The organism is [Anoxybacillus] calidus, assembly GCF_013760845.1.
Taxonomy (GTDB): domain Bacteria; phylum Bacillota; class Bacilli; order Bacillales; family Anoxybacillaceae; genus Paranoxybacillus; species Paranoxybacillus calidus.
The window spans coordinates 456,133-571,475 of record NZ_JACDUU010000001.1 but is presented as its reverse complement, the minus strand read 5'-3'; the positions used below and the strand labels follow the sequence as shown (position 1 = coordinate 571,475).

Annotated in this window: 106 protein-coding genes, 4 pseudogenes and 1 riboswitch (2 of these 111 only partly in view); of the genes and pseudogenes, 22 read left to right on the top strand and 88 right to left on the bottom strand. The window is 39.7% G+C overall.

Translation table 11 applies throughout. From position 1 onward, the window contains the following. Positions 1 to 635 carry the 5' portion of a thermonuclease family protein gene (locus tag HNQ85_RS03115; RefSeq protein ID WP_181536085.1) on the bottom strand. The gene continues 70 nt to the left of window position 1, outside the view, so the window shows 635 of its 705 coding nt (coding positions 1-635); its start codon is at positions 633 to 635; its stop codon lies off the left edge, out of view. Between the two features lie 269 nt (positions 636 to 904). On the opposite strand from HNQ85_RS03115, the gene HNQ85_RS03110 reads away from it, so the two are divergent. Continuing rightward, on the top strand, positions 905 to 2,287 hold the full coding sequence (locus HNQ85_RS03110) for a peptide MFS transporter (RefSeq protein ID WP_181536083.1): 1,383 nt from the start codon (positions 905 to 907) through the stop codon (positions 2,285 to 2,287). A gap of 540 nt (positions 2,288 to 2,827) precedes the next feature. On the opposite strand, the gene HNQ85_RS03105 is transcribed toward HNQ85_RS03110, so the two are convergent. After that, the gene (locus HNQ85_RS03105) at positions 2,828 to 3,046 is read right to left on the bottom strand and encodes a hypothetical protein (protein WP_181536081.1); all 219 of its coding nucleotides are present in this window, start codon (positions 3,044 to 3,046) and stop codon (positions 2,828 to 2,830) included. Between the two features lie 168 nt (positions 3,047 to 3,214). On the opposite strand from HNQ85_RS03105, the gene HNQ85_RS03100 reads away from it, so the two are divergent. The 4 genes from HNQ85_RS03100 (at position 3,215) to HNQ85_RS03085 (ending at position 7,230) form a co-directional block, all read left to right on the top strand. Beyond that, a complete protein-coding gene (locus HNQ85_RS03100) occupies positions 3,215 to 3,400 on the top strand; it encodes a DUF892 family protein (RefSeq protein WP_181536079.1) in 186 nt (61 codons plus the stop codon). Between the two features lie 16 nt (positions 3,401 to 3,416). Beyond that, complete coding sequence (locus HNQ85_RS03095) at positions 3,417 to 3,707, top strand: spore coat protein (protein WP_181536077.1); 291 nt, start codon at positions 3,417 to 3,419, stop codon at positions 3,705 to 3,707. Positions 3,708 to 3,842: 135 nt separating this feature from the next. Next, positions 3,843 to 5,219, top strand: coding sequence for a S8 family peptidase (locus HNQ85_RS03090; RefSeq protein WP_246326760.1), 1,377 nt, complete (start codon positions 3,843 to 3,845; stop codon positions 5,217 to 5,219). A gap of 252 nt (positions 5,220 to 5,471) precedes the next feature. Further along, positions 5,472 to 5,660, top strand: a riboswitch (Lysine riboswitch). Positions 5,661 to 5,781: 121 nt separating this feature from the next. Next, the gene (locus HNQ85_RS03085; RefSeq protein WP_246326781.1) at positions 5,782 to 7,230 is read left to right on the top strand and encodes an amino acid permease; all 1,449 of its coding nucleotides are present in this window, start codon (positions 5,782 to 5,784) and stop codon (positions 7,228 to 7,230) included. 74 nt (positions 7,231 to 7,304) lie between these two features. On the opposite strand, the gene HNQ85_RS03080 is transcribed toward HNQ85_RS03085, so the two are convergent. The 3 genes from HNQ85_RS03080 to HNQ85_RS03070 form a co-directional block, all read right to left on the bottom strand. Then, positions 7,305 to 7,463 (bottom strand): twin-arginine translocase TatA/TatE family subunit, encoded by a 159-nt coding sequence (locus HNQ85_RS03080; protein WP_181536073.1) that lies wholly within the window; start codon positions 7,461 to 7,463, stop codon positions 7,305 to 7,307. Positions 7,464 to 7,687: 224 nt separating this feature from the next. After that, complete coding sequence (locus tag HNQ85_RS03075) at positions 7,688 to 7,867, bottom strand: H-type small acid-soluble spore protein (RefSeq protein WP_181536071.1); 180 nt, start codon at positions 7,865 to 7,867, stop codon at positions 7,688 to 7,690. After that, positions 7,854 to 8,033: a hypothetical protein gene (locus HNQ85_RS03070; RefSeq protein ID WP_181536069.1), complete on the bottom strand. Its 180-nt coding sequence runs from the start codon at positions 8,031 to 8,033 to the stop codon at positions 7,854 to 7,856. Before HNQ85_RS03070 ends, HNQ85_RS03075 begins: the two co-directional genes overlap by 14 nt. A gap of 183 nt (positions 8,034 to 8,216) precedes the next feature. Between HNQ85_RS03070 and HNQ85_RS03065 the strand changes: the two genes are divergently transcribed. Beyond that, a complete protein-coding gene (locus HNQ85_RS03065; RefSeq protein WP_181536067.1) occupies positions 8,217 to 9,215 on the top strand; it encodes an acyltransferase family protein in 999 nt (332 codons plus the stop codon). Positions 9,216 to 9,421: 206 nt separating this feature from the next. Here the strand turns inward: HNQ85_RS03065 and HNQ85_RS03060 are convergent, their stop codons facing one another. The 17 genes from HNQ85_RS03060 to HNQ85_RS02980 all read right to left on the bottom strand — a co-directional run bounded on the left by HNQ85_RS03060 (position 9,422) and on the right by HNQ85_RS02980 (position 27,914). Further along, on the bottom strand, positions 9,422 to 9,628 hold the full coding sequence (locus HNQ85_RS03060; protein WP_181536065.1) for a hypothetical protein: 207 nt from the start codon (positions 9,626 to 9,628) through the stop codon (positions 9,422 to 9,424). A gap of 167 nt (positions 9,629 to 9,795) precedes the next feature. Further along, entirely contained in the window at positions 9,796 to 10,224 is a 429-nt protein-coding gene (locus tag HNQ85_RS03055; protein WP_181536063.1) for a GtrA family protein, read from the bottom strand. After that, positions 10,190 to 11,221: a glycosyltransferase family 2 protein gene (locus HNQ85_RS03050; protein ID WP_181536061.1), complete on the bottom strand. Its 1,032-nt coding sequence runs from the start codon at positions 11,219 to 11,221 to the stop codon at positions 10,190 to 10,192. The genes HNQ85_RS03055 and HNQ85_RS03050 overlap by 35 nt, the downstream gene beginning before the upstream one ends. Before the next feature lie 2 nt (positions 11,222 to 11,223). Further along, entirely contained in the window at positions 11,224 to 12,900 is a 1,677-nt protein-coding gene (locus tag HNQ85_RS03045) for a DUF6044 family protein (RefSeq protein ID WP_181536498.1), read from the bottom strand. A 297-nt stretch (positions 12,901 to 13,197) separates the two neighbouring features. Further along, positions 13,198 to 13,962, bottom strand: coding sequence for an IclR family transcriptional regulator (locus tag HNQ85_RS03040; RefSeq protein ID WP_181536060.1), 765 nt, complete (start codon positions 13,960 to 13,962; stop codon positions 13,198 to 13,200). Between the two features lie 69 nt (positions 13,963 to 14,031). Continuing rightward, complete coding sequence (locus HNQ85_RS03035) at positions 14,032 to 14,811, bottom strand: fumarylacetoacetate hydrolase family protein (protein WP_181536058.1); 780 nt, start codon at positions 14,809 to 14,811, stop codon at positions 14,032 to 14,034. A 262-nt stretch (positions 14,812 to 15,073) separates the two neighbouring features. Continuing rightward, positions 15,074 to 17,254: a malate synthase G gene (locus HNQ85_RS03030; RefSeq protein ID WP_181536056.1), complete on the bottom strand. Its 2,181-nt coding sequence runs from the start codon at positions 17,252 to 17,254 to the stop codon at positions 15,074 to 15,076. Between the two features lie 159 nt (positions 17,255 to 17,413). After that, positions 17,414 to 18,868, bottom strand: a complete 1,455-nt coding sequence (locus tag HNQ85_RS03025; protein ID WP_181536054.1) for an FAD-binding oxidoreductase — start codon at positions 18,866 to 18,868, stop codon at positions 17,414 to 17,416. Further along, positions 18,859 to 20,226 (bottom strand): heterodisulfide reductase-related iron-sulfur binding cluster, encoded by a 1,368-nt coding sequence (locus HNQ85_RS03020; protein ID WP_181536052.1) that lies wholly within the window; start codon positions 20,224 to 20,226, stop codon positions 18,859 to 18,861. The genes HNQ85_RS03025 and HNQ85_RS03020 overlap by 10 nt, the downstream gene beginning before the upstream one ends. Before the next feature lies 1 nt (position 20,227). Continuing rightward, positions 20,228 to 21,553 carry an FAD-binding oxidoreductase gene (locus tag HNQ85_RS03015; RefSeq protein ID WP_246326759.1) on the bottom strand — a complete coding sequence of 442 codons (1,326 nt, stop codon included), beginning with the start codon at positions 21,551 to 21,553 and terminating at the stop codon, positions 20,228 to 20,230. Positions 21,554 to 22,216: 663 nt separating this feature from the next. Beyond that, positions 22,217 to 22,693 carry a DinB family protein gene (locus HNQ85_RS03010; RefSeq protein WP_181536050.1) on the bottom strand — a complete coding sequence of 159 codons (477 nt, stop codon included), beginning with the start codon at positions 22,691 to 22,693 and terminating at the stop codon, positions 22,217 to 22,219. Between the two features lie 67 nt (positions 22,694 to 22,760). Continuing rightward, entirely contained in the window at positions 22,761 to 23,195 is a 435-nt protein-coding gene (locus HNQ85_RS03005) for an HIT family protein (RefSeq protein WP_181536048.1), read from the bottom strand. Between the two features lie 4 nt (positions 23,196 to 23,199). After that, positions 23,200 to 23,625, bottom strand: coding sequence for an NUDIX hydrolase (locus tag HNQ85_RS03000; RefSeq protein ID WP_044748235.1), 426 nt, complete (start codon positions 23,623 to 23,625; stop codon positions 23,200 to 23,202). 2 nt (positions 23,626 to 23,627) lie between these two features. Further along, positions 23,628 to 24,065, bottom strand: coding sequence for a GNAT family N-acetyltransferase (locus tag HNQ85_RS02995; protein WP_181536046.1), 438 nt, complete (start codon positions 24,063 to 24,065; stop codon positions 23,628 to 23,630). A gap of 112 nt (positions 24,066 to 24,177) precedes the next feature. Beyond that, on the bottom strand, positions 24,178 to 25,017 hold the full coding sequence (locus HNQ85_RS02990) for a GNAT family N-acetyltransferase (RefSeq protein ID WP_181536044.1): 840 nt from the start codon (positions 25,015 to 25,017) through the stop codon (positions 24,178 to 24,180). A 21-nt stretch (positions 25,018 to 25,038) separates the two neighbouring features. After that, a complete protein-coding gene (locus HNQ85_RS02985; protein WP_181536042.1) occupies positions 25,039 to 25,416 on the bottom strand; it encodes a hypothetical protein in 378 nt (125 codons plus the stop codon). Between the two features lie 149 nt (positions 25,417 to 25,565). Then, positions 25,566 to 27,914 (bottom strand): FdhF/YdeP family oxidoreductase, encoded by a 2,349-nt coding sequence (locus HNQ85_RS02980; RefSeq protein WP_181536040.1) that lies wholly within the window; start codon positions 27,912 to 27,914, stop codon positions 25,566 to 25,568. Between the two features lie 120 nt (positions 27,915 to 28,034). Here HNQ85_RS02980 and fdhD point away from each other — a divergent pair, with 120 nt between their 5' ends. Together fdhD and HNQ85_RS02970 are read left to right on the top strand one after the other, a co-directional pair. Then, positions 28,035 to 28,835 carry a formate dehydrogenase accessory sulfurtransferase FdhD gene (gene fdhD / locus HNQ85_RS02975; RefSeq protein WP_181536038.1) on the top strand — a complete coding sequence of 267 codons (801 nt, stop codon included), beginning with the start codon at positions 28,035 to 28,037 and terminating at the stop codon, positions 28,833 to 28,835. Positions 28,836 to 28,868: 33 nt separating this feature from the next. Continuing rightward, positions 28,869 to 29,322 (top strand): annotated as a pseudogene (locus tag HNQ85_RS02970) (GNAT family N-acetyltransferase). A gap of 556 nt (positions 29,323 to 29,878) precedes the next feature. Here HNQ85_RS02970 and HNQ85_RS02965 read toward each other — a convergent pair. Continuing rightward, positions 29,879 to 30,424, bottom strand: a complete 546-nt coding sequence (locus tag HNQ85_RS02965; protein ID WP_181536496.1) for a pyridoxamine 5'-phosphate oxidase family protein — start codon at positions 30,422 to 30,424, stop codon at positions 29,879 to 29,881. A 112-nt stretch (positions 30,425 to 30,536) separates the two neighbouring features. Here HNQ85_RS02965 and pdxR point away from each other — a divergent pair, with 112 nt between their 5' ends. Then, entirely contained in the window at positions 30,537 to 31,943 is a 1,407-nt protein-coding gene (pdxR, locus tag HNQ85_RS02960) for a MocR-like pyridoxine biosynthesis transcription factor PdxR (RefSeq protein WP_181536036.1), read from the top strand. 52 nt (positions 31,944 to 31,995) lie between these two features. Here the strand turns inward: pdxR and HNQ85_RS02955 are convergent, their stop codons facing one another. The 19 genes from HNQ85_RS02955 to HNQ85_RS02865 form a co-directional block, all read right to left on the bottom strand. Then, a complete protein-coding gene (locus HNQ85_RS02955; protein ID WP_181536035.1) occupies positions 31,996 to 33,525 on the bottom strand; it encodes an NAD(P)H-hydrate dehydratase in 1,530 nt (509 codons plus the stop codon). A 97-nt stretch (positions 33,526 to 33,622) separates the two neighbouring features. Next, positions 33,623 to 33,988 (bottom strand): hypothetical protein, encoded by a 366-nt coding sequence (locus HNQ85_RS02950; RefSeq protein ID WP_181536033.1) that lies wholly within the window; start codon positions 33,986 to 33,988, stop codon positions 33,623 to 33,625. 672 nt (positions 33,989 to 34,660) lie between these two features. Continuing rightward, positions 34,661 to 35,791, bottom strand: a complete 1,131-nt coding sequence (locus tag HNQ85_RS02945; RefSeq protein WP_181536031.1) for a glycerate kinase — start codon at positions 35,789 to 35,791, stop codon at positions 34,661 to 34,663. A gap of 270 nt (positions 35,792 to 36,061) precedes the next feature. Next, on the bottom strand, positions 36,062 to 36,694 hold the full coding sequence (locus tag HNQ85_RS02940) for a histidine phosphatase family protein (RefSeq protein ID WP_181536029.1): 633 nt from the start codon (positions 36,692 to 36,694) through the stop codon (positions 36,062 to 36,064). 45 nt (positions 36,695 to 36,739) lie between these two features. Then, entirely contained in the window at positions 36,740 to 37,885 is a 1,146-nt protein-coding gene (locus HNQ85_RS02935; protein ID WP_409994110.1) for a S66 family peptidase, read from the bottom strand. 2 nt (positions 37,886 to 37,887) lie between these two features. Then, positions 37,888 to 38,328 (bottom strand): histidine phosphatase family protein, encoded by a 441-nt coding sequence (locus HNQ85_RS02930; RefSeq protein WP_409994109.1) that lies wholly within the window; start codon positions 38,326 to 38,328, stop codon positions 37,888 to 37,890. After that, positions 38,321 to 39,124: an AAC(3) family N-acetyltransferase gene (locus HNQ85_RS02925; protein ID WP_181536027.1), complete on the bottom strand. Its 804-nt coding sequence runs from the start codon at positions 39,122 to 39,124 to the stop codon at positions 38,321 to 38,323. The genes HNQ85_RS02930 and HNQ85_RS02925 overlap by 8 nt, the downstream gene beginning before the upstream one ends. Further along, a complete protein-coding gene (locus tag HNQ85_RS02920) occupies positions 39,121 to 39,840 on the bottom strand; it encodes a Type 1 glutamine amidotransferase-like domain-containing protein (protein ID WP_343046473.1) in 720 nt (239 codons plus the stop codon). The genes HNQ85_RS02925 and HNQ85_RS02920 overlap by 4 nt, the downstream gene beginning before the upstream one ends. Positions 39,841 to 39,883: 43 nt before the next feature. Next, entirely contained in the window at positions 39,884 to 40,396 is a 513-nt protein-coding gene (locus HNQ85_RS02915) for a GNAT family N-acetyltransferase (protein ID WP_181536025.1), read from the bottom strand. Beyond that, on the bottom strand, positions 40,374 to 40,868 hold the full coding sequence (locus HNQ85_RS02910; RefSeq protein WP_181536023.1) for a GNAT family N-acetyltransferase: 495 nt from the start codon (positions 40,866 to 40,868) through the stop codon (positions 40,374 to 40,376). Before HNQ85_RS02910 ends, HNQ85_RS02915 begins: the two co-directional genes overlap by 23 nt. Before the next feature lie 326 nt (positions 40,869 to 41,194). Beyond that, positions 41,195 to 41,500, bottom strand: a complete 306-nt coding sequence (locus HNQ85_RS02905; protein ID WP_181536021.1) for a DUF5634 family protein — start codon at positions 41,498 to 41,500, stop codon at positions 41,195 to 41,197. A gap of 310 nt (positions 41,501 to 41,810) precedes the next feature. Then, on the bottom strand, positions 41,811 to 43,841 hold the full coding sequence (locus HNQ85_RS02900; RefSeq protein WP_181536019.1) for an EAL domain-containing protein: 2,031 nt from the start codon (positions 43,839 to 43,841) through the stop codon (positions 41,811 to 41,813). A 205-nt stretch (positions 43,842 to 44,046) separates the two neighbouring features. Then, positions 44,047 to 44,253 carry a copper chaperone CopZ gene (gene copZ, locus HNQ85_RS02895; protein ID WP_181536017.1) on the bottom strand — a complete coding sequence of 69 codons (207 nt, stop codon included), beginning with the start codon at positions 44,251 to 44,253 and terminating at the stop codon, positions 44,047 to 44,049. Between the two features lie 33 nt (positions 44,254 to 44,286). Beyond that, the gene (locus HNQ85_RS02890) at positions 44,287 to 46,683 is read right to left on the bottom strand and encodes a heavy metal translocating P-type ATPase (protein WP_181536015.1); all 2,397 of its coding nucleotides are present in this window, start codon (positions 46,681 to 46,683) and stop codon (positions 44,287 to 44,289) included. A 14-nt stretch (positions 46,684 to 46,697) separates the two neighbouring features. After that, positions 46,698 to 47,015, bottom strand: a complete 318-nt coding sequence (locus tag HNQ85_RS02885; RefSeq protein ID WP_181536013.1) for a metal-sensing transcriptional repressor — start codon at positions 47,013 to 47,015, stop codon at positions 46,698 to 46,700. Positions 47,016 to 47,225: 210 nt separating this feature from the next. Continuing rightward, positions 47,226 to 47,972 (bottom strand): IucA/IucC family C-terminal-domain containing protein, encoded by a 747-nt coding sequence (locus HNQ85_RS02880; RefSeq protein ID WP_181536011.1) that lies wholly within the window; start codon positions 47,970 to 47,972, stop codon positions 47,226 to 47,228. Continuing rightward, a complete protein-coding gene (locus HNQ85_RS02875; protein WP_181536009.1) occupies positions 47,972 to 48,787 on the bottom strand; it encodes an ABC transporter ATP-binding protein in 816 nt (271 codons plus the stop codon). The genes HNQ85_RS02880 and HNQ85_RS02875 overlap by 1 nt, the downstream gene beginning before the upstream one ends. 14 nt (positions 48,788 to 48,801) lie before the next feature. Beyond that, positions 48,802 to 49,854, bottom strand: a complete 1,053-nt coding sequence (locus tag HNQ85_RS02870; protein WP_181536007.1) for a FecCD family ABC transporter permease — start codon at positions 49,852 to 49,854, stop codon at positions 48,802 to 48,804. Beyond that, positions 49,851 to 50,852 carry a FecCD family ABC transporter permease gene (locus tag HNQ85_RS02865; RefSeq protein WP_181536005.1) on the bottom strand — a complete coding sequence of 334 codons (1,002 nt, stop codon included), beginning with the start codon at positions 50,850 to 50,852 and terminating at the stop codon, positions 49,851 to 49,853. The genes HNQ85_RS02870 and HNQ85_RS02865 overlap by 4 nt, the downstream gene beginning before the upstream one ends. Positions 50,853 to 51,053: 201 nt before the next feature. On the opposite strand from HNQ85_RS02865, the gene HNQ85_RS02860 reads away from it, so the two are divergent. Then, positions 51,054 to 52,022, top strand: coding sequence for an ABC transporter substrate-binding protein (locus HNQ85_RS02860; RefSeq protein ID WP_181536003.1), 969 nt, complete (start codon positions 51,054 to 51,056; stop codon positions 52,020 to 52,022). A gap of 65 nt (positions 52,023 to 52,087) precedes the next feature. Here HNQ85_RS02860 and HNQ85_RS02855 read toward each other — a convergent pair whose 3' ends face one another. Further along, positions 52,088 to 52,906, bottom strand: coding sequence for an SPL family radical SAM protein (locus HNQ85_RS02855; protein WP_181536001.1), 819 nt, complete (start codon positions 52,904 to 52,906; stop codon positions 52,088 to 52,090). Between the two features lie 366 nt (positions 52,907 to 53,272). On the opposite strand from HNQ85_RS02855, the gene HNQ85_RS02850 reads away from it, so the two are divergent. Next, positions 53,273 to 53,767, top strand: a complete 495-nt coding sequence (locus HNQ85_RS02850; RefSeq protein WP_181535999.1) for a PCYCGC motif-containing (lipo)protein — start codon at positions 53,273 to 53,275, stop codon at positions 53,765 to 53,767. A gap of 301 nt (positions 53,768 to 54,068) precedes the next feature. Further along, positions 54,069 to 54,590 carry a CBO0543 family protein gene (locus HNQ85_RS02845; protein WP_220129070.1) on the top strand — a complete coding sequence of 174 codons (522 nt, stop codon included), beginning with the start codon at positions 54,069 to 54,071 and terminating at the stop codon, positions 54,588 to 54,590. Positions 54,591 to 54,721: 131 nt separating this feature from the next. Here the strand turns inward: HNQ85_RS02845 and HNQ85_RS02840 are convergent, their stop codons facing one another. The 6 genes and pseudogenes from HNQ85_RS02840 to HNQ85_RS02815 form a co-directional block, all read right to left on the bottom strand. Then, positions 54,722 to 55,462, bottom strand: a complete 741-nt coding sequence (locus HNQ85_RS02840) for an exonuclease domain-containing protein (protein WP_181535995.1) — start codon at positions 55,460 to 55,462, stop codon at positions 54,722 to 54,724. Continuing rightward, complete coding sequence (locus HNQ85_RS02835) at positions 55,455 to 56,504, bottom strand: DUF294 nucleotidyltransferase-like domain-containing protein (protein ID WP_181535993.1); 1,050 nt, start codon at positions 56,502 to 56,504, stop codon at positions 55,455 to 55,457. Before HNQ85_RS02835 ends, HNQ85_RS02840 begins: the two co-directional genes overlap by 8 nt. A 97-nt stretch (positions 56,505 to 56,601) precedes the next feature. After that, positions 56,602 to 57,921, bottom strand: a complete 1,320-nt coding sequence (locus HNQ85_RS02830) for an ammonium transporter (protein ID WP_181535991.1) — start codon at positions 57,919 to 57,921, stop codon at positions 56,602 to 56,604. A gap of 189 nt (positions 57,922 to 58,110) precedes the next feature. Further along, a pseudogene (locus HNQ85_RS02825) lies at positions 58,111 to 58,364 on the bottom strand (winged helix-turn-helix domain-containing protein); the annotation flags it as partial. 200 nt (positions 58,365 to 58,564) lie between these two features. Next, complete coding sequence (locus HNQ85_RS02820) at positions 58,565 to 59,191, bottom strand: sulfite exporter TauE/SafE family protein (protein ID WP_181535989.1); 627 nt, start codon at positions 59,189 to 59,191, stop codon at positions 58,565 to 58,567. A gap of 130 nt (positions 59,192 to 59,321) precedes the next feature. Beyond that, the gene (locus HNQ85_RS02815; RefSeq protein WP_181535988.1) at positions 59,322 to 60,965 is read right to left on the bottom strand and encodes a M4 family metallopeptidase; all 1,644 of its coding nucleotides are present in this window, start codon (positions 60,963 to 60,965) and stop codon (positions 59,322 to 59,324) included. Positions 60,966 to 61,323: 358 nt separating this feature from the next. Here HNQ85_RS02815 and HNQ85_RS17765 point away from each other — a divergent pair, with 358 nt between their 5' ends. Continuing rightward, on the top strand, positions 61,324 to 61,452 hold the full coding sequence (locus HNQ85_RS17765; RefSeq protein ID WP_281363416.1) for a hypothetical protein: 129 nt from the start codon (positions 61,324 to 61,326) through the stop codon (positions 61,450 to 61,452). 25 nt (positions 61,453 to 61,477) lie between these two features. Next, positions 61,478 to 61,945 carry a YndM family protein gene (locus HNQ85_RS02810; protein WP_181535986.1) on the top strand — a complete coding sequence of 156 codons (468 nt, stop codon included), beginning with the start codon at positions 61,478 to 61,480 and terminating at the stop codon, positions 61,943 to 61,945. Positions 61,946 to 62,081: 136 nt separating this feature from the next. On the opposite strand, the gene HNQ85_RS02805 is transcribed toward HNQ85_RS02810, so the two are convergent. Together HNQ85_RS02805 and HNQ85_RS02800 are read right to left on the bottom strand one after the other, a co-directional pair. Then, a complete protein-coding gene (locus HNQ85_RS02805) occupies positions 62,082 to 63,257 on the bottom strand; it encodes a toxic anion resistance protein (RefSeq protein ID WP_181535984.1) in 1,176 nt (391 codons plus the stop codon). Next, a complete protein-coding gene (locus tag HNQ85_RS02800; protein WP_181535982.1) occupies positions 63,241 to 63,912 on the bottom strand; it encodes a 5-bromo-4-chloroindolyl phosphate hydrolysis family protein in 672 nt (223 codons plus the stop codon). The genes HNQ85_RS02805 and HNQ85_RS02800 overlap by 17 nt, the downstream gene beginning before the upstream one ends. Positions 63,913 to 64,104: 192 nt before the next feature. On the opposite strand from HNQ85_RS02800, the gene HNQ85_RS02795 reads away from it, so the two are divergent. Both HNQ85_RS02795 and HNQ85_RS02790 read left to right on the top strand, forming a co-directional pair. Next, positions 64,105 to 64,251: a hypothetical protein gene (locus HNQ85_RS02795; RefSeq protein ID WP_181535980.1), complete on the top strand. Its 147-nt coding sequence runs from the start codon at positions 64,105 to 64,107 to the stop codon at positions 64,249 to 64,251. An 18-nt stretch (positions 64,252 to 64,269) separates the two neighbouring features. Beyond that, positions 64,270 to 64,938, top strand: coding sequence for an SIMPL domain-containing protein (locus HNQ85_RS02790; protein WP_181535978.1), 669 nt, complete (start codon positions 64,270 to 64,272; stop codon positions 64,936 to 64,938). Positions 64,939 to 65,064: 126 nt separating this feature from the next. On the opposite strand, the gene HNQ85_RS02785 is transcribed toward HNQ85_RS02790, so the two are convergent. From HNQ85_RS02785 to HNQ85_RS02775, 3 genes are all read right to left on the bottom strand, one after another. Next, on the bottom strand, positions 65,065 to 65,874 hold the full coding sequence (locus HNQ85_RS02785) for a TcaA second domain-containing protein (protein WP_181535976.1): 810 nt from the start codon (positions 65,872 to 65,874) through the stop codon (positions 65,065 to 65,067). Between the two features lie 131 nt (positions 65,875 to 66,005). Continuing rightward, positions 66,006 to 66,512: a histidine phosphatase family protein gene (locus HNQ85_RS02780; RefSeq protein ID WP_220129069.1), complete on the bottom strand. Its 507-nt coding sequence runs from the start codon at positions 66,510 to 66,512 to the stop codon at positions 66,006 to 66,008. Between the two features lie 103 nt (positions 66,513 to 66,615). After that, entirely contained in the window at positions 66,616 to 67,893 is a 1,278-nt protein-coding gene (locus HNQ85_RS02775) for an MDR family MFS transporter (RefSeq protein ID WP_181535972.1), read from the bottom strand. Positions 67,894 to 68,132: 239 nt separating this feature from the next. On the opposite strand from HNQ85_RS02775, the gene HNQ85_RS02770 reads away from it, so the two are divergent. Further along, complete coding sequence (locus tag HNQ85_RS02770; RefSeq protein WP_181535970.1) at positions 68,133 to 68,933, top strand: ATP-grasp domain-containing protein; 801 nt, start codon at positions 68,133 to 68,135, stop codon at positions 68,931 to 68,933. Positions 68,934 to 69,082: 149 nt separating this feature from the next. Here the strand turns inward: HNQ85_RS02770 and HNQ85_RS02765 are convergent, their stop codons facing one another. From HNQ85_RS02765 to HNQ85_RS02630, 28 genes and pseudogenes are all read right to left on the bottom strand, one after another. Next, positions 69,083 to 69,967 carry a metal ABC transporter permease gene (locus tag HNQ85_RS02765; protein ID WP_181535968.1) on the bottom strand — a complete coding sequence of 295 codons (885 nt, stop codon included), beginning with the start codon at positions 69,965 to 69,967 and terminating at the stop codon, positions 69,083 to 69,085. Positions 69,968 to 69,970: 3 nt separating this feature from the next. Beyond that, positions 69,971 to 71,314, bottom strand: coding sequence for a metal ABC transporter permease (locus HNQ85_RS02760; RefSeq protein WP_181535966.1), 1,344 nt, complete (start codon positions 71,312 to 71,314; stop codon positions 69,971 to 69,973). 12 nt (positions 71,315 to 71,326) lie between these two features. Next, positions 71,327 to 72,076, bottom strand: a complete 750-nt coding sequence (locus HNQ85_RS02755) for a metal ABC transporter ATP-binding protein (RefSeq protein WP_181535964.1) — start codon at positions 72,074 to 72,076, stop codon at positions 71,327 to 71,329. 15 nt (positions 72,077 to 72,091) lie between these two features. Next, positions 72,092 to 73,024 carry a metal ABC transporter solute-binding protein, Zn/Mn family gene (locus tag HNQ85_RS02750; RefSeq protein ID WP_181535962.1) on the bottom strand — a complete coding sequence of 311 codons (933 nt, stop codon included), beginning with the start codon at positions 73,022 to 73,024 and terminating at the stop codon, positions 72,092 to 72,094. A gap of 384 nt (positions 73,025 to 73,408) precedes the next feature. Further along, entirely contained in the window at positions 73,409 to 73,801 is a 393-nt protein-coding gene (locus tag HNQ85_RS02745; protein WP_181536493.1) for a cytidine deaminase, read from the bottom strand. A 398-nt stretch (positions 73,802 to 74,199) separates the two neighbouring features. Continuing rightward, a complete protein-coding gene (locus HNQ85_RS02740; protein ID WP_181535960.1) occupies positions 74,200 to 75,381 on the bottom strand; it encodes a NupC/NupG family nucleoside CNT transporter in 1,182 nt (393 codons plus the stop codon). Between the two features lie 405 nt (positions 75,382 to 75,786). Beyond that, a complete protein-coding gene (locus tag HNQ85_RS02735) occupies positions 75,787 to 76,731 on the bottom strand; it encodes a sugar-binding transcriptional regulator (protein ID WP_181535958.1) in 945 nt (314 codons plus the stop codon). 258 nt (positions 76,732 to 76,989) lie between these two features. After that, a complete protein-coding gene (locus HNQ85_RS02730) occupies positions 76,990 to 77,388 on the bottom strand; it encodes an NUDIX domain-containing protein (protein WP_343046480.1) in 399 nt (132 codons plus the stop codon). 178 nt (positions 77,389 to 77,566) lie between these two features. Then, positions 77,567 to 78,331 (bottom strand): NUDIX domain-containing protein, encoded by a 765-nt coding sequence (locus tag HNQ85_RS02725; protein WP_181535956.1) that lies wholly within the window; start codon positions 78,329 to 78,331, stop codon positions 77,567 to 77,569. 448 nt (positions 78,332 to 78,779) lie between these two features. Further along, positions 78,780 to 79,472 (bottom strand): MOSC domain-containing protein, encoded by a 693-nt coding sequence (locus tag HNQ85_RS02720; protein ID WP_181535954.1) that lies wholly within the window; start codon positions 79,470 to 79,472, stop codon positions 78,780 to 78,782. A 118-nt stretch (positions 79,473 to 79,590) separates the two neighbouring features. Beyond that, a complete protein-coding gene (locus HNQ85_RS02715; RefSeq protein WP_181535952.1) occupies positions 79,591 to 80,820 on the bottom strand; it encodes an MFS transporter in 1,230 nt (409 codons plus the stop codon). 121 nt (positions 80,821 to 80,941) lie between these two features. Beyond that, positions 80,942 to 81,486, bottom strand: a pseudogene (locus HNQ85_RS02710) (HAD-IIIA family hydrolase). Positions 81,487 to 81,753: 267 nt separating this feature from the next. Beyond that, positions 81,754 to 82,587 carry a hypothetical protein gene (locus HNQ85_RS02705; RefSeq protein WP_181536492.1) on the bottom strand — a complete coding sequence of 278 codons (834 nt, stop codon included), beginning with the start codon at positions 82,585 to 82,587 and terminating at the stop codon, positions 81,754 to 81,756. A gap of 240 nt (positions 82,588 to 82,827) precedes the next feature. After that, complete coding sequence (locus tag HNQ85_RS02700; protein WP_181535950.1) at positions 82,828 to 83,556, bottom strand: CPBP family intramembrane glutamic endopeptidase; 729 nt, start codon at positions 83,554 to 83,556, stop codon at positions 82,828 to 82,830. A gap of 384 nt (positions 83,557 to 83,940) precedes the next feature. Continuing rightward, positions 83,941 to 84,756, bottom strand: a complete 816-nt coding sequence (bioC, locus tag HNQ85_RS02695; protein WP_181535948.1) for a malonyl-ACP O-methyltransferase BioC — start codon at positions 84,754 to 84,756, stop codon at positions 83,941 to 83,943. Continuing rightward, complete coding sequence (locus tag HNQ85_RS02690; RefSeq protein WP_181535946.1) at positions 84,753 to 85,478, bottom strand: alpha/beta fold hydrolase; 726 nt, start codon at positions 85,476 to 85,478, stop codon at positions 84,753 to 84,755. The genes bioC and HNQ85_RS02690 overlap by 4 nt, the downstream gene beginning before the upstream one ends. Next, a complete protein-coding gene (gene bioF, locus HNQ85_RS02685; RefSeq protein ID WP_181535944.1) occupies positions 85,475 to 86,656 on the bottom strand; it encodes an 8-amino-7-oxononanoate synthase in 1,182 nt (393 codons plus the stop codon). Before bioF ends, HNQ85_RS02690 begins: the two co-directional genes overlap by 4 nt. Before the next feature lie 1,130 nt (positions 86,657 to 87,786). Then, complete coding sequence (locus HNQ85_RS02680; protein ID WP_181535942.1) at positions 87,787 to 88,533, bottom strand: SDR family NAD(P)-dependent oxidoreductase; 747 nt, start codon at positions 88,531 to 88,533, stop codon at positions 87,787 to 87,789. A 418-nt stretch (positions 88,534 to 88,951) separates the two neighbouring features. Next, the gene (locus tag HNQ85_RS02675) at positions 88,952 to 89,770 is read right to left on the bottom strand and encodes an ABC transporter ATP-binding protein (protein ID WP_343046472.1); all 819 of its coding nucleotides are present in this window, start codon (positions 89,768 to 89,770) and stop codon (positions 88,952 to 88,954) included. Positions 89,771 to 89,847: 77 nt separating this feature from the next. Further along, a complete protein-coding gene (locus tag HNQ85_RS02670; protein ID WP_181536490.1) occupies positions 89,848 to 90,858 on the bottom strand; it encodes an NAD(P)/FAD-dependent oxidoreductase in 1,011 nt (336 codons plus the stop codon). A gap of 20 nt (positions 90,859 to 90,878) precedes the next feature. Then, positions 90,879 to 91,898 carry a FecCD family ABC transporter permease gene (locus HNQ85_RS02665; protein WP_181535940.1) on the bottom strand — a complete coding sequence of 340 codons (1,020 nt, stop codon included), beginning with the start codon at positions 91,896 to 91,898 and terminating at the stop codon, positions 90,879 to 90,881. Next, on the bottom strand, positions 91,895 to 92,920 hold the full coding sequence (locus HNQ85_RS02660) for a FecCD family ABC transporter permease (RefSeq protein ID WP_181535938.1): 1,026 nt from the start codon (positions 92,918 to 92,920) through the stop codon (positions 91,895 to 91,897). Before HNQ85_RS02660 ends, HNQ85_RS02665 begins: the two co-directional genes overlap by 4 nt. 285 nt (positions 92,921 to 93,205) lie before the next feature. Beyond that, positions 93,206 to 94,186, bottom strand: coding sequence for an iron-hydroxamate ABC transporter substrate-binding protein (locus tag HNQ85_RS02655; RefSeq protein ID WP_181535936.1), 981 nt, complete (start codon positions 94,184 to 94,186; stop codon positions 93,206 to 93,208). 1,066 nt (positions 94,187 to 95,252) lie between these two features. Next, positions 95,253 to 96,110, bottom strand: coding sequence for an alpha/beta fold hydrolase (locus HNQ85_RS02650; RefSeq protein ID WP_181535934.1), 858 nt, complete (start codon positions 96,108 to 96,110; stop codon positions 95,253 to 95,255). Positions 96,111 to 96,469: 359 nt separating this feature from the next. Continuing rightward, positions 96,470 to 96,973 carry a DinB family protein gene (locus HNQ85_RS02645; RefSeq protein WP_181535932.1) on the bottom strand — a complete coding sequence of 168 codons (504 nt, stop codon included), beginning with the start codon at positions 96,971 to 96,973 and terminating at the stop codon, positions 96,470 to 96,472. Between the two features lie 540 nt (positions 96,974 to 97,513). Further along, positions 97,514 to 98,053 (bottom strand): DUF7010 family protein, encoded by a 540-nt coding sequence (locus tag HNQ85_RS02640; protein ID WP_181535930.1) that lies wholly within the window; start codon positions 98,051 to 98,053, stop codon positions 97,514 to 97,516. A 240-nt stretch (positions 98,054 to 98,293) separates the two neighbouring features. Then, complete coding sequence (locus tag HNQ85_RS02635; RefSeq protein WP_246326758.1) at positions 98,294 to 98,839, bottom strand: VanZ family protein; 546 nt, start codon at positions 98,837 to 98,839, stop codon at positions 98,294 to 98,296. 199 nt (positions 98,840 to 99,038) lie between these two features. Beyond that, entirely contained in the window at positions 99,039 to 100,256 is a 1,218-nt protein-coding gene (locus tag HNQ85_RS02630) for an MFS transporter (protein ID WP_181535928.1), read from the bottom strand. 951 nt (positions 100,257 to 101,207) lie between these two features. On the opposite strand from HNQ85_RS02630, the gene HNQ85_RS02625 reads away from it, so the two are divergent. Further along, positions 101,208 to 101,522, top strand: coding sequence for a hypothetical protein (locus HNQ85_RS02625; protein ID WP_181535926.1), 315 nt, complete (start codon positions 101,208 to 101,210; stop codon positions 101,520 to 101,522). Positions 101,523 to 102,512: 990 nt separating this feature from the next. Here HNQ85_RS02625 and megL read toward each other — a convergent pair. Then, complete coding sequence (gene megL / locus HNQ85_RS02620) at positions 102,513 to 103,694, bottom strand: methionine gamma-lyase (protein WP_181535924.1); 1,182 nt, start codon at positions 103,692 to 103,694, stop codon at positions 102,513 to 102,515. A gap of 427 nt (positions 103,695 to 104,121) precedes the next feature. Next, positions 104,122 to 104,610, bottom strand: coding sequence for a DinB family protein (locus HNQ85_RS02615; protein WP_181535922.1), 489 nt, complete (start codon positions 104,608 to 104,610; stop codon positions 104,122 to 104,124). A 467-nt stretch (positions 104,611 to 105,077) separates the two neighbouring features. Between HNQ85_RS02615 and proB the strand changes: the two genes are divergently transcribed. Further along, a complete protein-coding gene (gene proB / locus HNQ85_RS02610; RefSeq protein WP_181535920.1) occupies positions 105,078 to 106,202 on the top strand; it encodes a glutamate 5-kinase in 1,125 nt (374 codons plus the stop codon). Then, complete coding sequence (locus HNQ85_RS02605) at positions 106,199 to 107,440, top strand: glutamate-5-semialdehyde dehydrogenase (protein ID WP_181535918.1); 1,242 nt, start codon at positions 106,199 to 106,201, stop codon at positions 107,438 to 107,440. Before proB ends, HNQ85_RS02605 begins: the two co-directional genes overlap by 4 nt. A 43-nt stretch (positions 107,441 to 107,483) precedes the next feature. On the opposite strand, the gene HNQ85_RS02600 is transcribed toward HNQ85_RS02605, so the two are convergent. Both HNQ85_RS02600 and HNQ85_RS02595 read right to left on the bottom strand, forming a co-directional pair. Continuing rightward, on the bottom strand, positions 107,484 to 108,260 hold the full coding sequence (locus HNQ85_RS02600; protein ID WP_181536488.1) for an SDR family oxidoreductase: 777 nt from the start codon (positions 108,258 to 108,260) through the stop codon (positions 107,484 to 107,486). Between the two features lie 703 nt (positions 108,261 to 108,963). Continuing rightward, entirely contained in the window at positions 108,964 to 111,036 is a 2,073-nt protein-coding gene (locus HNQ85_RS02595) for an SH3 domain-containing protein (protein WP_181535916.1), read from the bottom strand. Between the two features lie 333 nt (positions 111,037 to 111,369). Here HNQ85_RS02595 and HNQ85_RS17490 point away from each other — a divergent pair. Further along, positions 111,370 to 111,498: pseudogene (locus tag HNQ85_RS17490) on the top strand (IS256 family transposase); the annotation flags it as partial. A gap of 619 nt (positions 111,499 to 112,117) precedes the next feature. Here HNQ85_RS17490 and HNQ85_RS02590 read toward each other — a convergent pair. Next, positions 112,118 to 112,975 (bottom strand): Cof-type HAD-IIB family hydrolase, encoded by an 858-nt coding sequence (locus HNQ85_RS02590; protein WP_181535914.1) that lies wholly within the window; start codon positions 112,973 to 112,975, stop codon positions 112,118 to 112,120. Between the two features lie 299 nt (positions 112,976 to 113,274). Between HNQ85_RS02590 and HNQ85_RS02585 the strand changes: the two genes are divergently transcribed. After that, entirely contained in the window at positions 113,275 to 114,258 is a 984-nt protein-coding gene (locus HNQ85_RS02585; RefSeq protein WP_181535912.1) for a zinc-binding dehydrogenase, read from the top strand. Positions 114,259 to 114,516: 258 nt separating this feature from the next. Here the strand turns inward: HNQ85_RS02585 and HNQ85_RS02580 are convergent, their stop codons facing one another. Then, positions 114,517 to 115,343 carry the 3' portion of a restriction endonuclease-like protein gene (locus HNQ85_RS02580; protein WP_181535910.1) on the bottom strand. Its footprint extends 1,648 nt past the window's final position, so only the last 827 of its 2,475 coding nucleotides appear in the window; the start codon falls outside the window, past its right edge; its stop codon occupies positions 114,517 to 114,519.

The following is a 115,343-nucleotide window of genomic DNA, read 5'->3' as shown; positions in this document are numbered from 1 at the left end:
TTTGTCACGTTATATTGCGGACTGCTTGGCAAATGATAAATTTTTTCCCCATCTTTGCGAATATTCCCTTTAATCATTGGCTTGTCGCACTGTTGCTTACCTGTTACCTGATCGTTAAATCCCCGTTCTGTCGCATAATTTTCTAAAGACCAAATACGAAGTTCTTTTTTACGGGCTTCTTCTTGTATTGCGCGAAATTCATCCACATATCTTGTGTTTGGTTCAAATACATATGCCACACGGGCATATCCTTGTTCAAGAAGCAGCTCATTTAACATTTTTCCATTGACCCATACATACGCCAGCAAACGGCCATATTTATCACGTTCGCGAACATCGAGCTCCAACTCTACCTCTGTTCCTTTCGGCAATAGCTTCTTTACATAATGACTAGCTTCCACTCCAAATGGCTGCACCGGCTTTGTCGGGTGGACAGATTCAGGGGTGTCAATTAATAAAAGACGTACAGTCTCTTTTTTACCATTGACTTCTACTTTTAACGTATCCCCGTCAATCACTTCAAGCACAACAGCGGGAATTTTAGATGAAGCCTGCTGGCAGCCGAATAAAGCTAAAATAAAAACGAATAATAAGATAGAAATGAGTACTACAAACCGTTTTTTATAAACAGACACCTTTTTTCCTCTCCTTTAAATCTTTGCAATGTCGCAAATTGATTATAGCCTCTACAGCTATAAAAAACAAAAAGCTTGTGAACAAATTATCCAGATAAATAATTTTGTTTCGACAAAAATTATTATAAAAAAATTATTTTTTACTAATTTACCTTAAATATTTTCTTAATTATTTTAAAATTATATATTTATATAACTTTATTGACTTAATAATATTATGTAAATTAAAATCTTTCGTAGTTTTATTATTTTATCAAGGAGGCAACAAAATGGGAGCATTAGCAGAGAAACAACCTATTAAACATCAAGACCCCAAAAAGAAGCACCCTCCCGGTTTGTATTTGCTGTTCTTTACAGAAATGTGGGAGCGTTTCAGCTATTATGGAATGAGAGCCATTTTAGTTCTATATTTAACTACAGCTTTAGTAAGCGGTGGTTTAGGGTTTGAAGAAAGTGTCGCCATGAGTATTTATGGTACTTTCACCATGTTTGTTTACTTCACACCAATTATCGGCGGATACCTTTCTGACCGATTTTTAGGCAGAAGATTAGCCATTACCATCGGCGGTATTACGATGGCTATTGGTAACTTTGCTTTATTTGCCCTACATTCAAAAATGGGACTATATATCGGTCTTGCTTTACTTATTATCGGTAACGGTTTCTTTAAACCAAATATTTCAACGCTTGTCGGAGAACTTTATGGCGAAAATGATAAGCGCAGAGACGCAGCATTCACGATTTTCTACATGGGAATTAATATCGGTGCATTCTTTGCGCCACTTGTCGTCGGTTATTTAGCCGAAGACTTTTTCAAAACAACTGTGAACGGCGTTGTTCAATACGGCTTTAAATATGGATTCCTTGTTGCATCGATCGGGATGATAATTGGGCAATTAATTTTCAATCTATTCGGAAATCGTTATTTAGGTGAAATCGGTAAAAAGCCGGTTGGAAAACAAGCAAATACGACTACTCAGTCAAAAGCTCCACTAACCAAAAAGGAAAAACAACACACAGCAGTCATTTTAATTTTAGCTTGTTTTGTCATTTTCTTCTGGGCTGGCTTTGAACAAGCAGGAAGTTCTTTAACACTGTATACTGATAAATTTGTTGACAAATCTATTGGTGGTTGGACAATTCCAACATCATGGTTCCAATCATTAAATCCTTTGTTTATTGTTATTTTAGCTCCAATTCTTTCAGCATTATGGGTCAAACTTTCTAATACAGAACGCGGAGACTTGTCCATTCCGACAAAAATGGCTCTTGGTATGATTTTACTCGGTTTAGGATTTTTAGTATTAGTTCCAGCTGTCATGCAGACAGGCAGCAATGAAGACCAAGTAGTAGAAAAAGCACATGTCATGTTTATCGTGTTAACATACTTCATGCATACACTTGGTGAATTATGCTTATCACCTGTCGGCTTGTCAATGGTAAGTAAACTTGCTCCTGTTCGTTTAGCCTCGCTATTAATGGGAGTTTGGTTAGCAGGTACAGGTGTAGCAAATAAATTAGCTGGTGTACTCGCTGCATATACGGTTTCATTAGGATATTTGCAAATTTTCAGCTTAATTGGTGCCGTTACAATCGGATTAGGTCTTATCTTACTTCTCATTTCCAGAAAATTAGTAAAGATGATGGAATAAATCAAAGAGGGTATCCCCAATATGTAATATTTGGGATACCCTCTTTTCATTACTCTCCATTTTCTATAAATTGTTTAATACGAAAACACATCCGTTCACTTTCTGTTCAGCCTGTTTTTGTTCGTTATTCGTAAATATCGCCAAACATAAAAAGAACCTGACTCTCAAGCAAAGTGTCAACCCGTTAAGAGATAGAACGAAAGGAAAATCTAACCTATGTTGTACCGTTTTCTGTTTTTATCGTTTGTACATTTCCATTGTTTTTTCTATATTTAACACGCAAAAATATCCACATAAATAAAGGGAACAGGTATGAAATAATTAAAATCATAAATGTTTTTCTGTATTGCACTTTCAAAGAAAGAACAGACAAACGCAAGACACCTCATCGGAGTAATGAATCACTCGCTTGAAATATTCGAAAAGAAACGGCTAATCATGTGACTGAGCGCATATAGAGTAATACTTATCTTAAAAATGGCATTTTCTCTATAATGAAAAAGTAACGCTCGTAAAGCATTTTCATGAATTTCGTCGCTATTATAACCATCCCATCGGTAATGCTTTTGTTCCGTCGTCAATGGTAAACTGCCTAAACACAACATCAGAGCAATTCTGAAATGTTTCTTTCAGCGTTTCCATGTTTACCTCAAGATTTGAGCTTAACATCTTCCCGGCACTTTCTCCTTCTAATACTGCGTTATTTTGTTTATTGCTCATTTTTCCTAGATTTTTTTTGTAACGAATCCACGTAAACATGGTGTTCTCCTTCTTCACTTATCTAATAAAAACTTTGCGTTTGTTATCATCCCCATCTTAAGGTAGAATCATGTATTTTTTACTTACCTCTCCATTTTTAATCATTAATTTACAATTTTAAAACTCCCCGGGATGAGCACAATAGTTTTCGGAAGGTGGTGAGAAAGAATGAAGGCAACAGGAACACACGAAACATTAGAGCTTCATGAACTTTTATCTTTTAAAAATGTATGTTTGACGAAAACAGCGGCAATGCAAGGTTTGGTCACTGATCCAGAGTTAAGAGCATTAATGCAACAGGATATTCAAAAAACGCAACAACATATTCGTGACTTACAAAATTTATTATCTTAAAGAGGTGATTCCAATCATGCAAAACACAGCGACGTTAGGAACATTAAATGATCAAGTGATTGCAACAGACTTTTTAATTGCTGCAAAAAACGGCATTAAAAGCTATGCAATGGCAATTACTGAGGCATCAACGCCTGAAGTCCGTGATACATTAAAACAACATTTAAACGACGCCATTCAACTGCACGAGCAAATAAGCGAATATATGGTAAATAAAGGGTATTATCACCCATCAAACGTTCAAGAGCAGCTGCGTATTGACATGCAGGCCGCGCAAATGGCTTTACAGGCAGGAAATCTGCAGTAAACGCGCATTAAGTATTCACTCTCCAAAAAACGATTCTTTATTAAGGCACCGCTTTAGGTGTCTTTTTTGTACATACTGGTCTTTATTCATAATTCGCTTCATGTTTTCGCACTCTAAATATAGAGGTGAGAAAACATGAAAATAAAGTGGCTTATTGTTTTCATTGGGGGAATCATGCTTATTTTTGGGGTGATAAGTGTCCTCCCTATTTATGACAAGAAAAATATAAATAACAGCAAAAATGTTCAGCAATTAAAGACCGTGCCTGCTCCGTATCAATCGCGAGCGAAAACAAATGCAACACTGATTACACTTGACAGTATCGCCAGTGGCAACGAGCTGAAAGCAAGACTCAACAACCATTCTGCGATTAAAATGATTCAGCATAATGAACAAAATCAAAGCCATTATTACAAAAACCAGGTGGCGATCAAGTTTCAACAAATACCAACAAAACAAGAGCTTACTAAGATGGAAAACGACATCAATGGGCAAATCATGAAACAAATGAATCATATTTTTGTGTTCCAATCAGAAAGCAAAACAGCGGACGAGCTAAAAGACTATTTTGAAAACATCCAGCATGTCGAGTATGCGGAACCGAATTATATCTATTTGCAAAATGAAATTCCGAACGACTTATTGTATTTGCGATATCAATGGAATTTACCGACAATTCAAACAGAGGAAGGATGGCAGCTTTCTCAAGGTAACAAAAATGTTGTTATTGCGGTCATTGACAGCGGGGTTGATTTAGATCATCCTGACTTAATACATCGCTTAAAAAAAGGCTACAACGTGCTGGCGGACAATGCCCTTCCTGAAGATGATAATGGTCATGGGACACACGTTGCTGGGATTATTGCCTCTGAGACAAACAATCGTGAAGGAGTAGCTGGCATTACATGGTTCAATCAGATTATGCCTATTAAAGCACTAAATTCTGAAGGCTATGGTTCATCATTTGATGTTGCCAAAGGGATCATATGGGCGGTCGATCATGGTGCACGCATCATTAACTTAAGCTTAGGAAATTATCAACCATCTGAACTTTTACAAGAAGCAGTACGTTACGCATATGAACAAGACGTGGTAATCATTGCAGCATCGGGAAATGATCATTCATCCCAACCGAGCTATCCTGCAGCATATCCTGAAGTACTTAGCGTCGGGGCGATTAATCCAGATGGTTCACGAGCAGAGTTTTCTAATTATGGAAATTACCTAGATGTTGTCGCACCCGGCACAGGTATTCCAAGCACATTTGTACATCATCGTTATGCCGCTCTTTCCGGCACATCGATGGCTGCTCCACACGTTGCCGCCTTAGCTGGACTTATTCGCTCATTAAATCCAGAACTAAGCAACATGGAAGTAATGAATATTATTAATCGTTCAACCATTGATTTAGGAACTTCCGGAAAAGATCAATTTTTTGGAAACGGTTTGATTAATATTTACAAGGCAATGCAACTCGCTAGCAAAGGAAATGAGACGACAAACGCCCAATAGAAAATCGAGGCTGACCTAAAAGCAATATGTCATACTCCGTGATACAGTATATTTTAAGATATCGAATTGGGTAAATGAACGATATATTGTGAAATGTACGTGAGGGTAGAAACTTACCGGGCATCCTCCTGCATAAATTTTATTTAGTACGCGTTTTACAAATAGAAAAATAGTATATTGAAATAAAGCTGATCATCTTTTATAATGTAATTAAAAATTTCTCAAAAATGAATAATCACTATCCTATTCAACCGATGGGGTAGAGGTTGCGGCTTTTATCAGTAAAGTGGACGAGACGCAGAGAACGTTGACGACTCCGCTTGAAAGGAAAAGTCGCCGAAGTTTCCGCACTTTCTCTGAGTGGGGAAGCTGGGGCTGTTGCCGAATAGGGACAGCACTGTCACGTTTGCTGTAAAGCAAACGTGGGGCGCTATCTTTTCGGAAGGTTTGATACGGGTAATGGACATATTGCCGTCGATCGCCTTCGACGGCTTTTTTTATTGCCCACTCCTTCCAAATATTTTTATAAGGAGTGATCATCATGAAAAGCGCAATTCAAAACATGACCTCTAATCCTCAATCTTCCTCCACAGTCACAAATGAACTGCAGCGCAAATTAAAAGCGCGGCACTTATCGATGATTTCACTTGGAGGAACAATTGGAACAGGTTTATTTTTAGCAAGCGGCGGGGCGATTCATACCGCAGGTCCTGGGGGAGCACTTGTTGCTTATATCGCTATTGGAATCATGGTTTACTTCCTTATGACGAGTCTGGCAGAAATGGCAGCCTATATGCCAGTAGCTGGCTCATTTAGTACTTATGCCACAAAATTTGTCGACCCGGCATTAGGATTTGCTTTAGGTTGGAATTATTGGTACAATTGGGCAATTACGATTGCTGCAGAATTATCTGCCGTTACACTGATTATGAAGTTTTGGTTTCCTGACAGCCCTTCCATCCTGTGGAGCGCTCTCTGTTTGATCATTATGTTTCTCTTAAACTATTTATCTGTTAAAGGGTTTGGTGAAGCAGAGTATTGGTTCTCTTTAATCAAAGTAGTCACTGTCATCATCTTTTTAATTATTAGTTTTTTAATGATTTTCGGTATCATGGGTGGAGAGGCTGTCGGCTTTAAAAACTTTACTATTGGCGATGCACCATTTAATGGCGGATTTATGGCTATATTAGGAATTTTTATGGCTGCTGGATTTTCATTTCAAGGAACGGAATTGCTTGGAGTTGCTGCTGGAGAAAGCGATGATCCTGCACGCAACATTCCTCGCGCTGTTCGACAAGTATTCTGGCGAATTCTCTTATTCTATATATTAGCCATTCTTGCCATCGGTCTCTTGATTCCTTATACAAATGAAAATCTTGCTAACAGCGATGTAACAGTAAGTCCGTTTACGCTCGTGTTCGATAAAGCTGGAGTCGCATTCGCTGCATCTGTCATGAACGCCATTATCTTAACGGCTGTTTTATCAGCAGGAAATTCAGGAATGTACGCTTCTACAAGAATGCTTTGGGACTTAGCACGCGAAGGAAAAGCACCAAAATTTTTGGCAAAGCTAAATAAGCGGGGGGTTCCGGTCAACTCGCTCATCGTTACTTCCTTAGTTGGTACATTGGCGTTTTTAGCTTCCTTGTTCGGGGATGGTGTAGTATATACATGGTTATTGAATGCATCAGGTATGTCCGGCTTTATCGCTTGGTTAGGTATAGCTATCAGCCATTACCGCTTCCGTAAGGCATATATTGCACAAGGCCGTGACTTAAATGCGCTGCCATACAAAGCAAAATGGTTCCCATTCGGTCCTTTATTTGCTTTCATCCTATGCGTGATTGTCATACTTGGGCAAAACTATTCCGCATTTATCGGAGAGCAAATTGATTGGTACGGTGTACTCGTATCATACATTGGGTTACCTATTTTTATTGCCGTGTGGCTAGGATACAAAATCACAAAAAAGACAAAGATTGTACCGTTGGATCAATGTAAACTGGATTAATGTTCTTGAAATCCTTCTGCTTAATCAAAAAATGCCCCATTGCCTATACGGCAATGGGGCATTTTTTAGTTTTTTCACTTTTTTTCTTCCTCGTCAATAAGACCTTTCGTTGCATTTTTAAACTCGCGAAGCGTTTTGCCGGCAGCTTTTCCAAGCTCTGGCAATTTCTTCGGGCCAAATACTAAAAGCGCAAGAAAGACAATGAGCGCAACTTCGCCAAAACCAATATTCATTATTATTGTTCACTCCAGTTTAAAAATTTTCCGATAGCCTATCCACTTATCATTATAACGTGTTACAAAAAAGATAGAAAGGTGTTTTTTCAATATAAAAGAGGCTGCCCAAAAAAAGCACGTGTCAGACCTCACAACCATAATATATAGGACATAACAATGGATAAAAACACTATATATTATGGATGATGCGTGAGGTCAGACACTTACTTATGGGACAGCCTCTATTCTTCATGAAGAAGACGAATCGGCACAACCATCTCTTTATCTGGATTTTCTTGCTCATAAATTCTTGCCATTTCATTTTTTTCATCTACGTGTTGAATGAACACTCGCTTTCCCTCATATGTTACATGGACAATATCGCCCGACTCAGCAATTTGTTTCGCTCTAATCACTTCCATCAAAGCCCCCCCTTTCCCTATTGTGTGCTCTGTCTTCGGCCATTACTCTAAGTTCTTTCCAAAATAATTCCTCATTACACACTAGATAAAAATGATTTTGTATCTCACTTGAATTGTTCGATTGTTTTTTCTTTTCAACAGAATAAAGCTCCGTCTCTTCCTTCAATAGGAATTCCTCCCTCAATAAACTTTTTAGATATATTTTTCCTAATTCCCTTTCATTTTTATAATGGTACATTTTACCTGTACAAAAATATATGCCTATCATTCGAATTTATATGTTAGAATAATAAATTGTTATGTGAATGATACCTTCAAAAATCTGTCATATCCTACAAGGAGGGTATTCATGAAAGACAGAGATTATTATTTTGACAATGCGAAATTTTTTCTTATTGTTTTTGTTGTTTTCGGTCATTTTCTTCGTCCATATATTGCAGAAAATACATTTATTCATAGTTTATATGTTTGGATTTTTCTTTTTCACATGCCAGCATTTGTGTTGATTTCCGGATATTTCTCAAAAAGCTTCCATAAAAAGGGGTATTTAAAGAAGGTAACAAAGAAAATACTCATTCCATATGTCATTTTCCAACTGCTTTACTCGGTTTATTATTCATTTTTATATGAAGACGGTTATCTTTCGATTGATTTCCTTACCCCTCACTGGGGGCTTTGGTTTTTACTAAGTTTGTTCTTTTGGAATGTGATGCTGTATGTTTTTGCGAGGATTCCAAAAACGTATTCTATTTCCTTAACAATCCTTATGGGGATTTTAATTGGACTAACCGATATCGAAAAGTTTTTGAGCCTTTCGCGGACGTTTACGTTTTTCCCGTTCTTTCTGTTTGGCTTCTTACTGAAAAAGAAGCATTTTGAACGATTATTTCAGCCGCGAGTCCGCTTCCTATCGATCATTTTGCTCGTTAGCGCATTTGCGGTTATTCATTTTGCATTTCCGAACCTACAAGAAGAATGGCTGTACGGCTCGAAATCTTATGAAACATTAGGTGTCAACGAGGAAATGGGCGTCTTATTCCGACTTCTGTTGTACGGGGTCAGCTTTTTAATGACGCTTTGTTTTATGTCATTGATTCCAAATCGCCAATTAACTATTTCTAATTTAGGGACACGAACATTTTATGTATATATTTTGCATGGATTTATTCTAAAATACTTGCACGCCACAAACTTTCCTGATGTCATTGCAAAAATTAACGGATATCCGTTATTGATCATCATATCAATTGTTGTAACGTTCATGCTGACAAGCAAACCGGTCATACAGCTCGTCAAGCCGATTATTGAATTCCGTGTCCCACTACGAAAACATATGCTGAATCGTTGATGGCTACTGTTAAAGCTACAAAATCTTAAAAGATAAATCGTACATCGGTTCATGAATTGAAACAAAACGCTTGGGCTAGAAATTGCCCAAGCTTGTCTTTTTAACACTATCACCTGTCTACTAACTTTCGTTGAATCCATTTACTATGTTTTTAATCATTTTTCAACAATCTCTTCTGTTGATCAATAATTCAATCCGCTTACTTCCTAATCTCCACTCCCCCCGCTGCTGCAATCATCACCAAAATCACCAACGCAATCGTTATAATCAGATGATGCATCATAATCATAAAGCGGGAAAATGTAATTGTGGCTACTTCGCTTCTTTCTTCCTTGGCCAGGATCTTTTGACAATAACGAATAGATAACAAAAACAAGGAAAAAGACCAATACGAACAATACAATACCTTCCATATGCTTCACCTCAAAATTGGAATACAAAAAACAGATGATTACATGTATATGCTATTTTCAAAAGCCTTTATGTCTGTACTGTACTTATCAAAAAAGAAAAGAGTCACCAATATGGATAACTCTTGGTATTGTTTTGGTTTTGTATTCGACATCACTCTCAAAAAATCCTACTTTGCTGTAAAAACAATTATTTTTTGTCCGAGATAATTCAACACCGTGTAAAATAAAGTGCCAAACAATACCGCTAAATCATCGCGAACGTTTGCAAATGGATGCGGAGATAAAGTAACAATGAAACGAGCCGTCAATTGACTAAATGAATACGCCACGTAATAGCACGAAAGCATCACAACCAAAAAACGAAAAGCACCTTTTGTTACAGATATATCACTTTGAAACGTAAACGAGCGGTTTAACAAAAAACTCACTACCGCACCAACTGCGTTTCCGCTGAACGTGGCCCACCAGTATGAAAGATGAGCGATGTGCAGCATAAAAAACATGACCGATAAGCCAACGAACGTATTTATAATTCCGACCAGCAAAAAACGAACAAGCGGACTAGTTCGATTCAAATAACCTCTTAACATCAACATACATATTCTCCTCCGTCATTGGAGATGAGTGGTTCGCTCGAAGCGGCAAATTCAATAAATCTATATCGACAATATATCTCGGACGTCGCTTTGTTTCTTTGTAAATCTTTCCAATATATTCACCGATTAAACCAAACGCAATAAGCTGCAATCCCCCAAGAAGCCAAATCGACATAATGAGAGACGTCCAGCCAGTTTGCGTATGCCCGGTAAATTTTAAGAAGATGAAATACATGCCAAATATCAGACTGACAAAAAACGAAATAAAACCAATAATCGAGATAAAGCGAATGGGAGTAATGCTAAACGATGTAATCCCGTCCAAGGCGAATGCGATCATTTTTTTTAGCGGATATTTTGTTTCACCAGCCAGCCGTTCTTTCCGATCATAATAGACAACAGTAGAGCGAAATCCAAGCAAAGGAACAATCCCGCGCAAAAATAAATTAACTTCTTCAAAACGTTCCAGTTCTTCAACAGCACGGCGGCTCATTAAGCGATAATCAGCATGATTATATACGACATTCACGCCCATCGCTTTCATCAATTTATAAAAACCTTGTGCCGTATACCGCTTGAAAAACGTATCCGTATTTCGTTTTTTTCGTACTCCATAGACAATTTCATAGCCTTCATGAAATTTTTGCACAAATTCGCGAATGATCGAAATATCATCTTGCAAATCAGCATCAATGGAAACAATGCAGTCAGAAACCGATTTAGCGGCAAACAATCCCGCGAGTAAAGCGTTTTGATGGCCGACATTGCTTGAGAGCTTCACTCCTTTCACCGTTTCATGCTGCAAACTCGCTTTATAAATGAGTTGCCATGTTTGATCTTTGCTCCCATCATCGACAAATAATAATTTGCTTTGCCGTGAAATAAGCTTTTCTGCGATTAGTTGCTCAAGCAAGTGCAACAGCTGTTTCATCGTTTCCGGCAGCACTTCTTCTTCGTTATAACATGGCACAACAATGGTAAGAACAGGTTTGTTCAAGCTCATTCCTCCTTATGCATCACTTTATACAAGTGGATTTTCCAAGCGGATTCATGCGAATGAAATACTTTTTCCAGTTTCAGTTGATTTTCTGTCGCATTTTCAATCGGGAGTGCGGATAAAATATAGCGCCCCCCCATTCCCCAAAATACATCCATATTTAACTGCAAATGTTTTATCTTTTTCTGTGAATGTTTTTTAAACATATAATGTTTTCCTAGTTCGTCCACAAAAATATAACAACGCCCACCCCACTCATCGAAATACTCCCGCAGCTTTTGATCTTTCTTTAATTCCTGTGCAATAATTTCTCTAAAACGATGTTTATAAGAGAGCGGATAAAAATTATTGTACGTATCTAACGTATAAAACCCGTTATACTGGGCAATCGCCGGGTGAATTCCGATGCTCGCAACGCGATATTCTTCCACTGGAAGCCCTATGTATTCCTTAATTTCCGCAAACTGCTTTTCAGCATAAAACTCTTTAAACGACGGTTTGTTCCGATAAACGATTTCCTCGTTAAAGACCGTCAGCACAAGAAGCTGCGCTGCGATGAAACAGAGGGACATTCGTTGCCATGCCTTTCCTTGTCGCCATAAAATTTTTAAAGAAAGAGCGAATAACACATAAATGACTAGCGGCCGTAAAAAGTGATAACGGGCAAAGTTGAACTTATCAAGAAGGTCGAACCGTTCTGTCAACGGAACCCATCCTTTATAAAACCAAAACGCATACCATGTGGAAAGCGCAAGGTTTAGGACATGCAAAAAAAGAAATGTTTTTTCCTCACTCCAGCGTTTTTGTTTCCAGACAACATATAAGGCAATGAACGTAACCGGCAAAATAACAAGACCATGTACCGTCATAACATGATTATGTCCAAGCACATAGTTTTTAAAGGTTAAACGAATGACACGCCAAAGCGGCAGACGGGCATGAAAATATTCATCGCGGCTCGTCGGTTCTGTCGAAAACAACATAGAATGGACGAGTCGATATTCAATTGCTAAATAAATTGCACTCATGTACACAATCGCCAATAAAAAACGCACGTTCCATCCTTTCCCACGCACGACATCAACCACCCACAATATTCCCATCGCGCTTAAGAAAAAGAAAAATCCAAGAACAAGACTTGAATAGAAAGGCAGGAGCGTCAACACCAAATAATTCACCCACGAACGCTCGCCAGCGCGAATATTTAAAAACGCCCATAACGCGAGCGGCATTCCAAGCGTACTCAGCATCCCTGACGGCCAAAATGGAGTTAAAGCAAAAGCCAACGCCACACCAACACGAATCCAAGACCATTCCGGTGCTTTAATAAAATGTTTTTTTAGAAGCAGGTACATGCCAATAAAAGCAAATACACGCGTGATTGTTTGGCTTAAGCCATAAGCATAAATCGAAGGAAATAAGGCATGCAGCCACACAATTCCACTAAATTCTGTCCCAAATGCGTTCCTAGGCAGACCGTTAATAATTTGTGAAATGACCGCATCCACTGACCCGAACAATTCACCGCTTCTTATTAACACTTTATACCAGGCTATATTCGAATCTAAATTATCGTGAATGCGCATATGAGCATCTTCGCCGAGAAGAAAATACGGCGACACAAAAGCAGCTATTGCAAGGAACGAGAAGAAAATCATCTTTTTTTCATGTTTATGAATCTCTCTATTCAGCAACTCTCTTCTCTCCTTCGATTTCAATATTGGCAGCCGCCGAACGTCTTTTTTTAGTGTTTAACATCAAAAGGAAAATATTCATTCTGCTGAATGCGTATTTTGAAAAAGGCTTTAGAGAAGGAATTGAAAAAGTCACATATAACATACTGAAAAATGGGTTAGAATTTGTGACGAAACTGACCAAGCTGATTGAAAAGAAAATGATAAGGTAAATAGACCTATGTTTTATTCATTTGCAACAAAAAAGCTCGATATCTTCAAACAAGATATCGAGCAACGTTTTTATATATATCCAAGCCTTTCAGAAATTTGTTTGCCGATTTGCAGCATTCTCGCTTGCAATTGTTCGATTCGTTCATCTGTCATACGTATTGTCGGACCGGAGACGCTGACAGCGGCAATCACTCTTCCAACATGGTCAAAAATCGGTACGGCAATACAGCGAATCCCATATTCGTTTTCCTCTAAATCAAGAGCATATCCCTTTTGCTTCACTTGAGCGAGCTCCTTAAGAAATTCATCCTGATCGGTAATTGTTTTATCCGTATGCCTTGGCATTCCTTTACGTTCTAAAATATCGAGCACAACATTAGACGGCAAATGCGCTAAGATCGCTTTTCCTACTGCCGTGCAATGCATCGGAGCTCTTTTGCCGACTTTTGAATGCATGCGCAGTGTTTCCGTTCCTTCTAACTTTTCGATGTAAATCACTTCACCCTGGTCATATACAACAAGATGAATGACCTCATTTGTTTCTTTTTCTAATTCCTGTAAATACGGTTTCGCCTCTTTTCTTAAATCGATCGATTCGAGAAGCTTCGAACTCATCTCCAAAAATTTGTAGCCGAGTTTGTAACGGCTTGTCTCTTCATCCTGCTCCATATATCCATACCGAACCAGTGTCGATAAAATTCGATATACAGAACTTTTATTAATATCCATTTGTTTTGCAATTTCTGTAACGCCTAAGCCATCCTTTTCCAAACTGACGATATCGATAATATCTAATGCCCGGCTCACAGACTTGACCATATTTTCTCTTTCCATGCTCTCTCACCTCTAGCACAAAACATGATAATTCATTATAACATTTGTTTCCGGGCATTTAATCGGTCTCTAACCAATTTTAGTGCATTCTTTTGCAGCAGCAAACGTATTGCGTAGCGTTCCGATTTCTTCAATCTCACATTCAATGGTATCTCCTGCTCTGACGAACTCGGCTCCAATTGGACTTCCCGTTAAAACCACATCTCCCGGCTTCAGTGTCATAATATTCGTCAGATAAGAAATCATTTTACAGATTGGGATAATCATGAATGCAGTCGGGCTATTTTGTTTTTCGACACCGTTCAGTCTTGCCTTTACATTCACATTGAAAGGGTCGAGTTTCGTTTCAATTACCGGACCTAATGGCGTAAAGGTATCAAACGCTTTTCCAAGTGTCCAATGGCCGTCTTGATGAAAAAATTGTGGTGCGGTTACATCGTTTCCAATGGTATAACCAAACACATAATCCAACACATCTGATTCAGGAACATTTTTCGCTTCCTTCCCAATCACAACCGCTAATTCTGATTCAAACTTGACTTGGTCAACTCCTTTTGGAATAACAATTTCTTCTTCAGGTCCAATTACCGATGAAGTTGGTTTGAAGAAAAATACTGGAATTTCCGGCAGCCTATCAGGAAGGTCTTCTTTTTGTGGGACGTAGTTTGCACCGATTCCAATAATTTGGTTCGGCTCTAACGGGGCAAGAAATTTGACTTCATGTTTGAAAAAGATTTTTCCTGTATATTCCCATTCACCAAACATATCCCCTTGAATTTCTCTTATTACATCATCTATTACAACACCTGTATACTTTTCTCCATTGATAGTAAATCTGGCAAACTTCATCGCTTAACTCCTCTCGACTATGTTAATTACGGGCAACTTCTATTTTGACACCGGAGCGGCTGCTTCTAAAAATCATTGATATTCACCAATAGATGTAATGATGGCATAACCTCACTCGCAGAATGGTGTATATGAAAGGGGCTGACCCATAAGTGTCTGACCTCACGTGCATTTCACAATATATAATGTCCTATATATCGTGTTACGGGTTTTGACACATTGCTTTTGGGTCAGCCTCTCGTAGTTACTTTGTAATGATAGCTTACTGTTTTACCGCAAACTTTGCTTTAGCTTCTAAGCGACGGCGGTGCAAGATGGGCTCTGTGTAACCGTTCGGTTGTTCGCAGCCTTTGAAAATGAGGTCGCAGGCCGCTTGGAAGGCAACTGAATTGTCATAGTCTTTAGACATCGGCCGGTATGCAGGATCGCCAGCGTTTTGCTCATCGACGACTTTCGCCATGCGCTTTAATGTCTCAAGCACTTGTTCTTTTGTGCAAATTCCGTGGTGAAGCCAGTTCGCGATATGCTGGCTGGAAATTCTTAATGTCGCACGGTCTTCCATCAGCCCGATGTTGTTAATATCCGGCACTTTCGAGCAGCCAATTCCTTGTTCGACCCAGCGAACAACATATCCGAGAATACTTTGAGCGTTATTGTCCAACTCTTGTTGAATTTCTTCTGGAGTCCAATTAGGGTTGACCGCCACTGGAATTTGTAAAATATCATCGCGAAAATCTTTAAACTCTTTGCTTAATTCATTTTGTACTTTTGTTACATCCACTTGATGATAATGGAGAGCATGCAAGACCGCTGCTGTTGGAGAAGGTACCCATGCCGTATTGGCACCTGCCTGTAGTTGGCTGCCTTTTTGCTTCAGCATTTCCGCCATCATATCCGGCATTGCCCACATTCCTTTACCAATTTGCGTCCGTCCTTGGAAGCCAGTGGCAAGACCAATGCTTACATTTGATTTCTCATATCCTTGCAGCCATGTTGATGTTTTCATCTCATTTTTGCGAATCATCGGTCCTACTTCCATCGAAGTATGGATTTCATCGCCAGTTCGATCTAAGAAACCGGTATTAATAAACACAATTCGGTCTCTTACTTGGTAAATGCAGTTTTTCAAGTTTAGTGTTGTGCGGCGCTCCTCGTCCATCACACCAATTTTGATTGTATTTCGCTCTAGCCCAAGCATGTCTTCAACACGATCAAATAGTTCATTCGCAAAAGCGACTTCTTCTGAGCCGTGCATTTTCGGCTTAACAATGTAGATGGAGCCTTTGGCGGAATTTTTATAGCGGCCATTACCTAATAGAGAATGTTTGGCAACTAAACTTGTGACAACTGCATCTAAAATGCCTTCATAAATTTCCTGGCCATCCTGATCTAATACCGCATTATTGGTCATCAAATGTCCAACGTTGCGAACGAACATGAGCGAACGTCCCGGTAATATTAATTCTTCTCCGCTTGGCGTTGTATAAACGCGATCAGGGTTGAGCGTGCGCGTTACTGTTTTATTCCCCTTTGTGAATGTGGCCGTCAAATCTCCTTTCATCAATCCTAACAAGTTGCGGTATACATGCACTTTGTCCTCCGCATCGACGGCAGCGACAGAATCTTCGCAGTCCATAATCGTCGTAAGGGCAGCTTCCAATAAAATATCTTTCACACCTGCTGTATCTGTTTTGCCAATTGGATGATGACGATCGATTTGGATTTCAATATGCAAGCCATTATTTTTCAGCAAGATGGCCGATGGGTCTTCCGGATTTCCTTGATAGCCGACAAATTTTTCCTCATCTTGAAGGCTCGTCGTCTGGCCTCCCTTGACGAAAACGGATAATTTTCCATCGACGACTGTATACTTGACAACATCTTTATGAGAGTATTCGTTTAACGGTACAGCTTCATCAAGGAATTGTTTGGCATAGGCAATCACTTTCTCGCCGCGGACTGGATTGTAATGATTTCCGCGTTGTGCGCCATCTTCTTCGCTAATCGCATCTGTTCCATAGAGAGCATCATAAAGACTTCCCCAGCGCGCGTTCGCTGCGTTCAGCGCATAACGCTCATTGCTCGCTGGGACAACTAATTGTGGACCAGCCTGTAAAGTGATTTCATCGTCGACCCCTTCAGTCGTAATTTGAAAATCTTCTACCTCTGGCTCTAAATAGCCAATTTCCTGTAAAAATGATTTATATTTATCGAAATCAAAATTTCCTCTATGCTGTCGGTGCCATTCGTTGAGCTTTTCTTGAATTTCATCGCGGTGGGCAAGCAGCGCTTTATTTTTTGGTGTCAAATCTTTTACTAGCGTTTCTAAATCTGCCCAGAACTGTTCACTGTCTACTCCGCTTTCTGGAAGAACTTCCGTATTAATAAACTCATAGAAAATGCGGGCAACTTGAAGGTTTCCTACTTTCACATAGTCTTGCATAAAAACATTTCCTCCTTTTCATCATGATCGATTTAGTGAGAGCGCTTGCTTGTATAACAGAAAAACTAGACTTTGTTCGCTATTACAAAACATTGTTTCTTAATTGGTTCGAAAAAATAATAGCATAAAGTCACTTTTATTTCAATAATTTTCTAAAAATTATTTCATTTTCTCTTTCTCGTTTCTTTTTACTTCTACACAACGCCCCGGTGTTGGAAATAACTTTCCGGCATTTAATAAATTTTTCGGATTGAACACATCGCGAATATTTGTTTGTGCGATAATTTCTTCATCCGTGAAAATGAAACGCATTTCTTCTCGTTTCTCAATGCCCACTCCATGCTCGCCCGTGATGGAGCCGCCGACATCGGCACAAACTTGCAAACATTCACTTCCAGCTGCCAATGCTTTTTCTGTTTCCCCTGGCTTTCTTGCATCAAAAAGAACAAGCGGATGAAGATTTCCGTCTCCAGCATGAAAAATATTAGCAATGCGCAAGCCATATTTTTCGCTTATTTGCTTGATTCTTTCTAACACTTCCGGCAGCTTACTTCGTGGAATCACTCCATCTTGTACTAAATAGTCCGGAGAAATCGCCCCCATCGCTCCAAATCCTGTTTTTCGATTCGCCCACCATCTTTCTCTTTCCTTCTCATCTTGGGCTACTTTCACTTCACGAACATTTCGTCTTCTGCATACTTCTAAAATTTCATGAATCTGCTCATCGATACCAGCGGAAATGCCATCCACTTCAATAAGCAGAAGCGCTTCAATATCTTTCGGATGCCCTACTGGAAATGCCGCCGCTTCAACACCCTCAATCGCTGTTTTATCCATCATTTCAAGAGCAGCTGGAACAATTCCAGCGGAGATGATATCAGACACAGCCTGGCTTGCATCGGAAACTTTATCAAAATAAGCCAGCACGGTTTGTTTCGCTTCTGGATTCTTCAAAATGCGGACCGTTATTTTTGTTACGATTCCTAACGTCCCTTCCGATCCTGTCAATAGTCCTAATAAATCATATCCAGGCGGGTCAAGAACTCCATTTGTGTTTATTTCAATCATTTCACCATTTGGCAAAACGACTTCCATCCCTAAAATATGGTTTGTCGTTACGCCATATTTCAAACAATGTGCTCCGCCGGCATTTTCGGCAACATTTCCGCCAATCGTACAGCAATATTGGCTCGATGGATCAGGAGCATAATAGTAGCCTTTATTAGAAATCGAATGCGTCAACTTAAGGTTAATAAAACCCGGCTCCACAACCGCACGTCGATTTTCAAGGTCAACACTTAACAGCCGCTTCATCTTTGTTAAGCTAATAATCACCTCACCATTTAACGGGATGGCTCCGCCGCTTAGACCTGTTCCTGCGCCACGGGCAAGAAAAGGCAAATCATGTTCGTTACAATATTTCACAATCTGTGCGACTTCCTCTGCACTTTTTGGAAACACAACTGCTTTCGGTAAATGACGGTGAATCGTAAAACCATCGCAGTCATATGCAAGCAAATCCTCTTTTTTGTAAAGAATCGATTGAGCACCACCAACGATTTTTGCAAGATTTTCGATATGTTGATCTTTTGTTTTCACGTCTTTTACCGCCATGATTTCCCCTCCTTTAGACGATCCTCTTTTTGATATGCCCAATCAAGCAGCTGAACTGTGTGCACAATTTTTTGATTTCTTCCGTATTTCAGCACCCCCAGCGCCATTTGCAACATACATCCAGGATTCCCCATCGAAATCATTTCGACATCTTCAGGGACATGCTCCATTTTACTTTTAAGTACGGCTCCTGCCATTTCTGAATGGGTAATATTGTAAATACCAGCACTTCCACAGCAGCGGTCGGCATTTGGCATGTGAACCATTTCCACTCCAGGAATGCTAAGAAGAATGTCGCGCGGCTCCTCACGTATACCTTGACCATGTGCTAAGTGGCATGCATCATGATACGTAATCCGCGTCTTGATTTCTGCTTTTGGCTTTTCATAGCCTGTGTCATGAAGATATTTGGAAATGTCTTCTACTTTCGCAGCAAACTGTTCTGCTTTTTCACGCCACTCGTGGTCTTCGCGGAACAATTCCGGATATTCTTTTAACATGCAGCCGCAACCTGCTGCATTCACTATGACCTTCTCAGCCTCTTTAAACGCTTCAATGTTCTGTTTCGCCAACTTTCTTCCCGTTTCGCGGTCGCCAGCATGAACATGCAACGCTCCACAGCACGTTTGATTTTGCGGGATTACTACGTCATTCCCATTACGGGTTAATACATTGATCGTTGCTTCATTAATATCACTGAACATCACATCCATGACACATCCGGTTAAAAGTGCAACAGTCCGCTTCGTTTCCCCTTTCGCTTTAATGACATCCGCATGTTTGTATTTTTTGCGCACCGGCTGTTTCACTTCCGGCAAAATCGCTTCCATCTCTACTAAATGTTCAGGCATGATATGGATAAGCCGGGTTTTGCGCGCCACCTTTTGCAACCCGCTCTTTTGATAGAACTTCAACAAGCTGCCTAATAAATGCAGGCGGTTTGCATGTGGAAATACTCCTTCAAGGAAAAATTTACTTACCGCTCCTTTCCATCCGGTTAATGGCATAGCCTGGCGAATTTGCCCGCGTGCCTCTTCGATGAGCCCTCCGACATCGACATCAGCAGGGCAGGCGGTTGTACATGCACGGCAATCAAGACAGGCAAAAACCGGATCTGCAAAAGCTTCATTGACTTCAAGTTTTCCTTCGGCAACCGATTTTATAAGATGGACACGTCCACGGGGAGAATGCTGTTCTTGACCAGTTTGTTCATAAGTTGGGCATGATTCCAAACACATGCCGCAATGAACACAATCGGCCCATTTGCTTTCATCAGGCGGGTCGCTCCAAAGATAATTGCCCAGGCTCGTCACTGTACATGCCGGAGCTTGTTTTAAATCACTTTCTCTTACACTCACTTTATATCCCTCCTACAAATCGTCTGTGATTAAGAGTATGATTCGGGTCCACTTTTGCCTTAATCCCTTCTAATAGGAAGAAATAAGACGGTTTTTTGCCCCAAACATCTACTTTTTGCCGAAGCACAAACGGTAAATGTTTCACAATCACGTATCCACTAAGCGGTGTCACAAACTGACGAAGCCGCTCAATGACGGCAACAACATCCTCGCCTGCTCCTTTTACATATACTTGGCATAATCCATGCCCTAGACCGCCGTGCGCCTCAATGGCTACATTTGCAGCATCCTGCAAGAGGTGGCTTTCTTTTATGACTTGAAGAACATCGAGGTTGACGACACCAATTTTCAAAGCAGCTTCTATTTCTTTGTCGTCTCCGATTTCTCTTCCATTCGGACCGATTGTATAAAATTGATTCCAAAATACTCGCGCTTCTTTTGATGGTAAAACGGTCATGCTGGTTTCCGATGGCTGAATGCGCTTTACAAAATCCTCTTGATAATGGACAGCGCTTTCGACATCTTCAAAGCTGATCGCTAATGTGTAAACACGCTTCCCTGTTAACCGCTCCGATAAAGATGGGCTTAACAACTCAAGGGATGTCGGCTCCATCATCGAATCTAGCAATCTCACAGCAAAAGCGCGAATCTCTTCCATACTTCCTTCCAGGAAGGATAATAGAATGAGACTTTCATATTTTGGCAGCGGACGAAGTTTCAACGTTACTTCTGATATCACTCCGAGCGTCCCCATTGAACCAATAAACAGCTTGTTCATATCATAGCCAGCCACATTTTTTACAACTTTTCCTCCCGATCGGATGATGGTTCCATTTGGATAAACGATTCTCATCCCAATTACGCTGTCTCGAGCAGAACCATAACGAAAGCGTTTAGGACCGCTGTCATTTGCCGCAATGACTCCACCAATCGTTGCATACTCCGGCCATGCCGGGTCTAAAGCAATCTTTTGGTTATATTCAGCTAAGTATTCCTGCAATGCTTGAAACGGTGTACCCGCCTTAACCGTTAATGTCATGTCACCAACGGTATGTTCGACAACACCTTTATAGTCTGCCAGCGAAAGCAAAATATCAGCCGATTCCGTTAACCCGCCAAACCCTCTCTTCGTTCCGCCGCCGACAATCGTTACTTTTTTTCCACTACTGTCGGCATACTTTAAAACGTTCGCCATTTCTTCTTCTGATTGCGGATAGACCGTTACACGACCGCTATTTCCCAGCGGATGGTTTTCCTTTTCCTCTACTTGAATTTGGCTGTCGCGTAAAATCGACTTTAATTCTGATAAAAGTTCTGTGGCGATCAATCCTAACACCCCTCTTTGTTTCGTAATAAAAAACATCGTTTCTATAGTTTTATAAAAAGCGCTTTTTCGTTGATTCACCATCGTTTATTATTATTTAATCACTTTCTTCGCTATTTTTCAATTAATTTTCATAATTTAAAAAATAATCTAAAAATATTTATCGTTTAGAGAGTCTAACTATCACTAAAATGTATAGGTCTTTCCTAAATAAATATGAGCATATTTCGTTTTGTAAACGAATGGATCCCAAAATAAATATATAAAAAGCTGTCCCATAAAGTGTCTAAACGCACACCCGTCGTACTTACGAAGCGTAATGCATGGGTGTCTGACACTTTGCTTTTGAGACAGCCACCGATAATAAACGATCATTTCTATTATTGATATGATGAATGTTTACGAGAATGGTAAATGTAAGAGAGGGAACTACCCGCCACTTAACTTCGTTTGAAGCGGCTTTGTTAAAAATCCATGATTAAGCTTACTATATAAGTTCAGATTCATTTTCCAACATAACTACCTGCCCGATGCGCTAGAGCACTTTTTCTGAAAATGGAGCAAAGTGCTCCAAAAACGAAATTATCGATTCTTTCAACTCCTTTCGAGAAGGATGAAACCGATTGGCAATGACGTTCTCTTTCAGCCAGCCCAAAGATTGTAGGGTTATTTAGAAGAAATAGATCGATATAATCGCTTAATCGTTTCGATATGTAATGCTTCATGGTAAAAGCTAAACAAAAATGCCTCACCAACTGTGTAAAACGTGATGCCTCCTCGGTTTGTAAATGGATTTGGCAGTTTTTCATGCAAACGTCCTTTAATAATAAAGTCTTTTATTCTCGCTTTTTGTTCCGTCAAGATGACGGCAAGCTCTGCAAATGATGGCGGTGTTCCTTCCCATTCTGCCGGTTTCGTTCCGGCAGCGAAAAACTGTTCGTAATTTTTCGGAATGCTCATCTCTTCACCTAAAAGTCCAAAGACGAGCTTTTCTTGTACGAATGCAATGTGACCAAAGTTCCAGCGAATATTGTTGTTAAAACCTTTCGGAATGATATCCGAAATCTCTTCAGGAATTTTTTTTATCGTTTGCTCAGTTATTCCGCGCACTGTTTCCATATGGTGAATAATGGTTTGTTCCAAGAAAAATTCCTCCTTTTTTTAAATGTCCACCAAATAATCATTTCTTGTTCTTCACGTTTTTTTTCTTTCAATAGGAATATTTTTTCATGCATGTCCGAAGCTTTGCTTTCGTTTCCTCAAGCTTCTCTCTTTGTTCTGTATTATCGCTCCAATCGTCCGTGTAAAACGGTTGACCTTCATATCTTGGTATGACATGCATATGGAAATGCTTTAGTTCATTGAATCTGCCTCCATTTTGACAAATCGTAATCCCATCCGGATTGAATAAATATTTTAGCACTTTTGATATCTTTACCGCTGCTTTCCAAACGGCGGTTGCTGTTTCCATATCCAATTCTTCCATCTCGACAACATGATTTTTCGGCAAAATTAACGTGTGCCCTTCATTAATTGGGTCATGGTCTAAAAAACAGCAAACATGTTCATCTTCATACACGACATGAACGGGTTCAAGTTGATTCGCTAACTGGCAGCCGAGACATTCATTATTGATATTCACCATCATCTCACCTAATTTGCGAAATTCTATTTGCTCCTCTATCAGAAAGAAATTTCATCAAAAATTCCCGATCTTCAGGAAACGAAAGAGGAAGTTCTGATAACTCCTCCGGGGATATCCAGCGAATGTCGTGAATCAATTCGTCAGGATCGAGAATAGTAGGTTTCCCTCCTGTTATCTCCACTTCAAAATAATGAACATGAACAGCAATTCCAAATGAATGACCTTTTTTTTCAAATAGCTTGCGGACAATTTTTCCTTTATAGCCCGTCTCTTCGAATAATTCCCGCAAACAACATTGTTCAAAGCTTTCATGTTCTTCTTTCCCTCCGGATGGGACGGACCATAGCTTTTGTTCATCTGGCTTTCCTTGCTTGACCATTAACAGTTGTCCTAGTTCATTCACACAAACGGCCGCTGCACCTTTCCACATTTTTACTCATCCCCATTATATACACGTTCCTTTCGTACATACACCATCGAATGACCATCTATTTCATTGACACGACGAAAACCGAGCTTTTCATAAAACTCCGCTTTATCGGCTGTTCCTAGCCAAAACGTGCGGACACTTGCCACACTTGGGTGATGAATCAACTCTAGAATCAGTCTTTTGCCGATTCCTTTTCCTTGATAATCGTGATGGACAACGACATCGTAAATATTCCCCCAGCGGACAAAATCGGTAAACAGCCGTGCTGAGCCGATTAACCGCTCACCATCCCAAGCAGTGACTATAAGCGACGTGTTCTCAAGCATTTTTTCCCAGTCACGCAAATCTGTTGGCATTTTCCACGTGGCCACACTCAAAACAAGCTCTCGCCATTCTTTGATATTAATCATCTCTTTATCAAAACGATACTGTATTGCCATCATAATCCTTCCTTTAAAATCTTAATATAGCTTGCCTAATAATAATACTAATAAAGCAAGAGAAGCCTGCAGAATAAATGTAAATCAAAATTTCGTTTGACTTAGTAATAAATTACTTAATAAAAACCACTGTTGAATCCATCACTGGCTCATAACCAATTTCCATATAAATTTTGTTAGAAGTCAGATTCGCTAAATCGGTATAAAGAGAAGTAGTTTGATAGCCAGAATCTAGCAAATGTTGTGTAAGAGCAGAAACGCAATCTGAAGCATATCCCTTTTTTCGCTCTTCCGGTGGTGTGTAGACAAAACCTACTGTCACATTTGTTTTTGTCGGACGTAACCAACAAGCCATAGATACTAATCTCCCATCGTTCTCCCATAAATACAACCGCTCTTTTTCAATCATATCTTTTGCCTTCTGCGCCGCTTCTAGTGCAGATACAGGCTCTCCTACATCTTCACAAAAACAATATGCCCACCGCTCAACAATTGGCAAATCACGCGATTCCGCCAACCGCAACGTTCCCCTGTCAGACGCTTTTTTCTTTACCTCGCGAAGAACGTACACCCGCTGCTCCATATGAATGTGTATTTCCCTATTTTTCAAACGCGCGATTTCATTTGCTAGTGACTTCACCAATTTTGATTCACCAATTAATCCCGGGATATTCGGATAGTCAATGTACAATTTTCCGGCCAATTCCTTAACTTCTTCTGATGTAAACGGCAGTGATTTTGATAAAATCATTTGACGCGGGTGTGTTTGCAGTAACACAAGTGATAAAACTCCATTTTTCGAGACCGTAGCCATGTAAATCGGTTCTTCCTCTTCCTTTATATTCATCAAAACGCCTAACGGTAAATTGTTTTCTCCTTCATACTGTTCAAGAAACGGTATGACGTCTTGTTTAAAGGATAAAACATCGATGTATCGAATTAATTCAAGCATGTGGCAGTCTTCCTTTCTTTGTTATGATTTATCTTTCGGTATTTGAAAAATCACATACTTTCCTGTCCACATTTGCGATGTAACGATGAATCTTTGTTGATCTTTATAAAAAAAGTAACCTGCCCCCTCTTGTGAATGAAAGGCATATCCTTTTTTCTTCATATGTTCTTTCAAATCGTCATACGCTTTCCCTTGATTCATATGGGAAATATAAAACTCGTAATCTTCATTTTCTTCTATTTTCACGAGCGACTCTTCTGAATGCTGAATTCGGTTTAAAACTTCCCGCTTGCTTACGGCACCTAGCTGCTTGGGTAACGGCGGGTAATACCATTTATTGTAGAAAAACAAAGTGAGAAAAAGACTAATCATCATCAGCCAGCAAATTTGTTTTTTCATCGTTTCCCCCTTTCTCATCATCGAGAGGAAGCGAATGAATTGTAATAATATTACCAAAATTATATCACTCATGCTTTAAACCTCAAGATATCACTGGTGTTTTTTCCATAAAATTCAATAAAAAACCTCACGCCTAAACAGGCATGAGGTTACTCAACCGTCATTTCGAGTTCTTCGATTCGTTTTTCTACATATTTTTGATCTTTTTGTGCATGGAACGTTTCTGCTTTCTCAATGATAGCGATGGTATTATACTCTGGAATTTGCGCATATGTTTCATAGATCCCTTTTGGAATGAGCACGTTTCCTTCCGGCCAATAGACAGCGATATTACCTTGCTTCACATCGGCAAATTTCGCGCGGCCCTGCATCATGCCGTGGCGATTATACGCAACAACCGGCTCCCCTTCGCGAATGCCAAGCTTTGCGGCATCTTTTTCGTGCATTAAAATATCGTAGCGGTCAGCCGCATTGAACGGGTCTTTATCGCTGTAAATCATCGAGTTAAACTGCTTACCACGCCGTGTCGTTACATAAAACTGCCCCTCTGCTTTTCTTAACTCCGGAAGTTCAATCGGAATCAAATGGCCACGGCCGTCTACGGTCGGGCAAATCCCTCCTTCGCAAAGCCAGGCGCCACCCCATTGGAACACGTCTCCGCGCTTTTTTAAATGCTGAATGCCGTCATAGTTGCGATTCACTACCGCAATTTCGTTGCGAATTTCCTGAGCGTTATTAAAGTAAATCAAATGTTTTGCTTCCGGCTTTACGCGTGAAGCAAGATCGATATAAATTTCCCACTCCGCCCGCGCTTCTTCAATGCGCGGTCCTTCAATTTCCGGACTGAAATAGACCATTCGCTCCGTGCTTGTTGATGTGCCACCGCCCGGCTGCTCATAACGAGTCATTGCCGGTAAGATAATCACTTCTTCTTTTGCATCCAATAACGTGGATGTGTTTAAAATAATATCTTGGTGCACACGCATTTCAAAGCTCTCAAGCGCTTTCCGGATAAAATCCGGGTTCGGCATCGTTTCTAGGAAGTTACCACCGCTTGTATATAATACTCTCACTTTTCGTTCATGATCATCAGGCAACAAACTATTTTCTAACGTTTGCCCGATGGTATCTCCTTGCCATTTTGGAATGTCGAATCCCCATACTTTTTCGATGCGCGAAATATTTTCTTCGTCAAATTCACCACCCGGCAATACAAATGGGTCTGCTCCCATTTCACCAGAGCCTTGAACGCCGCTGTGACCGCGAATCGGCATAAGCCCGCAATGAGCGCGCCCGATAAATCCGCGAAGCATCGCAAGGTTTGCCACTTGGGACACGTTGTCTGTGCCGAAGCGGTGCTGCGTGAGTCCCATACTCCAGACAAACACGCCTGATTTCGCTTCCGCAAGCAGCTTCGCAAATTCATACATTCGTTCCTTCGACAAGCCAGACGATTTCTCTAACGTTTCCCAATCGTATGTCGTGACATGTGCCTTCAACTCTTCAATTCCGTTCGTATGTTCACGCACAAACTTCCAGTCGATGGCGGACCCCAGATGCTTTTCCTCCATTTCAAACCAATGTTTCATGACACCGTTCATAAAGGCGATATCGCCGCCGATGTTCACTTGATAAAAATCGTCGGCAATTTTTGTCCCAAACAAAGCGCTCTCCCAAACAGATGGAATCCAATAATTTTCCATTGCTGGCTCTCGATACGGATTAATGACGATAATTTTTGTCCCTGCTTTTTTCGCCGCATACATATATTTCGTAGAGACAGGCTGATTGTTCGCAGCAACAGAGCCCCAGAACACAAGAACATCCGTACCAATCCAATCCTTGTAACTGCAGCTTGACGCACCAATTCCAAGTGAGCGCTTTAATGCCGTTTTACTTGGCGAATGGCAAATTCGTGATGCGTTATCAATATTATTCGTTCCTAAAAATCGTGCCACTTTGGCCGCTGTGTAATATACCTCATTCGTGATCCCACGCGCCGTTAAATAAAACGCGAGCTGCTTCGGGTTAATGCTTTTGATTTTTGCGGCGATGCGGTTTAACGCTTCATCCCAGCTGATTCTTGTCAATTTCTTTTCTCCCGGCTTTCTCGAAAGTGGATATGGAATTCTTCCTAATTTTCTTAATTCAGTGCTGTCTAACTCTCGCAATTTATCTACATTTTCGAGCCATTTTGGATCAATCGCAGGCATTGTATTGAGCCGTAATACATTTAAACGCGTCGTGCAAAGATGAGGACCTGTGAGCGTCTGGTCATGCAAACCTGACACTCCGAGGGCACAGCCGTCACAAACCCCTTGTGTCAAAATACGATAAGCATAGCCAAGTTGATCACGATTTTCCCATACGACTTTTAACGTATCACGAATATGATGCGGCTTGACTTTCCCTAACCCCATCGGCATCATACTTACCCAAAGAGACGGTTTTGGCCGCTGGTTTAATTTAATGGGGCCTGTATGTTTTGTTTTTCCCATATGGACACTCCTCAAAACAAAATATATAAAATTTTCTAAATTATTTTTCTTTTTTTATAGTATGATTGTATCATAAAAACAGAATGGAATGACGTACGGAATATAAAGAAGGTGATAAAAATGGAAAAAGAGAACACGATACGAAAAACAATATTCAAATATACGAATGAAGGACTTATGAAGCAAGAAGACGAAATCGTATCCGAATATCCTCTTACAATGATCGTCAACGGCGAGGAATTCGCGACCATAGTTTGCTCGCCTGACCATCTTGATGAACTCGTCTTCGGTTTTCTCGCTTCGGAAGGTGTGATTCGTTTTCAGAGTGATATAAAACAAATGTCACTTGATGAAAACCGCGGATTTGCCTATATCGACTTACATGTAAAGCAACCCGTAAGACAACAATATTTCTCCAAACGTTTTATCGGTTCGTGCTGCGGGAAAAGCCGGCAATTTTACTTGCATAACGATGTGAAAACAGCAAAGACGGTGATGTCAAACATAAAAATAAGCATCAAACAATGTTTTCAGCTGATGAAAACAATGCAAAGCGGCAGCGTCCTTTTTCAGCAGACAGGCGGGGTGCACAATGCCGCTCTTTGCACCGCAAACGAATTGATTGTTTCACGGTCTGATATCGGCAGACATAATGCGTTAGATAAAATTTACGGACATTGCTTGCTTCAGAAAATCTCTGTGCGCGATAAAATCATCGCCTTTAGCGGCAGAATATCCTCTGAAGTGTTGTTAAAAGTGTCGAAAATCGGCGTTGGGATTATATTATCGAAGTCCGCTCCGACCGATTTAGCGTTAAAACTAGCAGAAGACTTAAACATTACCGTCGTCGGGTTTATCCGCAGTGATAAGCTGAACGTGTATACGCATCCGGAGCGGATCGTAGAAGTTGATGAATCATAACTTTGTTCGATAAAAGCAGAAAGAGGTGCCATGATGAATATTCGTCGGTTACATAAAAACGAACAGCCGCCGATGCATTTACTGTTGCTGGGCAGATCCTTCGGAAAAGCTCGTGAAAGAATACATCAGACGTGGGCAGTGTTTTGTCGCAGAAATCAATGGTCAAATCATCGGCGTATATGTACTTCTTCCAACACGGCCCGAAACGATAGAACTTGTGAACATTGCCGTTGATGAGAAGCAGCAAGGAAAAGGCATTGGCAAACAATTAGTACTCCATGCAGTTGAAAATGCGAAACAACAAGGATACAAAACGATGGAAATCGGAACGGGCAACTCAAGCATCAGACAGCTTGCTCTTTATCAAAAGTGTGGGTTTCGCATCACTGGGGTGGATCGAGATTTCTTCGTCAAACACTACCCAGAACCTATTTTTGAAAATGGGATTCAATGTCGCGATATGATCCGTTTATCTCAAGAATTATAATTGCACGAGAAAAGCTCTGCCCTTGTAAAGGTTATAATCATATTCTTCTGTATGTTTTTTAAATCGACAACAGCTTCCAATTTAATTGAACAGATGAGAAAGTGGAATAAGAAAAACAGAAGGTAAGCAAACATATTAAACATGCCCAATATGTGCTTACCTTTATTTTTAAAGGATGATTAGGTTTTAGCTCTTGGTAACACGAAAGTCGGTTGATTTTGAAAGCTCTCTTTGCAATACTGCTTCTGTTTCAATATCAAATAGCCATTTATTCAAAAACTGAATTTGATATATGAACTTATTACTTTATATGAACTAACATGCTCATTATTGTTTCTTCTTGGTGAGTCTCTATTCGTTATACCAATTCCTTTATGAGTTGAATCTCTTATTGCATCAAGTCCAAACGTTAATTTATCTGATCTTGAATCATTCTTCCACCCTCCTCACTCCCATCGTTTCATTCGAACACGGTAAGGAAAATTGTCACACTCCAACTTCCATCATCCGATAAATGGTAAGATACAACAAAAGGCTGTTCGATCATTTCCTCGCTTTAATACTTTCCTATATCTTCTTTGACGGTTCTTCCCTCATAAAATTTTCTTTGTTCATTCAATGGTTTTTCTTTAGCAGTCATCATGTCTGGGATGATTTTTATCACAACGGTGCGACTTCCCATCGAAGACCGGTACGACTCTACATGGTGTTTTGAAAGCGGAGATGAAAAATAGCCAGGAACATATTTATCAAGCAGCTGTTGCATCGCCATAGTTGCTTCGTCTATGTCAGAAACGATCGTTGCCTTTCCGAATAACATCACGCTCATATAACTTGTATCTGTCCTTGCCGGCACTGGATGTACCATCGTGCCAAAGTGTTCGCTTACCGTAAAACAAACGCGCGAATTTTTCTTGAGCATCTCCACTTTTCTCCCTTCTTCAGCGCCGTGAACATAAATGGCACCATTCCACCAAACGAAATTGAGCGGAACAACATAAGGTTCGTTGTCGTCTGCCAGCCCTAAATACCCGATTAGTGCCGATGATAAAAATGAAGAAACTTTCGCTTCGTCGTTACATTCTAACATTGGTCTTCTCATCGAATACATCTTTTTTCCTCCTTGTGACCTTTGTTATAATCATTGTAAAAAGATGTTGACCTCATTGATAGTGACAGTTTTATAAAAACTTTTAGTGTCAGAGGAGATTGTTATGATTGAGTTAACCCCTGATTTAGATGCGAATAAACCTGTGCCACTTTATATGCAGCTCTACGAATATATAAAAAATAAAATTTTACAAGGTCATATACGAAAAGGTACTGCCTTGCCTTCCATTCGAGTGCTTTCAAAACATTTAGGGATAAGCCGAAATACAGTAGAAACCGCGTATGGACAGCTCATTGCTGAAGGATATGTCGAAAGTAAACCGCGAGTCGGCTTCATTGTGAAAGAATTAGATGAGGAGCTTCAACCTAAATGGGTGCCGCCTAAAATCATTCATACTTCCATCGAACAAAATATTGAAAAGCCACTATACGATTTTCGCTATGGCAATATCGACACATCCCATTTTCCAATGAAAGTTTGGCGAAAATGTATGAATGAGGCATTGGATGGGGAACTGGAACAAATCTTATGGTATGGGGAACGCAAAGGAGACACCGGGCTGCGGAAACAAATCGCAGACTATTTATTTCAAGCGCGCGGCATTCATTGTTCACATGAACAAATCATCATCGGCTCAGGCATACACCAAATAACAGGACTTCTTTGTCAGCTTTTTTCTCAGAAAACCGACACAGTCGCGATGGAAAACCCTTCATACGACGGGATACGTACTGTATTTGCCAACCATCATTATCGGATTCTCCCGATTTCCCTTGAGGAAGACGGGTTGAGTTTAGAGGAATTGGAAAAAAGCGCTGCAAACCTTGTCTATGTTACCCCCTCGCATCAACTTCCGTTAGGGATGGTTTTGCCAATTGGAAAGCGACAAAAATTATTGAAATGGGCGGAAAAAACTAAGGCATTTATTATTGAAGATGACTATGACAGCGAGTTTCGCTATGAAAGCAAACCCATTCCAGCGTTAAAAGCACTTGATACTCCAGATCGGGTCATATATCTAGGGACGTTTTCAAAAGTGTTAACTCCTGCGATTCGCGTAAGCTATATGGTACTTCCACATTGCCTACTGGAAGTATTTCAGAAAAAGTTTTATAACTACAATCAGCCTGTCTCTACGATTATTCAAAAAACACTATACCTTTTTATGAAATACGGTTATTTCGAACGGCACATTCGAAAGATGCGCCATATATATGCGAAAAAACAACAAACGCTCATCACCGCTATTCGCGAACATTTTGGGGACAACGCAACCATTATCGGCGAAAAAGCAGGATTGCATCTACTTATGCATTTGAAAAACCATAACAATGTAGACGAATTGGTCATCAAAGCAGAGAAAGCCGGTATAAAAGTGTATTCAGCGACGAAATATTGGTTTGGCGAAATCGGAAAGCCCCCTGCTTACGTATTATTAGGTTTTGGTGGAATGAACGAAAATGACATCCGCGATGGCGTTCGGCTGTTAAAAAAAGTTTGGTTTTCATAGACAAAAGTTTTAAAAATATAAATCCCGTACCATTCGGCAAAATGATACGGGACTAATTTTTTTTATAAAGTAGAAAAAGGGTTTGCGGAATGGCCTCGATGACATCTGTGGCAAGTACATCCAATGGTGAATGTCCCTTCTCAATGAGCACATCCGCCGCTTTTCCATGTACAAATACAGCATTGCTAATCGCTTCTTGAATGTTGGCATGCTGCATCATAAATGCAAGAATCATCCCAGTCAGTACATCACCGCTTCCTCCTTTTGCCAATGCGGGATTACCGGTTGTGTTGACATACTGCTTCCCGTCCGGAGTTGTCACAATTGTATAAGGTCCTTTTAACACAAGGTAAACACCGTACTCCATCGCAAACTGTCTGGAGATGCCAAAACGGTCTTTTTCGATATCGTGAATGGAAACATCAATCATTCGGGCCATTTCTCCAGGATGTGGTGTTACAATCGTCGCTTGTTTTCGTTCGTTTACGATTGAAACATAATCCTTCCAGAAATATAACGCATCCGCATCAAGAACGACCGGAACATCTTGACATAGCACTTTTTGAACCACGCTTTTTGTTCCCAACGTTCTTCCCATGCCCGGTCCTACGGCAATCGCGTCAATATCCAAGTTGTCGAAATCGATTTCACCGGCGAAGCAGCCGTTCATCGATGAACACGGATGGTACATCACCTCTGGAACATGAGTTGCTACAACCGAATAAATGTCATTCGGTACAGCCATTGTAAGTAATCCAGCTCCGCTTCTTAAAGCCGCTTTAGCGGTCATAGTGACAGCGCCAGTCATATTGCGCGAACCGCCAATAACAAGACCTTTCCCATATGTTCCTTTATGAGATGAACGCTTCCTTATTGGCAACGTTCGTACTACGTCCGCTTCATTCCAAACTTTGCGAAGCGATGTGTTTTTTTCTAAAGCAATTGGCGGAATGCCAATGTCAACGGTAACAAGTTCCCCGTAATAATCCGCGGTTGGAAACGTAAATGCGCTAAGCTTCGGATATTGCATGGTAATGGTTACATCAGCTTGAACCGCTGTATGTACAGTTCCTCCATCTGCGAAAACACCGCTTGGGACATCAATGGCATAGACGACAGAGTTGTCCGTTTTATTAATTTCGTCAATAATTTCTTTGTATGGTGACCTTACTTCTCCCTTTACGCCTATTCCAAGCATTGCATCAATGATGACGTCATAATTTTTTAATTGCTCAGCAAATCCTTTCTCATTACCGATATAACTTTTTACTTCGTATCCGCAATTTTCATAAATTTGCAACGCTACTTTTGCCGCCCCTTTTACTTTTTCTTTTAGCGGAATTAACCATAAATCAGTTTGATAGCCGTGACTTTTTAACACCCGGGCAATAATGAAGCCATCACCGCCATTGTTTCCTGTTCCCGCCAATACAGCCACACGATCAGAAAGTTTTATTTGATCAAGCAGCACCCGTGCAGCCGCTTGTCCAGCATTTTCCATCAACGATTCTTCACTCAGTCCAATTTGTTCAATGGTATATCGATCAATCGCATACATTTCCGAAGCAGTGACAATGCGCATAAAATTTCACCTCTTTACCTTTAGCAAAAGTAATCAGGCACTTGCTATTTGTGCATAAAATAAGAAACTCTCTTCAAAACAGAGATTAAACTTGCTTTTAAGGCATGAATGGAGGAACAAGGTAAAAAATAACCAATTGGAAAAGAATGAACGAACTTACCAAGATCGAAAAATAAAATTTCGCTTTCCTATGTGGAAAAATAAGGGCACACAAAAGCCCAATAAAAGCCCCTATCATTCCGTCTGATACCGCGATTGGAATGAGATATAAACCATCCGGAAATGAAGCGGAAGATACGATTTTCTCAACCATTTCATTAAAAACGAACATAGGAATGACATGAAACAAGTCTTTCATTCCTAAATATTCTGCTGAATGTTTAGTGGCGAGCATGATTGCACTATATAAGAGTAACGATAATATGAAAAAGGTCATAAAACCTTTTTGAATCCATTTTACCAAGTTATCTCCTCCCTCATTGGCAGACACTTTTTTCACACACCAATAAACTCGATACATAGAAAACAAAAACATTCCTGAGGCTAAGAATATGTTTTCAAAACGAATTTGGTAAATATCACGGCAATAATGAACATCTTAAGATCATAGACAATTTTACCAGCAATGCTCCAACAAATCTTTCTTCGTTTCTCTTTCCACTAATTAGTGGAATACGATATAAATACTGAAAGGAAAGCTTACAATAAAATAATAAGAAGAAAAAAAGCAATTAGCCAATATTTTTAGTTTCTTACTCCAAAACGATACAATGCTCTTCTAACACTTGACACTTCATAATGATCTCCGCCATCTTGTCATTTACGATATCTTCTATTCTTGAAAAATTTTAAAAACCCTTTTCATTGTTATTTTCAATCTAGAATATTATGTATTTTCTCTAAATGAATATTACTAACTTCTCTTCATACTAAGTATACTATGAGCCGCACAAAAAAGAAGGAAAGACATAGAGCAACTGCACGAGCAAATCAACTTTATCTCTTTCGCACTTCAACGAACTTGGCGCTCTTACAACCCAGTTACATGAACTTGCTGATATCACTGAAAACAAAGAGGACCGAATTACTGAATCATTCGGTCCTCACTTTCAATTAGAAAAAATTCGCAAATCGCTTAAAAACCTGCTGCTTTAATTAATCTCGCCACATTTTTTGCCTGGGTAAAAAGCAATTCTTTTGCCTGTTCCATGCATTGTTCTAAACTCATCGGTCCGCTTGCAATGGAATGACAACTGACAAAGTGCTCATACAATTGTTCATACCCTGTTCCAAGTCCCCCGGAAATAAGAATGGGCTTAGCTCCATATTGTTTTGAGATGGCTGCTACATAAGAAGGCACTTTTCCATAGAGCGTTTGAAAATCGCTTTGTCCTTCCCCCGTAATAACCCAGTCAGCCCGTTTTATCTTCTCTTCAAGCTGCGTCACTTCAGCAATAATACGTGAACCTGACATCATTTTTCCACCCAACAGTAAAAAGGCATAACCCAAACCACCCGCTGCTCCGGCACCTTTTACGTTTTTATAAGACTTGCCAATCTTTTTTTCAACAACGTTCGCATAATGGTCTAGTGCCTTATCCAATTCAAACACTTGGCGTGGTGTCGCCCCTTTTTGCGGACCAAACACATGCGAGGCTCCTCTTTCACCGCATAATGGATTATCGACATCGCTGGCGATTTGAAATTGGCATTCTTTCACAAGCGGATGGAGAGAAGAAAAATCGACAATCGCTACCTCCTTTACAGCCTCCCCAAATGGTTTCACGCTTTCACCATTACCATCGATAAAAGTGACGCCAAGCGCTTGCAGCATACCTAAACCGCCATCATTCGTCGCACTTCCCCCTAAACCGATAATAAATTGGCGGTACCCCCTTTCCATCGCATGAATCATTACTTCACCAATCCCATACGATGTTGTTTTATAAGGGTCCCGTTTTTCGGGTGGCACGATCGGTAAACCGGCAATCTTCGCGATTTCAATTACAACCGTTTTTCCATCATTTAACACCCCATATTCCGTCTCGATTTTGTCTCCCAAAGGCCCTGTTACCTCAACACAAAAACGCTTCCCCCCTATTGCATACATAAACGAATCAAGCGTTCCTTCTCCCCCATCGGCCATCGGAACAACTTCGATGCCTGCATGCGGAATTTCGCTCAAAAATGCTTGTTGTATGGTTGTTCCAACTTCAATGGCCGTCAAACTTCCTTTATAGGAATCTGGTGCAATGACAATGTTCATAAATGTCACCTTTTTTCTCCATTTTTTATTATGAACTTATCAAGTTTCATAAAACCCCTTGGAATATTCACTGAACTTCTCACAGATTATCTATATTTTTTTAATGGCTAAAAAATTTTCCTTACTTGTGCATGCTTTAGTTGTTTTAATACTATAAGAGCAGTAAAGAAGTAAACTTCTTTAAACATGTTGAGAAATCAAGCTAGATTTATATTCGCTACACTGCAATCTCCCTCAGACACATGAAAGTTGTGAGGGGGATTACCTTGATTATTTCTTCGATAGTTCAACATTCATTTCTAAATGCGACACATCACCAACCGTGACAAGTTCAAACGTCCCGTTCTCCACCTGTAACATCGTTAGGCTTGTTCCGTGCATAAACGGAGGATCCCACAGCTTTTCAAGCGGCATGTTTTTAAAATAGGCAATTAATGTTTTTAAAACAACCGCATGGGTCACAACAAGAACATTGCCTGACGGATGACGGTTCACGATGTCTTGTATGACGTTCATTGCTCGGGTTTGGACATCCATAAAACATTCGCCACGTTCTGGTGAGTAGAGATGCGGTTTATTCCAAAAGTGCTCGTAACCAATCGGATCGAACTCGGTAATTTCGTCATGCGTTTTTCCTTCCCAATCCCCGAGGTTGATCTCCCGTAAATTTTCGTTATGATAAATTGGGATGAGCCGTCCGCCTCGAATTAATTCTGCTGTTTCAACCGTACGACCGCTTGTGCTTGTATAAATCGCGGCAAATTCAACCGATTCAAGCCGCTTGCCTAAACGCACAGCATCCCTTCTTCCTTTTTCCGTTAACGGCGAATCTTGCCAGCCTTGCATTCTTTTTTGTACATTCCACTCTGTTTCTCCATGTCTTGTTAAATATAATGTTAGCATGTTTGTCCCCTCCCGTTTCATCCTCTAAAATATATGTTAAACCTTCTAGTCCACAGCTACTTCTAACATTCGAAACGAAACGTCACCATTCTCCTTCGCTTCGAGTGACGAGTTAATTCCATTTGCTAAAATCATCATCGGATCAGTATGGCCAAAATCAGCGTCATACACTATCGGAAAATCATAGTCACGGGTTGCTCGTAATAAAATTTCTTTTAAAAACTTGTTATCTTCTCCGAAACCAACAAGCGGGTGAAAACGACCAACTACTAATGCTTTTATTTTTTCAAAAACTCCAATGTGGCGCATTTGTGTAAGAAAACGATCAATTGAAGCAGGCGTTTCTTCTTCATCATCCTCAAGACAAAGGATTGCATCGTTAACATCTGGAAAATATGGTGTTCCTGCAAGTAAAAGCATTACTCCCATATTTCCCGCTATGATTTTTCCTTCTGCTCGTCCAGGTTTTAACACTTTTGTTCCTTTATTTGGTATCGTTTTCCGTTTTCGATTATCTTCTTGATCCCAAAGCAATCGCTCAGAAATCCATTCTTTTGAATGACGAAATTCAACTGCTTTTCCCTTTATAAGAACATCCTCAAAATATTCTTTTGTATAATCAAGTAATCCACCATATTCTCCAAACTGAGGAAGCAAAGCTGGACCTAGAAATGTAACAAGCCCTGTTTGTTTAAAAATCGCTAAATGAAGGGCTGTAATGTCACTGTAGCCCATAAAAATTTTAGGATTGTTTTGAATAAGACGATAATCCAAATCCTCTAATAATTGATGGGAGCATGTTCCACCAATCGTAGTAATGATAGCTTTGACCTCAGAATTAGCAAACATTTCATGAAGATCTTCAATTCGCTCCTCCATCGTTCCTGCCATGTACTCATTACGTTTTTTAGCGTTCTTTCCTACTATAACTTGAAAGCCTAAACGTTTTAACTCTTCTATCCCTCGTTGTAGTCTCCTTGGACATAATGCTGCAATTCCTGATGAGGGAGAAACAATGCCAATCGTATCTCCACGTTGTAATCTTTTTGGCCGAATCAATCTCTTTACTCCTCCCATAGTCCGTGTTACATTCATTAGCTGCTTTTTTTCATCAAACGTAAGCTGATAAATATCCGGCATGGAAAGCTGTTTCCAAAATTCATAGTCATAGTTCGAATCATAATCATTCATGATTAACACCATGATATTACCGTGCGTGCCGATGACGATATTTTTCCGCGGTATTCGGTCAGTACTTTCTTCAGCGCCCTAATACCTCGTTCTTGCGCTTCCTTGTTCGATTCGCCCCCGTCAAAAGAAAAATGTTCATCATGCCATACTTTATAAATGGCTGTTTCAAAATTTTCAACCGGTTGCTTTGCAAGTCTTCTTTCCTTGAAATCTTCCATATTTATAATAGGTAGATTGTGATAGAAAGCCACTCCTTCTACCGTCTCAATAGCGCGCAAATACGGACTTGAAATCACCACATCAATCTTTCTATTTTTCAGCAATTCCGTGACCCGTTCGGCGTCCTTTTTTCCTTTTTCCGATAACGGTCGACCTAGTTCATCCGGTGTATACGTTGAGTGAGCATGCCTTACTAGATAGATATTGGTGTGCACTTTATCCATTCCTTTCAAGCCTCTCGAGTGTAAAATCGACAAGCTCTCGTTGCTTCATGATACGGCACTCGGCATTTCCGACCTTGTCTTTTGCAACATGATAAACATTTTCAAAAGCCGCGCCAATTTGTGGAAAACGATCCGCATCGGTTTCAATGTCAATAAACGTTTTCCAAACCCGCTTGCCGTTTTCCATCATTGCCGCACCTTGCTGAAATGTTTTTGCCTTTGATGAGCGAAATTCCGCTAAATGCATTGAGGTATTGCTGTCATATCCGACTCCAAGCAATAGAACATGACCGTCTAAGTCATAAATTCTTGCCAGCGGAGACTGTTCGCCGAATCCGTAATCAATCGAGTGATTGTCAATGATTTCTTCTTTATGTCTGCCCCATGCAGCAAACGAGTACATAGGATGAGCGCTGCGAATGACACCTGGAAACGTACGAAATGTTTCAACAATCACCCCCATGCCGCGCGTCGGCGTTATCGCTGGTTCATAAGCTGGCATATGCTCCCGTATCCTTTCCCACCATTCCTCGGGGACAGGCGGATGTTGCCAATACGAAGGCTCGGAATTATATGTCGTTTGTGTTGGCATCACGATTGTGCCACTTTCCGTCACCGCTTCCATTAATGCCTGAACGACCGTAACCGCTCCACCGCATACCCAGCCAAATGCGCTTAAAGAAGAATGGACAATAAGCGTCATTCCTTCTTCAATTCCTAACCGTTTGAAATCTCCTTTTAGTGTTTCTTTCGTGATTAATTTTTTTGTTTGTTCGACAACCGAAAACTCGCTCATTTACAAACCTCTTCCCTGTCTAAGTAAATCGTTTCAATCGGTATTTCTTCAATGCCTTGTTCGACTTTTTGCACGCGATACGCTTTTGCATGAGGCCGGGAGCTGACTGCTCTCACTAATGTTCCATCGATAAAATGAAGGGCGACACCGTCATCAGCCGCTATCCCATTTTTCATTTCTCCTGATGAAATAAGTTGATGATAAGCTGGTCTTCTCTCTTTTTCTCCATCGTAATGTGGACAATTGCTTCCTTTTAAAAACCCTAAACACGACAATTTTGTCAATTGTCCAGGAATCGAATCAGTTACACCTTCCTCAAACCAACAAATAGAGCCTGCACTTATTTCACTAAGAATAATTCCCTGTTCGTAAGCCTTATAAAATACTCGGTCTAGGCCCCATTCTTTCCATAAGACGAGTAAGTTTCTCGTATTTCCCCCACCCACATAAATGATATCCTGATTCATCACATAATCTTCTAAATCGGGTGTTGGTGATTTAAAAAGAGATAAATGTGAAGGTACACAATGATGCTGCTTAAATGATTGATAGAATCTTGCAATGTAGCTTTCCGAATCCCCACTAGCAGTTGGAACAAAACAAACTCTCGGCTTCTCTTTTTCTGCTTGCCTTAAAATATATAAGTCTAACAGCGAATTTTCTGGTTCCATCGAAAAACCGCCGCCGCCAAGGGCAATGATTTGTTTCGCTCGCACTTCCTCCAAATCCCATTCTAAAATGTTACCAATCGGTACTTTTTTAAGTTAAAAACCGCACCATCAACCATTCGTCCCAGTACTGTCCTTCGTATTTCATTGACTTACGCTCATTTCCATATACTTCAAAACCCAAAGAACGGTATAATTGCACAGCCGCCTCGTTCTTAGCGACAACGGTTAAATGAAGCTGTTCCAATCCGTTTAATTTTTTCGCACGTTCGATTAATTCTTCCAAAAGGCGTTTGCCAATTCCTTTACCGCGATGGGAAGGAGTCACATACATCGCAAAGACGCTTCCTTTATGGCGCATTTTCGTTTTTTGTTCACGTATAAAGGCGACAACTCCTACTAGCTTCTCTTCAACAAAAGCACCGATTGTGAAGCTTTCTTGCGAATCAAGCTGTTCCATTGTTTTTTGTACTAGTGCCCCATGTCCGATTGAAACCGTTTCTTCATAAGTAGTCGCAAATGCTTCCGGGTTTTGACGCAATGCTTCTATACGAAGGCGGACATAATCTTCTACATCACTGCTATTTAGCTTTCGAATCTCCATTTTGTTTCCCCTCCCTGAGTAGATGTTGCTTCATCAGCTTTGTAATATATACCCCTTTAGCAACTTCTATCTCTTTTATTTCCTTAAAACTATGACGTTTATATAAGTGGATGGCAGGTGTATTTTTTGTAGCAGTTGTCACCGTCCTCTCTACTGCATCGTCTTCTAAATCACTTACAAAGTTAATTAATAAACTAGCAATCCCTCGTCGGAAATAATCTGGGTGAACGAACATTCGACAAATATGAAGTGTTTGGTTTTCACGTTCGTACGAAATACCCCCTACCAACATATCATTAACAAAATAACTGTAAAATGTTTCACCTGACTGCTGTATTGTTTGAATCGTATCTTTTAATGGAGGAATTTCGTCAAAGCCGATTAATTTTGCTTCGATTGTATAAGAAAGCAACTGAAGATCCAAAACCCTTTTTGCCCATTGATCAGATAAAATCTCTATTTTTTGTATCAAAATTTTCCCTCTCTACCTAAAATCTAGCTCTTAATCTTTTTTATGTATAATTACTAATATTTCGATAATTTATTATATATTTCTAGTTCATAAAATAACAATATTTCTCACAGAAAATTATATCATTATATACTTTTCTTCGATTTTTAAAAAGATGAATAAAACCACCCACTATTTACTGAGTGGGTGGTGAAACCTTTTCATGTATTTTGATACATTAGCTATGATATATTCATCTTCTTCCTCAAAAGGGCTGACCTAAGGAGTATTAGACCTACATAATGTGTGTTTCTGCGCACGAGATCAGACATTTTAGAGTCAGCCCCTTAATGAATGACGTTTATTTGATTCATTGCTTCTTCAAGGGAATGATAACCTTTTTGTTCATTACCATCCATGCGTATCGTCCATTCTTGCTTTTGCAAAGCAAGTTCGCCGCGAGCGTTTTTTACAAATGGCATATGAAGAACAATCATTTCTTCCCCCTTATTAAGGGTATATCCCATATAATACAAATCATTTTCTCCTTCTTCCTCAAAAATGCCGATTTGATCAAGATCATATGTTTCCATCATCGGTTCTAACGTTTCAATCAACTCATTCATGATAACTTCTCTTTTAACAAAATCCATCAATACGCTCCCTTCACAACTAAAATCAATTGACGAACACCTATAGTTTTCCTTGAAATTGCATTGTAATACCCGCTCTCCCACGTTTCAATTTCTAAAATAGTGACAAAAGAAGCATCTTCAGTCTTAATGAATGTTTAGGTCATTACCTTTCCGCTTTCGAAATACCTATTTGTCGAAGGTTCTTCCCATCATTAGTTATAATAAAATAACTTTCCTTGCCATAAAATCTTCCATCACTTCTTCCGTCTTCATATTTTCAACATTTGAGAATTTGACAGAAAAAAGAACACCTTCAACATCGAAGGTGTCATGAATGAGGTGAAGCCGCTGCGTTATGTTCTTCCAGCCATTTTTTTAATTTTTCCGCTTCAAGCGATTTGCTGAAATAAAACCCTTGGGCAAAATCGCAATCCATTTGCTGAAGAAGCGATACCTGCTCATTATTTTCCACTCCTTCAGCCAACACTTTTATATCTAAACTTTTCGCTAAATGAATAATCGTGTCCACAATCGTTGCATCTTTCGAGTTGCCGGCAATATCTTTAATAAAAGATCGGTCAATCTTTAAAAGAGATACCGGTAAGTTACGAATATAGGCCAATGAAGAGAACCCGGTTCCAAAATCATCAATGGCTACTTGTATGCCGATATTTTTTAGTTCAGTTAAAATATTTTTTCCTGTTTCGATATTTTCCATTAAGCCGCTTTCCGTCACTTCAAGAATCAAATGGGCAGGCGTAAATTGTGTACATTTTAATATATCCATCACATGACCAACTAACTCTTTTCGGTTTAACAAATACGGAGAAAGATTTACCGCTAAGCGCAGGTCCGTAAAATGACGTTGCCATTCCTTCACTTGTCTGCACGCCTGCTCTAACACCCATAACGTAATTTCAAAGATAAATCCACTCTCTTCTGCCAATGGAATGAACTCCAGCGGACTGATTTCTCCTAATGTCGGATGTCTCCAACGAATTAATGTCTCGACACCCATCGCCGCTCCGCTGTCAAGTTCAATTTTCGGCTGATAACATAAATAAAATTGCTCCTTCATAATCGCAAAAGGCAAATCTTGTTCAATAATGGCGTTGCGTTTTTGCTGTGGACTATAAAAATGATAGCCATTTTTCCCGCGTTCCTTCACTTGATAAAGCGCCTTATCTGCATACTTCATCAATGTATCAATGTTCGCGCTGTCCGTTGGATAAAAGGCAATCCCAATCGAAAGAGTCGATTGAATCATCTGCTTTTCATAATAAAATGGCTGATGAAATGCTTGAATCAATTTTTCCGCCATCACGGTTGCTTCGTCCTTCGTCACATTTGGCAGCAATAAAACAAATTCATCTCCACCTAAGCGGGCGAAAAAATCACTAGGACGAAGCACTCCTTGGACACGCTTGACTGCTTCTTTTAGAAAATAGTCGCCAGCTTGATGAGAAAAATGGTCATTAATCCATTTAAATTTGTCAAAGTCTAAAAAACAAAGGGCAAACGTACAATTTTGCTCGACCAGTTCTTTCACATGTTTTTCAAAATAGGAGCGATTAGGTATGCCTGTCAGCGAGTCAAAATAGGCAAGCTGGCGAAGCTTTTCCTCGTATCTTTTTCGTTCGCTTATGTTTTTAGCAGCTATCACTACGTAATCAATTTGTTTTTTTTCATTTACAATCGGAGTGCCTTGGGCTTCAAGCCAAATCCAGTTCCCGTTTTTAGACTTCCTGCGAAATTCCACTGCCTGCGGCTCACAATCTGTATATAATTTTTGCAATTTTTCCTTTAGCATAGGAATATCATCTGGATAAATATGTAGAAACAAACCTTCATTAGAATTTGTTTCAACTAGGTTATCAATAGCATGTTTATAGGAAGGAGATACATATGTCAAATTCCCTTCATTCGATAATATGAGTATGTAATCAGAAGAATGTTCTGCTATAAGACGAAAGCGCCGCTCGCTGTCTTGCAGGGCAGACTCCATTTCCTTTTGTTTTGTAATATCGCGAAAAACACTTGTAATATATGTCACTTCGTGTTTCTCATTAAAAATTGGCGATAAAGTAGCGCTGATGGGAACGTATTGGCCGTTTGTTTTTTTGGCCTTAAATTCAATATTACGTAGTATTTCTCCGCGCTTGGCCTGCTCAAACACTTGTTTAGCTCTTTCCCAATCGCATGAATCGATACACGCTAAGCCAATTTCTTTCATATCGGCTTCCGTCCAGCCGAACAATGCTTCAAATGCTGGGTTTACGTTTACGACATTTCCGTACGAGTCGAAAATAACCATCGCATCAGCAAAGTAATGGAAAAAAGCAGAGAATTTATCTGTCATACAAGCTAATACCTCTCCAAGTCATTTTCTCTTGTCAGCATTCTATCTTTTAAAGCTTCGCACTCTAACAAAATAGTTCAGGCTATCAATTTCATTTTCACTAAAATACATACAAAAATCAACAAATTTAATAAAAATTGTCGTAATTTTTCCTAAAAGAAAAGGGGTAAAACCATGTATGCTGCTGATTTTACCCCTACAAAAATTAGGCTACATCATATCCTTGCTCTTCAATCGCCTCTTTTAATTGATCAATGCTTACTTTTGACGGTTCAAATTCTACATCCACTTTTCCAGTTGATAAATGGACAACGACATTTGTAACGCCAGCAAGTTCCATAAGTGCACCTTTCACTGCTTTCTCACAATGGCCACAACTCATTCCTGATACGTTTAATGTTACTTTTTCCATGTCGAACAACCTCTCTTCTTAGTTTAGTTTTGTTTATAATTTCACTCGCTTCAAACGAAGGGAGTTGGCAACTACTGAAACAGAACTGAACGCCATCGCCGCCCCGGCAATCCAAGGTGCTAACAGCCCTGCTGCGGCAATGGGAATGCCGGCAGAGTTGTAAATCAACGCCCAGAATAAGTTTTGGCGAATGTTTTTCATCGTGATGCGGCTTAATTCAATCGCTTTGGCAATAAGCGTTAATTCGCCACCCATCAGCGTAATATCCGCTGTTTCAATCGCGACATCTGTTCCTGTACCGATGGCAATTCCAACATCCGCGGTCGCAAGTGCCGGAGCATCGTTAATGCCATCGCCTACCATCGCCACCACTTTACCTTTCTTCTGCAATTGTTTGACATAATCCGCTTTTTCTTCCGGCAATACTTCAGCAAAGACATGCTCAATTCCTACTTGTTGAGCGATTGCTTTTGCCGTGCGTTCGTTATCACCAGTTAACATATACACTTCAATTCCTAGATTTTTTATTTGTTCAATCGCTTTTTTTGCGGTTTCTTTCACCATATCGGCAACAGCAACAATCCCGGCAATTTTGCCCGCAATCGCAATCAGCATTGCTGTTTTTCCTTGCTGCTCAAACTTTGTCAATTCCTCTTCCAATTCAGTATAAACAATTCCATATTCGCGCATCAATTTTCGTGTTCCAACAACAACGGTTTCATCGTTGACTTTTGCGATAATACCATGCCCCGGTATTGCTTTAAACTGTTTAGCTTCGTATAACGCGACTTTCTTCTCTTTTGCGAAGGAAACCATCGCTTCGGCAAGCGGATGCTCCGATAATTTCTCAGCAGCATAAAGGTAAGCAAGCGTTCGGGCATCTTTCGCTACAAAATCAGTGACAACAGGCTTTCCTGTTGTAATTGTTCCTGTTTTATCCAAGACAATCGCATTGATTTTATGAGCAATTTCTAAATGCTCTCCACCTTTAAACAAAATGCCGTTTTCCGCTCCTTTTCCCGTGCCGACCATAATCGATGTGGGCGTCGCCAATCCTAATGCGCATGGACAGGCAATGACAAGTACAGCAATCGCTGTCTCCAAGGCAGTCGGTAAATCTCCAGGAGTGACAAAAAGAAACCAAATGATAAAGGTGAATGATGCAATCGCGACAACAATTTGAACAAAGTAGCTGGAGATCATATCAGCCATTCGCTGAATCGGCGCTTTCGAGCCTTGCGCTTCTTCCACTACGCGAATAATGTTCGCCAGTGCTGTATCTTTTCCTACTTTTGTTGCTTTCATCGTCAATGTGCCATTTTTGTTGATGGTCGCTCCAATCACCGTATCTCCGGGCATTTTATCAACAGGCACGGATTCCCCTGTTAACATCGATTCGTCAACCGAAGACTGTCCATCTAGGACAACTCCATCGACCGGAATCTTTTCCCCTGGCTTCACAATAATTTTATCACCCACAACAACTTGCTCAATCGGGACTTTTATCTCCCTACCATTGCGAATCACCAGTGCTTCCTTCGCCTGCAAACTTAACAGTTTAGAAATCGCTGCGGTTGTACGTCCCTTTGCTAATGCCTCAAACAATTTACCAAGTAAAATTAATGTAATTAAAATTGCGCTTGTTTCGTAGTATAAATGTGGCGTGTAATTTGGATGAATCAATGTGCGAATACTTTCAAGAAAGCTGTAAAAATACGCTGCTGAAGTACCGAGTGCCACTAATACATCCATGTTGGCACTCTTGTTTCGTAACGACTTATAAGCACCAACATAAAATGGCCAGCCAATATAAAATTGCACCAGTGTCGCCAAAATAAATTGAAACCATGGATTCATGAAGATGTGCGGCATCGGCAAACCTAAATCCCATGGAGAATGAGCAACCATCGTATAAAGCAACGGCAATGACAGCGCAATCGATATATATAGTTTGAGCTTTTTAGCTTGTATTTCCTCACTTTTATGAGTCTCTTTGCTTTCTCGCCCTTCTTTTACCTTTGCCTCATAACCAAGTTTTTTCACTTTTTCTAAAATGTCTTCCAAGTTGACTACCCCTGGCTGATATTCAATTGTCCCAGATTCGGTTGCGAGATTAACGGTTGCTTTTGTGACGCCCTTCAGCTTATTAAGTCCTTTCTCAATACGGGCAGAACATGCTGCACATGTCATGCCGTATATGTCAAGTTCTATTTTTTCAGTTCTAACTCCATAGCCGAGCTTTTCGATTTTTTCAATGATTTGTTTTGGATCTACTTTATGGTCATCATATTGAATCGTTGCTTTTTCCATCGTCAAGTTAACGGTTGCCTCAACACCGTCCATTTTGTTCAGCGCTTTTTCAATTCGCGCTGAGCACGCTGCACATGTCATACCTGTAATATCCAGGCGCATTTGTTTTTGTTCGCTCATGTTATCGCCTCCAATTATGATTTGGAGAATTGCTCAAATACCTTCATTAACTCCTCAATCGCTTCTTCTCCGTTTCCAGCTTTAATCGCATCACGGACACAGTGCTGTGTATGCCGTTCTAATAAATGAAGCCCGACTTTTTTTAAAGCAGCATTAATCGCAGAAAGTTGAACAAGGATATCCACACAATAACGATCATCTTCAATCATCTTTTGAATTCCGCGGACTTGTCCCTCAATCCTCTTTAATCGGTTCAATAATTGAGCTTTTTCCTTTTCGCTGCGAGGATGAGAGAGCTTTTTTGTTTCCGTATAAAAAGTTTCATCTAACATTTCCTTCACCTCTTTAATTATACTATACCCCTGTAAGGTATATGATGCAACCATTTTATCTTTTTGAAGTATGTCTAGCTATACATATAAAAAAGGACCGACCCATGCGTCTGACCTCACACGTAACTCACAATATATAGTATGTCCTATATATTATGGTTGTGCGGTCTGAACACTTGCTTTTAGGTCAGCCTCTTCGCTTGATCCTATTCACACTCGACAAGGACAAGTTTGACAGCGCGTTCCATCTTTTGTTGTTTGATAAAATAAACAACAAGTAGTCCGTACCCGAATTTCTTTCTGTTGCTCTGTCGAAAACGTTTTTTCCTTCCAAAAGCGGGATAGCGGATTTTTATGATAAGCGCCAAACAAATTCCCTTCCGCTTCTTGAACGATAAAGTGAAAATCAGCAAATAACTGGTCGCGCATCGCAACAAATTTCTCATCTTCCATTAACGATTCATAAATCCAAAATATATAAATAGCAACATTTTCCCAAAGAATCAGCTTCGACAACTTCGACACGTCCGCAAGCATTTCAATCAATAAATCCGTATGATTGGCAAAAAGGTCAACAATCAACTGTTTGCGCCAATTTTGACGGTCGTTATCAGCTTGAGTATATTCTAATTTTTCAAAGCGAAATGTTGGCATCCAAACTTCCTTTTCGTCTTCGCTTTCCATCCAAATTTTCTTGAAATCAAAGTGGATTCCCTTATTCCAAACAGACATCGCATAAAGAGACATGACGAGCAAAAAGCTGTATCTTTTCATGAACATCGAAGCAGCAACCGCCTTATTAGGTGCGTGAATCTTTTCCTTTAATGTTTCTAAATAGGCTGTTAAACGGTCTTCACACAACAGTTGATCAAGGCGGATAGACAGCTGTGAATAAGTCGCTTCCGTAGAGAGACGAAACTTCTTTAATTGAGCGATTTCACTTTCGGAAAACATCATTACGATACGCCTTCCTTTTGTTGTAAAATACATCTCCCTTTTCCATAAGGAATACATAACGGAGTGCCAAAAAGCGGATCGTACGTCACTTGACAGTCCATTTGAAATACGTCTTTGACTAATTGACACGTAATAATCTCTTCCGGCTTTCCTTGCGCATATATTTTCTTATCGCGAATCGCCACGATATGGTGAGCATAGCGACAAGCAAGGTTTAAGTCATGTAGAACCATAATAATTGTCCGTTTTTCTTTTTCATTTAACTCAAACAACAAGTCAAGAATTTCAATCTGGTGCGTCATATCTAAATACGTTGTTGGTTCGTCAAGCAAAATGATATCGGTATCTTGGGCTAGAGTCATAGCAATCCAAGCGCGCTGACGCTGTCCTCCGGAAAGCGAATCAAGCGGGCGTTCCGCGAATTCTTTCATACCCGTTACTTCAAGAGCAAATTGAACTTTTCTCTCATCTTCTTCCGACCATTGTTTAAGCCATGTTTGATACGGATATCGCCCTTGTTTGACAAGCTGCAATACGGTCAATCCTTCTGGTGCCGTTGGCGATTGCGGCAAAATCGCAAGCTTTTTCGCTACTTCTTTCGTTGGCAAGGTCGCAATTGCTTCACCTTCGAGCAACACCGCCCCGCTTGTCGGCTTTAATAGCCGAGCAAGCGACCGCAACAACGTTGATTTTCCGCAACCGTTTCCACCAATCAATACCGTAATTTCACCTTTTGGAATGTTTAGATTAAGCTCATCGATAATAATCGTATTTCCGTAAGATAACGTAAGGGATTTTGTTTGCAACGCATTCATATTCATGCACCTCTCTATGAGTTTCGACTTTTATACAATAAATAAATAAAATAAGGAGCACCAATCGAAGCGGTGAATACACCCGCTGGAATTTCAAGCGGAGCAAACAGCATGCGTCCTACTAAATCAGCAAGCATCACTAAAATCGCTCCTAAAAGTGCAGCAACAGGCAACAAGGCACCGAAAGAAGAACCGACGAGTCTTCGCGCCATATGCGGTGCCATTAAACCAACAAACCCAATGCCACCAGCAAAGGCGACTGCCCCTCCTGTTAACGCGGTGCTTAATAACAAAAGGAACACGCGCTGCTTTTGTAAAGATACACCCGCTCCCATCGCAATTTCATCCCCTAATTCTTGAATGTTCATTTTCCGAGCGGATATAAAGCTAATGATTAATAGAATCATCGCCCAAGGAGCCAATAGTGCTACTTGTTTCCATGAAGCTCCATACACACTTCCCGTAATCCAAACATTCGCTTGGCTAGCACGATAAATCGGACCGAGTAACATCAACAAAGTCGTACACGCTTGCATGAACGCCGACACACCAATTCCAATTAAAACAAGACGCATAGGTGCAATCCCATTTTTCCACGCTAATATATACACAAGTAAAGCAGCGATCGTCGCTCCTAAAAAAGCACCTAGTGGTAACCAATGAATGCTAATCGTTAACGAATTATTTTGATCGCTAAATAAAGCAAAGAACGTAACAACCGCCACCGCTGCGCCCCCCGTAATACCAAGCACATCCGGTGAAGCGAGCGGATTGCGAATCATCCCTTGTAAAATCGCTCCCGCAACCGCTAAACACATCCCAACGAGAAGCGCCGTAATAATACGTGGTAAACGAAAAGTGTGAATAACGACTTCGTCCATCTCTGAGCCGTTGCCCATTAACGCTTTGACGACATTCATCGGTGAAATATACATTTCACCGCTTCCTACGCTAATAATAAATACAACTACACTAGCTATAAATAATAGTAAACTAGTAAACATCGCTTTTTTATCGACTAAAAATGATAAATAATCTCCTACTCGGACTGATATGTACTTTCTCATTTTGTCAAAATCCCCCTACGGGCAATATAAATGAAGAATGGGACACCAATAAAGGCTGTCATAATACCAACAGGTATTTCTTGTGGCATAAGAATATACCGTGCCGTAATATCAGCAGCAATTAATAAAACTCCGCCAATCAATGCACAATACGGTAACACCCAACGATGATCAACACCAACTAACGCGCGCGCAAGATGTGGAACAATAATGCCGATAAAACCAATTGGCCCAGCAACAGCTACGGAGCTACCTGCTAATAATATGACTAGTATCGCAACTCCTAATTTAACAAGTTGCGTACGTTGCCCTAATCCTTTTGCGACGTCGTCTCCCATCGTCAATATATTGACTTTTTGCGCCAAGACCATTGTTCCAATCCAAGCAATAAGTAAATAAGGAAGAACAGAAACGAGCATTTCTAATTTTCTCCCTGACACGGACCCTGCCAGCCAAAACAACACTTCTTCTAAAGCTTTCTCGTTGGCAACTAACAAGCCTTGTGTTAATGAGGAGAAAAGAGCCGCCACCGCTGTACCGGCTAATGTTAATTTAAGCGGTGTCATTCCTTCCCTTCCGACCGAACTAATGATGAAAACAATGGCTGCTGCTAACGTCGCTCCGAAGAAAGCGAGCCATGTAAAAACTTGCAGCGAGCTCACTTGAAAAAAGGTCACAACTAATACAATAAAAAATCCTGCTCCCGCATTAATGCCAAAAATCCCCGGAGAAGCTAGTGGATTTTTTGTCAATGCCTGCATCAATGCTCCAGCCATCGCCAAACTAGCCCCAACTGTGGCTGCAATGAAGGCTCTCGGTAAACGAACCGTTTCAATAATAATATGTTGGTTAGAACCATTATTATTAGTCAAAGCTTCAATCGCTGTTCTCCAGTTCGTATCCGTATATCCGTAAATGATACTCATCCACATGCTTATCAATAGTAATATCGTCAGCAATAATAATCCAACGATTCGTTTCTTATTTGTCACCAACATCTCTTGTCTAGCTCCTTCATCACAAAGTCAACCGTTTCGACAATCTCTACAATATAAGTCTATTTGATAATGACTATCAATGTCAATAACTTTGGAAATCATTCTCATTATTTTTCATTATTTTATTGACAATGATTATCAATCCCATTATTATTTTACTTGTGAATGAAAATCATTATCATAAAACGGAGGGAATACATAATGTTGAAGTCCTCAAGATTCACTTTTTTCACAACAATTATATTAGCTCTTCTTTTCGTACTCGCTGGTTGCGGTGGCGCAAAAGAAGAAGCTGAACCAAAAAAAGAAAAAACAGAAGAAGCAACAAGTTATACCGTTGAACATGCCATGGGAACAACCGAAATCAAAGGCACTCCAAAACGTGTCGTCATTTTAACAAATGAAGGTACTGAAGCTTTACTAGCTTTGGGTGTTAAACCGGTTGGTGCGGTTAAATCTTGGACTGGAAACCCTTGGTATGATCATATTAAAGACAAAATGGATGGCGTAAAAGAGCTTGGTACAGAAGGTGAGCCGAATGTAGAAGCCATCGCTGCATTAAAACCTGATTTAATCATCGGAAACAAAATGCGTCACGAAAAAATTTATGAACAACTTAAAGCCATTGCTCCTACTGTATTTGCCGAAACACTAAGAGGTGACTGGAAAGAAAACTTCATGTTATATGCAAAAGCAGTAAATAAAGAAGAAAAAGGAAAAGAAGTCCTTGCCGAATATGACAAACGCGTTGAAGATTTAAAAGCAAAATTAGGCGACAAACTGAAAATGAAAGTATCGATTGTACGGTTTATGGCGGGTGACGTTCGTATTTACCATAAAGATACATTCTCTGGTGTCATTTTAGACCAATTAGGATTTGCTCGCCCTGAGTCACAAAACGTTAATGACTTTGCGGAAAGAGGGGTTACAAAAGAACGCATTCCAGCAATGGATGGTGATATTCTCTTCTACTTCACATATGAAGAAGGAAACGGTGAGGCAACAAAATTAGAAAAAGAATGGATTAATGATCCGCTCTTTAAAAACTTAAACGTCGCAAAACAAGGAAAAGTATATAAAGTGAACGATGCGATTTGGAACACAGCTGGCGGTGTACTAGCAGCCCATTTAATGTTAGACGATATCGAAAAATATTTCTTAGAAAACTAATATAATATAAAAGGTCATTCTCCGTTTTTTATGAGAATGACCTTTTTCATTTATCATTTGTTGTTTTATTGATTTGGCATAAAACCTTGTTGAGAGATTAATAGTTCAACATCTTCAAACTCTTGTTGCAGCAATTTCAAAACAACTTTATAAGCATTCGGATGATACCAAGGAAGAAGATTTAATCGTCCGTAAATGTTTCTTATCCCCATTTTTTCCGTTCTTCTTCCTCTGCTGCCATCACCCATGAAAAAATTATCAATAACAGCCCGACTCGTTACTCTACGCAATGTCTTTGCAATCTGTTTTGAACACGGCAATAATGGTGCAATCGCGACTTGTGTCGGCACTCCTGCTTCAGTGATTTGCTTTAATGCCTTTAAACGTGCAGGAATAGGAGGCGCTGATGGTGTAAAAGCTTTACGGATATACTCTAAATCTGTTTCAATCGTCATACTTACACGAATAGACTGACCAAATTGCTGAAACAAATCAATATCCCTTGTACAGAGCGGTGAGCGAGTTTGCACAAATAAAAAATCTGGTTTTTCGATTAGCATCGCTTCAAGAAGCGAACGCGTAATACGCGCTTTATATTCGATCGGTTGATAAGGGTCTGTCGCTGATGACATAAAAATAGTGACCGGACCTTTCTTCTTCGCTTTTTTTATTTCTTTTGACAATAGGTCCGCAGCATTCTGCTTTATATCCACCCATGTTCCCCATTCTTCTTCACGATACAGCGCAATTGGCATTTGTCTTACATAGCAATAGGAACATCCAAAGGCACAGCCAGCATACGGATTTAGTGTATGGGTGAACTTAGTAATAAAACCGCTGGATGGTGTTAGTATACTTTTTGATTGTATTTCGTTTATTTTCATTCTTTCTTATTCTCCTTCTCCGATCTCACATAAAACATTTGTTCTTATATATAAGTTTTACTACATTTACGAACAGAACGCAAAAAAGGATGAACTACAGCCATCCATCCTTTCCGTTTCATCCCCCCTATTCATTCTTCCCTGCTGATGGGCTGTGGCGGCTGTTCGAACCAACCATTTTCTAGCATCCTAATCATTCCATCTTCTGCGTAGTCATCAGCAATCTCAATAATCAGTCTTATGTAACTTTGCTGCTTACAATCTATTAATACCTACACTATTAAAATGAAATACGTCATTTGTTGCTGATTAATTTGAATCATGTTATGTTGATGAAGAATAACCAAAGAAAGGGTTGATACACTTATGAGAATAAAACTAACTGTCGCTGTTGGTCTAATTTCCATAAACTTATTCCTTAGCGCATGCGCTTCAAACAAAGATTCAGAAAATAAGCATCATCATTCTACAGAATCCGTTACACATTCCGGAGATGTTCGTGAAACAACAAAATCCATTGATCACTTACCTAGCTTTTTAAATAAGTATGAAGAAGAAATGGCTGTTCTTTATCAGCAAGTTGCAAAACATAAAGAGTTACTAGAAAACATTCCGTGCTATTGTGGATGTGATGAGTCATCAGGACACATGAACAATTATGATTGTTTTGTCTATGAAAATAAAAAAGACGGATCAGTTACATGGGACGATCATGCAACAAAGTGCGGAGTATGCTTAGAGATTGCTGCGGAAGCGATCTATGAATATAACAACGGAAAATCCGTTAAAGACATTCGCCAAATGATTGATAAAAAATATAAAGATGGTTACGCAGAACCAACACCAACTCCTGAATTATAATGGTTTAAAGTTCCACATCCTTGTCAACAATAGGAAGTGGAAGGAGGAGTACAAATGATATCAATCCCACCATACCTTGAAATTGTGGCGATTTTAGAAGAATATTACGAAAAGCTGGCGGAACAAGAGAAAAACAACAACAAAGAAGCCTAACATGTTTGGCTTCTTTGTTGTTGTTTCATTCATAAAGTATCCAATCAAAGGATTAGGAAATGATATGTTATATGGCAAAATGTAAATCCGTATCAGAGCTTCCGTTGTAATAAACTTGCTGCTTTGAAAAGAAAAAGGAATGGTCACCGTGCATATTTTCATTGCAATCCTTACAATTTTTTTCGTATGGAAGCAAAAAGTGTATAAAGAGTGGAGTAAATATCATGCAACAATGTTATATTTTCCAATCTGTGATTTGACGTACAATTTCATTTGTACGAACTATTGGCTTTGGAAGTTCGATAACGATGTTTTACTTCCCCATACAATATTAGAACTTGTCCATTTTTTTATCACTTTTCCCGGTACTGTTTTATTATTTTTAGCACAATATCCAGAAAAAAAAGCAATTCAAAGGAAAATTACATATTACTTAACATGGATAGGTATATATTTTGTTGGAGAGTGGCTTCTCTTGCAAGTGGGTGGAATTATTCATAGCAACGGTTGGAGTTTAGGATGGTCTTTTTTCTTTGATTTCATTATGTTTCCGATGCTTCGATTACATTATAAACATCCACTTATTGCCTATATACTCTCTGTACCAATTGCTACATTTTTTATTTACTTATTTGATGTGCCTATTCATATCCCAATTGAAAAACGATAAATTGTTAGTTTTAACGCTCTTTTCGAGAATCATCCCTTCTTTTAAGTGAAAGGCTGTAGGGAGATTGCTACATCCACACATCTTCCCTATCGTTTCTCTAATGAAATAATATATTACAATGGGGATTCATTTTAATGTAAGCTTAAGGCGTTATATAAATCATATAGTGTTTCTATCTTATTGTTTTTTAATTCCTTAAGCAAATATCCCCATAGTTCCGTCATCGCCCTTACATCTCCATCAGCTGTATGGCGTTTTTCGCAATGAATGGAGTAATGGACAAGAGCTTCATCAAGTGTCGGAAACGTACCTTTTCCATGTAAAAGTTCTACAATGGCTCTTATTTCTAGATACCGATGAGTCAACTTCGTTCGATATTGTGTCCAAAGAAAATGATTGATAAATATAATATCATGACTAATGTGGTAACCAATAATGACCCCGTTTTCAAGAAACGCCAATAATTTTGTCATTTCTTCCGCTAGACATGGTGCTGATTCGACATCTTTGTTTGTAATTCCTGTTAACTCAGTAATTTGATTTGGAATGATCCCGTTTGGCTTGATTAGACTAAAATAGAAATCTTGAATCCTTGCATTGATGGTTTTTGCCGCAGCCATTGCAATAATTTCGTCGCCCAACTGCGGATAAAAGCCGGTCGTTTCTGTATCCAATACAAAAAATGGAACCTCTTCTAATGATATGTGAAGATGCATCCGATTTCTTTGCACCTCTTTTAAAATGCTGCGAATCCAAGCTTCTTGATGGAACGCACTATATTTATTTTCCGATATACCTAAAAGCTGTTCTTTCGTCAACCCTAACGACAACAAGCGGCTAACCCACTGTCGAAATCCCCGCTGTTCATACATCTTTCATGCCACCGGCCTTTTTTAAAACGAAGCGCTGTAGCTTTTTCGTTGTTTTCATCGCTTTTTTCAGTTTCCATTGCTCTTCTTTATTCAGCTTTTGTAAATGAATATAATGATCATGCTGTCCGTATTGTGCGGCATGTTTTAAGCGAAAGTATAAACATTGTAAAAAGGCTTGTTTGGTATCCTCGAGTAATGAACGAGGTATCGAGCCCTTTAATTTCTCTATCCGCTCTAACGTTGTGTCGGCTGTTATATTCTCCAATAAAGAAAGAAATTTTACACAGTTAATAAGTTGGACATAACCGCTATGCTTTAAATTGAACTGTCCATAATACGGACCATAGCGTTCTTCTAAGAAATGTCCAAATAATCCAAGGGGAATCTTTGGAAATAACGAATGCTCACCGACTCTTTTTAAAATAATCGGGCGTTGATAAATCCACTCTGTCATCCGTTGCTTTTCTTCTTCCACTAATCGAAGCTCTCCATAAATCGGCCGCATGTCCACGGCCATTAATAAAAAGCGAATATCATTGGGTAAATGACCAGCAAGGTAGTTATAGATTTTTGTGCACCAATCTTGAAGCGAATTGCTCCAGCGTGGATTGGTTGCCATCACATTCCCTGGACAGAATGGATAACCGACAGCTTGTAAATATTTGGTCCCTACTGCTGCAAACTGCTGAATATACGCATAACACTTTTGTTCTTTCCCTTGCTCGCAGTCAAATAGAATTCCATTGTCTTGATCCGCCCAAATCGTTGCCTCTCTCCTTCCCATGCTCCCCATCACAAACCAACACCACGTTTTCGGACGTTCTCCAACCGCGGACTGCACAGTTTCGCATTCAGCGAAATATAAAGTTTTCTTTACGAGAGCATCATGCACTTCAGACAATGAATAGACAAGCTCTTCCATCGAATCATATCTTTTTAATTGTTCATTCATTTGTCTCTCTAGCTTCTCATGAAGCCTTTTAAGTTCAACAAGCGAATTGACCAGACTTATTTCTGTTAACAATGTTTTCATTTCATCCATCTTTCACCATCCTCAAAAAAGCGGCTGACTCACGGGGTTAACTGTGGCAACATAAGAGTTTGCCCTTTGTGTATCAGTCAGCCGCTTTCTCGTTTTCTTAATGAGACGAAGCTTTTGTAACCTTCAAATTCGCCGCATTCATGTACGCAGGATCAAGCTGTTCAGGATAGCCGTAAGAACCGTGTTCACTAATATCCAAACCTGAAATTTCTTGTTCTGCTGTGACACGGAGACCAATTGTCTTTTTCAATATAAACAACACTACAAATGAAACAACAGCTACATAAACTGCTGCCCCAAGGACACCCACCGTTTGTACGATTAATTGGTCAAAACCACCACCATAGAATAATCCCGCTTTACCAATTCCGGTGATTTCCACTAATCGCGGAGAAGCAAAAAAGCCGGTTGAAATCGTACCGATAACTCCTGCAATCCCATGCACAGAAAACGCACAAACCGGATCGTCGATTCCCTTCCCTTCAAAATAGACAGAAGTCCAAAACGTAAATGAACCTGCCACAGCACCGATGACAACAGCAGCCCAAGGTTCAATGAATGCACATGCTGCTGTAATCGCAACGAGAGCTGCCAATACTCCATTGACCATCGCAGGGATATCCGCTTTTCCGGTTAAGATTTTCGCCGTTAAAATCGCGGAAACGGCTCCGGCAGCGGCAGCTAAGTTCGTTGTTAACGCGACATAGCCAAAGAAACCATCGGTCGTTCCCATCGTACTTCCTGCGTTAAAACCAAACCATCCGACCCATAAAATCAAGCCACCAATGACTGTATATACTTGGTTGTGACCTGGAATGATATTCGGTGTCTTATCTTTATTGAATTTACCGATTCGCGGTCCAAGCAAAATCGTAGCTACTAGTGCAGCAATCGCTCCCTGTAAATGAACGACTGTAGAGCCTGCAAAGTCCTGCATTCCCATTGAACCTAACCAACCGCCGCCCCATACCCAATGTCCAATAACCGGATAAATCACCATCGTAAAAATCGTCCCGAAAATAACGTACACGGATAGTTTAGCACGCTCCGCAAATCCTCCCCAGGCAATCGCTAAAGATACACCAACAAATGCTAATTGAAACAAGAATTTTAGAGAAAGCGGTACATTGGCCCAGTCAAGCGAAGCAAATGTATCTTTTCCTTCTTTTAAAAACCACCCTTCTGTTCCAATAAAACGATTGCCTTGACCAAACGTAACAGCAAAGCCAACAGCCCAAAATGCAATCGAAGCAACCGCAAAGCTTAAAATTTGCTTACCAGCGACATGTCCAGAGTTTTTCATTCGTGTCGAGCCTGTCTCTAACAGCGCAAAGCCGGCCTGCATCCCAATAACCAATATAGTTGCTACCATCACCCATAATGAATCTAATCCCATTGATAGTTCTTTCAAACTCATTCCGCATCCTCCTTTGTTATTTTTTATAACTTTTTATGTAATAATATATTACATAAAAGTAAAAATAGCGATACTTTTTATGCGATTTTTTCTAATAAGTGAATAAAAACGCTTCCATATGCAATTTTTTGTTATGTTTTGTTACATAAATTGAATTTTTGTTCATAAAAAAGGACTGACCCTAAAGTGTCAGCCCCTATCGAATAACGAACGCTCATTGACCCACTTATAACCGATTACACTGTCTGCAAATGTTTCTCAATTGGAAAGCCTGCTTGACGCAGTTTCTCACGCAAATTGCGGACATGAGAATCAACCGTTCTGTCTTCTGTATCTGCATCATATCCCCAAAGCGTCATAATCAACTGCTCCCGAGTAAACACTTGATTCGGATGTCTTAAAAACAAGCCGAGCAGCGCAAATTCTTTCGGGGTTACAGATAACTTTTTCCCGTTATATGTAATCTCATATGTCATTTCATTCCAAACACAACTATCAACCTTCCTTTAAGCCTGATCCATCAGCAGGCAACATTCCGGAATAACAAACAAGAGGCTGACCGGCAAGTGTTTGACCTCCCCCATCATATACGATATATGGCGGTTGTGACGGTCTGACACTTTGCTTTCGGTCAGCCTCGCTATTATATAAGTTTATAAAGTATTTGACCGATTAATAGAAAAAGAATCGAAACAAGCATCGATTTAGCGACTCTTAACGGAATACGAGGCAAGGCAAGCAAGCCGATTTGTGAACCGACTGCAGAGCCAATCGCCATCGCCAGTGCATAGTGCCACTCGACAAAGCCTGTCTGATAATAAACAATAAATGCCCCTAAACAGCTGCCGAAAATAAAAACTCTCGTCAGCTGCGCTGCTTTTACATATGTATATTGCTGGCTCATATAATGCAAAACGGCAAATGTCGATGAGCCGGGCCCGAATCCTCCGTCATATATAGCGATGGAGAACGACAATATCTTGCTGATTATGCCCGATTTTTTCTTTTTATTTTCAACAGAAGAAACCCATTGCTTATTTTGTAAAGAAACGAATAACGCAAAAAGTAATAACACAAGAGCAATGGCATTCATCTTTTTTCCCTTATACTTGACGTAATCCTTGCTCCAATTTGTTGCTATTCCAGCTTGGATTGGAATTCCGACAAGCATCATTGCAGGTAACGTTATCAAACCAGCACCGTCTGCCAGTGTACCAACAAAGGAAGATAGGATACCAATTAGCGTTAACAAGAAAAAGGATGTTTCCAAAGCAATCCCTCAAGTCCTTACGTAATTATTTTATTATGTAACAGCACCATTAAATAATATAACACATTTTGAAAATAATGGTAATAAAAAATCCCTCACCTTAAGCAGTGAGAGACTGATAAACTATGATTTAGTATACCCCTACTTGGTTCCATGCGTTCACTACTGCGTTATATGTCGAGCTGCCATATCCATAAAGATCGGCTGCTGATTGCAATAATGACGCTCTAGCATCGCTGAAATCGCTTGTTGACGTTAAATAAACTGTCAACGCTCTGTAGTAAATTTTTTCTGCCTTAGCTTTGCCGATTGATGTAATCGTCAAATAAGCTGCTTTATTTGGAATGCCGCTGTTTATGTGCACCCCGCCGTTATCTTCAGATGTATATACATAATTATTCATATGCGCTGGTTGACCGTATGCTTCCGGATTTGAAAGACTTCTTAACGCATCACCAGAAACGCCTGGTGTATAAACATCTTCTCCCAATAAATAGTCATTCGGCTCTACAAAATAACCGAAAACATCTGACATTGATTCGTTTAACGCACCCGGTTGATTGCGATATTCAAGCCCAGCTGTATAATCAGTTACAGCGTGTGTAATTTCATGGGCTACAACATCAAGCGCACCTGACAACGGTGCAAAGACGCTTCCATCTCCATCACCGTAAACCATTTGCACACCGTTCCAAAATGCATTGTTGTATTGATAGCCGTAGTGAACAGTCGAACGAATGGTTGAGCCATTATTATCGAAGCTGTTGCGGTTATGTGTATTTTTATAATAGTCATAAACAACCCCTGCATAATAGTGAGCATCTACATCTGCCCCTTGTGAATAAGCCGTCCATGCGTTATTGCTGTCAACCGAGTAAGAGCCCGGTAAACTTGATCCGTTTTGCGCCGTGCGGGTTTCAATGACACCATTCATCGGTTTTGTGACATCATATAGGTAGTAAGTACCGTTGGAATAGTACGTATTAAGAGTTTTATAATCTCCTAATATCCCGTAACCATAACCAGTAGTCGCTCCTTCTGCCACTGCATTGTAAGCGTCTACAATTTGTCCGTCTTTAGCATCAACATAAATTTTCCAGTTCGCTGGGTAAGGGAAAATAAACTGCAGCTCTACTTTATATGCTAAATAATAGTCTCCATCTTTCTCATAAACTACTAATTTGCTTTTCTCTACTGTATTTGGCACATCTGATTTTTCCTTTAATAACGGAGGAGTTTCTTCTTTTACTTCCGTTTCCTTTTTCGTCAAGTCAATATGTTTCCACGCCAATTCAATCGCTTCTTGTTCTGTAAGCTTTGCTTTTGTTTGATCTTTCATTTTTACCGATGCATCAGGGCGTAATTTTCCGTTTGTTGCTTTTACCATTCCGTCTTTATCCGTATGAACTAAAAATTCACTACCGTCAATTGGAACGCCATTCAAAGACTGAATATATTTATAGTGAGTCATGCCTAAGTTGTCAGTCTGCACATCAATCAAAGTAAGCTCCTCATCGGGATTGATTTTATAAATATCTTTATTTGCTTTTAAAAATTCTTTAATCTCTTTCTCATTTTTAAAAGGCTTTGCAGACAACTTTCCTGCCAGAAATTGCGGCACGCCAGTTTTCTTGTCCCACTTTTCCTGCAAAATGTCCATTTTTTCATGCGCGTGTTGCTGCGCTTCTGAAAACGGAACCTCTGCATACGATGACGGCAAGAATGCACCAAAAATCAAACCTGTCGCCAATACAAAAGCTGCTCTCTTTTTCATGATTTTCCCCCTTTTGTAATTTGAGTGTATGCACGATATAAATGTATTACAAATGACGTGAAAAAATGACTAATCCATTCTTGCATTAATTGAATTGATTTAATCTTGGTATCCCAACATTGTACACAGACCACATGAACTACTTCTTACTGTTTGCAAACATATAACACCTCCATTTTACACGTTTTTCTTTTATGATTTTGTTTTATATATGGCTGTTTAGACAATTTACGTTTAGATTCGTTCGTTTCCGTTTTTCTTTTTTACTCTATACAGTCAGCACGATTTTTCATAAATATTCCGCACAAAAATAGGCAAACTATCCAGTGAAAAGACTTTTTCTGAAAGGATGAAAACGATGGGAAAACGAAAAGATGAGCGAAGCTTGGAGCAACAAATGAAAGACCGACAAGATGAGCGAGATTTTGAACAAAAGCCTGGTTTTGGGGACAAAAAATTAGAGGGGCCAAACCGACCAGCAGAATAATTTGATAAAAAGGATGATTGCGACAATGAGACATATAATGGCATTAGGAATTAAACTAGTTCTCACATCCATTGTGTTATTTTCCGTTTTAACGATTTTTAGCACCGCCTTGTTTTCAGAAATTACATTAATAAGCTTAGTCATTACGCTAGCAACATATGTTATCGGCGACTTGTTCATCTTGCCTCGCTTTGGAAATTTAATTGCCACCATCGCTGATTTTGTTATGCTTACTGCCGGCATATGGCTATTCAGCCAATTTTTCGTTCAGGGAACGCCAGCCAACCTTATCCTTGCTTCGTTATTTGCGGCGATTTTTATCGCCCTCGGCGAAGCGTTATTCCATGCCTACATGGAAAACCGTGTCCTCGCCCATCATCAAAATGAGGTGCAGTACTTTAACGAAGACAATGTGGCATTGAATCGTCTGCAAACCGAATTTGCCCAAGAAGAAGATATTCATGATTTAAAAAAGCACGATAAAAATGAATAATGGAATCAAGAGACTGTCTCATTCATACAGGCTCGACCTCACACGTCATTCATCATATATAGATGTACGGTTTATTGTTGGTTGTGAGGTCTGCCCATTTATTTTAGCGACAGTCTCTTTTTGCCACAACATCCGCTCACTTTCTCATCGACATTAACTTTTCTTTTAGCTGTTCTTCCATATGGATTAATTCCTGCTCGACCTGCTGGCGTTTGATCCGGCCTTCATGTTGGATTTTTAACGTTTCTTCTAAAGTCGCAATTAAATTTTCTTGCGTTTTCTTCAGCGTTTCAATATCGACAAGCCCCCGCTCGTTTTCCTTAGCGACTTCAATTGTATTCATTTTTAACATTTCCGAATTACGAAGCAGCAGGTCATTCGTTGTTTTCGTCACTTGTTTTTGCGCTTCGACCGCTTTTTTCTGGCGGAATAACGTAAGGGCGATGACGATTTGGTTTTTCCAAAGCGGCACCGCTGTTAAAATAGACGATTGAATGCGCTCCACCAATGTTTGATTCATATGTTGAATCATACGAATTTGCGGCGCCGTTTGAATCGTGATTTGTCTGCTTAATTTCAAATCATGGATACGTTTTTCTAAACGGTCAGCAAATTGAAGCAAATCGTTGACTTCTTGAATATCCATTTGGCTGCCTGAACGTTCTGCCTTTGCTTTTAATTCCGGGATCGTTTTTGTCTGCAATTCTTCCAGCTTCATTTCCGCAGCGGCTATATAAATATTGAGCGCATCAAAATATTCTTTATTTTTCTCATACAATGTTTCTAACATCATAATGTCACGAAAGAGCATTTGTCGGTGTTTTTCCAGCTGATCGGCGATCTTATCAATTTCTACGCCAATTTTTTGATATTTTGAGATAATGCCTTGGATCGATTTGGACATTGAGTTGAACAGCCGGGAAAAAATGCCTCCCTTTGTCTTCATGAAATCATCCGGGTTGACTTCTTTAATTTTCCCCATGAGTTCGCTAATGATTTCACCCACCGGTCCCGCATCTTTCGTTTGTACATGGCTCAAAATAGAATGCGAAAACTTTGATAATTCCGCTTGGGCAGCCACCCCATATTGAATAATCGCCTGCTGATTCTTCGGGTCAATTTGCTGAGCAAGCTGAAGCGCTTTTTCTTTATGCTCTGGCTTCAATGTATCAATGAGTTTAGGTGGCTGCGTTTGCTCAAAAGAAGAAGCATTCGGTGCAGCGAAAGGATTGGCTAAGAGCGAATCAACCGAACTTGTCCAAAGTTCTTGATCCGTCTTCCCATTGAATGCATGATTATCGAATTCTTTCATACCGTTCCTCCTTGTCTCTTTGCCAATGGAATACGTTTTGCTCTTTTGGTTGCTCTAACGCCTGTTTTAACATCTTTATCTCCACATCTAAATCAAACACGTCATCCGAGAGAATGCGCAACAATTCTTGTTCCGTTGATGCCGCCAGCTCCCCAAGAAGCCCTTCTGCATTGCGAATCGCCTCGTTCATCTCTTGGCTGCGCACAGGCTGGCGAACTAAATAAATATATTTTTCAATCATTGTAACGGCAGAATCCAATGTCGTAATAAAAAATGACTGGGCTGCGCGAAACCGGCGCGGATCTTGTTCTACCGCAGCTAATATTTTTTGCGAAGCTGCATAAATGCGGGAAATTTGATTCCATGTGACTAAGGAACGAACTTTAAACCGTGCCCGGCCAATTCGTTTTATTTTCTTGTCCGCTTCTTTCAACTCGCTGCGTATATAATCTTTTTCTTCTTTTAAAAGATCACTCGTAACAACTTTATCCGCTTTTCGCTTCATGTAAGCCGACGTTATAACCATTAACGCTGTTCCTGATAAAAAGGAAAGAAAAAACTGATAGTCAAAAACGAAAAAGACAATAATGGCACCAATTAAACCAATATTCCATGAAACGAACAGCCGCCAAAGTGTTCTTAACACCTTCCGCATGTTTCATCCCTTCCTGCATCTTTTATATAAAGAACCGCTTGTCTACTTTTTTACGTATGACTCGATATTTAGTTTCATCCGATGAAAAAATTATATCTTGTATTTTTAGCATAACCAATTGAGCCATCATAAGACAACTTATCTGCCGAATATGTTTTACAAAGACTGTGTGTTTAAAGGAGATGAGGAACGATGAAACAGATAGACTGGCAGATGCTCTATTTCGTTGGCATGACATTGGTAAAAGAATATTGGTATTTTTTTGGTCTGCCTAAAGTGTATTATTGGGAGTTGAAACGTCAATATACAGAGGAAGATGACGACAATAAAGCGGCATGATGAAAGGAGTGGGCTTTTATGTATGATTGGGACAGCCAGCATGTTTCCGCCTACCATCATGTATCAAAACAGCGAACGATGACGGTAACCGGTCAAGGGACAATAACAGTGAAACCAGATACGGTGACCATTACCCTTGGCATTCGTACAGAGAATAAAATCGTCAGTCAAGCCTTATCGGAAAATGCAGCACGAGCCAATAATATGATTCAGGCACTAAAATTAATTGGGATTAAAGACGAGGAGATCGACACCGCGTCATTTTCAATTTATCCAAAATACGAATATAAAGATGGAACATCATCGTTAGTCGGATACGAAGTGGAACACATTTTTGATATTACTGTAAAAGATGTCAGTAAAGCGGGAAACATCTATGAAACTGCTGTCGCAAACGGCGCTAATATTGCGCGCAATATCCAATTCCAACTTTCGAATCCGGATCTATATTACGAGTACGCCTTAGCCGATGCGATTCGGAATGCAGTCGAAAAAGCTGTCATTCTCGGCCGAACTCTCGGTATTCCCGTTCAAACCATCCCGCTGAAGATAAAAGAGGAAATTGCTGCACTACCACAGCCAATATTTGCAGGCAAAACAATGGTCTTAGCGGAACAAAGCGCCCCTCCGATTCAAACACAAGACATCGTCATCAAAGCAACCGTCCAAGCCATTTTTGAATATTAAATATGAAATAAGAAAAGAGGCTGATCCATCAGTGTCTGACCTCACGTGCGTTTCACAATATATAGTTATTTATTATGTCCTATATATTGTGTTGTGGGGTCTGGCACTTTCTTTTTCGTCAGCCTCCTACTTAAATGTAAATGAAACGGATTGTGCTTTTGGTCCACCAAATAGCACAATCTCTTTTCTTTGCTTCTTCTTTTTGTCTCCCTCTTTCTTGACAGCCGTGATTTCATAAATACCCGGCAAATAGGAACCAATCTTTCCGGAAAACATTTCTGACTCTGTTTTGTAAACCTTTTTCCCGTTAACGTATAACACCACATTTTTTCCTTGGACATGAACGATTAACGAGTAGACTGCTGGTTCAAATACATATTGGTTAAAAAGAAAGAAATGCTTCTCATAAACTCTCATGAGAAAGATCGGCGGTTCTGATGTCAAACCTTTAATATAAACACGCTCTTTGTCATCTTGCTTTTCCAGTTCATCGCGAATTTTTTTATAGCCATCTGGATGCTCATCTAAATAGGTAAAGAGCGGCTGTAAGTTTTTTTCGTTCACATGTATGGCGGAATCAGGAACGCGAATGTATTTTTTCAACTCGGGAAGATCCTTCTCTTCTAACGCTTCGGCAAAGCGCTCAATCGTCACTTCTCTCCCGCCATATGTTTTCATCATTCCGTACCCCTTTAAAACCCCATAGCCAATGATCATCACAATAACGATGAGAAAAAGAATTCTATAAAAATATGTTCGATGTTGCTTTTCTTCCAGTCGTACTTCACTATGCTTATCATAACGTGTCCTTGCAGATTGAACACGAACTTGCTCACCATCAGCGAGAAGAATCGCTTCCTCATCCGTTTGTTCAGAAACGTTACAAGCAGACATGATTTCATCGGTATTTGTTTCATGTGTCGTAGTCTCTTTCACCTAACTTCCCCTCTCTTGTTGGTAAAAATCCCCTGATGATAATCTAGTTCATCTTTATTACGTATCTAGGGAAAATATGTTAGCGAAACGATAAACGACCATGTATATTTACCAATGCTTCTGCCTGCCTGTCATTTCTTATAAGTTACCGCCTGCCAATGACGAAAGCTTTGATCCCTTTCTAAATTCCATTGTCTTTGCTTCAGTTCTCTCCCAAGCAAGCGGTTAAACCATCCGTGTCCGACAACGACAATACGACCGTGCTCCTTGGCATATTTACATAATTGATCGGCTGCCAGTTTAGCCCGTTGCTTTGCTTCGTGATAAGATTCTACATTCCTTGCATAACCGCATAGCCAAAACATTCTAGCCATGATCAGCCAGATATTGATTGGCAGTTTCAAAGGCAGATAGATAAATGGAACGGGCATTTCTACTTCACGGAACAGATGATTAACTTCCGTCGGACACGTCGGTTTAAGCAAATTCGCTGAATGAATCGCCCGAGGCAAAGAACTTGCCACTAACCAATTTGCTTTCTTTACCTTCTCGAATGTAATCTGAGGAATGTCATCATCTTCCGACACTCCATGTAAATCGTACGCTTTAACCCACTCTGCAAACTCGGTGGGTGACAACCAACCGCTTTGCCGCCACTGTGATTTCCCGTGACGAATGAGAGTAATTTCCATTATCCCCCTCCGAAAACAAAAAGGTGTTCACCATTTCATTATATATGATTTACATCTGCGGTACCGTCTTTTTTGCTTGCTGTTTTTCAAATCGCTGAAACATGATGGAATAAATGAAGGCACTGAAAAAGGCGAGCACACTAAGAATGAGAAATGTCCATTGATAGCTAAGCCAAACCGTTATCGTGATGGAGAGAGGCGCAATCGTCCGCCCAATCGTCCAGCGCAAGCTTGCAGCGGCAAAATATTGTCCGCGCATTTCTTCCGGTGCGAGCTTAGAAATAAACGTTTGCTGGATACCAGCAGTCATCAGCTCTGCAAAAGTAAACACAGCCATTGCGATGATTAGTCCCCAAATGTTTGTCGTCTGTCCGAACATCATAATGGAAATGCCATAAATAATCGAAGACCAAATGAACACAGAACGTTCCCGGTAATGAGACATCCACTTTGTTACCCACACGGTAAATAAAGCAACAAGCAAGCCATTTTCTGAAATCAACAGCCCAAACGCTTTTTCACCGCTTAAGAGCACAGAATAAGCCCCAATCGAGAATAACGTTTGCTTCTCGACAACCTCTTTTGTATAGACAGGAATTAATAAATCAAGCTGCATCATCGTCTGCCCGACAAGAATTCCCGCGACAATAAATAACAAAAACGTTTTATCACGAATAATGATACCATAGCTGCGAATCTGCTCACGTAAAAACTGGTACCATTTCATGCTGCCATCGCTTTCAATCGAGTAGAAAGGCACCGTTTCCCGAAGCATTTTCACCAAAATCGTTGCCAACAGCACACAAGAAACTCCTGCTGCTAATAATAATTCAAAGCGATGCTCCTCATAAAAAATTCCACCAATCATCGGACCGATGACAACAGCAATATTCATCGATGTATAAAAAACAGCAAAAACGCTGCTGCGGTCTTCTTCCGGTACAACATCGGCCACCATCGCCTGACTTGCCGGCCAATAAAATGACCCAAAAATGCCGGCTAAAGAAAAACATAAAAATCCAACAAATGGTGAAGTGAACCAAGGAGAACTTGCGAGCGCAAAGAAGAAAAAGGCTAGCCCCTGCCCGTATGCCGATAACACCATCATCCGTTTTCTTCCGAAGCGGTCAGCGCAATAACCGCCCAGTAGGCTGGCAACAACAGAAAACACTTGCGAAAAAATCAGCAAAAAACCAGCTTTGTCTTTACCGAACGCATCAGTAAAATAAATCGTCATAAACGGGAAAAACATCCAAAAAGTAATATGAATCAACGCTTCGCCGAATAAACGTACCTTTAAGTTGCGATCCCAGTCTCTTATTTTCATGATGGCTTCCTCGTTTCTTTTAATCTATAATTCATCGTGTGTGCCGTCATCCGTCTGTTTTTGCGCTCACTCCCCTTTCACTATGATATTATAAACACTTCTTTTCTTTCTTTCTATGAAACAACCATTTTTCTGGCATTATTTCCATCAATCGGAAACATTGTTTCTTTATTCATTTGTTGACAAAGAGAGGCGATAGTGGTAAACCAAATCATTAAGTTTGTTTAAGGAGCATGATGATGAAACGGCCTTTTCTTTCTCTCATTCAAGAAGCAGGACTATCTTGCGGAGTGCAATTTACTGAAATCGAAGAACATATCGTTTATCGCGCGCAAAAGGATGGAAAAACTTTTCTAATGTACAACGTTGATTTAGGCTTAAACAATACTTCCGCAGCGAATATCGCTAACAGCAAGTCACTAACCTACTCCGTCTTGGCCAATGCAGGGCTGCCTTGTGTCGAACATACCTTTTTGCCGAATCCGAACACCGCTTACTCAACAGGTGACACATTTGTAAAAGCAAAGCAATTTTTCCTTGCTCATGGTCCGCAACTTGTCATAAAACCAGATAGCGGCCTGCAAGGGAAAGATGTCTATAAAATCGATTCGCTCCCACAGCTAAAAGATAGGATGTCACAACTTTTCGCCAAACAGCTCGATGTGTCATTATCTCCTTACTACGAGACAAATTACGAATTTCGGGTTGTTATTTTAAAAGGAGAAGCAAAATTGTCGTTTGCTAAGGAAAAGTTGCGCTCATGGAAACATAATTTAACAGGCGGACAGGCAAAAGTACGAGAGCTTGACTTTTTGCCAGCAACGTTTGTCAATGAACTTCATAAATTGGCGATCAATGCCGCCAATGCATTACAATTGACGTTTTGTTCCATTGATGTATTGCATACCGTTACGGGATTAAAAGTGTTAGAAGCTAATGCTTCCGTTTTTTTGAGCGAATATATGAAGACAAGCAATGCTGCCAAACAGCAGGTGTTTGAACTTTATCAGGATGCTTTTACGATCAAATTCAACGAATGAAAGGTCAGGTGTGTGCCTGTCCCTTATTTTACTTTACACACAAGACAAGCCATCATTAACGTTAAGAGCGACTCCGACTTAACCGCCTGTTGGCAGGATTGTTTATGATAAAAAGCTCAGCAGATGAACCCGCTGAGCTTTTCTTAGAACTATGCCGATTTATTTTGCAGCCGTTTTCTCGCCAACCATCGTGAAAGAAGACCGTGGGTTGGTGAAAACACAAAGGTGATCGCAAAGATGACACCTGCGGCTACAGCCATCGAGCCGGAAATGGATACGTTAAAGATTGTCGCAATGAAATAACCGGCAAAGGCGGAAAGCACGCCAACAATTGCACTGATGATTAACATAACGCTTAACTTATCGGTAAGCAAATACGCTGTTGCTCCGGGAACAATGAGCATCGCCACAACTAAAATGGCACCGACGCCGTCAAAGGAAGCAACCGTTGTGAGCGAAAGCATTCCCATCAATAAGTAATGAATCAAGAGAACCGGAATCCCCAGTGCCACAGCCATATCAGGGTCAAAGGAGCTAATTTTGATTTCTTTATAAAATAGAAAAATAATGATTAAATTAAAAACCAACACGGCACCAAGCATCCAAACCGCTTTTGGTCCTAGATTGATACCGTTTATTTCAAGAATGTCCCACGGGATAAACGTAATCTCCCCCATTAAGGCGTGATCCGTATCTAAATGCACCTTGCCGGCAAACAAGGAGAGAAGAATAACGCCAACGGCAAAGAGCGAAGTAAAGACGACGCCGATCGCCGCATCAGACTGAACGCCGCTCGAATGTAACAACTGTACGAAAAATGCCGTCAAAATGCCAACAATAGCCGCGCCAATGAGCATATAAATTCCTTCTAAACTATTGCTAATTAAATAGGCACCAACAATTCCAAGCAGCACCGTATGACTAATGGCATCGGCAAGCATGGCCATCTTCCGCAAAATAAGAAAACAGCCGACAATCCCACAACTGATGCCAACGAGAGACCCTGTCAGCAAAATCCAACCTTCGTAACTCATGTTTCACTTCCCTCCTAAGCTGGCATAACGGTGGTAGGATCGTTTGCCTGAATTTATATTCTCCGGTAATACAAGCGGTTCCCTGCCATATTGCTTTAACAGTTGCTGCAGCTCTGTTAATACTTTCTCCGGAAGCTGTAATAAATCCATTGACTGATCTTGTCGAATGTTAAAATGAGCGTAGTTCATTTCATTCATTAAATATACTTCCATCAGACGGTTTCGCAGCGTAATGTGATACGCTTCGATCAACCCTTTTTCCGTTAAGCACCAAAGCGCGTCTCCCGTTCTTCTGACCAGCTCTTCTTTTTCAAGAGAGTGCAGGATTTTCTGGAGCATGTGGTTGGAAATCGGACGCTTTTTTATCATTTGCTGTTCATGAAAACCGTTTCTCGCTTTATATTGCTTATATTCCTGCTCGGTAAAATCATAAAGAGTCTGTAAAACTTGTTCTCTTGCCACTTGCTTGCGGAGCCGGGATTGACGAATCGCTTTCAGTAACAACCCTCGCTTGGGCGCAAATACCATGGAAATCAAAAAAATGATTGTTGCAGCTACAATAATTAGCGGTCCTGTCGGCATTCCTTTTGTCGTCGTGCTTAACAATGTACCAAAGACACCAGAAAAAGCGCCAATCGCTCCGGCAATAATGACCATATGATCAAGCCGTTCTGTCCAATATCGTGCCGCTATTGCCGGGGTAATTAACATCGCGGACATTAAGATCACCCCAACCGCCTGAAGGCCAATCACAACAACTCCGACAATCAATGTCATTAATAAACCATTTAGAAAGCTGGTCGGCAAGCCGATGCCTTGCGCAAATTGCGGGTCAAATGTTAACAATTTTAATTCTTTAAATAATATAACGGTGATAATAATGAGGAGAACAGCGACCGCGCTGATCAGTTTAACATCAGTGCCAACAAGGGAAGCGGCCTGCCCAAAAATAAAATCATCAATTCCACTTTGGTTGCCGTTATTTTGATGGTTAATATATGTTAACAGTACGATTCCGAACCCGAAAAACACCGATAATACAAGACCGATTGACGTATCCTCTTTAATTCGTGATAACTTAATAATTTTTTCAATGAAAAACGTCGCTAGCAAACCTGAGAGAGCAGCGCCAATAATAAACCATGACATCGACTTTGCCCCGTGAATCAAAAAAGCAATACAGATGCCAGGAAGGGCTGCATGAGCCATCGCATCGCCAATTAAGCTCTGCTTTTTTAATAAGGCGAAGCTTCCGATTAGTCCGCTTGCCAACCCTAAAAGAAGGGTTCCGATTAACACCCACTGTGTATTCGCATCTGTCCATATGGAAACGAGTGTTTCACTCATTGGCGATCACTCCTATTGTTGATTGATAATGGCGTGTTGTTGATTAAGGAAAGTTAAGCGTCCGCCATATGTTTTTTGTAAATTTTCCATCGTAAATGTTTCTTCCGTTGGTCCAATCGCAATTTTCCGCATATTTAACAACAGCACCCAATCAAAATATTCTTTTACCGTTTGTAGGTCGTGATGCACAACAAGTACTGTTTTTCCTTGAGCTTTTAGCTCATTTAGCAAAGAAATAATGGCTTTTTCTGTTGCCGCATCGACCCCGACAAACGGTTCATCCATAAAATAAACCGTTGCATCTTGTGCTAAAGCACGCGCTAAAAAGACGCGCTGCTGCTGTCCACCTGAGAGCTGGCTGATTTGCCGATTGGCATATTCTTTCATACCGACTTTTTCTAAACAAGACAGAGCGAATTCAACATCTTTTTTGCTTGGGCGTTTAAACCAGCCAATATGGCCATATCTTCCCATCAAGACAACATCTAAAGCGTTCGTTGGGAAATCCCAATCAACAGAACCGCGCTGCGGAACGTATCCGACAAGTTTTCGTTGTTGTTTGTACGGTTTTCCATAAATATAGACATCACCTGATGCACGCGGCACAAGACCTAAAATCGCCTTAATGAGTGTCGATTTTCCCGCACCGTTTGGACCGATAATGCCAATTAATTTCCCTTCCGGCACTGAAAAGCTAACCTCTTGTAAAACCGGTTTGCGGTGATACGCTACCGTTACATTTTCTACTGTTACCGGATTCATCTTGATTCCCCCTTTTTATTTCAATGCCGAAACAATTGTATCAATATTATGTTTGTACATACCGATATACGTTCCTTCTTTCGTCCCCTCTTCTCCCATCGCATCGGAGAATAGCTGACCGCCAATCGTTACCGTGTGATTGCGTTTTTTCGCTCCTTCAACAACCGCCTTAATCGATTTTTCGGAAATGCTGCTTTCAATAAATACAGCTTTAATGTTTCGCGATACAATCGTCTGAACTAATGATTGCACGTCTTTCAGCCCGTATTCAGAATCCGTGCTTAATCCTTGAAGCCCCATCACTTCGATTCCGTAAGCGCGACCAAAATAACCGAACGCATCATGAGCGGTAATCAGAACACGGCTTTGTTCCGGAATTTGCGCGATTTGCTTTTGGGCGTAAGCTTTTACATCTTGCAAGCTTTTAAGATATTCATCAGCATTTTTCTTGTAATCTTGTTGATGTTTCGGGTCAAACTTACTTAACTCGTCACGCACCTCTTTCACAGCATATGACCAAAGATCGATATCAAACCAGACGTGCGGATCGTAAGCGTTCGCCCCGCTTTGACTTTTGATCAATTTGTCCTTCGGAATCGCCTCAGCCACAGCAATCGTTGGCTTATTTTTCGCTATTTTTTCAAAAATTTCTCCCATTTTTCCTTCTAAGTGTAATCCGTTGTAAAAAATCATATCTGCGTTACTTAACTTTTGAATGTCTCCTTGAGACGCCTGATAAAGATGCGGATCCACTCCAGGACCCATTAACGCCGTGACTTCGACATGCTCTCCGCCTACATTTTTCACGATATCAGCAATTTGTCCAGTGGTTGTTGTAACGACAATTTTTCCATTTTGTTTCTCTGCTTCATTGGAACTGCTGCACCCTGTACCAATGAACAATAAAAGCAACATACTCATCATAAAAATTGCCCATTTCTTTAACATAAGCATACCTCCTCCTTTTGTACAAAACTATAATTTTTGGTCTTGTGCAACTTTTTGGCTAAAAAAATTTATTTTCTCTTTATTTATTACAGTTACAACATATGCCCAATCTAAAAAAGTGTGACATAACGATCATATATTCCAAAAATGGTTGTAGCAAACAATTGTTGAGGTTACTAAAAAAATTGCCCTAAACCAACTTTAATTTTATATTATTGTCTTCATGAAAATCTGTCAATATTTTTAGTTCTGTCATTGTAAAAACCAATCCGTAGTAGAATTCAGGAAAAAACGAAACTGCCTGTTTCCTGTAGAGTTCAGGAAACAGGCAGTTTAGGTGTTAGAGGGTCAGTCTCATGTTTGGCCGTTTTTTCTTTGTAATACTTATATGTCTTCGGATGAAAAGGCAAACGGGAGTAATTCCTTCACTGTTGTTTCTTGAATATTCCCTTTCAAATTGCTTAAAATGACCCGCATGTTAGGATCACAAAATTCCGCGATCACCTGCCGGCAGGCTCCGCATGGAGATACCGGTCCATCGGTATCAGCGACTATAGCCAGCATGGTAAATTCTTTTTGTCCTTCTGATATAGCCTTAAAAATGGCAGTTCGTTCAGCGCAGTTGGTTAATCCGTAGGAAGCATTTTCTATGTTGCAACCTTTATAGATTTTTCCATCTTTTGTTAAAATTGCTGCACCTACCTGAAAATGAGAATAAGGAGCATAGGCTTTTTCTCTTCCGGAAAGCGCCTCGTTGATTAATTGATTTTTATCCATTTTCATTCCGACCCTTCTGTTTGAAATTGGCATTTCAATCACGACTCTGCTTTCATTGGCTCCCTTATAAATCTAAAGAGCGATTCTTATAGTTAATCGTTCGATGTACTCGTTTCCTCATTTTATATTCTGAACGTCTGCGCTTGCTCTCATGCAGTTAGCCCCTCTTTTTCCAGTGCCAGCTAATCATGCGTACTTCTACCATGGCTTCCAGTTTTAAAAAGTGGGATCGATCATTACGTTTTTTCTTTTAATAATTTATGCTAGCGCCTTATTTTTTCTCCTGTTATTTCTTTTTCAATTCAATCAACCATTCTTATAAAGAGGTACCTCCATCAAATGGATTGAATCTCAATGCCGAATGAATTCGAATCTGGCAGGATACAAATAAAGCGATTTTATAAAAATAATCCCATAACTGTTGCCGATAACATCGAAGCGAGTGTTGAACCATATAAAAGTTTCATGCCGAATTTCGCTACAACATCGCCCTGTTTTTCGTCAAGAGCTTTGACAGAACCTGTAATAATTCCGATAGAGCTGAAGTTAGCGAAACTCACAAGAAACACAGATACAATTCCAACCGTTTTTTCAGATAATGTTCCAGCGATATCTTTAAAATTCAACATCGCAACAAATTCATTAGTCACTAATTTTGTCGCCATAATGCTGCCCGCTTTGACTGCTTCATCCCAAGGAATTCCCATTAAAAAGGCAATTGGCGCAAAGATATATCCTAAGATCGTCTGGAATGAAACATGGAAAATGAGCGTGAATACATAATCGATAAGGTTGATTAAAGCGATAAATCCGATTAACATAGCCGCTACAATTACAGCGACTTTCAAGCCATCCATGATGCTTTCGCCAAGCATTTGGAAAAAGCTCATTTTATGCTCTTCTTCCACGATTAATAAATCTTCTTCATCCGTGATTTCATAAGGATTCACAATATTAGCAATAATTAAAGCTGAAAGTATATTCAGTATAATAGCAATAACAACATATTTTGGTTCAAGCATCGTCATATACGAACCAACGATAGCAATGCTAACTGCACTCATAGCGGAAGTGCATAAAGTATAAAGGCGCGTTTTCGATACGAGCCCGATTTGCTTTTTAGTTGTCAAGAAAACTTCTGACTGTCCCAATACAGCGGATGAAAGAGCAATATAGTTTTCCAATTTCCCCATTCCGTTCAATTTGCTTAATGCCATTCCGACATATTTAATGATAACAGGTAATATTTTGAAGTAATTCAATATTCCAATAAGGATCGAGATAAAAATGATCGGCAATAACACATCAAGGAAAAATGAAGACATCTTTTCATTTTCTAAACCGCCAAAAACAAAATCTACTCCTTGTATACCTAGCTCAATCAGTTTGTTAAACATTTTTGAAATAAACCCGATGATTAAAATACCTGCTTTCGTATTCAGCAATGCAAACGTAAGAATGATTTGAACGGCGAGCATAGGTAAAATTGCCTTATAACGGATATTCTTTCTGTCATTGCTTACAAGATAAGCCAAAATAAATACGAGCAACAAACCAGTTGCAAAAAATAAAAATCTCATGATGTCATTCCCTCCAGATGAGCCGGTGACAACGGTTTCAAAAAGCTCACTAAATCAGTAATCTTTTTGCATGCCGCCAGCTTTTCTTTTTGATCTTATTCGCGATCGCGTCCATCATAACTATAGCAGGTGTTTGAACAAATGTGAATATGATTTTGAAAAAAAGTAAAGCGATTTCATTACATTTACTAAATTCGTCAAAAATAAATGATTTTTCTGGGGGAATTTATCAGAATTTCATTCAGGATTTTTTCGAAACAAGCCAATCGAAAACGGACACTGAAAAAACAGGAATTTTGAGAAGATTATTCTGCCCTGACTGTGTTCCAGTCAGGATTACCGGAACTAATGCTCCGCACATCCCTCTAAATAAATCACCCGCACTTCATTTGTGCGGGTGGATGTTCATGATTTTTCATCTAGCAATGCTCTAGCTGTATATTGATCCGTAATCAAGATATTGGCGTATTTTCCTTTTAATGCTCCTTTAATCGCTTTGATTTTGTTTGTTCCGCCAGCAACAAGAATGGACTTCTCTTTCTTTTGCAATTCACTTAAATCAATTCCGATTGTTCGCTCATTTAAACTTTCACTCACAATGTTTCCATCTTTATCAAAAAATCGAGAACAAATATCCCCTACTGCTTCATTTGACAACATTTCCAATTCTTCATCACTTAAATATCCTAATTGAAACAGCAACGAGTCAAAGTTCACGCTGCCAACCGTAAAAAGGGCGATATTGGCTTTTCTTCCCATGTCTAATAATTTTTGAATATGCCGATCAGCTTCGAGCGCTTTTTTGACCGCCACATGATCGACAATAGCAGGCAGAGGCAAGTGTTGAGGAATGGTATCAAACGCTTTTCCAAACAAATAAACTATTTCTGAAGCATATGTATTGATTTTGGAGTGGCTTACTCCGCCTTTTAATTGGACCACTTCGACATCTTTAAGTGGTTTATGTTTTAATTCCAGCGCAACATTATAAAGGGTTCTCCCCCATGTCACGCCAATAATGTCACCATCGCTTACAGTTTCGTATAAAAAATCGGCTGTTCGTTTTCCTATCGCTGCTTTGACGGCCGAGTCTTCATTTTGCGATGCGGCAGCGACAAAAGCTTTTTTTAATTGATACTTTTCTTTCAATTGCTCTGCTAATTCCTCCATCGTTTCCGATGGATCTATAATTTCAATTTTGACAATCCCCATCTTTTTTGCTTGCTGAAGCAACCGGGACACGGTAGGACGTGAAATCCCTAACTTTTTAGCAATGTCATGCTGATTATAATCAAGCTGATAATATAATTTGGCCACCTCGACGATTTGCAATAACTTATTGTTTCCCATAGTTTCACCCTGTCATAATGTTTAATCCTATTTTGATGTTTCAAAATTTCATTTTAATATGAAAAAATGTTCTTATTCATTATTATAATCAGAAAACTAAAAAAAGAAACTAAGTTTTTGAACATTTCAAGTATTCTTCTAGAAAAAAATCAAGAAATGGTTAGACTGCAATTTTAATTGAATCATTAAAATTGCAAACCCACAGCGTGCAACTTTGATTCAAAGCCAGCGCTTTCATGGATGTTTTTAATTCATCGATTAATTCAAATCCCCTAAATAAATCGGCGTTTTTTCCCCTTGAACATGTTTTATAATATAGGTTCTCATATCTTTTGGATACAGTCTGTATCGGAATAATTGTTGAATCGGCAGCCACTCCATTCCTATCTGATCAGAATCAGGGTTCGTTCCATTGCTGATTTCTGCTTGCTTCCTTTTAAGCTGGCAAGAAAAATAGTACTCTACTTGATGCAAAGCAAAATCAGATGAAGCATGTTCGTGGTTTTTCCCAATATACTCGCGAATAAAAAGCAATTCGCCTATTTCGACCTCTTGTCCAATCTCTTCCATACACTCTCGCTGTAATGTTTCATGGAATGTTTCTCCATGTTCTTGACTACCGCCGGGGCAAAGATAAAATTCTCCTTCTTCATCGATATTCTTTGTGACTAATAGTTTTCTAGTTTTCCTTCTTGAATAATCAACGCTTTCACAGAGTTTCTAATATTCATCTGTATCTCCCTTCCTTAAGAGCGATTTATTACAGCCGCTCTACCATATAACCAAATAGAACAGCGCCCTGCCTCTAGTAATACTTGGGAGTTCACCTTCTTTATCATGCTCTGAAACTTCCATCCAACCTTTCTAATAACTCATAGGGTCGTACTTTAAATGCTTCGTACGGTATGCAATGCCCTTTCATAGCGTCTAACACTCTCGATCTAAATTTCGGACGAGTAATATATTGCATTACATTGGATGAGTCAATTTTGAGAAAACGTACGTCCTTTGTTTCAGTAGAAGTTTTTAAATTCCCCCCGTTGTATTCTCCACGGAATACGACCGAAACCGTACTTCCATTTGAATATACCCCTGTAACCCCAAGCAATTTAACAGAAATCCCTGTTTCTTCAAAAATTTCTCGGCACAATGCCAAGTCTAGTGTCTCCCCCTCATCAACCGCTCCTCCTGGCAATTCCCAGGTATCCGATCTCCAATATGTTTTGACCAATAGAGTCTCTTGCTGTTCGTTTGTAATGTATCCACTCACTGTAACCGTGTGCTTCGGAAAACTGTACGTTCCTGTAGATTCCAAAAAATCTTGCCTGTTGTCTAAGTAAAGATTGCCTAATTTCTGGAGTTGAGATTGTGCTTGTTGGTACATTTCGTCATTTCTTACCCGTTCTTCTATTTTTAGATACTCTTCATAACTCGGGTACTCCCACAATTCTATGATTTCATCTTTCGTTTCCGTGATCCACCGTCCAATTAATTTAGCCCCATTTTTTAGTTGATTAGGCAAAAGATACTCATCAAAAAATGTAGTAAATTCACTCACCTTCTCTGGGAGAACTCGATATGTTTTTCTTTTGTAGATCATTTTATCACCTTCGTTCGTTAAAAATAACGCGAATGGGCGTTACTCCATTGTACGTATTTTATTTGGTATGTACGATTCTTTTTCAACAATGTTTGTTCCGAGCAACTACTACCCGTATTCAATTCCACTGACACCGTTTCTTTTAAAAAATCTAGTAATGGAAAAGAAGGGTAACAAAAAACCTCAAGATCTATTGGATTATTATATGTATTTTCAAAAAACTTTGTTCCATCTGCCTAAAAAAGGGATTAATTTTATACATTACTAGTTAACATCATTCATCTTAAAGGAACTCACCACAACAAAAACCCCTTGATATACAAGAGGTTTCCTCATTTTGTAGGGTGTTAGTTCATATAACATCATAGACAAGTTGGATTTATATACTTACTGAAGTAATGCTTTCATTGGTAGAATAAGTTATTTCATATCTCCATACCATTGTTCATCAAATGGTTGATCCATTCTTTGAATGTTTTTCATCTGTTTCCATGTTTTTTAGACGTTTCAACAACGTTGTCCGCCAGCTTTCCGATAATTCTTGAACGCCTAGTATCCGCTCAATACCTTCTTGGTTATATTTATCGTGATACATGATGTGGTTCGCAAATGAAACGGTTATTCCAAGCGGGTGACGGCTTAATAGCTGCAGGCGGGACTCTCTCGTCACCCAGCCCTCTTTCAACACCCGAAAATAAAAACCGGTATAGCCTGTGTTTTGCACACGAAGCGGCAAATCTTCCACATTGTACTTTTTCGCCAGCTTATAGCAAGGCTGCCACGGTTGGCTCACTTGAACGATCGCTTCGCCCAATTGAAACATATCCCCGATACAAACGTCCTCTTCCACTAAGCCTTTCACCGTCAAATTTTCACCAAACGCTGCCGCTTCCAGCTCCCGGCCAAGCTCCTTTTCCCAATAAGCGTAGTGATCATATGGATAAACGCATACCGCTTTATCTTTACCGCCGTGATGAACAAGATCCGCTTGTCCATCGCTTTCGAAATTCAAAAAAGATAAAAAGACAGGTTCATGGACAGGCTTTTTGTAAATACCTGTCGACAACTCTTTTCCTTCAAAAACGAGTGTTTTCGGTTTTCCTACGTTGATTGAAACAATTTCATATTCATGAATGGTCATAAGAGCCGACTCCTTTCATGGTAAGACTTTTTATCCGTTTAACACTCCATCAAAAGTGATTAAATTTGCTAATTTGTGTGACTCTCCCATTTTGAACGGGAGAGTCGTATATGCAGCACTATTTCACATTTTGAACGCCTTTCTCCATCTTGTATGAACTTGATAAAAACGTAAAGCAAAAGAGGGATGACAATAACAAGAAACTAGCGGATATGGCAAAAACCACTTTCGGGCCGTATATTTCAGTAATCCAACCAAAGAACAAAGTCATGCCACCAAAACTTATCGTCATCACGACCTGCTGAGCAGCGTATACTTTTGGAAGAATGAAGTCAGAAACGTTTTTTTGTAATATTGCCTGCATGCCAATAACTTTTAACTGCTCAAACAATCCGTACACAAATGAAAAAACTAAACTTAGAAAAGCAACCGTATTCATTCCAAATACAAATGTAATGATGGATGTTCCTAAAGAGCCTAGAAAGATGGAGAAAAAGAGGTGCTTTTGAATCACATACGAGATTTTCCAGGCAATAATTCCTCCAACAATGAACCCTGCAAAAAAACTTGCGTTAATATACCCCCACCAAGATGTGCCTGCCCGTAAATTTTCAGCGGCATAAACATACAAAATGGCAGCGATCCAAACCGCTCCTGCCATCGACTCCAACAAAACCATCGCATGAAAGCTTCGCAGCCACTTATGATGAAAAATATAGATCCATCCTTCTTTCATAGCATTCCAGACAGATGGATTCGTTTCCTTCGCAACGTTATCTAAATAGACATTTTTCATTTTCCACATACAAAACGTCGAACCAACAAAAAGTAAAAACGTAAGCCAAATAAGATGGCTTGGCGGCAAAAAAGATGCCAAGACCCCGCCGGCCGCCCAACCGCCAAACTGAATTGTCTGGTCAATGACTGACAGTATACTGTTTGCCCGAACAAGGTCACTTTCTTCTATTAATCTCGGGATCATCGCATTTCGTGCTGGATGAGCAACACCATCCAAAAAGGAGATGAATGAGACGAAAATGAAGATGTGTAACAACGTGTCATTTGAGATAAAAAATGCAACTAATGCTCCTAAAAAAAGCAATAACACTGATTTCCATAGCTGTGAAACAAATAATAGCTTCTTTAATTCGTATTTATCCAATAAAATCGGCACAAACAATCCACACACCAATCTCGATATTGTCACGACAAATGGAATGAGCGCCATATAGAACGATGACTGTGACAGATTATATAATAATGCCATTAATCCAACGATATAAAACAAATCACCGCCATTGGCAAGCGACTGTCCTACTACAAGGTAACGAAATGAACGGTTCCGCATAAAAATCGACCCCTATTTAGTTTTTGAAAAAAGTGATTATAAGGGGTTTTCCATCACATTACGTTTACCTCCTTAAGATGACCTAGCATCCATTAAACGTTACCTTGTAGTTTTATAGGTTTTATTCCCTATCATCTTTAAGCAGCCAATTCACCGCATCTTCCAATGTTTCTGCAATGTAGTCCGGAACAATTTCAGCCCACTTATCATCATATTCTTTGTTTTGATACTTATTAAACACTTTCGCTCCGGCACCTGTTTTTACAAGTATTTTCATACATCCTGCCTGCTCGGCTGCGATCATATCCGTCCAGCGATCGCCGATGACAGCACATTTGTCAAGATGTAAGCCGTTATTTTCGGCCCCCTGCAAAAGCATTCCTGGGGCAGGTTTTCGGCAATCGCAGCCTGCATCTTGCTGATGTGGACAAATGTATACATCATCAAATCCAAAAGATAAAAGTTCCTTCACAAAATCTTCTTGATGTGCTTCACCACGTGAGATGCCGGGGTGATTTGTAAAAGAGAATCCTTTAATGCCAGCATTTTTTAATCGAAAGATGGATTGTAAGTGTAAGGAAACAATGAGAATTCGCCTGGGTATTCTACTTTCTCTGAGCCGCCAATCGTTCCATCCCTGTCAATAAAGACAGCTTGTAGCTTCATGTTCCTCGTGTCCCCCTTAACACCGCTTCGAGCAAGAAACGATTTACATAATAACAATAATATACTAAAATTTTACAATATTAAGTATAATGTAAACCCAATTGTTTGTCATTAAGATCATCAAACGCTCGAAAAGGAGAATGTAAGCTTTGAAAGTTCCGAAATGGTATAGCAGCAAATAAACAAAAAAGGCAGCGATGCAGCTGCCTTTATATCTTACAAAGCGAGAAAACTTCTTCTTCGAAACGAAGTGAAAATAGGAGTAGTTCAAAAAACCATATTGAAAATTTCATCGACCCATTCAGGGTTTTCATGTATCCCGAGTTTTGCGCATAAATTTTTGTGGACTCTTTTGAATTCTGGAACCATATTTTTTATCACATTCATTATTTCAAAAGGGTCCCGGCTACAGCTCCAACTTTCAAGAAGAGATAATTGCCAGTCTTTTAAATTGCTTCTTTTCCCTTCTATCTTAGCCCAATCACCAAACGTATTCGGCTGTATTCCGGCTTCCATGTACCATGCTGATGCCATAGATAAACGCAAGTAGTCAACGCACTGGAGGGCATAATACATTTCTTCTCTCATTACTCTACGGTATGCTTCGTGAACGTATGCAAAAAATTTTGTTCGCCATATTTCAAATTCGATAGGTGATAGCTCATATAATAACCCCTGCGATTTTTCATGAATTTCTGCCATTAGCCCTTCAGGATCATAGACAATTTTAATATTTTTTAACCAAACGGATGGCTGAATATCTTTAAGTTTATAATAAAAGACATCTACCTTTATAAAAGAGTCATAATGAGCAATCGTATAATTTGTCCAAGGGAAGTCCTCATGGAATAAAACATTGCCCCATTTCCTTGCTCTTTGTTTTTTATTTGACCTGTATTCTTCAAACACTTCCTCTTTCACCACAATACGGAGGTCAATATCGGAATATAAATCCGTATTTTCGCTCCCGATTGAACCACCATAAAATACGGCCAATACATTTTCATCATTTAATAAGTCGTTCTCAATTGCTTTCATTAAAGCTTCGCGATTTTTAGGATTTTTATCATCCCTTGCTTGATGTTTCGTCACAAATCCCACACATTTCAAACCAACTCCCGAAAAGATAATTCCAAACATTTTTTCTACAACTAAACACCAAATTCCTTTTCACACTAAACTGGCCCTTCACGAAAAAAGAAGGGGCTGACCATAAGTGCCTGACCTCATGCACAATCTACCATATATTAAATACTTCCCCAGCATGATATGCGGTCTATTGTCGTTATCGGGTCTGACACTTAGCTTTTTAGTCAGCCTCCTTCCGTTAGTTGGAAAATATTAAAGATTAACAAAAAGATCGTGCAGAGCATGGGTAGTCGTAGGAGCAACAATATTATTCGTTAGTCTGTAAATCAACAAAAAATAAAAATGAGCAATAAATGTATAAGGCAAATGCAGGGAAATTTCATTTTGGATAAACGGCAGAAACTCTTGTCCTGAAATCCAGAATTGAAATGGTATGTGCATAAGGCTAAAAAGCATTCCTACAATAACAATGCTAATCCACTTGGAGGATAGGACATCCTGAATGATTGACTGTAAATATCCTCGAAAAATGAGTTCCTCAACTAATGCAATACAAAAAAAGTAATAAAAAAACTTTATAAGAAGATTTACTATGCCAATTGATTTAAACGAAATGATGTTTTCCTTAGATAAAACAAGTTCTGGAATAGCAAAAATCACACCAACTATAAAGGACAAGAAAAGCATCTCTTTGCGTAAACCAATTGTGCGAAATGATTGTTTTCGGAATTTTAAAATAAAAATTAAAGGGGTTAATTCAATTATGCTAATAAACAATCCAAAAAGTAAGTTATTAAATGGTGATTTAAAGAAAAATGTTCTAATTGGACCAATATTCCTTAATGCCCAACCACAAATAAAGATAACAATTGTTAGATATAGAAAATAGCTTATACTAATCAGAAAATCCGTTTTATTATAATTTAGCCGCTCTTGCGATGTTATTTTGGACTTTTGAAATTCCAAACAACTAAGTTTCATGTACCACACTCCCGATACTAGTTATCAACACAGAAAGCATTTAAAAATTCGTTTATTTCACTTTTTCAACAAAAAAAGCATTACTCCTGCTTTGAAGTAATGCTCTTGATTAACTGTGTATTTTTATAAACAAATGAAAAACTGCCTATTCGTTGATTTGACATACATATTGGTTTACATCAAGCTTCCCGTTTGTGCGATCTGATTTTTGCGTTTATCTGTTTCTCCATTCATAAGAAAAAATTCCCATCAAATAAGTAGCGTGATATTCACCCTTATTATCAAACTTTTATATTTTCATTAACTGCAAACCACTTTTACATATTTTACAAGATTTTTTGTTAATTCTTCTCTCCTACAAAAAAACTCGCCACATCAGCGAGTCTAGCATTCGATTTCCACGAACAAACAATGGTAGGTTGCGATAATGTGGCCGTTTTCTTGAAAATCTTGTTCGTATATGTTCATCATTTCTTTAAGGACGGAGGGGCGTTGGCAGTAGGAACCTTGGTTGCTATTGGTTGCTCCTATTTTTCTTAGTGAAGTGAAAAAATCTTTGACGGAATGAAATCGTTCTGTTTCGAACACTTCTGTTCCGAAAATAGCCGCGGTTGGGTGAACCTGTTGAACAGAGTACTCACACAGCTTTAACAAATCCTCTAATGCATAAAAGGACTGGCCAAGACGAGCGTTTGTTTCGAGCTGTAACTTTTGCATCGCTCGTTGAAAGGAAGTGTGAAGTTCATGGAATGTGCCGCAGCCAAAGGTAGAAAAAAGAATCATTCCGTCTCTCTTTAAGATGGAGCTAAGACGAGAAAGTGTCGACTCCAAGTCATTGAGCCATTGAAATGTTGCATTAGAAATAATGAGATCATACCGGTCATATAGCTCCATTTCTTCGATATCACCACAAAGAAAATGGATCGACTTTCCAGAGATCCGCTGTTTGGCAATCTCAATCATTCCTGGTGCTAAGTCGATGGCGGTGATGGTTGCATTTTGAAAATGACGGGACAGCTTAGCAGTGAGGTAGCCTGTCCCACAGCCGATTTCAAGAATATGAAGTGGAGATGAGTCACTTCTTTTCATCAATAGCTGTTTTAATAAGAAATCTGCCATTTTTTTCTGGACGTTTGCAAATTGGTCATACGTTTTTGCATTGGCACTAAATCTTTTTTGCAACAATTGTTTATCAATCATATTCTTCCCCCTACAAACGATTGAATCAACCGGGCACATTCGTCTGTTTTTGTTAAAAACGGAACATGGCCGGTTTTAGGCAATAATTTTAAAATCGCATTGTCACGTGTTTGTTCAAATATGTAGCGCGACGCGGACGGTGGACAGATGGTGTCTTCTTCGCCGTGAATAAGTAACAGTGGCGCAGTGATATCACGCAAAGCAAAACGAACATCAGCTGTCATTAAATAATCGAGACCAATAAGTAATCCTTGCTGTTCGGTGTTGTGAAAGTGGCGTTCAAAATCTAGTACTTTGCCTTGTTCCTCTTCACAAAGTAGAGAAGCAAAAAATGAAGAAAGCGTTTGCTCGCGATTTCGCACTAATTGGCGTTTCATTCGTTCGACTACCCGCCGCTCCCATCCAGCGTCATAGCCATCTCCCTTAGTAAATCGGCTTGTTCCGCCGATGAGAACAAGACGGTCCATTTTCTCTGGAACAGAGGTCGTAAGCTCAAGAGCGATGAGCGCACCGAGCGACCAACCAATTGGAATGAAAGAAGAAAGCTCATTTTCTTCAACGAGTTGAACTGCCTTTTGTTTAAAATCCGCAATTGTTTCAACCCCATCCCATTCAACATAGAAAACGGAAAAAGATGTTTTAAGCCGTTCGGCAAGCGGCAACCAAATCGTTCCTCTCATACCCCATCCAGGAATGAAGACAATATGCTTTTGCTTGTTCATGAAATAATCCCCATTTCTTGACCGATTGTAGCGATTTCGTTAATTGCCCAGTCTAGTTCATCCTTCGTTAACGTCGCCATGAGGGAAAAGCGAATTCTTGCTGTCCCTTCTGGAACCGTAGGTGGTCGAATAGCGACAGCCGCAATGCCTCTTTCCTGCAGCCGTTCACTAAATTGCACCGTTAACTCATTGGAACCGATCAGCACCGGCACAATTTGCGTCACGCTTGTGCCAATGTTGAAACCGAGATCACTAAGTTTTTTACGAAAATATTGACTATACTCATGGAGCTGTTTGCGACGCGCTGTTTCTTGTTGAACGATGTGAATCGCAGCCAGAATCGAGCCTAACACAGCGGGTGGCAATGCCGTTGTAAAAATGAAGCTCCTCATTTTATTGACGAAATAATCGATCAGCCACTGTTTTCCAGTCACGTATGCACCGAAAGAACCAAGTGCTTTGCTGAAAGTCCCCATTTGTACGTCCACTTGTTCTTGTAGACGTAAATCATGAATAAGCCCTTCTCCTCTTTCTCCATAAACACCGCTGCTGTGAGCTTCATCAACCATTAAAATCGCCCCATACTTTTCTTTGAGTTCAACGAGCCCTTTCAATGGAGCGATGTCACCGTCCATACTGAAGACGGTATCCGTGACAATAAGTTTTCGCTTATGTAGCGGCGCTTTTTTTAAAAGTGTTTCTAAATGATCGAGATCGTTATGTTGATAGCGCTTCATTTCTGCTCGGCTTAAAATGATTCCATCGATGATGCTGGCATGGTTCCATTTATCACTAAACACGAGGTCGTTGCGGCCGACGAGAGTAGAAATAATGCCGACATTCGCTGTATATCCGCTGTTGAAAATAAGTGCTGCTTCTGTTCCTTTCCACCTCGCTAGTTCTGTTTCTACATGTTCATATAGGGAATAGTTGCCAACAATCAATCGGGATGCCGTCGAGCCTGCGCCGTATTCACGAGCAGCGCGTATACTTGCTTCAATGAGTCGATCGTCGCCAGCTAATCCAAGATAATTATTTGATGCAAGATTGAGAAGCTTCCGACCATTCATGATAATGGACGAGTTGTTCAAAAAATCGATGGAATGTAAGCGACGTCTTTGCGCTTTTTTCTCTATATGCAGCAATTCTGCTTTCATCTGTTCCTCCCACGAGTGCATCCTCTTTCCTCCCCTTATCTCTCTTTAATGTTAACCAAAAATTATACAAGGTTAACATTATAATTAATCGTATCATATCAAAAAAATTCAGACAATATTTTTCATACACATATCGCTTTCATCTCTCTTTTAGCCGTTCCACATCGACTTCTCCCTCAACTCTGACATCGTTTTCCATTTTGCTTCATATTCTTTCAGCCAATCGGTCACAAGTACGGTACGAATTGCTTTCTTTTGAATGATTGTCATGATTCTCGGCAGTGCAAAAATTCACCATATCATGATTCACAAGCTGTTTTTAGAAAACTCGCACTTTTATTTTTACCAACGTACTCACCAAACTTAAATTTAATTGAGACCATTATTAAATAGGCTATGTTAAATAACCATATTGATATTGAATTAAAATATAATGAATAAGAAAGGTAATTTGACTGTATGTTTTTATGTTAAATATGGAAAGAAAAAAGGGGAGGGAATCATTTGGAAGAAACGAAGTATATAAAAATAAACTTTTATTTGTTACTTGGGATATTGCCACTTTCAATAGTTGGTTATTTATTTGCTGTTTATAAAGAGAATTTATTTTTCTTGTATGAATGGTCTCTTACACTTTTAATCGTAGCTTCCATCATATTGTCAATAATCGGAATCATAAAAAATGAGGGGAATTCAAAGTGGATTTCACTCTCTTACTTTGCTTTTCTTGTGCAATTTTCTGTCCTTTGTCTATTCTTAGGACCATTTACGTTTTACAGTGTAATTTTTGTATTTTATGTTACTACCTTCATTACAATCTTAATCTTTATTATAGCCATTAGAAAAATTAACAAGTTCAAGTTTATACCTTTACTATTTTTAACATTGTCTACAATCTTTACTATTTATGTTATATTCCTAAATGCTTTATGGGAAACCAATTGGATTTAGGCTTTTTTGGTGAAGTTTATTTACCCCATTATAATATCGTTCTTCTTTCGGCCAACCATTAAGCATATGAAAGACCTTCAATTTGTGAAGGTCTTTCATTTTAAATGTAAATCGACAATAATCATTAACATAGCCATTAAATAAAATAAAGCTGACCCCAAAATATACAAGTGGAATCAGCTTTTTGATATAGAAAGATTTCATTCTGTATAAATCATCTTTCTCGTCATGCCTCCATCAACGACTAAATGAATACCGGTGACAAAATCATTTTTTGGATCGGTAAGATATAAACAAGCTCTTGCGATATCTTCTGGCTTTCCTACCCTTCCTGAAGGATGTTGTAGATGATCTTCGGGCCGTAGTTGACTGTAGTCTCCTGTTTCAATCCATCCCGGACAAATCGCATTGACGGTGATTCGATCCGGTCCTAATGAAACCGCAAGCGCATGGGTAAGTGAAAGAATACCTCCTTTCGAAGCAGCGTAAGCCTCTGAATTCGGCTCCGACATAAGAGCACGGGTGGAAGAAATATTTACGATCGCTCCTCCCCCATGGGTTCTCATGATTTTCGCTGCTTCCCTTGAACAAAGGAACGTCCCACGCAAATTCGTATTGATGACATAGTCCCATTCTTCCACCGTTAAATCATAAGGAGATGTAAATACTCCAAGCCCCGCATTATTAATTAAGATATCAATTCGACCAAGCGCTTTTCCCACTTCCTTCATCACGTTCTCAATCTCTGTTGAATTGCTTAAGTCAAAAACGTATGAATACACATCATATCCAGCATCTTGCAAACGTTCGCGAGTTTTTTGCAACCCATCTGCATCTTTATCCATGATTACCACTTTAGCCCCTTGTTCAGCATAAGCCATCGCAAGAGTTCGACCAATTCCGCCTCCTGCTCCTGTTATAATCGCGACTTTTCCTTCATAACTCAACGATCTTTCCCCCTTTGTCTATTAAAAACTAAGTACTCATTCGGCACTTTGAATTTCTTTATGTTGCTCAAACATATCATACCATGTTCTTCATTTCTTTTACCTTTTCTTCAACCAGTCGTTTATGTTGCTGTAAAATCGGTTTTCGATCCTCAATTGTATGATTTCCATCTAGATACTTCATTCAGATGGGAGTTTGTACGGTATTAATATTTTGGACAGAAACCCCATTCAATAGAAGATGATTACATTTACAACGTTTATCGTCGAAACATTTATCATAAGGACACAAAATGTTATTGATTACGGTGATGATTGTTTCGACTAAGACTCATCACAATACTTATGACGCACTGGAGAGGCCACCCAAAACAAAAACAAGGCTAATTTTCACATAGAAATCAGCCTTGTTTATTTCCTAACCTATATGATGGACCTGTTCTTTTTTGGAACGACTAAGCGCGTACGGTAAGCATAACGGCAAGCCTGTACGCGGGTCTCGGATGATATCACACTGAATCCCAAATACCTCTTCGATAATATGTGGTTGCATGACTTCCATCGGAGTACCTGCTTTGACGACAGTTCCTTTTTTAATAGCAATCATATGGTGAGCATAACGGCTTGCATGGTTTAAATCGTGAACAACCATAACAATCGTTCTCCGCTCTTTTTCATGCAGCTCTTCTAAAAGATTAAGCACTTCTAATTGATGAGCCATATCAAGAAATGTCGTCGGCTCGTCTAAAAACAAAATCGGTGTTTCTTGAGCAAGCGCCATCGCAATCCATGCTCGCTGTCGCTGTCCACCCGATAGTTGATCGACAGGACGATGAGCGAATTCTTTCATTCCTGTCGCTTCAATGGCCCATTCAATCACTTCTTTATCCTGTTTCGTTAACGAACCGAAGCCGCGCTGGTGAGGGAAACGGCCATATGTCACTAAATCGGTGACTGTCATCCCTTCTGGAGCCGTCGGGTTTTGTGGCAAAATCGCTAATTGCTTAGCCACTTCTTTCGTTCTTAATTGATGAATCGCTTTCCCATCAAGCAAAACATGACCGCTTTTTGGTTTCAGCAAACGCGCCATCGTTTTCAAAATCGTCGACTTTCCAGAGCCGTTCGCCCCAACTAATGCTGTGATTTTATGGGATGGAATTTCTATATTTAATTGTTTGACAATGACCATTTGATCGTACGCAATATCTAAATTTTCCGTCACAATCAAGCGATCCACTTCCTTTCGATTTGATTTTAAGCGAGCGTAAAAATCCCTTGCTTGGACATATTTAACACTCTATCGGAAGAGAACGTTCAATTCGCCACAAACGCTTGATGGTGGGTCGAAACCATAGCCATTGGTTGAGCGTTGGGATCAAGATACATTTTGACGCTATTGACCGCCGTCGGTCCTTCCATAAATCCTCCGGAAATTAACATTAATTTATTCGGATAATAGGCAATATCTCCTATGGCAAATATGCCAGGGATGTTTGTTTCCATTTTTCCATTGACAACAATACGCCCGTCTACCATATCAAATCCCCAGTCTTTGATCGGTCCAAGGTCAATATGGAAACCGTGACTAACAATCAATTCATCGACCGGTAATTCTGTTGTTTCCCCCGTGTCAACATGTTCAATCATCACTTTTTCAAGAAGAGTTCCTTGTCCGTATAGTTGTTTGACTACATATGGTGTCAATAGTTCGACTGACGAGCGCTTTAGGTTCGTCACGCTGCTTTCCAATCCGGAAAATTGATCGCGACGATGGACGATCGTGACTTTTTCAGCGATGGACTCCAATTGTTGGGCCCAGTCTAACGCTGTATTGCCGCCGCCGGAGATAAGTACTCGCTTTCCACGAAAATGTTCTAATGATCCAACTTTATAATGAAGCGTATGCCCTTCGTACTGTTCCGCACCATCCACCTCTAACTTCTGCACTTCCCATGTTCCATGTCCTATCGCAAGAATGACGGCGCGCGTATGATGTTGTTCGCCATTGATGCTTGTCAACAAAAACGTTCCATCCTTTTGCTTCTCCAAATCAACAATTCGTTGACCTAAAACAATTGTGGGTGCAAACGTTTTGGCTTGCCGCTCTAAATTTTGAATTAACTGCTCCCCGGAAATCTCAGGAATCCCACCAATGTCGCGAATGATTTTCTCTGGGAAAAATCCTCTCACTTTCCCGCCTAACTCTGGCAAGCTTTCAATGACTTTCGTTTTTAATTCGCGCAATCCACTGTAAAAGGCAGCGAATAACCCAACAGGACCTCCACCGACAATGGTTACATCATAGAGTTCAAGGTTTCTCTCCATCATGAAATTCCCCCATACGATTAATGATTGGATCGGGCTAGCAAATACAAGAAGTACGGTGCCCCGATGATCGCCACGACGATACCTGCATGAATTTCTGATGGCTGTAGAATCGTGCGACCGATCGTGTCGGCGGTCAGTAACAATAGGGCCCCTGCGAGCGCCGAAGCTGGCAGCAAATACTTATGATTTGGACCGATGATTCGTCGCGCTAAATGCGGTCCAATCAAACCGACGAAACCAATGCCCCCGCTGACAGACACACAAGCAGACGCAAGTCCCACTGCAGCAGCGAGTAGTTTCACTTGTTCTTTGGAAACAGACGCACCAAGTCCTGTGGCGACGTTTTTTCCAAACGATAACACATCGAGTACGAGCGCTTTATAATACACAAAAGCGAATAGGACGACAATCCAAGGTAAAAGCGCTAAAACGTAATCCCACGTCGCTCCCCAAATACTTCCAGTCAACCATGCCGCTACAAACTGATAAAGCTCCCGGCTTAGTCGAAGAGAAAGAACCGTCATGAGCGCGCTCAATCCAGCCGCAACTGCCACTCCTGTTAAAACGAGACGCGTTGGCAACAGCCCTTCGTGTTTTTCGTAAGACAAGCCAAACACAAGAGCAGCTGCTAATGAGCTACCGAAAAACGCAAGGATCGGCAAAAATAAAACAGGAACGTCCAAATGTGTTGGGAAAAACGACAAATATAAAACGACCATTACCCCTGCTCCATGCGAAATCCCTAAAATGCTTGGATCTGCTAACGCATTGCGGGAAATGCCCTGCATAATGCAGCCTGATACAGCCAATCCCGCCCCAACAAGCATGGAAATCACAATACGAGGCAAGCGAAATTCAAACAAAATCAACTCTTGCTTTTCGGTTCCCATTCCAAACAGCGTTTGAAACACTTCAAGCGGAGATAACCGACTGAAGCCTGTGTTCATACTGATCACAAACACAATAAGAATCAGAACAGAAAAAGTAGCGAGTATGGAAAAACGCCGAACGTTCTTGCGTCGCTCTACTCCATTCATGAAAGCTCCCTCCTTCCTTTTCGCGCCACATAAAGGAAGAACGGAACACCAATAAGGGCGAATAAAACACCGATTGGCGTTTCATAAGGAGGATTAATCATTCTTGCACCAATATCAGCCATAATCATGAACCCTCCACCGAGAACGGCCGAACAAGGAATAATCCAGCGATAATCCACACCGACGAAAAACCGAGCAATATGCGGAACGACAAGTCCGATAAATCCAATCGGTCCGACCGCCGATACAGACACTCCTGCCAAAAGAAGCACAATAATCATGCCAAGCATTTTAACCAAGCCCGTTTTTTGTCCTAATCCTGTCGCTACTTCATCTCCTAGACTTAAGAGAGTAATCGAACGCGACAAAAGCAATGAACCCACTAAAGCGACAACAAGCCATGGAGTCATCACTTTCAGCTGGCTCCATTTCACACCGGCCACTCCACCTGCATACCAAAATGCTAACTCTTGACTTAACTGAAAATGGATCGCAATTCCTTCGCTCAGCGCCGTTAACAATGCACTTACGGCTGCTCCTGCTAACACAAGGCGAACCGGAGTTAAGCCACCCCGAGCAAGCGAACTAATCCCGTAAACAAGCCCCGCCGCAACAGCCGCTCCTAAGAAGGAAAATAGAATTAAAGAATTATAGGATAATCCCGGTAAAAACGCGAAGCAAACCGCTACCATCAATGTAGCCCCAGCATTTAAGCCTAAAAGCCCGGCATCTGCAAGCGGATTTCGCGTCATCCCTTGCATAATCGCACCTGCCACTGCAAAGCTAGCACCTACTAAAACATCCGCAAGCGATCGCGGCAGACGCAAATCTTGAATAATCGCATGTTCCGTTCGATTCGGATTGTAATGAACAAGCGCTTCCCATACTGTTGAAAGCTGAATATTGGCAGCACCAACGGAAATAGACAACGCAATTCCAAAAACGATAGCGAAAATTCCTATCACGATCACCGTTATCGCTATCCAAGGACGCGAATACTGATTTACCGTATCGTTTTTCATGATTTCCACCTGTTTTCCTATATAAGTACAAATAAATTTCTAACATATGTATGTAATCATGAAAAGAAGAACGCTTTTCTACCACAGGGCTAACCTATAAGTATCCGGCCTCACATGCAATTTCACAATATATCGCTCATTGTTTCCTCTTGTGGGGTCTGACACTTTGGGTTAGCATCTGCAACGAAATCGGACAAATGAATTTGTCCGATTTCGTTTAGGAGATTGGTAGAAAAGCTTGCTTATGTTAGAATTTGAAACTAGATTCCTATATGTCTTACTGTACTATTTTTTATTATGGGAAAGCAATGTATCTACGACAAGATCAAGCTGATGTTCTAGCGAAATCGCATCGGTAAACCATACATCTTCTAGTTTCATCTCATAGAAGTGATTATTTTTAATAGCTTTTAAATTTTTCCAGATCGCGCTATTTTTCATGTCTTTTTCAATTTGGTCGGTTCCTTCTGTTCGGTATACCGTCCAAAACATATGATCAGCCTCGTAATCAGGTAACGCTTCTAGGGAAATCGGTTTCCATTGCTGCGGGCCTTCGATGACTTCTTTTTTCGTCTTCTCTGGCGGTGTTAATTGCAACGCATTATAAATGATTTGTCCTGCTCGTCCAAAATTTGCTCCAAACACAACAAAATCTTTTCCTGACAATTCATAAATACCAACTGTCTCGTTTTTTCCAATAACTCCTTGTAACTTTTCACGAGCAGCAGTCGCCTTTTCGTCAAACTGTTTAATCCATTTTTCTGCTTCCTCTTTTTTACCGAGAACATCTCCAAACACACGAATTTCTTCTTGAATACCTTTATAATGTCCAAACGGAATCACAACGGTTGGCGCAATTTTCGATAGCTGCTCATATTGATCCTCTAAATAGACAATAATTAAATCTGGATTCAATTCCGTTACTTTTTCAAGTGAAATTGGATTTCCGACATTTTCAATTCCCTTCATTTGATTTTCTGTAATATAAGGATTTTTCATCAACGGATTTGTAACCGCAATCGGTTTTACCCCAAGAGCTAATGCGTTTCCTAAAAATTCATACGGCATAACAACACGTTTTGGGTGAGTTGGAATCTCCACTTCTTTTCCATTTGCCATTTTAAATGTTCGCGTTGCTTTTTCTTCCATCTTTGTTTGTTCTTGATTTCCAGACACCGTGTTTTTCTCTTGGTTTCCGCATGCGCTAAGCATCATAAGAAAAACAAGTAACATGATACCTATGAAAGAAAATCTTTTTCTATTCATCTTATTCCCCCTATGTATTTTGTGGATATTGATAATCACATCTACATAGAAATGATAATCATTTTCATTTAAAATGTCAACAAAAATCGACATAACTGTTAAATGTACTTCTATATTCGTCTTTCACATCGTTCCGTTTGTTTCCTGAATCATCACATCAATGATCGCTTCTCAATTATTTAGCCACCTTATGCAATACGTCATATCTTTCTTCTACAGAGATTTTGCTCACTCTTTTTTCACTTCTTTCTCAGCTCAAAAGCTTAGTGAAGTTGTTTTGCTGTCTCCAATCCAATTCTCCGACCCCCGCCATTGACAGGAACAACTTTATCGTGAAACACATCCTCACTTCCCAGTAATATCCTAAACTTTATGTTTATTCCGTTCAATCCTATTACACTATCATCCTCTTAAAATGGACACTGCTTGTACGATATAAATGTAACTTAGAGATTTAATCTCTATATAACATTGGCTCATTTGGTCGATACTGCTCTTAGGGAACAAATAGGAAAGAAAAGGAAAGCAGCCCTATGAAACGATTGAAAGTCGCAAGTACTCATGAGTTCACAGCTTGGAAGTGACGGAAAGAAGAACGCAAAGATACCTCTTTGTGCCAACGTATTACCGCAGCTCCATTAGTCATGGAAAATGATCCTCTGCGACGCTAAATCTTTATCGTCAATCGGTGGCTACGTATGTGTCTGTATTCAATCATGGAGGGACTCAAGGCGTTACGAGAGCGAAAAACGCTATAACACAAAAAAGGAAATTCTACTTGTCAGATACGTTTTAGTGATAAAAACATATATCCTTAACGGCTTTGAAAAAAAATAAAAGAGGCTTTCTCAATGCTGAAGAATTGAATCTCCGTAGACAGCCTCATATACTCCTCTGTGTTCAAATAAAAACCTTTGTCAAGATTTACATTTACATCCCGCTATGTTCACCATTATTTTTGAACCAATGAGAATAACGTTATTTTTATAAAACAACCTTCTTTATCTTCCGTAAATCATAGGCCTAAACCGCTCATTTAGGAAAGTGGTCAATCCATTGGTGCTTCTCAAATCATCGACTTATTCTTTAACGAATTTCTAACTATCCATTTATCAATTTCGTAAGCTATTTTTTCCGGTGCATCCCAATGTACACTATGTCCTGCGTTAGATATACCAATAATGGTAAGCTGTTTTATTTTCGCTTTCATCTGATGGATGAAATGGAAACGGGTTTCTTCCATCTCTTTAGGAAGCGTACTATGTAATAAAAGGACGGGAGTTTTAATATTCTCGTAAATCTCACGGAACGGTTCGTTGAAAAAAGATTTTATAATCGATTGAATCGTAAAAAGCGATGGGATGATTGTATATCCGTCTTCGCTTTTTTTCATGGCCGATTCAACCATTTGTTCAATCTTTTCATTCCAACGAACGGCATTCTTTTTTAACTCAACAAAAACATCATCCATCGTTTTGTATCGGGTTGTTTCGTACATATTTTCCCAAAATTTCAAGAGACCTTCGAGCGTGCTGTTCGGGTGATCAGCGGGTCCCATATATCCACCGTCTAACAAAATAACTCCTCTCACTTTTTCAGGAAATTGTTTTGCATAGAAAAGAGCGATAATCGCTCCCCACGAATGCCCTATTATAAAGAAGGGAGGATTTACATTTTGCCCCATCGCTTTGTCAAACCAGTTTGCAAGATTGGAAAATAAGTAATCTTCTTCATGCGCTAAAGGCGGCGTTTTTCCATGTCCTGGGCTATCAAACGCAACAAGATGGTAGTTTTTTAGATAATCAGCTAACTCCAAAAAAGATTCGCTACTGCTAGTAAGACCGTGAAAACATACAAGAGTTGGATGGTTTGTCTCTCCAGTTTCATAAATGTGAACAGAAAAATCTGTCGTAACTTTATTCATGTTTGACCACCTTCCAATCCAAAATCACTCCTACATCATTCTCTTATATTGTTTTTTTATCAAGGATTACTTTAAATAAACACCGCTTATTTTTATAATGGTGGGACAAAATAAAAGAAAAGGCACATACTAAGGAGCAGTTTTATGGAAGAAAGCATCATGAGTTGAAACATCCAAAAATAAAACAACCGATTGAAGATGTCATTGCAGGGTGACGATTCACCAAAAATTTCCGTTCGACTACCACTGAAGAATGATAGGTCTTCCTCCCTTTAGCTGAATAAGAAAAGTGATACAGTTATTGAAGGATTGCTTTCGATCGTTGAGAAAGGTAAATTCTATCCTCTACTAGGTTTAGATTACATTTTTGGTGCATCCATACCTAAACGAGCCCATTCCTCTTTTGACGGACCATAAACGCCGGGAACGTTTAGCCCTGCTTGTCGCATAAGAACGGTCATTTGTCCGCGATGATGGGTTTGATGTTGAATCAAAAACATCAAAAGTGTCCCATTTGTCATTTGCTGACCGAAAAAGTCGATAAGGTCATTCAAATTAGCGTTGGTCCATTGAGTTTTCAGTGCTTGAACAAGGGCATCACTGGCTTTCTTATAGCTTTTTGCAATAAAATCAGCCGAGGAAGGAACAGGCCAATCTTTAGCAGGAGCTTCAAACGTTAACCCTGTACGTGAGACAATCACTTGAATGGCAGTAACGATATGCCAAGCAATACGTCCTAAAGTCCAATTCTGTGCAGTAACTTCCTGCTTAAGTGACTCATCAGTGAGATGATCAAGTACTCTCCTAGTCACTCCAGCCTCGAACTCCCAAGATTTAAAAAAACGGTCTAAAGTTTGAAACATAATAGTCCTCCTCAATTTTATAATATATGATCATTTCACTGAATTTTTGGAATCCCCACATCCCTCCTATTATTTTAAAACCTGTGTTCTTTTTTGACTTCCATTGTTCAAATAACTTGCCTGTCGCTTATCTCTAAGAAGAAATTTTTATAGAAATTTCGTTCATCAACGTATTCTCCGATTATGAACATGTTGCAAAACACATAACAAAAACAAAAAACACCCTTTTTGAAAATTATATACAGTGACTAAAAATAAGATTCCAAGGGAGATATTGTGTTTCAACACATCAACCAATTTTCTTTACTAGAGGTACCTTATGCAACAAGTCGCTCACCTATTCCAAAGAAACTCTCTTTACCGTACCCTATTCTAGATATTTCAGAACATAAAACGGAGCACATATAGAAACCTAACTTCTAAGGTGCTCTATTTTTTTGTTAAGCCTATCATCACTTTTGCTCTGTAGGAAGAACAGGTATATCCTTGCTTCATACATCAGGGATCATTTTGTCAATCTCTTCTTCTTTAACCTCATAGTTATTGATTCGTAAATTCTTTCTGCATTATAACTGAAGCGTTTGCAACCTCTTCTTTATCTCGAACGATTGTGCGATGTTTACGAATCAGTAAAATAGCCGTAATCATATAGACAACACTTAAAGCAAATGGAGTAAGGTGAAATGATTGATCCATAAATCCAATGCCAATAACCGATGAAACAATTACGGTTGTCATCGTTTGGAATAAGTAAATTTTCGCATCGTATATCCAAACATATGGAAGAAAATGTGCTCCCGTTAGAACACCGATGACAAAAGGCATCCATTCCGGTTGGTGATAGGCAACCATAATGACAATAGGCGCAAAGAAAATTTGCACACCTCCTACTAATTCGCCAACGGTTGACAACGGATTGTGAGCAGCTAAAAAGTTAATTTTTAATATTTTTGAAATGAGAATGGCTAAAGGTAAAATCGCTCCAATTCCAAACAAGTAAAGCCATACCAACGTCTCTTGAGGTAAAAAGAAACTGCAAATTCCAACAAACAACCAAAATAAAATACCAGCAATAAACACAGGTTAACCTAAGTGAGCTTCTAATGATAAATCATTTTTTAATTCGTAAATATTCATTTCATTATGTTTCTTCATGTTTTTCTCTCCCTAATTGTTCTTGCTTTTCTATGATTCCATATAATCATAAAATCCGCATTCTTTACGATATTTAGATTATTCGCTAGCATCCCTGTCCATCAAACACTTTCTGTAACCACATGTATATTTCAGAACACTCAAATAGGTAAGTGAAAAATCGTATCATGCTGTATCCTTCTCATTATGCAGACCCCGCCATTGATCTTTATATTTTGTCGAGACTTTCCATAAGACAACCCCTAAAAACGTTCCTAGTGTATTCAAAATGACGTCATCAATGTCCGCTGAGCGTCCTATTGGGAAAACATATTGAAGTACTTCAATCAACAATGAGAAAAGTAAACCCGTTACGATAATCCGACGGCTTTTATTCCATGAGAGAAAAAAGCCAAACGGAACAAACAGCAATATATTAAACAAAATATTCCGAATCGGGACCGTTATATCAACCGAGTAAAAGACAAGGTTATACATTCCGACAAACGGAATAAGATTAAGTACTCTCGGTTGTTCTGGTGAGTAATAAAGCGGGAAAATGGTAATCAATAATATCGCGATCATCGTCAGCGATAATGCAATTTTTTTACACCATTGTTTCCATCCGGCCTTTTTGTTGTGAAAATACCAAATCGATAAAGGAACAACCACTAGCACAATAACCAAAAACAACGGAACAACATCGCCAAATATACTCCATAATTGAATCATTTATATTCCTCCAAAATAGTTATATCTATTTTTTATATTAAATGTAAAATAAATGAAAAACTAGTGAAATCATACATATTCATTATCATTTTTTATCATCTATCAACTTCAACAATTTCTTTATTTTTTACAACTACAGTATTTGACGCATAAAGTACAGGCACAAAACCAATTACAGAGCTTTAGAAGTAACAGATTCTTAATTCTTATTCATGTTTACTTCCATCGGGGTGCTAGCTGATTCCCTTTTTTGGGCTAATAAAACAAGTAGATATCCGAAGATTAATAGACCGGAGATTAACGAAATAACGCCAATCCAATGAAAGTGTGACCAAAAATAACCACCAAATGATCCGACAAAACTTGAACCAAGATAATAAAAAAGCAGATAAAGAGATGAAGCTTGTACTTTGTGATTTCTGGCACAGTCTCCGACCCAGGCACTGGCAATTGAGTGACTGGCAAAGAAACCGAATGTGAAGATGGCCATCCCCATGATTTTTCCAATTAACGAAGGAACTAGCGTTAGGAAGGCTCCGCTCATCATGATTCCGATTGAAATTTTCAAAATCAAGGAATATCCATATTGGTCTGCTTTTTTTCCCATATAAATTGAGCTAAATGTACCACATATGTATACGATAAAAATAAAGCCAATGATGGTTTGGCTTAATCCATAAGGTGGTTCTGCTAGAAGGAAGCTTATATAATTATATAGTGTGACAAAACTTCCCATTAGCAAAAACGAGAGCATCACTAGGCCCATCAAACTTTTATTAACGATATGTACTTTATAAACTCCCCATGCCATTCTCCAGTCCAACGTCTTTTTCACAGAATTACGAGGTACGGGAAGAGTAAGCCAAAACATTATACTTAAAATCAGCGCTAATATTCCTATTGTAGTTAAAGCGATTCGCCAATTAAACAAGTCTGTAAGTACACTCGTTATAATTCTTCCCGCCATTCCTCCTATGCTTGTTCCGCTTATATAAAGTCCCATAATCTTACCGATTCCGTTTGGATTGAATTCTTCTGCAACATATGCCATGGCAATCGAAGGAACTCCTGCAATAAAACATCCTAATAATAACCTAACTATTACAAGGGTCATAAAATTTGGACTGAGTGCAGTCAACAAACTAAGAGCGGCAGTGAAAAACATGGAAATCACCATGACCTGCTTCTTCCCCATCGCATCCGATACAGTAGCGGCAATTAACATGACAATAGCCATCACCCCCGTAGATACAGATAAACTTAAGCTGGCTACTAGAGCCGAGACATGAAATTCTTGGGCAAAAATCGGCATCAGTGGTTGTGTTGTATAAAGGAGCGCAAACGTCAAAAAACCTCCAAGAAATAACGAAAAGCTTGCCTGTCGATATTCTTTGGTCCCTTTTTGAATAAAAGTCACAACCCTCTCCTGGTTACTAAAATCTATAAACATCTACAAAACGCGATGGAACCAGGAAACACCGCCTGCCGCTTAAGTATCGCCTAAGTTCCATCAGGAATGGAAGCCCCTTATCATCGGCTGTGAAAGACATCTCGTCGTCTCTCTGTTAACGACAGGCTTTCCAGTCCATGACAAAATTTTAGTAATCCAGGATGACACCTCCTTCAGTTGAATTTGATATTAATGGAGTCAACAGATTTTATGCAACACATTCCATAATGACCATTCATTCTCTTGTTGGAAGTTCTGGATTTTACGTAACATCATGCCAAGATATCGGCGTTGTTTCGTTCCGCCTACTGATTATCAGCATTTGTGCCAGCAAGACCGTGTCTTCGTCATATCGTTTATTGAGCGAGATCGGTACGAAAGGTGCTTGTTCATGTCTTTTGCCTTCATTCTTTCAAGCAAACGATTGAAAGCACACCACTTCGTCGAACAAAGCACGCGCATCAACTTGTCTAATGAGCGTAGTTATGTTTCATCATTGGAAACGATTTTCATGATTCGAATCGTTTCCATGATCTTGTCGTCTCCCTATATCGCAATGTCGTTGGAACATATATTCACTAAAATTCATTTCTCTCCTTCTTCTCTGAACAAGAAAATGAACTTTTTTCAACACAGCTAACAGAAGGACGGTTCAGAAGATTAAAAAACATCCATCTGTTCATGTAAAATAACAGGAGATATTTAGTCATTTAAAACATTTTTATCGATTTTAAACAAACTGCTTATATTTCTTATTTAGTTACTAAACACTAAATGTCTTGAACTCATGTTAACCTTCTAAATTCATTCGCTTTGAAACTCGATACTCCTTCTGTTTGCTTAACAAAAGATATGTTGAAACATTTTGAAAAAATCACCGTAAACATACAAAAACAGTAGCTTTAAGAGGGAGCCATCATGAAGAAAATCGCTTTTTCTTTGTTAACATTGGGAATCATTGCATTCGTTAACTGGGGAGTAAGTTTATTTTTTAACGCCGATTTTATAGAATATTCTTTTTTCATAGGGTTGGCGTTTGTAATAAAGTTTTTTAATTCCTCAGGCGGGTTTACCACCAATTTAACTCGTTTAAACATTCAGTCTTATACAGGAATAAAGATGGATGAAGAAAAACCGTTGTTTACTCCTTCAATCGTCTTTTACATTGCTATCATATATACCATTATCTCGCTCATCGTCACTTTCATTTATTACAAAAATTATTTTGTTTAGATATCATACAAAAACAGAGTAGACAAAAGTTAAAATTTTGACAGTATTTTTTATAACGTCTTCTTTCACTAATGTCATTCATTCACTGTGTGCTATTGAGACGCTGTTTATCTATTTTTCCTCAAAGCCTTGACAGCCTTATATTCATCTTCTTTTTTGACATAAATATCAATTTGTTTATGATCGGTAACTGTTCTATAGAAACCTCTGAAATCTACCCGGATCTTTGTAGTGTATCGGATACCATTACGATCTAATTTCGAGGCAATTTGAAAATAATCCTCATTTGTAAACGTAGTATAAAGTAAAGCCCACTTCCGCATAAAATGAATACGACTTATGGAGTAAACGACTAATCCAAACAATACTATTCCAACAATCAATAAGTTCATCATACAAATCCCTCGCATCTCGTAAATAAATGGACTTCCATTGAAATCTTTATTTCATTTTTGATCAATAATGCCTTCAGAACAAATAGACTCCCCTTTCACTTCTCCCCTGCATCCTTCTGTTTGTTAAAAAGTGATACTACTGATTGAAGTATCGCCACCCGTCCACTTTAAAATGGTTTTGCTTGATGTTTATATCCTGCTTTACTTTTTCTATAATGGATTGATATAGAAGCTTTTGTATATTCCCTCTGCGTTTCATTTACGAAGTTATAAGTGCTTGATGAAAATAGCAAGCCGCTTTCGCATACTCTTTCTCTTTGAGATAAATATGAGAGAGCCGATCATGATCAACAGAATGATCCTCTTGTAGCTTTAGTGCTTTTTGCTTGTTACGGATTGGACTGATTCGACATTTTGAAATATTCCCCGAAACGACCGTACAAATGAAAGAGCACTTTTTTAGCTCTTGGCTCCTCTTGAAATCTTTCTCTCTTTTAATCTACTTTTTTCGAGATGTGGAAGAAACAAATGCTCCTGCATAACACAATCCCCTTTAGACGTTGTGTGATAGGCTGTCACAGTTCTTTGTGTATAGTTATCCATTGAACGCCTGCTCTAAGTCTTGCCAAATGTCTTCCCAGGCTTCGAGACCAACGGATAAGCGAATAAGTTGATCAGTAATGCCCATGTTTTTTCTTACATCTTCTGGTACAACGGCATGAGTCATTGTAGCAGGATGTTGAATAAGTGTTTCCGTATCCCCCAAACTTACTGCAATTTTAATGAGTTGGAGGCGATTTAAAAAGCGTTGCACATCTTGTTTTGTGCCTTTCACTTCAAAAGAAACGAGACCGCCGCCAAGCTTCATTTGTTTTTGGCTAATTGGATAATCCGGATTGTCTGGATCGTTCGGGTAATAGACGTTAGATACGAGCGGATGCTCTTTTAACAGCTGTGCTATTTTTTCTGCGTTTGCACAATGACGATCCATTCTCACTGGCAATGTTTTCAGTCCTCTTAATAATAACCAAGCATCAAATGGAGAGATAATCCCACCAATATCTTTTTGCGTTGTCTTTGCCACCTCCTCCATAAACTCCTTACTACCAACCGCAATGCCAGCGACGACATCACCGTGACCGCCAATATATTTCGTCGCGCTATGGACGACGACATCACATCCAAGCGCCAGCGGTTTTTGTAAATATGGAGAACAAAACGTATTATCGACAACTACTTTAATCCCATACTCTTTAGCTACCTTGACGACCATTTCTAAATCGATGAGTTTCATCGTTGGATTAATCGGTGTTTCTACGTAAAGACAAACCGTTTCTGGACGAATGAGACGACAAATCTCTTCTTCTGTTTCCATCAAACAAAAATCATGCGAAATGTTATATTTCTTTTTTAAAAACTGCAATAAACCAAACGTGCAGCCGTATACTCCTTGCGGACAAATTATATGATCGTTCGCTTTTGTCAAAGTAAGCAATACAGCGGATACCGCTGCCATCCCCGAACCGAACGCAAGCGCTGCCTCGCCACTTTCTAAACACGCCATTTTCTCTTCAAGCGCCCTTACAGTTGGATTGGCAAGCCTTGAATAAATATAGCCTCCCTCTTGTCCTGCAAAACGAGCCTCTCCTTGTTCAGCGGTGTCAAATGTAAACGTCGACGTTTGAAAAATCGGCACCGCCAAACTGCCAAGATGTTGCTTTGTATCATAGCCATGATGAATGACTAACGTTTCGAATTGTTTTTCCTCATAACTCATGAAAATCCCCCTATTTGTAAAAAATACCCCCTTATATGTTATGTATACGCTACATAACTTTCGTTTGTAAGCGTTTTCTAAAAATTATGCTTTATGAAGATACTTCAACATGCATGAGCGAGTAAATGGGAGATGAATCAGTTTCAAACAAGCGGAACAGCAGGAGTCGCTTGGTCAACTTCCCTTCAATAGAAGGGATTACCCAAGAATCTCCTACTTCAAACGACCTGTAAGGGGGTTCAGCGGGAGTAGTTCAAGCAAAATGGAATAAATATAATAACCATTCCGATGAACCTCTCCCACCAACACTTCGCTTAGGGGAGGGAGACTTCCCGGAAAAATGTTAAATCACTCTACTCAAAAACCATGTTTATTAATAGCTAGCATTTCTCCAAGAATAGCTTGAATTCATTTTCTGGTCATCATACTATTCCTTGTTCGTGTCCCTTAAATAATAAATATAGTCTGTCGATACTCCCTGATAACCCAACTGCCGAATCATCGCTGCAATATTGCCGCGATGATAAGTTCCATGGTTTACGATATGATAAATAATTTCGCGGATGCTGTTACGAAAATGCTCGCCTTTTGTGTTCGTATAAATGACCGGTTGTTCCAAATCATCTATTAGATTGAGAAATTCTAACATCTCATTATGTAAATAAGTAAATGCATCATTCATTTCTTGCGTTGTTATAAATGGTTTCGCTTCGATCGAATTCACACTTTTTCCGCTTATTCTTAAAAACCATAATTCATCGACAACATACATATGAGCAAAAGTTTGTGAAATGGAAGGAAAAACGCTATTTACTTCCTTATGAATTATTTCTTTTGGTAACTTGCTCAGATGTTCGATCAGTTGTTTGTTTGCCCACGAGTGATAATCAAAAAATTGTAACGTTAACTTTTTCATTTTCTAATCCCCCTAATTTTTACAATATACAACCATTTCGCTTCATTTTGCAGAATTCCTACCACATGTTTCTGTGTTTTTTTGATTGGATTAGGCAATTTTTTGCTTGCAGCCATCGTACATTAAGGATAAGATAAATGGATTGTTTCACTTTATATAGGTCTTGACAAATTTTCTTTTTCAATGGATAATTTTCAGAAAAATCACTCATATAAAAACGGTACGGGACTAGTAAATCTATGAAACGTGCAAGAGAGTGGAACTCATAGGCTGGAAGGTTCCTCACGGGAAGTAGATTGAACCTGCCCTAGATGGCCGCTTATGCAAACATAAGCCGTCTTTCCCACGTTACGGGACGAAAGGTGGGTGCGCATGCGCCAAAAAAGGTGGTACCGCGGAACGCTTTTTCCGTCCTTTTACAGGAGGGGGAAAAAGCGTTTTTTATTGTTAAAAGAAAGGGTGGTGTGATGAAAAAACAACGAGTCGTCGTCAAAATTGGCAGCAGTTCTCTCACCGATAAGAAAGGCACGCTTTCTCATGAAAAACTTTTTGAACATGTTGAAGCGCTCGCTTATTTAAAAGAGTTAGGGCATGAAGTCATTCTCATCTCTTCGGGTGCGGTCGCGGCTGGTTTCGGTCCGCTTGGCTATCCTTCACGACCGAAAACGACAGCAGGAAAACAAGCGGCTGCTGCTGTCGGGCAAGGAATACTCATGCAAGGCTATATTTCTGCATTTCGGAAATTTGCGATTGTCACCGGACAAATTTTACTAACGAGAGAAGATTTTTATAGCCGGGAACGGTTTCATAACTTATTCTCCACCATGTCTGAATTGTTAGAATGCGGTGTATTGCCCATCATTAATGAAAATGATTCCGTTTCTGTTGAGGAACTGACCTTCGGTGACAACGATTTATTATCCGCTCTCGTTAGCGGCTTCTTACATGCCGATGCCCTAATCATTTTAACGGATATTAACGGTTTGTACGATCGTAATCCGAAAACGAATCAGGATGCGAAAAAATACAACTTTCTCGCCGAAATCACGGACGATTTAATCGAATCAGCAGGCGGCAGCGGTTCATCGGTCGGAACCGGAGGGATGAAATCAAAACTTCTCGCAGCACAAAAAGCTCTTTCCTTTGGAGTGAGTGTGTTTGTTGGAACAGGCGTGGGAAAAGAAAAGCTTCGCGACATTTTAGAAGGAAAAGGAAATGGGACATATATTGGTACCCCGTTTCAATCACACATGCAAATGAGAAAACAGTGGATTGCCTATCACGCACAAGTGGCCGGAAAAATTGAAGTCGATGAAGGGGCAGAAACCGCCCTTTTACGGCGCGGAAAAAGTTTGCTTCCAGCTGGTGTAACGAACGTTTTCGGCACTTTCCAAGCGCTTGATGTCGTCGAAGTCGTCAATCAAAAGGGAGCCGTCATCGGCAGAGGGCAAATTTACTACTCTTCCGCCGACTTAGAAAAAGTGAAAGGATGGTCAAGCGACCAAGCAAAACCATATTCGATCAATCAACGCCCAGAAGTGATCCATCGCGATAACTGGGTATCATTGAGAAAGGAGAGTTTTGTGAAATGAGCGAGTTACTGACAAAAGCCCAACGATTAAAAAAGGCATCAAAAACATTGGTCGTTCGATCAGCGAATGAAAAAAATGAGACACTAGCCATGATTGCCGATGCCCTGATGGAACAAAAAGAATGGATTCTCGAAGAAAATGAAAAAGATGTCGCTCTTGGAAAAGAACACGGACTTTCCCCTGCTTTGATTGATCGCCTGCAGTTAACCGACGAACGCATCAGGCAAATCGTTGATGGCGTTCGCCAAGTGATCAATCTTCCTGACCCAATTGGCGAGACCGTTGAAGAATGGACTAGGCCAAATGGATTACGGATTCAAAACATTCGCGTTCCTCTTGGCGTCATCGGTATGGTGTATGAGGCGCGGCCGAATGTCACCGTCGACGCAGCCAGCCTTTGTTTAAAAGCAGGAAATGCGGTACTGTTGCGCGGAAGCTCCTCGGCGCTCCATTCGAATAAAGCGCTCGTTCACGTGATGCAACAAGCTCTTACCCATTCGTCTATTCCTGCGGATGCGATACAGCTTTTGGAAGATACAAACCACGAAACCGCCCAGCAAATGTTCCAACTAAATGGGTACTTAGACGTATTAATTCCACGAGGGGGCGCCAGCCTCATCCAATCCGTGATTCGAAACGCAACCGTTCCTGTGTTAGAAACCGGAGTTGGCAATTGTCATATTTTTATTGATGAATCTGCCCAAAAACAAATGGCCATTGACATCGTCCTAAACGCCAAAACACAGCGTCCATCCGTTTGCAACGCCGTCGAAACCGTTTTAATTCACGAAAACTGGCCTCATGTTCAAGAGTTACTAGAAATTTTACACAGTAAAGGCATTGAACTTCGTGGCGACAACACCCTTTTCTCCTCGTACTCGTTTGTTCATCAAGCCAATGAAACGGACTGGAGCACGGAATATTTAGCACCCATTTTAGCGGTCAAACTTGTGAAAGATGTGAAAGAAGCCATTCGCCATATTGACCAATATGGAACAAAACATTCCGAAGCGATTGTTTCTGAGGATCAAGAAAATGTTCACTTATTCTTTCAATCGGTAGACGCTGCTGTTCTTTACCATAACGCATCCACCCGCTTTACAGATGGCGAACAATTTGGCTATGGAGCGGAGATTGGGATTAGCACGCAAAAATTGCATGCCCGCGGTCCAATGGGATTGCGCGCGATCACCACAACGAAATCGATTGTATACGGAACAGGACAAATTCGGGTGTAAAAAACAGCCAGCCTCCATATTGGGGGCTGGCGTTTATCAATCGCTAGTTTCGTATAAACCCTCCTTCCGAGTGAATCACTTGCCCTGTAATCCATTCCGCTTCTTCGCTTGCGAGAAAGCGGATGAGCCGAGCAGCATCATGTGGTGTTCCGATTCTTCCAAATGGAAACTTGGGAAGGAGTTGTTGTTTGATTTCTTCGTCCATCCAACCTGTATCCGTTGGCCCTGGGTTGACCGCATTGACGGTAATTCCTTTTTCCGCGACCTCAACAGCAAACGTTTTCACAAATGCCTCTATCGCGCCTTTCGTGGCAACATAGGCAATCTCTCCCGGCATCGGTCCTAATGACTGCCCTGATGTCATCATGATGATTCGGCCGCCTCGTTGTTTTTGAAATACTTTCGCAAATTCGACACTAAGCATAATCGGCGCCCTTACGTTGACCAAATAGTGCCGATCCAACATGTCACTTGTCAATGATGAATAATCAGACCGATCAGAGTAACAGGCATTGTTGACTAAAATATCTGGTTCTCCTAGCGTATGAATAGCGGCTTGCAATAATTGTCTTGGCGCATCTTCTTTTGATAAGTCCATCTCTAGGCAGTGGCACGTGACACCTAATTCCTCTATTTTTCTTTTCATCCACTGTGGCTCGTTTCGTTCCATCCCCCACGGCATCGACTCGTCGTATGCGCTCCAATAGGTGAAAAAAATATCCGCTCCCGCTTCAGCTAACGCCTCACAAATAGCAGCGCCAATTCCTTTCATCCGGCTGACTCCTGTCACAATGGCGGTTTTTCCTTTTAATAATCTCAACGTCAACACAATCACCTCTGTTGCAACTTTTTCACATCATGCACAACCGCAACAATCATACCAATCTCTTCCCCGATGATCGTTCTCCATTCCATCTTATAATCTCTCCTTCCATTCGTTCGTATTTACTTTCATCAATACACTTGCTATAGTTTCAAGTGAAATTGAAATTTAGACAATACTGAACGATGGAATCTTTAAAATCCCCTAGGTTATTAGATTTGCTGTGCCATAAAAAACAAGATGGTATACCCCAACTTTTTACAGCCTTTTTCTTTTTTGATTTCTAATCGTTTTTATTCATAGTATTCTTTTCCAAACTCTTGATACTTTTCTTTTGGTGTGAGTAGATAGTACAGCATTTTAAGTATATAAATCAAATTTGATTTTTCGACATATTTAAAAAGTGACTTGTCATCTCTTAATAGGGCTCGAGTCTATTTTCATATTGCATTCATATTCATATGTCGAGAATTTATATAGTTGACCACAATGGCTTTTTTACTTCTCAGATGAACGGGAATTCTCCTACACTTCGCATATAAATATCTTTTTTGAACGAATCGAACTTTTCCTGGGCGTGACAGTGCACGCATACAAAAAAACCCACTTCATAGGTAGATTTTAAATCTTCATATCTACCTATAAAGGGGTTTTACGAAAATCTTTATCGTCATTCGTCCATAAAATGGATAAACCGCAATTAATTTAGTTCTCTAATAATATATTGCGAACTGACCCAGCCCACACGTCCATCTTTTAATATGATTTTATACCAAGAATTTTTGATTTCTAGCTTTCCATCGGTTGTTAACGCCAGCTGAACATACTCTCCCATTTTTAGCTGGCCGATTGGAGCCTTTTCCGTTGATGGCGTCGGTCTTACATTTAATGTGATCGTATTGACACTGCCTAAGTTTTTGACCGTAATGTACTTTTCATAGTCATAAAATTTAATGGAATTCGTCCAATATTCTTGATTGTTGTATGTTAAACGAACCCAGTAATCATTCGTTTTCTCCAGCAACATAAATGTAGATCCCTTTTTCAAAGTGGTTATGCTTTTATCCGCCCTTTTTTGAGCGTATAGCGGAAGGTCTTGATTCGCCACCGCTACAATATTTGTCGGAAACACGTCCGATCCTTGCGGAATACTTGGTAATGCAGGCACTGTTTCGTTTGGTTTAGCGGATTTGTAATAATTATTATCATACGCCAAAATATTGGTCATATGGCGAGCGATGCTTTGTCCCCAATACGGATCGCTGGCGTAGTAAAAATTCATGCCTTCACTGCTCTCATCGACACGTGTTCCCGCTAATGTATTGGTACGAAACCCGAGATATGCTCCTTTAAAATACGGATAGGTCGGGTTTAAATACGTTGCTTTCAGTTTTCGAGCGATATAATCAATCGATTCTTCTACAGACAAAAAGCGATATGCCGCAACAAACGGGGTCGCGTCATAAGCGCCGTAACCGAATAAATTATATTTCATAAGCGCCAGTCTCGAAGTTCCGAAAGCACTTTCATGAATCGCATGCGCAGCTAAATATAACGCATTAACTCCATATTTTTTACCGGCATCGATAAACGCTTGTCCTTTTCCTAGTAAAACGCTTTGCTTATTTGTTGAATTGACATAATTTTCGATATACCGGTTTATTTGTTGAGCCGTAACCGGAGCGGTTGTCCGTAAATCAATAAATTGGTAGCCGTCCCGCACTCCGTTTAAAGGTGCTCCTGTTATGACTTGTGTCACATAATCTCCAGAAACGTAACCGATGGTATTATTATATGTTATTTTGTACCAATTATTGGATGTTTTATGGGTCGGTACAATAATCGTTCCCTTTGAAATCGTTGTAAGGATAGCAGAGTCTGTATTCGGTTCTTTTCGTACATTTAAATTCGCCCTTACCGCAAACGTTTTGCCAGAAATCTCTTGTTCTGTGACAGGAGCAGTGGATGAATTACCCGGTTGTTTTGGTTGCTCTTGTGATGGTTTCTGTTGAACATTGCCCCCTGTGTAACGAGCAAAATCGCTGATATAAATATAGCCAGTTTTGTTTTTATAGGTAACTTTATACCAATTTCCAACACTAAAACTAGATGAAAGAATGGTTCCTTTTGCAATTTTCTCTAACTTTGAGTATCCACTTCCAAAGGAAGAATATAAAAATGTTTCCTTATTCGCTATATATTTCGTTTCCGAAAAACTTTTGGATGAAACTTTTTCTACGTCACTACCTATGACATACAGGTTTTTCCCATTAAAAGACACTTCGTACCAAGTTTGGCCGATACTATTTACTACTTTTCTAGTTGAATATAATCCGTTACCAATGGCTAAACTAGTAATAGCTTTATTTTTCATATTTGGTGTGCTATAAAGATTAGCTTGTTTCTTTGTAAAATAATATGTACCGCTCGTTTTTATATATTGATCATATTCTTTTAAATAACTGCCACTTACCCAGCCTGTTTTTGTATAGCTTTTCTCTTTCGACGTATACTTGTAGGAAACTTTGTACCAGTTCCCCTGTTTCTCTGTTGCCGTGACTGTTTTTCCTTTCGGAATGGTAATGATCACTTTGTACTTCGTTCCCGCTCCCGACCGCATGTAGAGATTAGCAGTCGTTTGATACGTTGTTTTGTTTAATTTTACCGTACTCGCTGCCTCTACTGTACTTACGTTCCACGGAATCATAGAAACCCCCGCAGAAGCAACTAAAAGCCCCGCCGATAAAACGACAGCTTTTCCTATATTTTTCATCTTTTCGTGCTCACCTACTTCTCTTTTTTTCTATCTCCTTACTGAGAAGCGACAAAGAAAAACTGAACAATATTTTTCTACTCTTGCTTTTATTATCGGTTCATTTTCAAAAATGTTAAGTGATTCGTAGATGATGATGTATAAAATTTTGTGTAAAGCATTTTACTAGAATGAACCTCTCCCACCTACACTTCGCTTAGAGGCGGGAGATTTCTCGGTGAACATGTTAAAAGAAAAAAAGCAGGGTATTCTCTGATTTAGCCATCACACATTCAGAGAAAGGATTACCCCACCTATGTCTAAAAGCTACTGAATGTAGACTGGACCAATTAACTGAAAAATATCATTCGTCAGTTTGTAAAGAAAAAATTAGGGCCAATCATGCGTCAAGAAATAAAAAATTTTCTCGAAATTAAACAGGCTGGAACGTCGAATATGAGAAACGGCTACTATCTGCGAAATCGATATATAACTGACTAACTGTTTCGACTCTGTTTAATTACTGTCCCTCGTTCTTGTACTAGAATTACGGTTGCCAGTGCTATCTGTCTATCATTTCTTATCAAGTGGGAATCGAAAAAGCGTGCGGTGAGATCAGAAGCGAAAAACATCCCCGATCAAAAAACCAGGGAGAAGAGGAGATTTATTTAATTTTACCATCCATTTACAAAAGGGGAAGTGGGAAAAACTTAATACTCTAAGCGAGGGCTATTTTTTCAAGTCACATTGGTGATCACCGCTATACTTTACCTTATGAAAACTCTTTCTTCTTAACATCCTGTTTTATAATTTAACCAATTATCCGCTGAAATCTTTTCAACAGTAAACCAATCACCAAAACATGAATGAGTACACCAATGATGAACTGCCACCAAAACGATTCATTGGTGCTGCTCGTAAACAATTTCACGGCCCAATATGGCGGCAAGATCATGCCAAGCATCGACCATTTCGAATCGACAAAATCAATGACAATCGGAGTGCTTTTTTAAACATATGAATCATTTTATTTATATTCATATAAAAATAGACAGCCCTCTAAATATAGAAGACTGTCTATCTTCGTTCCACTAAAGACACTTTAGCTTAGTGTTGCCTTTTTTAAAAGATTCTCTAAAACAAGAGCCACCCCATCTTCGTCATTCATCGCTGTGATGAAGTCGCTATTTTCTTTTACTTTCGGAGCAGCATTTCCCATCGCCACACGATAACCGGCAACGGCAAACATCGAAAGGTCATTATGACTATCTCCCATGGCGACGGTGTCTTTCATATCGATCTTATAATAGGATGCGAGTTTGGTTAGCGCATGGCCTTTCGTCGCCTGTTCGTGGTTGATTTCAATATTGTTTGGATGCGAAGAAGTCACCGTCACACCGGAAATGTCTTTAAATTTCAATGAAACTTCTTCTAACCTATCTTTATTTAATGAAAAAATAAGAACCTTATAAAACACCGTATTCTTTTCCAGCCAGACTTCATGAATGTCATTCACATATGTAACGATAGCTTGTTGAAACTGCTTCTTCACAATCTCTCTTAAGTCAGGGTATTCTTCTGCGACACTGTCCGCAAGCTCCTCGAGATGCTTTCGGTTATGCAAACCGACATATACTGCATCATTCGTATAAATTTCACAATATAAATCTGGCTGCTGGCGAATCCACTCCAGCACAGGAATCAACTTCTCTTTCTCTAATGGAACATCACCAATCAGTGTCCCATCTTCAAGGGTAATTGAAGCGCCGTTCAGACCGATGATCGGACAAACAAGACCTGCTCTTTCCAGCTGTCTGTAAGCATCGTTATACGCCCTGCCTGTCGCAATCGCGACGATATGCCCCGCCTTTTGCGCACGCACAATGGCTTCTTTATTTCCCTCACTAATCCGTCCTTCTGAATTCAACAACGTTCCGTCCATGTCTAAAGCAATAAGCATAGCTAGATCCCTCGTTTCTTTTTGGGATTTGGCTTTCAAATCGCCATCTTTATCGCTGACAAATGCAGCTTTACTATATTAAAACTCTACCTCATTATAATACAAAATTGGGATTTTGAGGATGAAATTATATAAAAAAGCGACCCCTGTTCCGATGGATCGCTTAACAGCCGAAAACAAAGCAATTTTTTATAACTTATATAAAAAATTAATTGTGTCGTAAACCAACTATTCTGTTGTAAAATATATAAAACAAATTTTCTTAATAAACTAAATTTTCGTTCATTGGAGGTATTGTTGTGAGAGCCATTTTAGTTACTGAATTCGGTCCCCCTGAAGTTTTGAAATGCACGACCGTCGACGTACCGTCGATAACCTCTCGTCAAGTTCTAATTCGAGTTGAGGCGACCAGCGTGAATTTTGCTGATATTAAGTCCAGATACGGAAAAAAAGGCTCAGGCAAGCTTCCATTCATTCCAGGTCTCGACGTAGCGGGGGTTGTTGAAAAGGTCGGATCCGATGTTAAGCGCTTTACTGAAGGACAACGAGTCATTGCGTTTCCTAAGATGGGCTCCTACGCTGAGTATGTGGTGGCGGATGAAATTCTTACGTTCGCAATTCCTGATAATGTTGATTTTGACACGGCGGCAGCTTGCCCTATTGTTTCTTTCACTGCTTTTAAGTTACTTGCAGATGTTGCAAGATTAGAACCAGGTGAAACGGTTCTTATTCATGCAGCAGCTGGCGGAGTTGGAACAACAGCAATCCAGCTAGCCAAAATTTTAGGTGCGGGTTGTGTGATCGGCACAGTAGGCAGTACCACAAAGATTGCAACTGCTTTAGACGCAGGTGCCGATCATGTGATTTGTTACGAGGATGTTGATTTTGCCGAAAAAGTAGTGGAATTAACGAATGGTCGAGGGGCTGACGTAATATTAGATTCGATCTCTGGTCAAGTATCAGAGAAAAGTCTTGAATGCCTCGCTATGTACGGAAGGTTAGTTCACTTTGGAAACTCTAGTGGTTACGTTGGACGTTTTCAAACCAAAGATTTGCATTCTAGTTGTCGCTCTGTTCTTGGCTTTAGCTTAGGTACGACAAGAAAAGAACGCCCTCACCTTTTACATAATGCAGCAGATCATGTTCTCCGCTATTTGGCAGAAGGACGTTTGAAAATGAAGATCGGAAAGAAGTTTGCACTCGAAGAAGCAGTAGAGGCACATCGTTGGGTCGAAAGCAGAAATAGCACGGGAAAGGTTTTGTTGACTGTTCGAAATACATAACTGATAGGTGTGAGAGAAACTGAAAAAGGCAGTGGGGTACCATCACTGCCTTTTGATTTGTCAAACTCCATATTCTTCATTCGCTATACATCCTCCTGCTAAAAGTAGTGTTATTTTTAATAAAAATCGAAATAAATCCTGTTATAACAATAAAAAATGACGTGCCAAAATGGTTGTCAGTTGGCACGTCATTTTGCATGTCATTTTTTATTTTGCACCCGAAAACGGAACCTGTTAAGTTTAGGGCTACCTTTTTTATTATTCTATACTGTTTATAATTTCCTTGAATACTTTTGTCGGTTGATAAATTAGTTCATTAAATGGTATGTTTTTTTCAATTATTCCATTGTCCAGTTTTAATATTTTATTGTCTCTTTCCATTTTTATTGTAACATTGTTAAAACGAAACGCCTTAATTTCATTAGCTCTATCTAAATAAGTATCGTTTAGTTCAATCTGAATATCTTTCGTCAGTCTTCTCAGCATTCTCCAAAGCGTTACTTCTTCTCTCGACTTCATGAATAACTCTGGCAACGTATGAGCGCTTTTTAACGTATTTAATGTCGTCATTGTATATACTTGAATACCATATCGTACAGGTCGAATAATTCGTTCAAGTTTCTCCCATGGTTCTAGTATAAATTTCACATACTCATCTTGACTTTGACTCGGAAGTTCTTTAATGTTGCATCGTTTTACGATCTGTACGTCTTTAATTTTTGCATAATACAAAATACCGTTTTCTTTTTCAGAAATGTATTTTGTAATGTACAAAGCAACATACTTCGCTTCTTGCCAGCCGCTCTTTAAGCGTTGAACAGGGATGTGATAAAATCCATATTTTAAGTTAGCTTGAAGCTGTTTATCGTTTCTTACAACTCCGACTAATACTCTTTCATCTAGTGAAGATTGCCATTCTTCATATGTTCCCCGAGGTAAAATTCCCTCTTTTTGGATTTCCTCTGAACTTTTTTCCACCAAATGATCGATAAACTGTTCAAGTAGCCGAGTGGAATTCGGTAAAAACGGAAATCCGCCTATATTAACTTTTTCAATACTTTTGTAAAAATGATGCTGTTCATATA

Excerpts from the sequence above, each read along its gene's own strand:
- HNQ85_RS03110 (WP_181536083.1), top strand. The coding sequence starts at position 905 with ATGGGAGCATTAGCAGAGAAACAACCTATTAAACATCAAGACCCCAAA.
- HNQ85_RS03105 (WP_181536081.1), bottom strand. The coding sequence starts at position 3,046 with ATGTTTACGTGGATTCGTTACAAAAAAAATCTAGGAAAAATGAGCAAT.
- HNQ85_RS03100 (WP_181536079.1), top strand. The coding sequence starts at position 3,215 with ATGAAGGCAACAGGAACACACGAAACATTAGAGCTTCATGAACTTTTA.
- HNQ85_RS03095 (WP_181536077.1), top strand. The coding sequence starts at position 3,417 with ATGCAAAACACAGCGACGTTAGGAACATTAAATGATCAAGTGATTGCA.
- HNQ85_RS03090 (WP_246326760.1), top strand. The coding sequence starts at position 3,843 with ATGAAAATAAAGTGGCTTATTGTTTTCATTGGGGGAATCATGCTTATT.
- HNQ85_RS03085 (WP_246326781.1), top strand. The coding sequence starts at position 5,782 with ATGACCTCTAATCCTCAATCTTCCTCCACAGTCACAAATGAACTGCAG.
- HNQ85_RS03080 (WP_181536073.1), bottom strand. The coding sequence starts at position 7,463 with ATGAATATTGGTTTTGGCGAAGTTGCGCTCATTGTCTTTCTTGCGCTT.
- HNQ85_RS03075 (WP_181536071.1), bottom strand. The coding sequence starts at position 7,867 with ATGGAAGTGATTAGAGCGAAACAAATTGCTGAGTCGGGCGATATTGTC.
- HNQ85_RS03065 (WP_181536067.1), top strand. The coding sequence starts at position 8,217 with ATGAAAGACAGAGATTATTATTTTGACAATGCGAAATTTTTTCTTATT.
- HNQ85_RS03060 (WP_181536065.1), bottom strand. The coding sequence starts at position 9,628 with ATGGAAGGTATTGTATTGTTCGTATTGGTCTTTTTCCTTGTTTTTGTT.
- HNQ85_RS03055 (WP_181536063.1), bottom strand. The coding sequence starts at position 10,224 with ATGTTGATGTTAAGAGGTTATTTGAATCGAACTAGTCCGCTTGTTCGT.
- HNQ85_RS03040 (WP_181536060.1), bottom strand. The coding sequence starts at position 13,962 with ATGGAAAGAGAAAATATGGTCAAGTCTGTGAGCCGGGCATTAGATATT.
- HNQ85_RS03035 (WP_181536058.1), bottom strand. The coding sequence starts at position 14,811 with ATGAAGTTTGCCAGATTTACTATCAATGGAGAAAAGTATACAGGTGTT.
- HNQ85_RS03030 (WP_181536056.1), bottom strand. The coding sequence starts at position 17,254 with ATGCAAGACTATGTGAAAGTAGGAAACCTTCAAGTTGCCCGCATTTTC.
- HNQ85_RS03025 (WP_181536054.1), bottom strand. The coding sequence starts at position 18,868 with ATGGCGGTAAAAGACGTGAAAACAAAAGATCAACATATCGAAAATCTT.
- HNQ85_RS03005 (WP_181536048.1), bottom strand. The coding sequence starts at position 23,195 with ATGGTGAATATCAATAATGAATGTCTCGGCTGCCAGTTAGCGAATCAA.
- HNQ85_RS03000 (WP_044748235.1), bottom strand. The coding sequence starts at position 23,625 with ATGTGGAAAGGTGCAGCGGCCGTTTGTGTGAATGAACTAGGACAACTG.
- HNQ85_RS02995 (WP_181536046.1), bottom strand. The coding sequence starts at position 24,065 with ATGGCAATACAGTATCGTTTTGATAAAGAGATGATTAATATCAAAGAA.
- HNQ85_RS02990 (WP_181536044.1), bottom strand. The coding sequence starts at position 25,017 with ATGCTTGAATTAATTCGATACATCGATGTTTTATCCTTTAAACAAGAC.
- HNQ85_RS02985 (WP_181536042.1), bottom strand. The coding sequence starts at position 25,416 with ATGAAAAAACAAATTTGCTGGCTGATGATGATTAGTCTTTTTCTCACT.
- HNQ85_RS02980 (WP_181536040.1), bottom strand. The coding sequence starts at position 27,914 with ATGGGAAAAACAAAACATACAGGCCCCATTAAATTAAACCAGCGGCCA.
- fdhD (WP_181536038.1), top strand. The coding sequence starts at position 28,035 with ATGGAAAAAGAGAACACGATACGAAAAACAATATTCAAATATACGAAT.
- HNQ85_RS02965 (WP_181536496.1), bottom strand. The coding sequence starts at position 30,424 with ATGAGAAGACCAATGTTAGAATGTAACGACGAAGCGAAAGTTTCTTCA.
- pdxR (WP_181536036.1), top strand. The coding sequence starts at position 30,537 with ATGATTGAGTTAACCCCTGATTTAGATGCGAATAAACCTGTGCCACTT.
- HNQ85_RS02955 (WP_181536035.1), bottom strand. The coding sequence starts at position 33,525 with ATGCGCATTGTCACTGCTTCGGAAATGTATGCGATTGATCGATATACC.
- HNQ85_RS02945 (WP_181536031.1), bottom strand. The coding sequence starts at position 35,791 with ATGAACATTGTCATTGCACCAGATTCCTATAAAGGAAGTTTGACGGCC.
- HNQ85_RS02940 (WP_181536029.1), bottom strand. The coding sequence starts at position 36,694 with ATGCTAACATTATATTTAACAAGACATGGAGAAACAGAGTGGAATGTA.
- HNQ85_RS02935 (WP_409994110.1), bottom strand. The coding sequence starts at position 37,885 with ATGAATGATTATGATTCGAACTATGACTATGAATTTTGGAAACAGCTT.
- HNQ85_RS02930 (WP_409994109.1), bottom strand. The coding sequence starts at position 38,328 with ATGGATAAAGTGCACACCAATATCTATCTAGTAAGGCATGCTCACTCA.
- HNQ85_RS02925 (WP_181536027.1), bottom strand. The coding sequence starts at position 39,124 with ATGAGCGAGTTTTCGGTTGTCGAACAAACAAAAAAATTAATCACGAAA.
- HNQ85_RS02915 (WP_181536025.1), bottom strand. The coding sequence starts at position 40,396 with ATGGAGATTCGAAAGCTAAATAGCAGTGATGTAGAAGATTATGTCCGC.
- HNQ85_RS02905 (WP_181536021.1), bottom strand. The coding sequence starts at position 41,500 with ATGGATTTTGTTAAAAGAGAAGTTATCATGAATGAGTTGATTGAAACG.
- HNQ85_RS02900 (WP_181536019.1), bottom strand. The coding sequence starts at position 43,841 with ATGACAGATAAATTCTCTGCTTTTTTCCATTACTTTGCTGATGCGATG.
- copZ (WP_181536017.1), bottom strand. The coding sequence starts at position 44,253 with ATGGAAAAAGTAACATTAAACGTATCAGGAATGAGTTGTGGCCATTGT.
- HNQ85_RS02890 (WP_181536015.1), bottom strand. The coding sequence starts at position 46,683 with ATGAGCGAACAAAAACAAATGCGCCTGGATATTACAGGTATGACATGT.
- HNQ85_RS02885 (WP_181536013.1), bottom strand. The coding sequence starts at position 47,015 with ATGTTAGATGAAACTTTTTATACGGAAACAAAAAAGCTCTCTCATCCT.
- HNQ85_RS02880 (WP_181536011.1), bottom strand. The coding sequence starts at position 47,972 with ATGATGTTTTCCGAAAGTGAAATCGCTCAATTAAAGAAGTTTCGTCTC.
- HNQ85_RS02875 (WP_181536009.1), bottom strand. The coding sequence starts at position 48,787 with ATGAATGCGTTGCAAACAAAATCCCTTACGTTATCTTACGGAAATACG.
- HNQ85_RS02870 (WP_181536007.1), bottom strand. The coding sequence starts at position 49,854 with ATGAGAAAGTACATATCAGTCCGAGTAGGAGATTATTTATCATTTTTA.
- HNQ85_RS02865 (WP_181536005.1), bottom strand. The coding sequence starts at position 50,852 with ATGTTGGTGACAAATAAGAAACGAATCGTTGGATTATTATTGCTGACG.
- HNQ85_RS02860 (WP_181536003.1), top strand. The coding sequence starts at position 51,054 with ATGTTGAAGTCCTCAAGATTCACTTTTTTCACAACAATTATATTAGCT.
- HNQ85_RS02855 (WP_181536001.1), bottom strand. The coding sequence starts at position 52,906 with ATGAAAATAAACGAAATACAATCAAAAAGTATACTAACACCATCCAGC.
- HNQ85_RS02850 (WP_181535999.1), top strand. The coding sequence starts at position 53,273 with ATGAGAATAAAACTAACTGTCGCTGTTGGTCTAATTTCCATAAACTTA.
- HNQ85_RS02840 (WP_181535995.1), bottom strand. The coding sequence starts at position 55,462 with ATGTATGAACAGCGGGGATTTCGACAGTGGGTTAGCCGCTTGTTGTCG.
- HNQ85_RS02835 (WP_181535993.1), bottom strand. The coding sequence starts at position 56,504 with ATGGATGAAATGAAAACATTGTTAACAGAAATAAGTCTGGTCAATTCG.
- HNQ85_RS02830 (WP_181535991.1), bottom strand. The coding sequence starts at position 57,921 with ATGAGTTTGAAAGAACTATCAATGGGATTAGATTCATTATGGGTGATG.
- HNQ85_RS02815 (WP_181535988.1), bottom strand. The coding sequence starts at position 60,965 with ATGAAAAAGAGAGCAGCTTTTGTATTGGCGACAGGTTTGATTTTTGGT.
- HNQ85_RS17765 (WP_281363416.1), top strand. The coding sequence starts at position 61,324 with ATGGGAAAACGAAAAGATGAGCGAAGCTTGGAGCAACAAATGAAAGAC.
- HNQ85_RS02810 (WP_181535986.1), top strand. The coding sequence starts at position 61,478 with ATGAGACATATAATGGCATTAGGAATTAAACTAGTTCTCACATCCATT.
- HNQ85_RS02805 (WP_181535984.1), bottom strand. The coding sequence starts at position 63,257 with ATGAAAGAATTCGATAATCATGCATTCAATGGGAAGACGGATCAAGAA.
- HNQ85_RS02800 (WP_181535982.1), bottom strand. The coding sequence starts at position 63,912 with ATGCGGAAGGTGTTAAGAACACTTTGGCGGCTGTTCGTTTCATGGAAT.
- HNQ85_RS02795 (WP_181535980.1), top strand. The coding sequence starts at position 64,105 with ATGAAACAGATAGACTGGCAGATGCTCTATTTCGTTGGCATGACATTG.
- HNQ85_RS02790 (WP_181535978.1), top strand. The coding sequence starts at position 64,270 with ATGTATGATTGGGACAGCCAGCATGTTTCCGCCTACCATCATGTATCA.
- HNQ85_RS02775 (WP_181535972.1), bottom strand. The coding sequence starts at position 67,893 with ATGAAAATAAGAGACTGGGATCGCAACTTAAAGGTACGTTTATTCGGC.
- HNQ85_RS02770 (WP_181535970.1), top strand. The coding sequence starts at position 68,133 with ATGAAACGGCCTTTTCTTTCTCTCATTCAAGAAGCAGGACTATCTTGC.
- HNQ85_RS02765 (WP_181535968.1), bottom strand. The coding sequence starts at position 69,967 with ATGAGTTACGAAGGTTGGATTTTGCTGACAGGGTCTCTCGTTGGCATC.
- HNQ85_RS02760 (WP_181535966.1), bottom strand. The coding sequence starts at position 71,314 with ATGAGTGAAACACTCGTTTCCATATGGACAGATGCGAATACACAGTGG.
- HNQ85_RS02755 (WP_181535964.1), bottom strand. The coding sequence starts at position 72,076 with ATGAATCCGGTAACAGTAGAAAATGTAACGGTAGCGTATCACCGCAAA.
- HNQ85_RS02750 (WP_181535962.1), bottom strand. The coding sequence starts at position 73,024 with ATGTTAAAGAAATGGGCAATTTTTATGATGAGTATGTTGCTTTTATTG.
- HNQ85_RS02745 (WP_181536493.1), bottom strand. The coding sequence starts at position 73,801 with ATGGATAAAAATCAATTAATCAACGAGGCGCTTTCCGGAAGAGAAAAA.
- HNQ85_RS02740 (WP_181535960.1), bottom strand. The coding sequence starts at position 75,381 with ATGAGATTTTTATTTTTTGCAACTGGTTTGTTGCTCGTATTTATTTTG.
- HNQ85_RS02735 (WP_181535958.1), bottom strand. The coding sequence starts at position 76,731 with ATGGGAAACAATAAGTTATTGCAAATCGTCGAGGTGGCCAAATTATAT.
- HNQ85_RS02725 (WP_181535956.1), bottom strand. The coding sequence starts at position 78,331 with ATGATCTACAAAAGAAAAACATATCGAGTTCTCCCAGAGAAGGTGAGT.
- HNQ85_RS02720 (WP_181535954.1), bottom strand. The coding sequence starts at position 79,472 with ATGACCATTCATGAATATGAAATTGTTTCAATCAACGTAGGAAAACCG.
- HNQ85_RS02715 (WP_181535952.1), bottom strand. The coding sequence starts at position 80,820 with ATGCGGAACCGTTCATTTCGTTACCTTGTAGTAGGACAGTCGCTTGCC.
- HNQ85_RS02700 (WP_181535950.1), bottom strand. The coding sequence starts at position 83,556 with ATGAAACTTAGTTGTTTGGAATTTCAAAAGTCCAAAATAACATCGCAA.
- bioC (WP_181535948.1), bottom strand. The coding sequence starts at position 84,756 with ATGATTGATAAACAATTGTTGCAAAAAAGATTTAGTGCCAATGCAAAA.
- HNQ85_RS02690 (WP_181535946.1), bottom strand. The coding sequence starts at position 85,478 with ATGAACAAGCAAAAGCATATTGTCTTCATTCCTGGATGGGGTATGAGA.
- bioF (WP_181535944.1), bottom strand. The coding sequence starts at position 86,656 with ATGCACTCGTGGGAGGAACAGATGAAAGCAGAATTGCTGCATATAGAG.
- HNQ85_RS02670 (WP_181536490.1), bottom strand. The coding sequence starts at position 90,858 with ATGGAGAGAAACCTTGAACTCTATGATGTAACCATTGTCGGTGGAGGT.
- HNQ85_RS02665 (WP_181535940.1), bottom strand. The coding sequence starts at position 91,898 with ATGAATGGAGTAGAGCGACGCAAGAACGTTCGGCGTTTTTCCATACTC.
- HNQ85_RS02660 (WP_181535938.1), bottom strand. The coding sequence starts at position 92,920 with ATGAAAAACGATACGGTAAATCAGTATTCGCGTCCTTGGATAGCGATA.
- HNQ85_RS02655 (WP_181535936.1), bottom strand. The coding sequence starts at position 94,186 with ATGAATAGAAAAAGATTTTCTTTCATAGGTATCATGTTACTTGTTTTT.
- HNQ85_RS02650 (WP_181535934.1), bottom strand. The coding sequence starts at position 96,110 with ATGAATAAAGTTACGACAGATTTTTCTGTTCACATTTATGAAACTGGA.
- HNQ85_RS02645 (WP_181535932.1), bottom strand. The coding sequence starts at position 96,973 with ATGTTTCAAACTTTAGACCGTTTTTTTAAATCTTGGGAGTTCGAGGCT.
- HNQ85_RS02635 (WP_246326758.1), bottom strand. The coding sequence starts at position 98,839 with ATGATTCAATTATGGAGTATATTTGGCGATGTTGTTCCGTTGTTTTTG.
- HNQ85_RS02625 (WP_181535926.1), top strand. The coding sequence starts at position 101,208 with ATGAAGAAAATCGCTTTTTCTTTGTTAACATTGGGAATCATTGCATTC.
- megL (WP_181535924.1), bottom strand. The coding sequence starts at position 103,694 with ATGAGTTATGAGGAAAAACAATTCGAAACGTTAGTCATTCATCATGGC.
- HNQ85_RS02615 (WP_181535922.1), bottom strand. The coding sequence starts at position 104,610 with ATGAAAAAGTTAACGTTACAATTTTTTGATTATCACTCGTGGGCAAAC.
- proB (WP_181535920.1), top strand. The coding sequence starts at position 105,078 with ATGAAAAAACAACGAGTCGTCGTCAAAATTGGCAGCAGTTCTCTCACC.
- HNQ85_RS02605 (WP_181535918.1), top strand. The coding sequence starts at position 106,199 with ATGAGCGAGTTACTGACAAAAGCCCAACGATTAAAAAAGGCATCAAAA.
- HNQ85_RS02595 (WP_181535916.1), bottom strand. The coding sequence starts at position 111,036 with ATGAAAAATATAGGAAAAGCTGTCGTTTTATCGGCGGGGCTTTTAGTT.
- HNQ85_RS02590 (WP_181535914.1), bottom strand. The coding sequence starts at position 112,975 with ATGCTTATTGCTTTAGACATGGACGGAACGTTGTTGAATTCAGAAGGA.